This window comes from Hyphomonas sp. L-53-1-40, assembly GCF_000682775.1.
Taxonomy (GTDB): domain Bacteria; phylum Pseudomonadota; class Alphaproteobacteria; order Caulobacterales; family Hyphomonadaceae; genus Hyphomonas.
In genome coordinates, this window is the sequence record NZ_AWFI01000017.1 from 1 (window position 1) to 115,343 (window position 115,343).

Consider the following 115,343-nt stretch of genomic DNA (forward strand, 5'->3'; position numbering starts at 1 on the left):
CCACGCCAGCGGCTGTACCGATAGCGGCCCCAGCCCCAAGTTGTGGTGCCCCGGAGACAAGGCCCGTGGCGATGCCAGGCCCGAACAGGCCAAGGGCCAGCATGGCAAGCGAACCGAGGATGACGGAAGCGGCCTGTTCGAGCGTTACCTCATCTGGCTGGAAGGTCGAAGTGATGGAGGAGAAGATCGTCGAGCCGATGCCGACAATGATGGCCAGCACCATGAGCTTGATGCCGGACGCGATGACATTGCCAAGGACTTTCTCGGCGAGAAACGAGGTCTTGTTCCAGAGCGCGAACGGGATCAGCACGAACCCGGCCAGTGTCGTCAGCTTGAATTCGATAATGGTGACGAAGAGCTGGATCGCAAGGAAGAAGAAAGCGAGGAGCGTAATGATCCAGGCAAGGAACAGGACCGCGATGATGACGATGTTCTGGAAGAAAGCGATCGGGCCGGTGAGCTTTTCGATCTCGTCGAGCAGGGGCAGGGCCGCATCGAACCCGGTCGCGGCAACGAAGCCCGGCTTCATGATGTCGTCTGCGGTGATCGTCCCGCCGGTCGCGTTGAGCCCGAGCTGTGCAAAACTCGTGAACACCACGTCCGACAGGAGCGCAAAATTGCCGAGGATCAGCGCGAACGCGCCGACATAGAGCACCTTCTTCAGGAACCGTCCCACGATGTCCGTGTCCGGCCCCATCGCCCAGAACAGACCTGCCAGCGTGATGTCGATGGCAATCAGCGCGCTTGTCAGGAACGCGACATCCGGCTGCAGGAGACCGAACCCGCTATCGATGTAGGCGGAGAAGGTCGCGACAAACTGGTCGATGACACCCAGGTCTTCCATGGCGCTAATCCCGCCTGTAGGCGACGCCGTCGCCGCGGAAGCGTTTGTGACGGATGCGGGCCTGTTCCTCGATGGCGGCCCGGCGGGATTCTTCGAGCGCCACCATCCGGTATTGCGCGGCCATCAATTGCTGCATCTGCATCTGTTGCTCGACGGACAGCGCGACCAGCTGGTTGCCGGCCTGGGCCACGGACAGGTTCCCAGTCGCGGCCTGGCTCTCACCAACAAGATCGGTCAGCGTCTCACGGGACTCCGCAATCGAGGTCACGATCCCCGACTGGACCTGGATCGACGCCCGGAAGGCTTCGCGGCTGATCCGCCACTGGTCAGCAGCCTCAACCACGATCTCCGCATTGGAGAGGTCCCCATAGGAATCCGGGAACGCCTCTTCATACTGGCGCTCAGACTCTTCGACTTCGTAAGTCACCTCACCGGCTTCGCGCATCAGCGTGTCGATCCGTTCGAGCACGCGTTTCAGGTATTCGATTGAGGCATAATCGAGCCGTTTCAGATTCTCGGCCTGGTTCACCAGCATCTGCGCCTCATGCTGGAGTTGCTGGATCTGGTTGTTGATCTGTTCGAGCGTGTTTGTGGCGGTCACGATATTCTGAACGAGGTTCGTCGGATCGATCACGACGTCGCCGACGCCGAGAAGAGCGTTTGCAGGCGGCGCTAGTCCAACAAGCGTGGACACTGACCCAAGAAGAAGGGCGATCATTCGGCGGCGCATGGCACGTCTCCTTCTGTCCCGATCAGGTCTGCGGCCCAGTGAAGCCCGCGCGCGTCCAGCCAGGCTGGTGCGAAGCTGTCCGGTCCTGCAGATGCATGGATTTCCGAAATCAGCTTCTGGTCGGCCTTCGAACCGGTAGTACAGAAGGCGAGCGCCACCGGCCCGAGATCAAGGTCGAACAGGCGATTTCCATCCGGCGACTGAACATAATAGTCCCGCTTCGGGGTCGCCCGCGCGATCAGTTCGACTTGGCGCGCATTGAGCCCGAAGGATTCGTACGTTGCTTGTTGCGACGGCTCTTCCGCGCGCGAATTGGCCAGGAAAATGCGGGTCGGGGCGCTTTCGATCAGGCTCGGCGCAATTGAACTTGCAGAAATATCCGACAGGCTCTGTGTCGCGAAAACGACCGAAACATTCTTCTTGCGCAATGTCTTCAGCCAGTCGCGCAACCGTCCGGCAAACATGGGGTGATCAAGGAACAGCCATGCCTCGTCGAGAATGAGCAACGTCGGCTTGCCGCCGAACCGTGCTTCGAGCTTCGTGAACAGGTGCGCAAGCACGGGCGCGGCGAGCCGCTTGTCCTGCATCAGCGCGTCCATTTCGAAGCAGAGCATGTCTCGACAAGCCAGACTGTCCTCATCGGAATCGAGCAGCGCGCCGTAGGGGCCTTCGAGCGTGTAGGGCTCCAGCGCCTGCCGGAGTTCCGGAGATTGTACCAGCGCCACGAGACCCGTCAGTGTGCGTTGCGAAACAGGCGCCGCGCCAAGGCTCTGCAGCGCCGTCCAGACAGCCTGTTTCACCTCTGGTGTGACCGCGACATTCTCCTGAGCAATCAGACCCAACACCCAAGCCTGCGCTTCGGCGATCCCGGCTTCGCTATCAATGTCCCGCAAGGGCTGGAACGCAAGGTCGCCGTCGAGGCCGAGGTCGTACCATGTTCCGCCAAGCGCCAGCGTCGCACATCGCGCCGACCCGCCTTTGTCGAAGATGAACACCTGCGCTTGTTCGTAGCGCCGGAACTGCAGCGCCAACAGCGAGAGCAGCACCGACTTGCCGGCGCCGGTCGGCCCGACCACCATCATGTGGCCGACATCGCCCTGATGGGTAACCAACCGGAACGGTGTGGAGCTGGCTGAGCGCGCCATCAGGAGCGGTGGGCCGTCCAGGTGCGTGTTGCGCTCCGGCCCTGCCCATAGCGCGGAGAGCGGCGCCATATGGGCGAGATTGATCGTATTCAGCAGCGGCTGGCGGACATTGGCATAGGCTTCACCCGGCAGCGTGCCGAGCCAGGCTTCGACCGCGTTGACGCTTTCGAAGACGCAGGTGAACCCGCGTCCCCGGATCACGCGCTCGACGGCCCGGATCTGGTCTTCGGCTACAGATGCATCTGCATGCCGGATAACAATGGCGGTCGTGCAGTATCCGAACGCGACATGACCCGCGCCAAGGGCTTGTAGCGCTTCATCAGCATCTGCTGCCTGATTGTCGGCATCGGTATTGAGAAGCGTTGCCGGCTCATTGGTGAGGATTTCTCGCAGATAGGAAGTGAGCGACCGGCGCTTGGCGAACCAGTTCCGGACATAGGCATTGAGCGTCTTCTCGGCCTCCGGCTTGTCGAGTGGCAGGAACCGCGTCACCCAGCGATAGACAAAGCCGAGTTGGTCGAGGTCTGAGAGCAGTCCCGGCTCGCCGGTTGCCGGGAACCCGTTCACGGTGAGGACTTTCAGCGTCTCCTCGCCAAGACGAGGGGAGAGTCCGCCCGTCAGCGGCGTGTCGACCAGGAGCGCATCGAGGCACATCGGAAGCGACGGCGCCCGTACCGTTTGCCGCGTCACCGAAATGCAGGCATGCAGGTAGGTCAGCGTCTCATCATCATCAAGGAACCGCGCCTCCGGCATCAGGTCCGCCATCATGTCGCGCGCCCGGGATGTTTCGGTTTCGAAATGGGCAAGATGCTCGGTCCAGAAGGCAGCGGGTGCCTCTGCCGGATCCTCGATGAACAATTGTTCGATCCGGGCCGTCCGGTCTGCCGGCGGCATCCAGGTCAGCGTCAGGTAGCAATCCGTCTCGAAGTGGCGTCCATGCTCTTCGAAGGCTGCACGGCGTTCTTCGTCGACCAGCCACGCCGCACCATCGCACCAGACACTTTCCGGATAGGTGACGGGTGGCCGCCGGTCGGCTTCAATATGCAGCGCCCAACCCGAGCCGAACCGGCTGAGGAGATTGTTCATCCGCGCGGTGACGGCGACCAGCTCTTCCGGTGTCGAGCTTTCCAAGTCGGGTCCGCGATAGGCAATCGTGCGCTGCAGACTGCCATCCTTGTTGAGGATGATGCCCGGCGCGATCAGGCAGGCCCATTTGAGGTGATCGGCAAGTGCAGTCGGCCGGGCGCGGTATTCACGAAGATTCAGCATGCGTAATAGCCCCTTGTGCGGATGTGCCGGATCAGCACGTCGGCAAATTGCGGATCGCGCCGGGCGGCGAACACGCAGATCCCCTGCGCCACGACCCAGAAGACGAGCCCCACGCCCCAGAGCTGCAGGCCGATGCCGAGTGCGGCGGCCAGCGTGCCATTGACGATCGTCGCAAGCCTTGGCGCACCTGCGAGGAGGATCGGCACTGTGAGCGAGCGATGGACCGGCACGCTATAGCCGGGGGGCAGGGGGCGGTTGTCAGCCATCAGAGCGTCGCCCCACCGCCGAAGGAGAAGAAGGACAGGAAGAACGAGGTCGCGGCAAAGGCGATCGAGAGGCCGAACACGATCTGCAACAGCTTTCGCATGCCGCCGCCGCTCTCGCCGAAGGCAAGGCCAAGGCCGGTCAGGATGATGACGATCGTCGCGAGGATCTTGGCGACCGGCCCCTCGATGGAGTCGAGGATCGATTGCAGCGGGGCTTCCCAGGGCATGCCGGAGCCAGCCGCATGAGCCGGGAAGGTGAGCGCGACGGCAAAAGCCGTCAGGCTCAGGGCTTTGATCAGTCTGTATTTCATTTGGGTTACGTCCTTTCTGGAGCAGTGGAGAGAAGCGGTTCGGAGAAGGGCAGGCTCGGCAGGACGAGCTGCAGGTCCGGCTGAACGGGCACGAGGTCGTAGCCGCCCCGTCCGAGCCCGTTCATGTGGGCGACCGTCTCGACGCGGTGCGCGCCAGCGCACCGTGTGATGAAGACGACGCAGTCGATTGTCTCGGCGATGAGGTCATGCGGCACCTGCGCCGAGGTCTCGCCGATCAACTGTTCGAGCCGGGAGAGTCCGCCATGGGCGGAATTGGCATGCAGGGTGGCAATGCCGCCCGGATGGCCGGTATTCCAGGCCTTCAGCATGTCGAGGGCTTCAGCGCCCCGGACTTCGCCGATAATGATCCGGTCGGGGCGTAGGCGAAGGGTCGAGCGGACAAGATCAGCCAGCGTCACCGATCCCGGCTGCGTGCGCAGCTGGACGGCATCGCGTGCCGTCGAGACAAGTTCGCGTGTGTCTTCGAGTATGACCAGCCTGTCGCCGGTCAAGGCAATCTCGGCAAGGAGCGCATTGGCGAGCGTTGTCTTGCCGGAGCCCGTGCCCCCGACAACGAGAATGTTCTCGCGGTCCAGCACGGCTTGCCGCAAAGCTTCAGCATGATGCGCTGGCATCACGCCGGAGGCGACATACTCATCCAGAGCGATCACCCGCCCGGCAGGTTTGCGGATCGAGAAACACGGCCCCGGCGCCACCGGCGGCAGGACGCCTTCGAACCGCTCTCCGCCCATGGGCAATTCGGCCGAAACGATAGGGGAGGCTGCATCCACGCGTCGGCCCATATGGCTGGCGACAAGCCGGATCACACGTTCCACATCGCATGCAGTCACGATCAGACCGGACTCGGTCCGGCCGGACCCATGCCGCTCGATCCAGAGCCTGCCATCGGGATTGATCATGATTTCGACAACGGCGGGGTCGTCCAGCGCTGCAACAATCTCGCTCCCCAATGCCGTCACCAGCATGGCGCGTGTTCGTGTCTGGCTCTGTGCGTCACGCATCGATCCGCACCTCGCCCAACTGTTCGGGCTCGCTCTCAAGACCTGTCGCTTCTGCTGTCACGTCCTCCACCGCATTCTGAAGAATGCGCTGTCCGGAGCGCAGCGCCTCGGCGACTTGCCGCACGAAGAGGTCGAACCGCATGTCGCCCTTGGCGCGGGCCGCCTCGACCTGGTTGGCAGGTACCGGCGGCGTCACCGTCAGGAAATAATGCACGAAGGTCGCGAGCGTTTCGGCAAGGACGAGATTGTCCCGCTCGATCCGACCGAACTGGCGTGTCAGCCGGTCGAGACGTCTATTGATCGCGGCTTCGCGTTGATTCTCCGCTTCGCCAGCCCGGTAGGCCGTCACTGCCCCGTCGACGATAGTGCTTTCTGACAGGCCGGGGCGTTTCGCCATGGCTTTGAGCCAGTGAAAATTCTCTGGCGAGATATAGGGCTGGATGCGGGGCTTCATTGACCGTTCCCCGTCAGATCAATGCCAGTCGCCTGTTCGAAGCTGTCGGCCTGCACAAGCGCATCGAAGAGGCTTGCCTGCAGGGGATTGCGCGCCTGTGCCCGAGGCCTGCCAGGTTTCGAAGGTGACGCGAGCCGCGCCCGATCCTCGGCCGCATCGCGCGCCTTCTGAGGCCCAAGGCCCTCCACATCAGGTTCGAGCTCTGCGGCCTGCATGAGGCCTTCATGGATCGCGCGAACTTCGGACCCCCAATCATTACTCCGCGCGTTCGGAATGCAGGCTGCGAAGGCAGGGGCGTCTTTGAGGCGTTCGGTAAAGTTCTGGTCTTCAAAGTAGCGGAGCTTCATCGCCCGCACCGGAGGTGAGCCTGCGACAAGGACAAGCTCCTGATCCGAAGGCAGCTGCATCACCTCGCCGGGGGTCAAAAGCTGGCGGGCGGTTTCCTGGCGCGAGACCATCTTGTGCGAGAGCCAGGGTGCCAGCCGGTGGCCGGCATAATTCTTCATGGCCCGCTGTTCGGTCTTGGTGCCGAGTGCATCGGAAATCCGCTTCGCCGTGCGCTCGTCATTTGTCGCGAACGCCACCCGGACATGACAATTGTCGAGGATCGCATTCGAGGGACCATAGGCCTTCTCGATCTGGTTCAGCGACTGCGCGATCAGGAAGGCTTTCAGACCATAGCCGGCCATATAGGCGAGCGCGCTCTCGAAGAAGTCGAGCCGTCCGAGGGCAGGGAACTCGTCCAGCATGAACAGGACACGCCGGCGGGGCTTTGCTTCAGTCACCGACACTTGAAGAGCAAGGAGCCCGCAAGCGCTAAGGATGTTTGCCACAAGCGATCTGCCACGCGAGAATACCGAAGGACGTATCTCCAGATGTTCCGTCAGCCGCCGTCCGACCTGGTTCAGGATGAGGCGCATCAGCGGCTTTGTACGAGAGAGGTCCGAGGGTGGGACGACCAGGTAGAGCGAAAGTGGCCGGTCGCCGGACACAAGGTCCTCGATCCGGAAATCACTTCGCGAAGTCACTTCCGCAATCACCGGGTCGCGATAGAGCGACAGGAACCGCAGCGCCGTCGAAAGCACACCTGAAAGCTCGTTTTCCGACTGGTTCATCAGTTCGCGAGCCGTCTCGGCAACAACGGGATGAACCTTTGGCGTATCGCTGGTCCCAAGATGGTTTGTTCGGAGCATGATCGACAGCGTCGTGCGGAACGTCCGGTCGGGATCGGCAAGGAAACTCGACACCCGCGCCAGTGTCTTCTCCCGCTCGGCGTAAAGGACATGCAGGATGACGCCGACGAGTAGCGAGTTCGCCTTGTCGACCCAGTGGCCGAGATCGCCAAGCTTGCCCTGCGGGTCCACGAGAATGTCGGCAATGTTCTGGACGTCCCGAACTTCGCAAGGACCCCGCCGCACTTCCATCAGGGGATTGAAATGAGCCGAGGCCACGTCGGTCGGGTCGAACCGCAAACAGTGGGAGAATTCTGAGCGCCAGCCGGATGTCAGCTGCCAGTTCTCGCCCTTGATATCATGCACCAGAACCGAATGCGGCCAGGAGAGAAGCGTCGGGACAACAAGGCCCACACCCTTGCCTGAGCGGGTCGGCGCAAAGGCCATGACATGATCCGGCCCATCGTGGCGGAGGTAAGAGCCCTCAGCCTGGCCGAGAAACACACCAGCAGGCTTTAACAGTCCGGACTTGCGCAAATCCTTGCCTTCCGCCCAGCGCGCCGAACCGAAGGTCGAGACCCGCTTGTCCCACCGTGCCCGGAGGATCGAGCCTGTCACCGCAATTACGATGGCGGCAACGCCGCCTGATCCGGCAATCAGCCCGCCCCGGTCAAACACATCTGGTGCATAGGCGTCGAAGGAATACCACCAGCCGAAGAAGGCCCAGGGTACGTACACCGGCATGTCAAGGATGACGAAGAGCGGCTCCCCCAGCCGCGGCGACCAGTCAAGCATCGAAGCCGTCCATTCCGTCGCGCACCAGAGCGCCAGGAGGACAACAGCCAAGACGAGGAGGATCTGCCAGAAGAGGTTCGTGCCATGTTTCATGACGCAGAACCTGACCAATCACCGCCTCAGTCTCCAGAGAGGAAATAGGGGGAAATATGTGGGGTATTCTGAAGGTTTGGGAACAGCCAAGTGGCGAGCGGGAAGTTCCGGGAAGAATCCGCGGGCGGAATTATCTTCCATTCCAACATCGAGTAGCTGCCGTTACATTACTCCACCTCGCTTTTTAACCCAGGTGCTCATGCATCAAGTATGGATGTGCCGTAGGAATTATCTACCACAGAGAGCCAGCAGCTCTCAGCCGATCTGCGGAAAACATAGGTCGCCCCCCGAACGATAGGTTTGTCTTGTCCTTCGACATCAAGAAGCGTTTCCATGATGACCAGCGCAGTATCTGCACGTTCGATCACCTCAATCCGTCCCTGCCTGACCTTCAGTTGATTTTTGAGGTGCTCCGCAATGGCCTCAAAAGCTGTTCGCATCTGATCTTTGTCGGTTGCGTTCATTCCTGGCTTTACGACCAACGTCGCATCTTCGGCATAGAATTCCATCAAGCTATCGAAGTCCATCTGCGGTGATGGCCTTATCTGCGGCTTTGATCATCGTCTTCAGTTCATGATCGGACATGTTCGTCCCCTTGCAGCCCCGGAGACAGAACAGAGAAACCCGCCTCTAGAGCGGGTTTCTCTCACTGGACGACTAGCGTGCGCTCCCGTCAATCAATGATGAGCGAGAATAATCGAAAGACTAGATTTGAAACGCTTGCCCATGCCTGGCATGCGAGCGGCAGAGCTTCAATCGACTTCTCTGAGTTTGCTTCGTCTGCAAAGCGGTCAGTCGACAATTGTGAGCAACATAACCGATTTTCATTCTCATCCAGCGGCGCCCAAATGTCGTTGCCTCGGGCATAGACCGAGACTCGGCGAGACTCCACTGGTTCGATCTGATTTGTCAGAACTATGTGTCCGCTTAAATAGGCGGACGCTTATCGACCGCCACATCGCAACACATTCACGATCTCCGCGCGTGTCGCAAAGGCACCCAGACCGAACGCTTCCCTAGCAAGAGGGGCATGACTTGGAAGATCGGATGTTCTGGTCGTCGGCTATGCTTATGGCTTAGCTTCGTCTTCGGAATCAGCTGAAATGGGGTCTGTAGGCGGTGACTTCGGTGCAGGAAGTTGAAACTGAGTTCTAAGTTTTGCCGCCCAATCGACAGCCATCATTTCGCCGGAATCTTCGAGAGCGGAGATAGCGTTTACTACTTGGTCCTTGGTCTGTGACGACGACTTGCTAAGGGCTTTCGAAAGGTCCTTTGCCTGCGCTTGCAGAAATCCTCGGGCGGAATCCGATCTGCTCTCAATAAGGGGAAGAACCAGCTTTTCGAATAGCCGGTCAGTAGATTTGGAGAAATCCAACGTCATCGCAAAATCATGGAAGATGCGGAAAAAATCTTGGGCTCCTTGCGAGGTGACGACGCACTCCTCCAATGAGGTGACGAAATCGTCTCTGACTCTTTGTCTCGATGCAGGGGCGATCTCCATCGGAACGTGACTGAAAAGCTTTTCTGAGACTTTGACGCTCACTTCCCCTTCAAGTACACCTGTCAAAAATGACAGCAATGCCGGGCGAAGTGACGAAACGGGAATATCGAACCCGTTTTCTTGCACTTGGAAGGCTAAATGACCCAAGGCAACTTCATCATTGTTCAGCACATTTTTCCATGACGATTCGTCCAGATTGGAAAAATACTTTCGGATTTCTTCGGATATCGGATTCCACCCACCCACTTCAAAATCTTTGGCATCGTGAAGCAGCGAAACAGGAATGAGAAGTATTTTTGCATCCCTATGCTGATCGATGATTTCCCCAGCTGAATCCGCCAGACGCGATAGGAGTTTTTTGCGGTCGTTGTCAGATAGAATGTCGGCAAGGGAAGGGTAAAGCTGTACGATTTTTTCAATGTCAAAGGCGACGGCATCGTCCGACATCAAGGCGGTCAAAAAGGTCTTCGTGTATATGCCGGAATTTCCTTCGCGTGAAGTTTCTTCTGCCCAGCGTGTTATCAGTCCGGTGGTGACTACACGTTTAGAAATACAGCCTATGTATTCTTCATCTGTAGCGAGCTCTCCGCTTGCTTTATCAAGCGATGCCCATGCTGCGGCAAGATCACCCATCTCGTGGGGGTTGGGTCTGTTACTCCTAATTTGTTCAGAGGTACGAGTTAGCGTCATTAAGAAATGGTAGAGCGCCGCAGTCTTGCTTTTTCCTTTCTGCTCAGCTTGATGGCGATGCCATGCCAATGTTCCATCGTCACAAAGCGATCCGATTAAGCCGTCCGTCTCAGGATATTTATCCCTAAGTGCGAGGAGTAGTTCCGCGTAGCGCTCGAGATACAGTGAAGGATCGGGCTTGGTGCGGAGCTCTTGCGCAATTGCTTCTCCAATCTGTTTCGTGGCATCAATCGTTATGGCGGGCGATTTCGCAGAAACAATTCGAGTAATGGCTCCGGGGAGTTTGACAGATAGATTCACTGCTCCCTTGTCCAAACCCGGCTGATCCACGTCGGCTTTGAAGTCACTGAATTCGATAAGTTCCGAGTCTGCCGTCCCAAGCAGCACTCCCAGCATGAACTCAGTCATTTGTTTTGGCGGTTTGGGGAACTCGATTGCAGCAACAAATTCCTGTAATTCAGCTTTCGTGAGGCGTGTATTCAGTTCTTCGACAAACACGTCAAAGAGTTCAAACCATTCTGTGCCATGTTGCTGCTTCAAATCATCGCCGCTCGGAAAGTTGGACGTGCTCCACTTGGTAAGAAGACGAGCGGTCTCCTTGGGATTGTCGTTCGAGGGCTCCCCAATGAAGTGTGCCAACCCTTGATAGCTATCGAATTTACCCGGCTCCGCTTGTCTGAGGTCTTCCAACGAAATGCGCAGTTCTCGCCAGCAAAGCCTTATGGCTTCAGATTCTTGATTGAGCGAACGAAGCGCAGTTGCGACATTTGCTAACCGGTCAACATTGTCCCGACTCCAGGAACCTGAAATGGACCGGACTTGAGATACGACCGCATTGTTGAAAATGGCTGTCTTTGCATATTCATCGAGTTGCCCGACGTCAGCAATTTCCAATGCTTTTCGGATGCTCGGGCCGAGTAATACCTGTGCTGCCTTGTCGAGATCTACATTGAAAACAAGAGCAGAAAGATGTTTTTGCCAGTCTGTTTGGTCGACAATCCGGACATAGGAGTTCGGGATGGAATCTGGCCGAATGAGTGATTGAGGATTGCTCTCAATTCCTGTGCGAAACAAGCTGTAAAGCGCAAGGCTCTCAATGGGTATCGCACCTTTCCATTGGTTCCATAACGTACCAATGGAATTTATGAATGAGATAATTTGGCGAGGCGTGGGATACTTATTTGACCCACGGCATTGTTCGTCGAAAAGTGCAAATAGCTTGTATCGCGCTGAGGCCGACACTGACCGCTTGGTCTGTTCTTCACCGCCAAATAGCTCATTGAGCTTGGAGTAGAAAAATCCTTCCCAATCCGTTGAGACGGGCGGTGAAACTCCGATAGTTATATCAAATGTCTTCGCGATTAGTTCTGCTGCTGGCGCACTTCGATGTTCGAGATCTGGTTGATGTGACACCATTCCGTCAGCATTTTCCGAGAATGTAACAGGAGCAAATTTTGTTGTGGCCTGAGCGACCAAATCTGCGTCGTAGGGCACAATGGCCGTCACTGACGTTTCCTGCTTGCATCCATATGGGCTCGAAATGGCAAAAACTGATCGCAGTTCAGCCCATATACCAACAATCCTTTCCGCAGGTAGTCGATCAATATTGTCAAATACAATAACGATACGGTTGTCTTTGGACTGAGCCTTCTCAAGGATGTCGCGGAAAATTTTCTGAAACTCGAGTGAGGAAGGATCCTCTTCGCGTATGTTCTGCTTTTCAGTACGATCTTCAACCTGATTCCTGAATATGGAGATAGTCGAAGAAGCGGCTTGCCCCCAGGTCTTTTTCTGGAAGAGTTTTGCAATGACGAACCGCAGAATAAGTAGTCCGTAAATCGCAATCGAAATGTATGCCGCAACCTTCCAGCCGACAGGTGGAACTTTCGCATTCACCGCCGCAGAAAACGCAATCGGACTTAGCCACGTCACGATAACAGGAAACATTGGTGCCAAAAGTAAGAGTACCGCACCCGTCAGGGAGAACCTTCGTTCAACATCGTACCGGACAGTCTTTACGCGGTCTCGTATCCGATCCTGAAAATCCGACACATCTTGTTTCGACAACAGAGTCTTACTGCTATTGTTCTTTCGCCGAGCACTGGCCCACTGCAATAGTTCTTCAAGAAATGATCGTTTGAACACGTCCGATTGGTGTGCCCATAAATCATAGCACATAAGGTGGTGCGTTAGTCCCTTCGTATTGGACGCTTCCAGTTCTGTTTCCGCGAATCTGATGACAGTTGACTTGCCGGCGCCCCATTTTCCTTCCAATCCGATCGCACCATCGCGATTGGCCATTTGTTTGACTGCGGCCGCCAGAGCAGTTGCAGACCGACGATGCCCATTGCCTTCAAAGCCATCTTCCTCTGCAGGAGAGTCATGCAGAATGATTGCCTCCGGCAGGTTTGAAGCCACCTCTTGATCTTGATCGCTTTTCATCACTTATGTTTGCCCTGCTTGCAAATTGTCAGCCTAATTGTTGCCGTTATGTTCCAGTTCGGTGGCGGGCTCAACCCATTGTTGCAAAACATCCCCAAGAATGGTGAACGCTGAATCGGGATATGAATCAGAAATGCAGCCTGGAGCCTGTCAGCCATAGAGTGAAACCAGCCCGCCCCGGTCCAGACATGGGTCTCAGAGCATCTCAGAGCAGAAGAGCGAAAAACTCCAGCCCCGAATGAGGGCACGTTGGGGAGCAGTCCAACTGCGATTTCCGCTCTGACGTGAGATTCTTGATAATTAAATGCGAGCAAGTCGGTATCGGATTAAGTACGTGTTGCGATTCTTGCCGCGGTGCGAATATCTTCCACTTTTACATTTCGGGAAAGGAGTGATTGTCGCATTTCGTCGAATATCGGGGCGTCGCCCTTCTTATCGCTCAGTGTGAGGACTGCAGTAAATGGAACCCCTTCGTCGGGAAAGGCTTCGCCCGCACGTGTTAGGTAATTGATCTTCATCCGCCAACTTGATGACTTGCCTCTACCCTTGGGTATGTGGAGCTTCCAAGCCTTTACGGGACTCCATTTTAGAACGTGTTCAATTTGCTTTGCCTCAAACATCGGGTCATCATCAGTTTTTCCTGGTAGATAGATAGGTTCCATTTGTCCCTTCCAGCTGACGGTTCCATCTGAGGTAATTTGTTCTTGCTGGAGGCTCGCAGATAAATCAACTCGAACAAATTCCGCGCCGTACCGGCGGTCTAACGGGGGTGTGGAAACTAATGTTAAGGCCGCATCTCCGCGACACTTTCCGCTAGGCCCTACCAGTGAAGCCGGCCACGTGAAATCAAACACGACTTGTTGCTCACGCATAAGGCGGCTTGCGAACACTAATGTGATTTGGTTTTCTTGGCCTTCCAGAATGGTATGAGAATCAGCCGGGATACCAAATCCAACAAGGTCGCGAGCTACTGTTGCAAGTGATTTGTGATTGAGAATTTGCGGAAGTTGGGCACTATGAAGAAGCAAAGCCACAAGTGTTTCACGGGAGACATCTCCTTCAATCTGGTGGTCAAGCAGTGCTAACGTCTTAGCGACTTGCGGCGCTGCGTAACTTGTACCGCATCCCGTCGTCAGGGACCCGTCTGGTAGGAGAGATCGTAAGCCCAGCCCGTTGATCGGGCACGACGTTCCTGATCCACCTACTTGCGCAACGTCAGGCTTCACTGCGGCTCTTATTCCTGGACCTCTTCTTGAGTATCTTGCGGGCGCGCCCGCTACGACGTTAGTTAAATGTGGTGGGTTAACCGCGGCGACCGTAACCGACCGGACGGACTCGGCGGGAACCCAAATCCCGTCGTTTCTAGAAGTTGCTAGATCGGCGAGGGCGATTTCGCGATCGATATTCCATTCAGGGCGAGTGTCAGGATCATCTGCATTCCCTGCCGAGATTACGAACAGAACATCATTGTCTTCGGATACCTGATCGATCTTTTCTGCAATGAGGCTGTAAGAGTCTAGTGCAACCGGATTTTCTACGTTCAGGCTCAGATTGAAAATCCGCACCCCGTGTTTTGCTTTGGCGTCTGCCACCGCCATTTCGATTTCGTCGAAGAACTCCAATGCGCCGTTTGGATAGTAGGTTTGGAATGCATCAGCGACATGCTCGCTTGGCAGAACGCGTATGTCGACGATTTCTGCGCCATCGTCCTCGACGCAGATCGTGTTCGAATTCGCAGATTTACCCGCAATGACAATGCCGCCAATAAATGTGCCGTGTTCTACGTCTGTGTCTTCGTCGGCCAATGTATCCCAGCGATCCAAGACCCAGTCACTGAGGCAATCCGCGACCCCCCCGTCAACGATTCCGATTCTTGGGTATTTTTGGCCGATTATTCTTTCGGGCATGAAGAAAAGCTGAGTTTGAGAAAGTCCCTGTCTTCGGATAGGACCATGAACTGATGGTGTGTCTGTACGACGAACTATAGGTGGGAGCGCAACTGACCGCACCAGCGGATGGTTGTCCAAGAACTTCAATAACATCGCATGTTTTGATATATCTTGGCTAATATCACCAGCTGCCCGGGCTGTTCTCGACTGCGATACGGATGAAAGAAAGGCGAGCGTTGGGCCGGCATCTTGGTTGGAAAGCCGAATGCCAACGTTGGATGCTCGAGGCCTGGCTGAATCTAGTCGGCTCGCCACCAATCCGCTGAACTGTGGCATTGATAATCCAGACACAAAAGATTGATAAAGTTGCTGTTCATCTCGCGGCAAACTATCCCACAATGGGCGGGCTGGAGGATACTCAAAGAGTTCTACGATGTAACTTCCGCCTGTTCGTTTGTCCGCCAGCCAGATTACAGCAGTTTCAACGTCGAACTTACGTCGATCAGCACTCGAATATAGGGAAACTTTTTCGATCGCTCCAACTTCACTGCGAAGGCGTGAGGGAGCAGGGATGACTTTTTGCTTTTCTTCGTCAAACTTACTTTGTCCGATGTCTTCGGCATCGTTTACCAGCGAAGCAATCGTTCGCAGAGCTGCTGGTCTTGCCTTGACTAGAATAGTCCCTAAATCCTGTCCCCCGATTGTTGGGCACAGAGTGGGTGTAAACAGTTTCTGGATGGGCCGATGGCCTTTGGCCAAAGCTCGACGGCGCAGCTCAACTTTGACTATTCCAACTGAACCGGCATCCTGGCGCGAAATCGAATCAGATATAGAGTTAATCTGTGCGCGTAATATGCTCTTGTGCCTTTTGAATCCTGCATCGTTGTTCCAATAGAAATCAGTCGACGGGCCTCCTCCGCCGCGGTCTCGATCAGTCTGAAAATCTCTGTCATTGAGGATGATTTGGATCGGCCTAGACAACTTCTAATTCGTCTCCTGTGTCCAACTTCTGTAATTGGCGACTGATCGTTGATTTGTCTCGACCAACCATTTCCCCCAATTCGTCGTTGGAAAGGCGCAGGGTACTTTCAGTCTTGAGGGCCTTCAGCATCTGTGGGGTGCCCGAGAAGAGCAGTTCACGTCTTTCACCGCTTATACGTGCACTGTTGAGAGTCGCGAAACGCTGAAGCATTTCAATTAAGGGGATCGGTTCACCTGCGCTGAGCGCAATAGATTTCTTGTACGTGCGAACCAGCGTTTCAATTTCGGCTCCAGTTGCTCCTTCGGTGAACCACGCGATGAGTCTAAGATGAGAATCGGGAACTGCGAGCGGAGTAATAAATCTGCTTGCAATACGCTTTCGGACTTCGAAAGATGGAGAAGGTACCTCCAATTGAATTTCAAACCGCCGCCAAATAGCAGGGTCTAGCAAATTGGGATGATTGGTTATTCCAACCGTAAGTCCGCGATTACCTCGAATGTCTAGATTTTGAAGGAGAGCGTTCACGACGCGCTTGATCTCACCCACTTCCTGAGGGTCATCTCTCAGTTTCGCAATGGAATCAAATTCGTCCAGAAGCAGAACGCATTGGTACCGGTTTGCGAATGTGAAGAGGTTGCCGATGTTTCGAGCCGTCGTTCCAAGGAAAGAGGATATCAGCCCATCAATGCGGGCGACGACTATTGGCAGGCCTAGCGTCTTCGCGAACGACTTCGCGAGTTCCGTTTTGCCGGTTCCAGGTGCTCCATATAAAAGACAAGTCTGGGCAGGCTGAATATCAACGGCCTGCAGTTCCTTCCAGTGCGCCCACTCTTCGATAGTTGTATCTATCGCCAATTGGATATGCTCAGAGAAAATAGGGGCGCAATCCGTAATGTCCTCTGCAAAGATGATCTCTGCTAGAGCTGCTGACGTCTCGCGATCGACCGGAGGTTTGACAGAGCGTGTCATCGGCTCGCCGGCTCCGGCAGAAAACGAGCGAGAAACTTTAGTGGGCAGGATTTCAACCGTCTTATCCACGCGCGACAGCAATTGAGCGAGGCGAGCCGCCTCCCTTGTATTGCCGTCAGCAGCTAATTCGTCCCGCAGTCGCTCGACCTGCTTGCGCAATGCCGGTGTCGGGCTCGCGAGAGCCGAGCGACATAGGGCGTGGATTATTGTGAAGTGCTCCATCATGTTCTCCTGATGCGAGGATGATGTATTTCGATGCATTATACAATCAAAAAGATGCAATATTTTGCTTAATGATGCATTAATTTTCTCGATCGGTGTGTTTCCTGTTATAGCCGTGTCCCAATCCAAACTGTGTCGGGCCCGTTGGTGATGACGTTCATGAGCAGTGAGCGGGTGGCATGCTCCAGCATGTCGCTTTTGCGGGCCACGCGGTATGATGTAGAATTCAGCGGTCATCTAACGGGTGATATGTTGTATTGCCGTATCGTCTGGGCGGGGCACCACTCGGTGGCGCAAGGCTGCATCTGCCCCCCCTTCCAATATTAGTCTCCAATCCCACGCCCCAACGCCCCCGAAATCCGCCCCCCGCGCACAACACCCGACACCGCCATCCCGCGCCGCTGTTCCAGCACCTGCCGCCACGGCACAATCGTAAAATCCCGCTGACGCTCAATGACCGCAAACTTACCGCTCACCCGCGTCACTGGCTCGCGGTAAGTCCCGTCGACATGACCTCGCTCCGGTGCCGGCGAATACGGCTTACCGATCTCTTTGCTTAATATTCTTCCCGCCTGCGCAAGATCGCGCTTCAGCAGCTCTGTTTTCTGTGTCGCAGACAAGCCAATGCCAGCCTCAGCCTTTAGTCCAATCCCCGCCAAGAAGGCCCGCCTCTTCATCTTCGCCTCAGCCACGTCTTTCCCGTATCCGCGCGGCACGCCTGAAGGGGCAGGGGCCTCGTCCAGCCAAGTCACACCCAGCGCCGTTTCCTGCTCTCTCAGGCCCAGCTCCGAGCGAACCAACACCTGCGCCGCCCGGAACCGCGCTTGTACCCGCTCATACGCTCTCGCGCGATCCAGATAGTCCGGCGGAATTTTCCACTCCGCATCGGTCGTCCGCTCGACGTGGCCAGCGCGCCGCAAAGCTTCCAGCCGGCGCACATGGGCCGCGACAAACTCCGGACTGGATCGCGGATCATCGGCTTGATGCAGACCTGCCGAATAGGTCCCGCCATTCGCGCGAGCGATCCGGTCAATCGTCACGTCCGACGGCTTTGGCTCAAGGTTTGGCGGCGACACGGTGATGATCGCCCCGCGCTTTACTTCCTCGGCCTCGCCCGCGACACCCAGCTCCACAAACACGGCACGTCCATCAATCCCGTCGATGATCGCATAAGCGCGATCATGCGCTTCACCCGTCAGCCCGGTCTGCAGCACCGCACCTGTCACGCCCCGGCCATCCGGATCAGACTTGTCGAATACGACGTCCGCATCGAGGCGTCGGTCGCTGCCCCCGGCGAGCGCGCGATTCATCGTCTTGATGATGTCGTGTCGCTCGGAAAGCCCACGCAGGACCTCGCGGAAATTCTCCCGCATCTGCCAGCGTCCAGCCCCAAGCTTCTCGGCAAGCCCAAGGCGTACCAGAGTCCGCAGCCGTGCGGCATGCAAGGTGCGATAGTGTGAGGGACTATCCTTCAACCGAAACTCATGCTCGGGGCTGACCTGCCGCGCAATGAAATGATCGATCCGTGTCACGCGCTCTGCAGCGACTTCCGATTGAAGTTTGCGTTCCTGTTCAAGTCTTGTCTCCGGGCCAAGCTCAAGTGTCACCAGGTCCTCCGCACGCTCGCGGATTCCATGAGAAATATAAGCCCGCGGCATGACGAGGTCCGAGCCATCGTCACGGCGCCCCCGGATGACAAGGTGAGCATGCGGCCGACCCGTGTCATGGTGGACTGCGCCGACCCATTCGAGCCGTGTGCCAAGGTCGGATTCCATCTGCGAAACCAGGTCGCGAACGGAGGGCTTGAGGTCGGCCATTTCGACGCCGTCCTCGGGCGAAACAATGAACCGGAAATGGTGCCGGTCGTCGGTAATGGATTTGATGAGATCGGACGCGTTGGAGTCTTCGCTCATGGCGTCAAAAAGTTTGCCACGATCCTTCTCCTCAAGGGCTGCGTCGCGGCGGATGTAACCGATATGCGCGGCCAGTGCCGCCACGCTCGATCCTGACATCCTCACGATCCGCGCCTTGACGATGACGCGCCTCTGTCCGCCGCGTGGACCGATACGTGGCCGGGCGGGCAGGGCCGTCCGGCGAACGCCGCCGGCCGACGACAAGGCTTTCGTCATCCGCGCCAAGTACGTCTTTGCGCGTCCCCCTGATCCGGTGGACCGAATCCTGCCAGGTCTAGGGGTAAAGGGATTGTCCGGCGGCGTACTCATTCGGGCTCATCCGGGGGAAAACAGGTCAGACTGAGGGCGTGGAACCATGCTAATCCGTTGTCGTTATTGAGGTCTCCATCAGACCACAGAGCTGCATGCCTGTCTGTGGAACCATAAAAATCGATGTGCAGACAAGGGTGTAGACCCTGATTGGCTCCATGAGCTTTTATCTTGCATTCCGTTCTGCCCCCAGTTTCCTCAATGGACGCCTCTGTAAGTTTCTCCCGAGCGTCACCCATCCATACGGCCCGGCCAATGATGTCGCCCTCCCTGACCGCTCCAAAATACCGCCCGTCAAAGGAGTCTGGTGTGCGATCAGAAAGGAGCAGCACCTCACCTGCCTGAAGCTGCCTGCAGGCCCTCCAGGGAGACGGCAGGGCACGTTCCATTCTATCTGCGGATAGCAGGCGAACAGTTGGCGTACCGTTGATGAGTAACACACCGTTAGCCGCACAAACCGTGTCCCCTTCGAGCGCCCGGACGGTCTTGATCACAGGAATGCCTGACGCAAGATAACGCCTCTGGATCGCGAGTCTCGAAGCCGCCTCCGGCAGGTTCGAAACAACCAGATCACCCCGCGAAATCACCTTCAAAGGCTCAACACGATACCATCCCAACGGCGCACTTTCGCTCGGATTGTAAAGCAGGAGCGGCGGCAAAACCCCGGTCGCCGGAAGGCCAATCAATGCCACTCCGATCACAGAAATTCCGCTCCAAAGTGCTGCGCGAAGGCTCATGATTTACCTTTCCCGTCATTGGGAAAATGCGTCCGTCGTTCCATTAAAAATGCGAAGAAACCCGCCTTATCGGCCCCAAATTCACGCGCCATTTCCTGATCCTCGCGCGCGATTCCAGACCGTCGAATACTCGTTCAAATCATCGACATGATAGACGACGGTGCCGCCATGTTTTCTGTATTGCGGTCCATTGTTCGACCAGCGCCAGTTCTCCATCGTGCGAACGGTGATGCGCAGATAAGCCGCCGCCTCTTTCGTCGTCAGGAAAGGACTTGGACGTCCTCTTGCCTCGTTCATTCCCCGTACCCCGTCTTGCCGGGCACAAATCAACGTGGCGGCTTCAACACGTCCCAGAAAACAAAAGAAAATTCTAATTGGGAGTCACTAAGATATGCGGCTTCGCGGCGATACCCTGTTTAACCATGCGCAGCGCGCATGACTTCGTAAGCATACAGATGCCCCTCTATCGAGCGAATTAAACATGCCAGAAGCCGCCCCGGAATGATCTCCGGAGCGGCCAGTTTGGCGATGAGTGCGGGGCTAGTCCCTGGGGTTCCAGAGGATCACGTGGCGGCCCTTCTTGCCTTTGACCGGTGCGAGGTTCGCGTAGATCCGGCGGGGACCGATCTGCGGATCTGCGAGGGTCAGCGAGACGTATTCTCGGCCCGAAGACTTTGCCTTGCGCATCCAGCCGCCGCCGATTTCGGTCGCGGTCTCGCCAGCGAAGATGCGGTAGTCCGGCTGGGCCTCTTCGGCTTTTTCCGCATTCTTTTCGATGCGGATGGTCGCCGAGAGGTTCATCATTGCGAGGGCGCCTTCGAAGCCGGTCTTGGTTTCGCTGACATATCCGAGTGCGTTTGCCATGGGGGTCTCCTTTTCGTTTCCGTGGCTGTCTTCGAGGGACACCGTGTCCCCGTCGACGCCGGACCGCCCGGACGGCGCGGGGCGGGCCTGAACCTGTAAGGGCGCAGCAGAGCGGAGCACCGGACTGGAACGCGAATTTGTCTCGCGAGGAGCCGCGCAGCGGCGGGGAAATTCGTGAGACTGGCCGGTTTCGGGGCCGTTTCGCACCGTCCAGGTCACACGGCAATAGACGTGAACAAGGGGTCTTTCGGGGCAAGCGGAGAGCGGAACAGGCCGCTTTGGCAATCGCATTCGGAGACCACAGGAACCCCGTAGACGGGCGATTTTTCGGAGGCGCATCCGGTTTGATCTGAACCGCGCGGGTGCGTAGTCATCTGGTAAAAGCATGCGGAAAAGCCGCCCGACATACTGCCGGACGGCTTCTGCTTCCACGGACGAGGAGACCGCAATCTGTCAGGCGGCGTCCTGCTCTGCAATAGGTTGGTCTTCGGCAAGAATTTCGGTCTCGTCTGACGTAAACAGGCTGGCGATCCGGGCCCACGCATCTGCTGGCGGCGATCCCGCATTTGTCACGAGGCGCGTGGGCGGCACCTGCATCCAGCCGGGACGCCAGCCCGGATTGGCCTCACACCCTTCGCCCACGATCCGGTTCCAGATCAGGTCCTTCTGGGCTTTTCCCGTGTCCGTGAGGGCCGCTTTCGCCGTCGAGGGCGACGCGATGTCTGCCACCATGGCATTGATGGCGCGCTTGTCGCGGACGAGATCAAGGAAGACAGGTTCTGGTTTCCAATAGGCCGCCATGTCGGTTTCTGTGGCGACAGCAACCGCTTCAACAATCGCCCCACCTGCTTCCAGTGTATCGGACATGACGAACGTGAGCACGGTGAGGACTTCCGCATCATCCATTCCGAGTAGCGCCGCAAAGACTTCGCAGAGGTGATAGGCATCACCATTCGCACGCAGGGAAGCCAGCCCATGGGCTTCGAACATGTGGAGCACATGGTCCCCGGCTGCGTTCATCTCTGCGGTGGCGCGGGATGCTTCGACGCTCACCTGAATGTCTTCCTTTCGGGCAAGGAATTCGTGCCGTCTGACAGTCCACAGGGCGGACCCGACCATGGCATGAGCGACCATCAGCCGGAGGGCGATTCCAGGGTGGGAAAGCAAGGTTGCGCGGGCAGCCCCATGGCGGTGCAGGCCGATATATTGTGCGAGCGGACCGGACATTTCAGGCTTGGCATCGGCTGATTCCGCGTCGTCGCCGGGCCTTGTGCGCTTCTCTTGTTTGCGGGCCTCGGCCTGCGTGATGTAGCCCTCATGGAAGGTCACAGTGCCATCATGGCGGACTTCGACGATCACGCTGCCGCCCTTGGTGCGAGGGCACTTCACATGCTCCCAGCTGGCAAAATACTTGCCCCGTTCGAGAACCTCCACATTGCGCCATCCGGCGTCAATGTAACTCTCAACCTTGGCTGCCAGCGCTGCCGATTGGGCTTTCCAGAACGTCTCGGCATCTGCGAACACACCCGTCTCTCCGAACAGGTCAGCCGTGATTCGGCCGTCATAGCTCACCAGATCGAACAGCGCCTTGTCCGTCGTGATTGTGGCGCCGCCCGTGATCCATGCCTTGCAGGCGCGGCCCATGGGCGCGCGCTCCGTCTCGCTCCGGAACAGGGCGAGCCACGCGGCTTGCTGGTCCTTCGTGGCGAGCGTTAGCGCGCGGATCGTTTCCGGGTCGATTTCCTCTTTCGCGTAGAGTGCACGGATCGGTCCGGAGAGATTGGCAAGGGCGAGGATGCGGCGGACTTTCAACTCCGTGACCCCGAAATGTCCCGCAATCTCGTCCACCGTCCGGCCTGCATGCGCCAGCTTTCCGAACGCAGTGTACTGCTCCATTTCCGTGGCGGGCAGGCGGGCGACATTTTCTATCAGGGAGGCTTCGACGGCGGCGGCGTCGTCATCGGCCTCCATGATCGCGCAAGGGACGGCGATCGATTTGCCGGTCTCTGCGGCAATGACCTGCAGGGCATGGAAACGTCGGCGTCCGGCGACAACGCCATAGCCGTCGCCTTCGGGGCGGACCAGAAGCGTCTGGCGGATGCCCTTCTCCCGGATGGAGGGCAGGATATCGGAGACATCCGGGTCTTTGCGGCCATGCCGCATATTGAGCTTGCTGATATGGAGTTGCTTGATGGGGATGGTTTTCAGTGCGGGCTGTGCCATGGGATTGTCCTCCTGTGCTGGCGGGTAAAGCGAAAGGCCAAGCGCCCATGCCGGGCCTCTCCAGTTGATGGGGGTAAAGGGGAAGCCTTCTGCGTCTCGTAAAGCGTGCCTGTCGGTCTCGCCCCAGTCGTAGTCATTGAGGGCAATCAGTGGCGCGCGGCCATTGACCCAGATTTCAAGGACGCGGGAATCCTCAATGACGAGTGTCATGTGTGGGCGTGGCCCCAGAATATGATCCAGCGCGCTCATGCTTGCGTCGCCTGTGCAGGCGCGGACGCCATCAGCCGTTTTAGTGCGGCGCCGCCTGCAGCCAAGGCTTCGGGAAGCAACTCGTCAGCGACTTCACTCAGATAGGCGTTGTCGGACTCCGGATAGTTTGCCTCGATACCCCAGAGGCTGGCGGCATGGTCGTCCAGTTCCACGCCTTCGCATTCAATGGCGAGTACGACCCCGCAATAGAACCACTCATCCTTGCGCCAAGCTTCCATGACGGCTTCGGCCTCGGCGTGCGCTTTCGCCAGCCGCGCACGGAAATTGCTTCCGGGGCCAATAAAACCCGGATCATTGATATAGAGCGATGGCCAGAATCCGTCCTGGCGCTGGTCCGGTGCGTCCGGGCAATCGTCCCGGACAATCCGCGCGGTGATCGCAAAGCCCTCAACCTCGCAGGCAATGCTGTCGCCTTCGCAGACATAGCGGTCAAATCTCTCCCGGAACGCCATGGCTCAACGGCTCCAGAAGATGTGGACTTCATCAAAGCCCGTCTGAAACACCATGATCTCGCCATTCAGCGCCATGTCGCGGGCCAGCGCCTGCCAATCGATATAGTATTCGAGTGAGGCCGGAATCTCGGTGCCGCTGTCGCGCGTGACTTCCTCGGCAAAATCTGCGGCGCTGTGATATGAGCCCGCATAGTCCTCGAAGGCGGCCCGTGCCTGCTCAAGGTCGTCGCCGAATTCACAGTAGAGTTTCGCCCCGAGCGCGCCATGCTCGCCGATGAAGTCTGCCAGCGCGCACACCGTTTCGAACGAAGCATATTCAGACAGGCGCGCGCCTTCGAACCCTTCATAATCATGGATGGCCCATTCCTCGGCGTCCGGTTCCGGCGACGCCGCCAGCATGGCGCGAACCTTTTCTATGACCTCGTCCGGATCGGTCGCGTCGATCCACGCCCCATGCAGCCGCCCGTTATTGTAGGCGGCAAGGCAGGCAACATAGATGCGGGATGTGTCTCGCAAATCCGGTCCGGTAGAAGTTCCAAGGGGAGCGGGTGTCTCGTGTGAAGGGGTCATGTCAGCCTCGCAAAATTGTCCTCTCGCCCGCGTTCTTTTCCCGGCAGGCGGGAGGGGGCGGACGAGAGGTGCGGGCGCCCGGGCGTATGAGGGCCGGGGGCAAGGCGGGAAGGTAGGAGGCAAGGGGAGAAGCGAGCGGTTCCAGGTCACCGGCGCCTTGCGCGCGGGCCGCGCCCGGGCAGACGCGCCGTCCGCCCCCTCACGGCTGCTGGGAAAGCTTGTCCACGCCTGAAAACGCGAGACAGGCAGGGTGGTGCCCTGGATACGAATCCCTCCAGACACGTGCGTCATGACCTTGCACATACGAGACTTCCGGGAAGCAGACCGCGCAGCATTGATTGCGCTCTGGGGAGCCTGCGCGCTGATCCGACCGTGGAATGATCCGAATGCCGATATAGACCGGGCGGTCACGTCACGTGATGCCGCCATCCTCGTCGGCACAGTCGATGACCTGGTCGTCGCCGGCGTCATGGTCGGTCATGACGGCCATCGTGGCTGGATCTATTACCTGGCTGTCAGCCCGGACCGTAAGGCCCGCGGCCATGGACGCGAAATGATGGCCGAGGCTGAGCTTTGGCTGACGTCCCGTGGCGCGCCCAAGGTCCAGCTCATGGTTCGCGGCGAGAACCAGCATGCGGCTGCCTTCTACGACGCCCTCGGATACGAACGTCAGGATGTCACCGTGCTCGGCAAGTGGCTCACGCTATCGCCTGAGGCTGACTGAGGTTTCGAGAGGCCACGCGTCCATGACCCCTCTGGCCGTCAGGCCAGTGGGAAGCATGCAGCGCGGCCCCCAGCCGGCGAGCCCCCGCAGCGCGCGGCAACCCGAACGGGTGGCCGCGTGACCGGAGACGAGCCGGGCCGGTCAAATGATGTAGAAGAGCTGGAGGGCTCTCGCCTCCCGGACAGCCCCGCGTCAGCGGGCGGGGGAGGGGCGGGGCCTACAACTGCATTGAGATACTCCGAGGTGTCTATCAGTTCGTAAGCCGCTAATCGAATAGGGCGTTCGACCGGATGACGTCGTATGCGCTCTTCGATGTGCGAAGGGGCAGGTCAAAGGTTCTCTCCCAGAAGGGAACAATATCCACCATCCCGCAGGCGCTGGCCCTTGGCGAGCAGGCGGGCCATTTCGGACTTCATGGCGGACGACGGTCCGCCCCATTCTTCCGAGATGCGCTTCTCACCATAGAAAATCGTCGCGGTTTCACGATAGGTGAGTCCCGCGTCGTGGGCATCCAAGGCGACAAGAGCGTTGCGATAGCCGAGGCCCTTGCGTGACCAGACAGGAGGCGACATGTCGTCGTCGCCGTAGACCTTCTGGGCACGGTTCAGCGCATTCACGTGATCCTGCATTGTGCTGAATCCCGAGATGGAGAATTCCATTTTTACAGGCTCGAGGGACAAGAGCGACTTGCCACTGCACCTGACCTGGATCGAGCACTTCTTACCTTTGACAAGGATGTGTTCGTGCTCGAAGGCATCCACGAGATGGATGATCTTGCAGAGGCGCGTGCTCTTTTCGAAGATTTCGTCGATCTCGCCGCGCTCTCTTTCACGCACGTGAACGGCGACCTTGCGGGGATAGGTCTTGTCGGACCAGAAGACATGCGTGGTAAGGGCCGACTGATCTGGGTTCGGAAAATAGAGAAGTCCCCAGTCTTCGGCTTGGCGGTCCTGCTCGCAAAGCCGGAGAAGCTGTATGTCACAACATGCCGTTCTTGTTTCAAAGTCAGGTTGCGCAGCATAGGCGGCGGCTTTCAGCGCGGAATTGCGCCGGGCGAATTCCCAGGCCCAGTTCCCGCGTGAGAGATTGGCGGTGTAGTCATACCTGGCGAGGGTATCGTTCAGGTCTTCTATCGTGTGAACAAGCATGGATCTGCCTCCCGCGTCAGGGGAATGCAGAAGGCGTGCCAATTTCAATTTATCATGGAAATTTCAAGGTTGCTCGCTTAGGTCAAAAGGCGATGAAAATGTGCGCTCACCGAACTAAAAGCACTGTACGCACATAAGCAGATTGAGCGTGTTCTGACTGCGCCGTTCGTCCAGACAGATTGAATATCGCAGCCGTCACAATTACAACAGGCTGCATCGAGAGATTGATACCAGATAGATGATTGTAGTCTCGCATCGTGATCGCGATGCAAGACAACAGTCAATAAAGATTGGTCTCTCACGTCGCAAGTTTTTGAGTGGATTGTTGTTCTTTCAATATATCCAAGGCTACGTCGACGATCATATCTTCCTGGCCACCAACCATACGCCTACGTCCTAGTTCAACCAGGATTTCACGTGTATCGATCCCATAATCTTTCGCTGCCTTCTCTGAATGCCGGAGGAAGGACGAGTACACCCCGGCATAGCCCAGCGAGAGCGTTTCGCGATCAACGCGGACGGGGCGGTCCTGGAGTGGGCGAACAAGTTCCTCGGCGGCATCCATGAGCGCGAAAAGATCGCATCCATGCTTCCATCCCTTTCGCTCGGCGGCTGCGATAAACACTTCAAGCGGTGCGTTTCCCGCCCCGGCACCCATGCCGGCCAGCGAAGCATCCACGCGTCTTGCGCCATGTTGAACGCCGACAATGGAATTGGCGACGCCCAAGGACAGATTGTGGTGGGCATGGATACCCCGTTCAGTTTCCGGCTTCAGGACTTTGTCATAGGCTTTAAGCCGGGCGATGTATCCATCCATGTCGAGCGCGCCGCCACTATCGGTGACATAGATACATTCGGCACCATAGCTTTCCATCATGGCGGCTTGTTCAGCCAATTTCTCAGGCTCGACCATGTGGGACATCATAAGAAAGCCAACCGTGTCCATACCCAGATCTCTGGCAACACCGATATGCTGTTTCGACACATCGGCTTCCGTGCAGTGTGTGGCGATCCTGACAGACCTGACGCCAAGCTTGTAGGCATGCTTCAGCTCCTCGATCGTGCCGATCCCGGGAAGAAGGAGCGTGGTCAGTTTCGCCGTTTTCACTGAATCCGCGACGGCTTCAATCCACTCCCAGTCTGTGTGGGCACCAAAACCATAATTGAAGCTTGAGCCATTCAGGCCGTCTCCATGTGCAATCTCGATTGCGTCGACCCCGGCCTGGTCAAGGGCGGCGGCAATCTTGCTGACGTGCTCGATACCGTATTGGTGTCGGATCGCATGCATCCCGTCGCGCAGAGTGACGTCCTGAATGTAAAGATTGTCGGATTTGGGATCGAACGCCATCAGGCAGTCTCCTTGGCTAGCCGCCGGGCGGCGATCTTCTCAGCGGTCGCAATGCCAGCTGAAGTCATTATGTCGAGATTTCCCGCGTATGCCGGCAAGTAGTGGGCAGCACCCTCGACTTCCAGGAAGACGCTGGTCTTGATGCCTTCGAACGTGCCCAGGCCTGGAATCTTGACCGGGTTGTTCGAGCCGAACCGTTCGAACTGAACCTTTTGTTTCATCCGATAGCCGGGCACATAGGCGTTGACCCTTGCAACCATTGCTTCGATTGAGGCCTCAATTGCAGGCTCATCCGCGCCACTAGAGAGGGTGAATACCGTATCGCGCATAATCATCGGAGGCTCTGCCGGGTTCAGGACGATTATGGCTTTGCCTTTCCGGGCTCCTCCAACCTCTTCTATACCCTTTGAGGTGGTCTCGGTGAATTCATCAATGTTGGCCCGCGTCCCCGGCCCGGCTGACTTGGAGGCGATGGAAGCGACTATCTCCGCATAGTGGACTGTCGCGACGGATGCTACCGCTGCCACGATTGGGATCGTCGCCTGCCCGCCGCAAGTGACCATGTTGACATTTGGCGCATCCAGATGCGCATCGCCATTCACAACGGGAATGACATACGGCCCGATCGCTGCAGGCGTGAGGTCGATCATCACCTTTCCGGCGGATGTGACGACTTCATTGTGCCGCTTGTGCGCGCCGGCAGACGTCGCATCAAAGACAATTCCGATTTCGGGCCATACGTCGAGCTTCACGAGACCGTCAATTCCTTCATGCGTGGTCGCGATCCCCATGCGCTTTGCCCGGGCAAGGCCGTCCGAGTCGGGATCGATCCCGACCATCGCGCCCATTGCGAGACCCTTTGACTTGCGCATGACCTTGATCATGAGGTCAGTTCCGATATTTCCGGATCCGATGATCGCAACCTTGGTCTTCTTGAGAGTTGTCATTTCCTATGTCTCCTATTTCGCCGCAATTGCGAGGCGAACCGACCCAATACCTTCGATATCCGCTTCAAACAGATCACCAGGCTCCATTGAGGCCATCGGGCCAAGAGCGCCTGTCAGAACGACGTCGCCGGCCTTGAGAGGTGCTCCGAGTTCTGCGCATTTTCGTGCGAGCCAGAGTGCGGCGTTTAGCGGGTTTCCAAGGCACGCGATGCCGGCGCCATATGAAACCGGGCGTCCATTGCATTTCATCACCATGCCGGCATTGACGAGATCAAGCCCATGCAGTGCACGAACAGGCCCGCCCAGGACATATAGGCCTGATGAGGCGTTATCCGCGATCGTATCCGAAATGCGGATATCCCAGTCCTTGATACGACTGCCCACAATTTCGATGGCAGGCACGACGTGGTCTATGGCTCGGATAAGTTCGCTTGGTGTTGTATCCTGCGCGTTGATGTCCTTGCCGAGTATAACTGCTATTTCAGCCTCGGCCTTGGGTTGTTGAGTTGCTGACAACGGAATTTCATCACCGTCGCAATATTCCATATCCGCGTAGAGGACGCCAAAATCGGGCTGGTCTACGCCAAGTTGATTTTGGACTGCCGCTGACGTCAGGCCAATTTTTCTGCCAACAATTCGTCGTCCTGCGGACACCCACCGGGCAGTGTTGATCGCCTGGACCTCGTATCCGGCTTGCGGATCAAGACCAATGAGATCACGCACTGGCGCGCAGTAGGTTTGTCCCGCGTGTGCGTCGAACAGTGCATCTGCAGCCTTCTGAATTGCATCTCTGGAGATCATGGTCTGGTTCGCGTCCGTAAGTGACTAGAAATGTAGATCGCAAACTACGCGATGTACTTGACACTGCAATCCGAGGCAGGCCAACTACTATCACAATGTGATAAATGGAGATCCGTGTGACACGATCCATGTCTTCCTTCGACAAGGCGATGGCCTTGTTCGGAGCGCTTGTTGCGCAGGACGGTGTATTCGAATCAGACGCAATGAGTGTCCAGCTCGGAGTGCCGGAATCGACTCTGTACAGGCATCTGAATGCCCTCCATTCGGCCGGGCTCATCTGCCGATCCAAACGTGGACGATATTTGCCCAACCCTGTTTTTCTTATGAAGCTGGAGGGGTACACACCACATGCAGTGCTGTCGGAAATAGTACGACCCTTTTTGGACCAACTAAGTGTCGCGTTGGAAACCACGACCCACTTTGGCATTTTGGAGAACGACATGGTTACCTACCTCGCGAAGGCGGCATTTGAAGGAGAGGAGGTGTTCACGCGCGAGAAAGGGCAGCTGGAGGCGTACTGTTCTGCTATCGGCAAGGTGTTGCTCTCACACATGACGATCGACGAGCGACAGGCGTATATAACCAGCGGGCCCTTTCCAAAGCTCACGGATAAAACGATCACGGATCCAGGCGAAATCGAACGAGAACTACATCGCACGCGCAATAAGGGATTCGGCGTCGACGATGGCGAGGTTCATAACGCACTTTATTGCATCGCTGTGCCAGTCTTCAGTTCGCGGGGAATGGTCGTGGGCGCAATTTCTAGTTCATCTAGCCAGAGGTGGGCGAGTCCTAAAGAACAGCGTGATCGCCTGATTCAGCTCAACGGGGTAGCGCAGTCAATCTCTTCCACTTTAGGGGCTGGCGCCTGATCATGTGGAGATGAGAGCTCAAAAAAATGGGAGCCGCTTAGGCTCCCAGAGTTTGGCGGAGACTTAGCTCCGCCGGAGGAAACAGACTGGTTGTCGTATCTATTGGGCGTTCCCTGACCTTGAATGGCAGTGAAGCTCAACCTGACACGACACATTTGGGTTGAGCCGCTATCCGGTTGCGCGTCAACCTGGCCGGATGCGAATGAGTGGCATCGCTCTCACATTGTGAAACTTTATGGAATCTGAGCGCTCGGGTAAACGGGATTGGAATTCTGTACGCCTACCCATGATATTTGTACGTCGAGAATATTCTCGAAAGCGGCCATGCGCGAATAATCGGACATGTGGGAACATGGACTGCGTTCGGACTGTTCCCGAAAAGCCGAGAGTAATACGTTAGTGTGCGGAGTAAAATCTCAGAGTCGGGAGATGGTTTGTCGACATCCGGGGCGTCGGGCACTGTCCAATCCGGGAGTCAGATGTACTAAGTTGCGCTGGCGTCTGTTCCGTATGGCGAAATTAACAGCGGCATCGATAGCACAGTTGCCTTTGGCCACATGCAGATTTCGATCCTTGCTACGGAATTTGAGCTAGCGCTGTTCGTAAATAAATATTGACACAACCAAAAAAATCATTTTTTCTCAAAAAAAGAACAAAATCTTGCACTTCAAGCAAGGTTGTTAGGGAGGTACTCAATTATGCCAAAACTAAGCGGCAGTTCCGTTTTGATTACGGGCGGAGCCACGGGAATCGGCCGGGCGGTGGTCCATCATTTTGTCGAGGAGGGTGCCAGATTATGTGTCCTGTGCGTCAATGACGAACAGGCGAGTTCGTTGCGGGGTGAGTTCGGGGCTGAAGTTGAAACAGTAATTGGGGATGTGCGCAGTCTGGCAGACAATAAGCGCGCTGCGGCCCTTGCCGTGGAGAGATTCGGTGGACTGAACACCTTTATCGGCAATGCAGGGATATGGGATTTTATTACGCCTCTGGAAGCGCAGGATGAAGAAAAGCTCGAAAGAGTCTGCGATGATATTTTTAGTGTGAATGTAAAGGGGTATGCGCTCGGAGCGTACGCGTGTCTTCCTGCGCTTCGTCAGTCTAAAGGGTCGATAATTTTCACGGCCTCTAGCTCGAGCTTTTTTACGGGCGGAGGTGGTCCGCTATATGTGGCGTCGAAACACGCTGTGATTGGACTCATCAAGCAGCTTGCGAAGGAAGTCGCGCCAGACGTTAGGGTTAATGGCGTAGCTCCTGGAGGTACGATTACCAATCTTTCCGGATCGCCCTCATCCGAGCACGCAAAGTCCCAGATGGCTGAGATTCCAGAGATCGACAAACTTATCGAGGGCATGACACCGCTCGGATTTGCCGCAAAGCCTGAAGACCATGTAGCGCTATATGCGTTGCTTGCCTGTCCGGTGTCGGCTCGATACGTCACAGGCACAACCATCTTGTCCGATGGCGGTATTGGCGTGGGCTGACCCAGCCTGAACGCGTTCACCAACTAAGTCGAAATTGTGCCAGCGGTGCTGGCGGTCTTTTGGATCAAATCTATGAACCTGCCGGTCTCCAAATTCGCTCATGCTGCCGCTGCTGCTGGGGTGCTTTACTTCTCCCAACCTGGGGCGCTGGCAGAGCAGGCCGTTTTATCGCCCCCCGACATAAGCCCTCGGTCAAATATAGAGATGCCAACTGACGGACGTGTACGGTTTGTTCCTGATAATTTATTTGCCGTCGATTTTGTCTCTGATTCTGTGGGCTGGGCGGGGGGATACTACGGGACACTACTGAAGACCGAGGATGGAGGAGGGCACTGGAAGCGCGAGCCCTTGCCGTTTACGGACTTAATTAGGCGAATCGACTTTGTGGACGAGGCCGTCGGCATTGCTGTCACGAGTAGAGGCAAGATCCTGAGGTCTGAAGACGGGGGAGCGCATTGGGAAGTTGTGCATGTTGAGCCGGGCATTAACTTGCGAGATGTCTACTGTCTCGACGCCCAGACAGCTTGGGTCGTCGGACATGAGGCTACAGTGCTTCACACGTCCGATGGCGGTAAAACGTGGCAAACTCAGGCGTTATCCGGATATCAGGGGCGTGATCTACCGAGATTGAATGGCATTACACGTCTCGAGGACGGGCGGTTGGTTTTGGTTGGGGAGTTCGGCCTGATAGCGTCGTCAATCGATGATGGATTGAGCTGGGAGGTGCTGGACGCGCCCGATGCCTCGGTCACATTCACAGCGGTAGATGCATGGCGTTCGGAGGCGCTAATATCTGGGCTTGGCGGCAAGCTTACAATGGTTCGATTTGGTTCGGACAGTGACGTTGAAGAGGGCTCGGAACGCTTAGAGGACCGTGTCCCGACGATCACAGCTTTGTCCTCGGGGACAGATGCGCATTTGTTCGATCTAACATTAGACCAAGATGGTGACGGAGTGATCGTAGGCCAGGGCGGGGTGGTACGTGTAAAAGCTGGATTGCCTGTATCGGAATTGCTGCCCCTGGAGAGTAAGCCAGGATTCCTTTGGTACGGAGGAATCTCAAAAACATCTGAACACGGATGGTATATTGTCGTTGGGGCGAACGGTGCCGTACTAAAAACCGAATTCGATGTCTCAGATCCGGAGCCGTTAGTGCGGTGGTAACAGGAGTAGTTCGCTTGTTGCAAATTCAATCAAAGGCTCAAATTCAGTGGTAAGTTATATTTCGAATTTCGTCATAAGATTTCCCAGAATCATTCTGGCAATCGCTTTTCTGGTCACATCGGGGGCGGCTTATTTCGGCGTGACAGGTGTCTCGTTGAAGGTCGTTCTCGAAGATATGCTGCCTGCAAACCATTCGAATGTCGAACTCTATAAGGAGTTCCGGAGTCAGTTTGGTGGAGTCAATAATGTCCTTGTCGAAGTCGAAAATAAAGCAGGCGACATCTACAATTCGGACTTTCTTGAAACGTATCGGGAAGTATCAGACGAGTTCTATTTTCACGATAACAATATCCGCCCTCTGTTTGAGGCGGCCAATCTCCGGAAGACGAGATCGGTGGCCGGCGGGGAGGGGCAAATTCTGGTTAGTCCTCTTATGTGGCCGGAAGTGCCCCGCTCTGAGTCTGATATGGAGCATTTCAAACAAATCGTCAGGGGGCAGTTTCTCGGCTCATTGGTTTCACTGGATGAGCATTCAATGCTTATTTCTGCCGAGCTTTCAGAGGAGGTGGATTCTCGGGAGTTCGTCGCCTTTATTGACAATCTAAAATCAGAATTCTCGACGAAAGATGTAAAAATATCAGTCGTTGGCAGACCCGTACTTCTGGGTACGGTTAAGAAATATCTGCCTCAGATGCTGTTGGTTTTTGCGGCGTCTGTGCTGGCTATCGCTGCCGTCCTATTTTTCTATTTCAGATCCTGGGTTGGCGTTGCTGTTCCAATGCTCGTGGCCTTCGCTGTCACGATTTGGGGCTTTGGCGTCATTGGCTTGGTCGGTTACAATCTTGATCCCCTGTTGCTCCTGCTGCCGTTTTTCGTCTTCGCCACTGTCTTATCCCATTCAGTTCAATTCGTTTCGCGCGTTTTCGATGAAATCGAAAATAGTGCCACCATGCGTGATGCAGTAAAAGAAGGCCTTGAGCGCCTTCTGTTCCCGAGCACTGCGGCTGTGATTACCGATGCAGCTGGATTTACGGTTCTGGCTCTGGTGACTATCCCAAGCATACAGTCGCTTGCCTTCATTTGCACGTTTTGGCTTCTAACGCTGACCCCGGGAATTATTGTTGCTGCGGCGTTCATGGCGGTCCTTCGGAAGCCGACAAAATTCCGCACCACCTTACCGGGTCAAGCCGCACTAGCCAAAATATTTGGGCTGAAAACGTCCAGATATGTATTCCTCCCGGCTTTTGTCGCTGCGTTGATTGCGGGCATTTTCATTTCGCAGGGGCTAAAAATAGGTGACGCAGAAGGGAGCCCGATCCTGTGGAAAGATTCCCAATACAACAAAGATGTCAAAAAAATCAACTCAAGCTTTGACCGTGTCGGTACGGATGTAATGCAGGCCTATTTCTCCGGTGATGGAGAGATCATGCTAGATCCGCGTGTGTATCATCAGATCGAAGCATTTGATCGCTATATTTACGAACGAGTTCTTCCGGCAACTCGCGCACAGAGCCTTGTTCCGATTGTAAAAAATATCAACATGGTTTTGTGGGAAGGGGACCCTTCATACCAAACAATTCCTGATACAGAAGAAGAAATAGGATTTAACATTTACATGTTCCGGTCTGGCGGTGAGCCAGGAGACTTTGCCGCCTATACGAACCCGGAATGGAGCATCGGTAAGCTCTCAATTTATACGGGGGAGCATAGTGCTGACACCGTGAATGCGTTGATGGCGGCGGGCCAAGAATTTCTAAACACCTATCAGTTTTCAGATGGGGAGCCGCGTGTGAGGTTCGCCGGCGGACAGATCGGTATAATTAAGGCGAGCAACGACGAGATCGAGCATAAAGAAAATGTGCTCCTTATTGCCATTATCATCGTTATCGCAGTTAACCTGCTCTGGCTATATCGATCACCCGCAGTTGCAGTCGTGATCATACTTGTACTGACGACATCTCACTTTATCACCATGAGTGTCATGACGCTTATGGACGTGGGGATGAACTTGAATACGCTCCCGCTTGCTGCGTTGGGTTTGGGCCGTGGTGTTGATTACAGCATCTACATGGCAGACCGGATACGCGACGAAATGAGGCACGGCCATGAATTCGCGAAGGCGACGGGCCGGGCGTTCAACACGTCTGGTATTGCCGTGATAGTTACGGCACTGACGATGATACTGCCGCTATTGCCGTGGTACTTCCTGTCTCCGATCAGGTTCCAAGCCGAGATGGGCGTTCTGTTGGCGATCATCTTGATGTTCAACATGGTGGGGGCGCTCACTGTTGTGCCTGCAGCAATCGGCTTGCTGAAGCCGCGGGGATTTCCGTTTAGCACACAGAAGAAAATAGTCAGGGCGATGGTTGGTTAGATTGAGGGCGATAGAGCCTGGCTGCGCATCGGAAAAAATAGAAAGTGAGGGAGAGAAAGATGAACACCAAGAATAAAAAAACTAAAACTAAGTCGCAAAAGCTATGCCTGCTCGGGGCTACAGCATTTTCCACAGTCCTTATGATGCCGCTAGCAGCGAATGCCGAGTCATTGGCTGAAGCGCTGAACCTGCCCGACAATGTCTGGGTGGGCGGACGTCTGACGCAAGGGACGGGCGTCTATTTTGACCGGTATGGTGGTGGAACTGGAGTGGGGCCTTCCCAGTTTGTAGCGCAGCTTCAGGCTGAGTGGACTCCCAATAGCAACGTGACGGTCGTTTCCGATTTTTGGCTGCGCGGCGATTGGTACTATGATCTTGATGATGGAGATTCAACCGGGCCTGGCACGCAAGACTTTACTAAAGGCCCTCCGTTTCTAGATCGCTTTGATTTTTTACTCTCGCAGGATGGGGCGCTCACGCTGCCTGAACCGTTTGGTAATAGCGGTGAAGAAAATCGCATACTCGATGATTTCGAGCAGGACGTGATTAGAGAGCTGTCGATAGCGTTAGCTGACTCAGAGGGACGCGCGTCGCTGAAGATTGGAAAGTTTCAGCGAGGGTGGGGGCAAGCAGATGGCTTGCGGCTTCTCGATATTCTGAATCCACAGGATCTCCGCCAAAGGAGTATATTTACAGACACCGAGGACTTGCGGATACCTCAGTGGAGTGCAGCCCTATCATTGGATATCGACCAGCTTGGGTTGGCTGCTCCTTTCGAGGGGTTAGGACTGAAGGATCCATCACTGGAAGTGATCTATACTCCGGTGGTGCGCCATTCCGAATTCATCGTGAATAATCCCACGCCGAATTCCAGTACGTCCGGAGGCCCCTTCGGTCTGCCTTTCCCGAGGTTGGTGGAAGGTCAGTCGGGTTTCGGCATGCCCTTGTTGGGAGCAAGGCTGTCGGACAAGGAAACAGACGACTGGGAAGATTCCGAGGTCGGCATGCGGCTAAAATTCGATGTCCTTGGCGGGCAGGGGACAATTAATGGATTTTACGGTTTTCAGGATCTGCCGATAGTCGTCAACACCGGCGCAACAGTTCATATTGGCACATTTATTGGAGATCCAAATGCAGCGGGCGTTGTCAATGTGCCCATTGATCTCCCAACCACTATAGGTGCGATGAATGCGCCTGGTCAGTACGTTGACTTCATCCAGTCTCTCGCAGCTGGGACTGCGGCGCCGGGGGACTTTCCCCTAATTCCGTTCGGCTGCCTTGATATTCTGGATCCGGCGGCTGGAGGGGTGCCGTGTTCTATTACTGCAGATTTTGACCTCGATTACACACTTCGGCAAAAGACCGTCGGTTTTTCATTCACACGCGATATGACGGAGCTCCGATTCGGTCGAAAGGATGTCTCTCCGGTACTGCGTTTGGAGGCCGCATACGAGTTTGACAAACCCTTCAACAAGGGGGTGATTCAGAACCCCTTTGTGCCCGGGCGGATGACCGTCGGCACACCAGCTCTCATCACTACCCGTGACGACACAATCGCGAGACGAGATCAGCTGTCTGTCCTGGTCGGATTTGATTATAATTTCTGGGTGCCGGGGTGGGAATCGCAGCGCAGTTCGATTTTTATGACAACTCAGTTTTTCGAGATCCATACCGAAGATGCTGATGGGCTCCTGTTTCAGGCGCCTTACGCGCTTACAAATGTTGAAGAGAACCAGGAATTCATAACTCAGACGTACACGAAGGGTTTCTTAAACGACAAAGTGACTCTGGATGGCTTGGCGATCTGGGACATGGATAAAGGTGGCGTTGCGATAAGGCAGAGAATAGATTTCTCCGTAGGAGGAGGAAATTGGAAGCCCAGAATTGAAGTGGGCTACTTTAGCGGGAAGGATGAGCAGGGCCTTTTGGGGCTCTATAACAAATCGGACTACGTTGAGTTTTCTCTGACCTACCAATTCTAGAGAAACATAACGATAACGCAAAGATGTCTGGTTCTTGATGATGGAGAAGAAAATGAAACGGCTAAGCTTGAAAAGCTTTCTGATCGGAGCGACGGCGCTTATGGCAGTTGCGACTGCAGCAACGCCCGTAGCGAATGCACAAGAAGATTATATCGAGCGCTGGAAGGCGTTTGCCGAGGAGACGGGCTTGCCCGAACACAAAGCCTGGGCTGATATGCTTGACAATGATGAGACCCGAAAACTTGAGAAAGAGTGGAAGGATTTCAGAGGTTACACGGCCTCGAGCCTCATAGAGGACGCCGATATTCCGGGCGAGCTAAAACCAGGGTTAATCATCACGAAAGACAACCTGGCGTCAATGCCTTGGTTGTCAGACTATCTTCCAAAGTTCTGGATTGATCGGCTCAATAGTGAGTGGATGGGTGTCAAGGGTATCCGCATTGTTCCCACGAACCATTATTATATGCAGAAAGCTCTGCTAGATGCGACCAAGAAGCTGGGCAAAGATCCCTTCACGATTAATGAAAAGGGTGAGCTGGTTGACAGGGACGGAAAAAATGGCGTTCTCACAAAGAGCGGATTGCCTTTCCTGACACCAAAAAATGGTGATGAGCTAAACTGGTTGTTCAATGCGCACGGCGTGGGAACAGAAGATCTCTGGTTCAACCCGGTACTGATGACCGGCTGTAGCTCCAGCAATAAGGTCGAACGCTCTTACACAGGCAATATTTGGTGGCGCAAGATGGCGGGTAGAGTTGGTAAAACTCCGCTCGGTAATGTTCCGGGATATGAAGGTGTCACCGAAGCGGGTTCTTTGCTACTAACTTCGCCTAGGGATGTGCGAGGATTAGCCGGTGTCCGACTTCGGTACGCGGATGCTGACAAAGATGACAACTTCAAGATTTTCATCCCTACGCTCCGTCGTACTCGCACTCTTACTGGTACCAATGGCCAAGATCCAATTGCTCCGTCTCTGGAGCTCACTTGGGACGAATGGCGTAGTCAGTGGACCAAAACTGATAAACGCAAATTCAAGTACACCATGGTTAAAGAGGGCTTCGTATTAGCCGCACCGGAGGTTGGTGCAGCATACGATCCTTATCGTCCGGATGAGGCGCATTGCGCTTTGACGGGAATTGTTGACATGGAGCTGAGGCCGGTATGGGTTTATGATATCGATGATCTCACCAACAGCTACCAGTACTCCAAAAAACGCATTTGGGTAGATAAGGAACTCTACTATACCCAGTGGATGGAAATGTACGATCGTCGGGGTAACCTATGGCGGACTTGGGACGATTCACGCTGGTGGCAGCCCACAACGGGACGCGCAATGTGGCGTTCAGTGATTATTCCAAACTTGATTTCACAACGGCACACGATGCTCAGCATGTCGTCGGATTGGGAGAAAGTTGATCAGATGGACAATTCTTTGTTCGACGTCGATAAATTGAGAGACAAACGCTAGTCACTCTCGGGTTGGCATTCATCAAGATAGCCAACCCGCACGTGCTGCCGAGCTACGATTCACACCGAAGAAAATTGGAACTAGCCCGTCTTGGTCACAGGCCGGAAACTGGTTGTGCGGGTGTAAAGAACATAGTGGCGGCAAGGCGGACCCGGCAGTATTGGAAGACATTCTTATGGCAAGTTATAGAACGACATACCAGAAATGGGAATCGGCACCAGATGAGTTTTGGGAGGCAGCGTCTCATGCCGTGGAGTGGTATAGACCTTACGACGTACTCAGAGAATCGAAAGATCATGCGACCCGTTGGTTTGTCGGCGCCGAATGCAACATATGCTGGAATGCTTTGGACCGCCATGTGCGCGATGGCCGTGGAGATGATCTGGCGCTGATTTACGATAGCGCAATGACGGGAGCGGTGCGGAAGTATACTTATTCTGAACTACTCGATGAGGTTGGTGTACTTGCGGCCGTGCTAAAAGAGCGTGGGGTGAATGCCGGCGATCGGGTCTTGATTTACATGCCAATGGTTCCCGAGGCTGTGATTGCGATGCTTGCGACGGCGCGCATCGGAGCAGTCCATGTGGTCGTATTCGGGGGGTTCGCAGCTAGAGAGCTTGCCACTCGAATCGAGGACGCGACGCCAAGAATTGTGTTGTCAGCGTCCTGCGGGCTCGAGCCTGGTCGTATCATTGAGTACAAGCCTCTCCTTGATGAGGCGATCAGGCTCAGCCCGCACAAACCTGAGTGTTCAATCATTCTCCAGCGTTCTAGCATGACGTGCGAGCTTGAGCATGAGCGGGACTTCGACTGGGCCGCCCTGGTTGAAACCGCAAGAACGGCTGGCGAGAGAGCCGAATGTGTGAGCGTGGCGTCTACCGACCCGCTATACATTCTGCATACATCGGGGACGACTGGAAAGCCGAAGGGTATCGTCAGGGATCACGGGGGGTATGCGGTCGCTCTCAAATGGTCGATGGAATATGTATACAATGTCAAACCGGGAGAGGTGTTCTGGGCCGCATCGGATGTAGGATGGGTCGTCGGTCATTCGTATATTGTGTATGGTCCGCTTCTTAACGCCAGTGCGACGATACTGTTTGAAGGAAAGCCGGTCGGAACACCAGACGCTGCAACCTTTTGGAGGGTGATTGAGCGGCACCGGGTTAATACGCTCTTCACGGCACCCACGGCGTTGAGGGCGATCAAGAAAGTCGACCCAGCAGGCTCATTACTTTCCGGTTACGATCATTCCGGTTTCAGACAGCTGTTTCTTGCGGGTGAACGAGCAGATCCTGACACGATCCAGTGGGCAGAGCGTCTCCTCGACGTGCCAGTCGTAGATCACTGGTGGCAGACTGAAACAGGGTGGCCGATCGCAGCCAATCCGTTGGGAATAGAACAGCTGCCAACAGAATATGGTTCTAGCACAGTTCCTATGCCTGGATTTGATGTTCGCATTGTGGATGAGAGCGGTTCTGAAATGCCGCAAGGTGGGCACGGAGCTATTGTCATAAAGCTGCCGCTTCCACCGGGGTGTTTGCTGTCACTGTGGGAAGACGATGAGGCATTTCTAAAATCATACTTTGAGGAATACCCCGGATACTACAAGACCGGGGATGCCGGATATATAGACGATAAGGGCTACATCTTCGTCATGAGCCGCGTTGACGACATTATTAACGTTGCGGGTCATCGCCTGTCCACTGGTGCAATCGAGGAAGTGGTGGCGGCGCATCCAGATGTCGCGGAGTGCGCTGTTATTGGAGTTGCAGATTCTTTGAAGGGAGAATTACCAATTGGGCTCATCGTTTTGAACGATGGGGTCACGCGTGCAGAGGAAGAAATTACGAGAGAAATCGTAAACTTGGTGAGAACCGAAATTGGTCCGGTAACTGCCTTCAAGCGCGTCATCGTTGTCGATCAACTTCCAAAAACAAGGTCGGGAAAGATTCTACGGAGAACGATCAAGAGCATTGCGGAGTCGCAAGACTATGTAGTTCCGGCGACGATCGATGACCCGCAGGTATTGAATGATATCACTTCAGCCATTGCTCGGTAGGCGCGTATCCGGCCTCACCACACTGGCAATTGTCTTGGCGGCCCACAGATGAGTAATTTTTGAATCTGGAATTGACGCCAGAAAGGGAAAACATGAAAGCTTATATCTACGAGAATACAGGGCCAGCTGCGGACGTATTGACGCTGCGGGAGATGGTGATGCCGGCGCCTGGGGCCGGCGAAGTTCGGGTGCGGTTAAAGTGGTCGGGTGTGAACCCTTCTGATGTCAAAACCCGCAGTGGGCACATCCCCTCCACAATTCCATTTCCACGCATTCCTCATAGTGACGGAGCCGGACTGGTTGATATGATTGGTGATGGCGTTGACGATTTTCAGCCGGGCGATGCGGTTTGGGTCTGGAATGCCGCATGGAACAGAAGCAATGGAACTGCCGCTGAGTTCGTTGTGCTGCCTTCTGAGCAGGTCGAGCATATGCCGGACGGGCTGGCGCTTGAGAACGGTGCATGTCTCGGCATTCCTGCAATGACCGCCTGTCATGCCGTCGCAACTGACGGAGGAGTTCGGGGGCAGATTGTCCTCGTCGCGGGTGGCGCAGGTGCGGTTGGCCATTACGCGATTCAGGCGGCAAAATTTTGTGGTGCCAGAATTGTCATTGCGACAGTCAGCAGTGAGGAGAAGGCGGCCCTAGCGAGGCGCGCAGGAGCAGATTTTGTATTCAACTACAAAACAGACACGCTGGTCGAAGAAATCAACAAGATTACGGACCATCGGGGCGTCGACCGGATTATCGAAGTAGACCTGGCTGCCAACATTCAAACAGACGTGGCGGTTATGAAAGAGGGGGGGCTGGCCGTCATCTATGGCAGCAGTCAAAAAGAAATCGCTTTACCTTTCTCGCCGTCAATCGGGCGCAATATCTGTTATCGCTTTTTCATCGTGTACAAATTATCCAGGTCAGATAGGCAAAGAGCCCTGTTGGTGCTCCAAGACATGCTTAAGGACAAGAACGTCCTGCATAATATTGCAAAAAAAGTGAGCTTTGCAAATCTCGTGGAAGCCCATGAACTGGTTGAGAGCGGAGCGTTGCCGGGCAATGTCGTTTTGAGAATTGAATAGTTCGGCGGAGAGCTATGCGGTCAAGTTATTTCGGAGCAGCAGGATACCTCCCGAGGGGCTATCCGGACTTGCTTTTTTGGAACCGGCCTTCACGGACGCACAGAGACAATTTTGATTTCTGATTTCGGAAAAAATCATGCAACAAAGAAGCTCACAATTATTGACTGTCGGCTCTGCCCGAATTCACGCCGTGTGCGAAGGTGAAGGCCCACTAGTCATACTCGTTCACGGCTTTCCGGAGTCCTGGTATTCGTGGCGCCACCAGCTTTCAGCTTTAGCCGAGGCCGGTTACCGGGCCGTTGCCATTGATCTAAGAGGCTATGGGCGATCATCCAAATTCTTGGACTCCGAATATTATCTGATCAAATCTGTTGTCGAGGACATCGTGGGTGTGGTCAGGGCGTTAGGTGCCTCAAGTGCCGTTGTCGTTGGGCATGACTGGGGGGCAATGATTGCCTGGACGGCGGCCTGGTTGCATCCTGAAATCTTCCGTGGCGTTGTGGGGCTTGCAATTCCTTTCTCTGGGCGCGGGCTAATTGCTCTGCCTGGCTCTCCTTTCGGTGAACGCTCTCCAGAAGATATTCATAAAGAATTGGCTGGACCAGACCAACAATTCTATCAGGACTATTTTGGTTCGCTGGCACCGGCCATACGGGAATTCGAAGAAGATTCGGGTGGTTGGATGCGCGACGTTCTGTGGGCCTTTTCAGGCGAGAGTATGAAGGGTGCGGGTTTGTCTGGACTTTTGGACTTACCGCAAGTGGACATCATACGTGCGAGCGCCCTTAGTATACCGTTTGGTGCTCGAATGCGGGACAAAATGCATGCGCCAGCCGATCTTCCGGTCTGGTTGAGAACGGATGATTTGGACTTCTATACGCAAGAGTTCGAGCGGTCAGGAATGATAGGGCCTTTTTCCTATTATCGAGGTATTCAAAAGAGTTGGGAGCAGCTTGAGTCACATGACGGCACTCAGCTTCTTCCACCTGCGATGTTTATTGGGGGAGAGTGCGATGTCACGACAGGATGGGGGCTAGAGGCAATTGATCGTGTAGGCGAGTTCGTTCCGAATTATGTCGGGTCGCACATTCTATCCGGATGCGGTCATTGGATTCAACAAGAACGGCCTGAGGAAGTAAATGAATTGGTTTTGAGATTCATGAGAGTGCTTGTTTGAGGCGCGCTACGCGGAAGTGCGAACGCTAACGTGCGTCTGGATTATCTCTCGAGTGAACATTTTGTCAGGCGCTTGGGCAAAGGATAATGAACACGAATATCGGGCGTGCGTGGGACTCTATGGCCCAGACGGAATGCTGAGAAATCGGGAATGAATCCTGAATTTTGTTGACATAAGAAAAAAAATAATTTTATTTGATAAAAAAGAATAATCCAAGGTGAGGAAGAGACTATCAATCATGTCCACGGGTGAAATGTTCCAGCGCCGGACGGAATTTGAGTCCGAATCAGACGGGCCTCGGAGCCTGATTGAGTCGACTTACGAGCAGTTGAGTCTCGATATTATCCACGGCAAGTATGGACCGGGTGACAAGCTGCGGCTTCAGCCACTTAGTGAAAATTATGGAGTGAGTGTTGGCACTGTGAGGGAGTCGTTATCTCTCCTCGTGTCGGATGGGCTCGTCCTTACTCAATCCCAAAAAGGTTTTCGAGTGGCGCCGATGTCGCTTGTTGATTTCGAGGATTTGACCAAGGCGCGGGTTCTGCTGGAAGCATCAGCGTTGCGGGATAGTATCGTATCCGGGAAAGATGACTGGGAAGGTCGGGTTGTCCAAGCATATCACCAACTGTCCCTTGCGGAGAGAAGGCTCGAAGCTAATCCAATCGCAGGATTCGAGATATGGGAGCAGCGCAATCAGGAATTTCATGATGCGCTCGTATCGGCTTCTTCCTCTCGCTGGGTGCAGAAGTTCCGAGTTATTCTCTACAAGCAAGCGGAACGCTACCGGCGGTTGTCTACAGCCAGTCGAGTAAGCCCTGGCGTGTTGGCTCATTCTGAACACGAGAAGATTTTCGAGTTGGCCATTGCGCGTGACGCCGATGCGGCAGTTGAGGCGCTATCTTTTCATATTTGGTCAGCCGTAGAATTCTTGAAGGGGCGTGGTCTGATTTTGGAAAGTCCGGACAAGGAAGGCTAATTCTGCCGGCAGGCCTCATATTAAAAATGGAGGCATGGGCGGCTCATGATATCAAGGAAGGTTACAAAATATGACGACGGCTAAGACAAAGACGCGCCTGAACATCGGGACCGAACCAAAGGCGTTCGAGAAGAAAAATGTTTGGAATGTCGAGGAGATAACGGCTCTGCTTGACGAAGAGAATGGCACGCTTGATCCAAGAATTTATTCAGATCAGGATCTGTATGAGTTGGAACAGGAACGCGTTTTCGGACGATCATGGATTATGCTCGGGCACGAGACACATGTTCCCAAAGCCGGTGACTTTTTGACGGCCTATATGGGCGAGGATCCCGTCATTCTTGTGCGTCAAAAAGATAGAAGCTTGAAGGTTTTTCTAAACCAGTGCCCGCATAGGGGGATGAGAATCTGCCGAACCGATGGCGGCAACGCAAAATCGTTTACATGCAGCTATCATGGGTGGGCGTACGACATCGGCGGAAACTTGGTGAACGTACCATATGAGTCTGAGGCATTCTGTGAGGACTTCAACAAGGCCGAGTGGGGGCCGGGCCAGGCAAGGGTTGAGACCTACAAGGGCTTGATCTTCGCGAACTGGGATAAAAACGCGCCAAATCTGCGCGAGTATCTTGGTGACGCGACATTCTACATGGACCACATGCTCGATCGAACCGAGGCGGGTACTGAAGTTATCAGCGGCATGCAGAAATGGGTTATCCCATGCAACTGGAAGTTTGCCGCTGAGCAGTTTTGTAGTGACATGTATCATGCCGGAACCGTATCCCATCTGTCCGGTATCGAGGCGGGCCTGCCCGAAGGTATGGAGCTTTCGGATGCGAAGATTCCGACGGTGGGATACCAGTTCAGGGCGAAGTGGGGCGGGCACGGAACGGGTTTCTATGTCGGAGAGCCAGGTATGCTGGTGGCTATCATGGGGCCCAAGATTGCTAAATATTGGACGGAAGGTGAAGCGGCCGCCAGGGCGGAGAAGCGCTTGGGAAGCGCAGAGCGTGCGCGTCAATTGATGGTCCAGCACATGACTGTTTTCCCAACCTGCTCATTCCTTCCCGGTATAAACACCGTTCGAACCTGGCAGCCGAGAGGCCCGAACGAGACAGAGATATGGGCATTTACAGTTGTAGATGCTGATGCTCCTGACGAGATCAAGGAAGAGTACCGCCGTCAGACATTAAGAACATTTTCTGCCGGAGGCGTATTCGAGCAAGACGATGGTGAAAACTGGGTCGAAATCCAGGCTGTGTTGCGAGGGCATCAGGCTAGGAAGCGCCGGTTCAACATTCAAATGGGAAAAGGTCGTTCTGCTGCCGATAATCCGCATTACCCGGGCAGTATTGGGTATGTGTACAATGAAGAAGCCGCTCGCGGACTCTATCGTCAGTGGATCCGTATGATGACTGAACCTGATTGGGACACGCTCGGGCCAAAGTAGGGAGGTCTGTGAGCGGATCACCCGTTTCGTAGGCAGAGCGAAGTGCGCTCAACCGATAGTTCTATTAACCCTCGCGAATAACGGGCGCATAAATCGCGCAAATTGGAGATAATTATGCTGAAAGAAAAAGTGGGACCAGAGTCATCAGCGTCGCAGATAAGCACTGCCGCTCTGCTGCTGCAGCATGAAGTTGAGCAATTCTATTATAAGGAGTCTCTTCTGCTTGATCGGCACGAGTTCAACGATTGGTTTGACCTTCTGGACAAGGACATCAGGTACTTTATGCCGTTGAGAACGAACCGCACGAGGCGCGATCAAAAGCTCGAATACTCTAAGGATGGTGAGTACGCGCATTTTGATGATGATCTAGTAATGATGCGTGGGCGGCAGCGCAAATTAATGTCGGATGTCGGATGGTCGGAAAGTCCGGCCTCGCGAACGCGCCACATCATAGCGAACGTCATCATTAACGATGCAAGTGATGATCAAGAAATTCATGTGACGTCGTCATTTATTCTTTATCGAAATCGTCTGGAACGACAGGTCGATATTTTTGCAGGAGAGCGAATGGATGTACTGCGCCGCAGTGACAATAAGCTCGGCTTCATGATCGCCAAGAGAACCATACACATCGATCAAAGTACGATCCTGTCTAATAATCTCAGCATCTTTTTCTAGGTATCGTAATGGCTTTTAAGAAAGTTTGTAGCCTAGACGAAGTTCCTGAAGGTGACGCGTTGCGGGTGGAGTTGTTCGATGAACCGATCGCGCTATTCAACTTAGACGGAGAGATACTCGCGACTCAGGACCGCTGCACACATGGCGACTGGTCGTTAGCGGATGGCTTTCTCGAAAATGGCGTCATTGAGTGTACGCTTCACTGGGGAAAATTCTGTGTGCGGACGGGAAAAGTGAAGGCTCCGCCCGCTTGCGCGGCCTTAACTGTTTATCCCGTGAAGGTGGAGGGCAACGACGTCTACGTGGATTTCGAATCTGGTAAGGTCAACGATTGATGCAGAATTTCGCGATCATAGGTGCGGGTCTGGCTGGGGCGACAGCGTGTCGGTCGCTCAGAGACCAGGGGTTTGAGGGAAAGATTTTCCTCTTTGGCGACGAGCCGTATGAGCCATATGATCGACCGTCCTTGTCAAAGTCTGCTTTAGCGACCAAATCTGCCCCCCCTTTGCTAATGGGCTGTAATTGGAGCGAAGAATACAGGGTCGAGAAATGCCTGGGAGTTCGCGTTGAAGCAATAGACTTGCCCTCGATGCGGATTGAGGTGAGATCTGGCTCGGACCTCAAGTTTGACAAGCTCCTTTTTGCCACTGGATCTCGGGCGCGGTCTCTGCGTCTTGATGCGCATAGCGAAACGCTGGGACTTTACTCACTACGGACGCTTGACGATTGCGTCGCACTACAGGGAGCAATCTCCCCTGGGGCGCAAGTCATTATCATCGGGGGAGGCCTCATTGGATGTGAGCTTGCCACTACAATTCAGAAGATGGGTGCAAAGGCGATTATCCTTGAGACTGCCAATGAGCTCTTGTTGCGTGTTCTGGGCAAGACAATAGGCTCGTGGTGTCGAGAGGAATTGGAGGCCATAGGGGTTGAAGTCCACACGGGCGTCTCAATTACTCATGTAGATCTGGACCCCTCGTTCCGGGAAGTACGATGCGGCGACGGAAGAAGATTTTCTGGTGATCTGGCCATCGTCAGCGTTGGTGCGGAGCCTGTCACCGATTTGGCAGAGCATGCTGGATTGGCGTGCGCGAGGGGCATCATTGTGAATTCAGTTGGTATGGCTTCAAGCGACACGGTGTACGCAGCGGGCGATGTCGCAAGTTGGCCTCTCAGGAGCGGAGGGCGCCGCAGTCTGGAGACTTATCTGAATTCTCAAAACCAGGCGGCTGTGGCTGCGGGAGCAATGCTCGGAAAGGGTGAGCCAGCGCCGCAAGTTCCGATTTCTTGGACGGAGATAGCGGGGCATCGGATACAGATGATGGGCGAAGTCACTGGTCCCGGCGATGTCGTCACTAGGGTTGATCCCGGAGGGACCGGAATGACGGTGTGTCGATTGAATGGTGGGGAGCTTCAATCTGTTGTTTCAATAGACCAGACGGCAGATTTTTCTTTCGCATCAAAAATCATTGAGCGGAGGATGCAGGTAGATGCGAAATCAATTCGTGATCCACTCATTCGTATGAAAGACGTTTTCAAATTGGCGGCAAAGACGATCGCGTGAAGTATAATAAGTACGGATACATACTAAAATCAAAAAGACAGGGAGAAGACAATGAGCGTTAAGAAGTTGGGATATCTGGGTTTTTCTGCATCAAACATTGATGCGTGGCGGGATTACGCAACCGGAACGTTAGGGCTAATGGATGCTGGGACGAGAGATGACACTCTCTTTCTGAGAATGGATTCTCGAAATTGGCGGGTTGCAGTCCATCCAGGTGCGGCAGATGATCTTTTGTATGCGGGGTTCGAAGCTTCGAATCGGGCCGAGATGCTTGAGATCGCCGAAAGACTAAAGGAAATGGGTATCTCCGTCGAGCAGGCCGATTCCAAGCTGTTGGCGCAACGGGGAGTGATTGATTTGGTATCCTGCCTTGATCCGTCAGGGATCAAGATTGAGGTGTATTATGGTGCCAGCGAACTCTACGAAGAGCCGTTTATTTCGCCTACGGGTGTATCTGGATTTCTAACTCAGGATCAGGGACTTGGGCACTATGTCTTGAGTGTTGAAGATATTGAACGTTCTTTGGATTTCTACATCCGTGGACTGGGAATGGAGCTATCCGACATCATCGACTGGCAGGTCAATCCGGACGTGAAGCTTCAGGTGAACTTTCTCCATTGCAACAGGCGCCATCATAGCCTGGCATTAATCCAAGCGCCCGCCTCCAAGAAGTTACACCACTTTATGCTGGAAGTAAGCTCGTTCGATGATGTCGGGCGCGCATATGATCGCGTGTCAGAGAAGAATGAGATCGTGATGACGCTCGGTCGGCACACAAATGACCACATGTATTCGTTCTACGGCGTCACGCCTTCCGGCTTTGCTGTCGAGTATGGATGGGGCGCTCGACCCATCGAGTCAGATTGGTCTGTCGTCCGATATGACAGCATCAGCATGTGGGGACATAAGTTTATGGGCACAGGGGCTTGAGCGGCGCGTCCGCAAAACTGATCCAGATTCGTCCGACCCCCGACGCTGCATTTAGGAGATTCTAGCATGGCCATTCAGAGCGTATCTGAAGATACCAACCCAGAGATCGCATGTACCATTGAAGTTCACGGTGTAAAGACGAACTATCATGATCTCGGCTCTGGGAAACCGCTCTTTCTGATTCACGGATCCGGGCCGGGGGTTTCAGCTTGGGCAAACTGGCGATTGGCAATGCCAAATTTTAGTGAGGTGGCCAGAGTAATTGCTCCTGATATGCTCGGCTTCGGATATTCGGAACGTCCGGGCAAAGACTACTATAATATGGAAAGCTGGCTCGATCAGGTTGTTGGGTTGATGGATGCTCTTGATATTGAACGGACCGATCTCGTAGGCAATTCCTTCGGGGGTGCGATTTCTCTTGCGATGGCTATTCGACACCCGGATAGAGTTCGGCGCATTGTTCTGATGGGAAGCGCGGGTTTGGCGTTGGGGCTGAGTGAGGGACTTGACCAGGTTTGGGGGTATTCTCCATCCATTGAAAATATGCGCCGTTTGCTGGATATCTTTGCATATGATCGAAGTTTGGTAACGGATGAGCTTGCTGAACTACGGTACAAAGCAAGCATTCGTCCGGGCTTTCAAGAGTCATTCTCAGCGATGTTTCCTGCGCCTCGGGGGAGATGGCTGGAGCACTTGGCAAGTGATGAGCGCGATATCCAGGAAATTCCTCATGAGGTTCTGGTTATTCATGGGCGTGAAGACGTGGTTGTGCCGCTGGAAAATGGCCTGCGGCTGTCGCAGTTGATCAAGAGGTCTCAGTTGCATGTCTTTGGAGAGTGCGGGCATTGGGCGCAAATTGAACATGCTGCGAGATTTGAAAAACTCGTCATGAATTTCATTCAGGAGACGGAAGAAAAATAGGTGCGGTGCGTCGTTAATGCGAAACGAATGTATCTAAATTTCGTATGCTGCAAATGACTTAATAATTAAGTTCGAGCAAGGATTAAAAAAAGGGAGTGGTAAAATGTTGAAAAAGTTTGCTTTGATTGCCTCTGGTTTTGCGGCCCTGTATTGTGCGAGCGCGCAAGCGGAGGGCCGAGATGATTTGCAGCGCGTCTGCGTAGCGGTTTCTGTTGCAGACGGTTTGAGCGAGGAGGAGAGTCAGGATTTTTGTGAGTGCTTAGCAACAGGCGCTGAGGAACAAGGACAAGAGTCGATTGACGAGCTTGTTGAGTCGGCAGAAATACCGGACCGGCAAGCGCGCATCGATGGGCTGTCCGAAACGTCTCAGAACATCGTGGCGGTATGTGCTTCCTAAGCAGGTTCCAGTACAAGAGTCTTCGCCTTGGCTAGCTCTGCTTCTGAACAAGCTGTCCGAAGCATGAGTTATTACGCATTCGATTGGTCTTGCCGCTGTGAGGTCGACTCTCTTCGGGGAAATGTAGGCTATTGTTCTTGTGCAGAAAACTTCAATCGGGTCCGGGCGAGTGACTGTTGTCGCGGCATTGGCGAGAAATGCGGTAGGCGATGGCAAAGCTGACGTGTCTGCGATGATGCTCTCAAATGCCGCCGTCGATATTCTTTTGGACCTTTATACTGCGCAAACAAGGATGCTTGAGAAAAGTTTCCGCAATGACGTAGCAATCTTGGCCGTATGCACTTTGCTTGCCAATCTGATCGACGGATTCGTTACCGCTGAACTTCGCAAGCCATCCTTGTCTCTCGTCCAGAAAGGCTGGCATCTTCGGAGGGGCGAATTGTTACGCGCGCGTCCGAACGTCGAATCCCGCAAGGTCAGCACGGCTGCTGATCGATTGACAAATGATTTTCGCAAAAGTCTCGAAGCATCCGCAGGCGCGAATGGATTAGCCAGAGAGTTAGCGGCTATCTGCCTGGCAGTCATTATCGAATATCATGAGCGGGACGAACCGGGCTCGTGCTTCGCTGAAGCCGAGGGAGCGCTCAGCCAACTCATCCGCGCATTCAGTAAAGGTGTTGCTTGACGAAATCAGTATACGGATAAAGAAGGGGCTGGAGCAACCTCTATTGTTTGAATTCAATCGATAGAAAAGAGACGTTGATAAAGCTCAACCATTGACGGGATCTGAAGAAAGTGATCCGGCAAGTGCTTTAGCTATCTTACAATGGTGACGCGCTTACCGATCAAATCTTGGGCTCTTGTACGTATCTAAACAAATCAAAATGGATTTCTCGTGGCCCAGTACCTCGGCAGATGGCGTGCACATGAATTCCTTTAATGGATAGCTCCGGGATGAATGCATGAACGCCAACGGGTTCGTTTCCTTGACCGTAGCAATACAGCTACTTGAGACGTCGAGAATGGACTACAGTGAGAGGAGACCTCATACGGCTCACAATGGGCAATCTCCTGCCGAGTTTGCCCGCAACGTCGGCCTGTGCCATTATGGCAAGGTCAAAATCGCTGCTGGATTTTAACACCAAGGCCGGATTACCAGAGCCAAGCACTTCATCGCTGCTGTATTTTAGCACCACGACTGGGCCACCAGAGCCAGGCATTTCAGAAACCGCCAACTCTAACTTTACGGGTGGACCAGTCCGATTGGGCAAGCGAGGAAGACATGACGACAAGCGCCTAGTTCCGATGCCAGAGTGATGACATTTGCGGTTTACACTTGGTGCCAACGAGCCTTGTTTTTAATACGGAAAACCTGATGCGGTTTACAGAGAACTCCATGTAAAATAAGAAAAAGTGCGTCGTTTACACCGAGAGGGTCAGCGGTTCGAGCCCGTTACCGCCCACCATTTTCTCCGAATTTCCAGATTGTGTCGTCTCGGGCCTCCCTCAGAGGACCGGCCATTCCGACGGGACGCTGCGGCCTTCGCGTGAGACCAGCGCCATGCCAGCGGCCTGGACCTCGGCGAGCAAGCGGTCTTCATCGATCAGCGTGGAGCGGTAGTTCTCGACCACGCGCCGCCCATCAACCCAGACACTGTGAACGCCCCGGCCATCGGCGGAGTAGACAAGCTGGTTGACCGGGTTGAAGAGGGGCACCCATTCCGGCCGGTTGCGATCATGCAGCACGAAGTCGGCCTTCTTGCCCGGTTCCAGCGACCCGATCTGGTCAGCCATCTGCGCGCCTTTTGCGCCATTGATCGTGGCCGCTTCCAGTACGCTATAGGCCGAGAACAGGTTTGCATCGCGGCGTGCATCCTTGAACAGGCCTGCCATGGCGAACATGGCGCGCATGATATCGCTCGTATTGCCATTATTGTTGCCGTCCGTGCCCAGCTGGATGTTCACGCCTGCGGCGGCCATTTCCGGGAACAGGCCGGCAGAGCTGGCGCCATACCCGCCCTTCATGGCGGTCATCGGACAATGCGTGACATGGGTGTCGCTTGAGGCGAGCAGGTCAACTTCGGCCTGGTCGAGGTGCACCGCATGGGTCAGGGACAAATGCGGGCCCAGCGCGCCAATATCTGCGAGATGGGCGATGGCGCGTTTGCCGGAGGTCGCGATATAATAGTCGGGGTCTGCCGGGTCCGCGCTCATATGGGCGCTCACACCCAAACCTTTCGCGCGGGCAAGATCCGACGCGCCACGCCATAATTCGTCCGTTGCCGTGTTGTGGCCCACGAGAAGCGGCCAGGCCGAAATCAGCGCATCCTCCGTCTGCGGGTAGGCGTTGGACTGGTCGTCCATGCGCGACAGCGCCGAGTCGGTCAGCGCCGTCTGATCGTCATCGGGTGCAAAGGCGCGGTCCTGCAGCCATTGACCAATTCGTCCGCGGATGCCGGTTTGTGCAAGGCCATCCGCCACGGCTTCAAGGTTCAGGATCGTGCCGGCCTCGATGAAGGTCGTGGTGCCGGTGCGGAGCATTTCCAGTGCCGCAAACTGAGCGGACAGGCGCTCGTCCGCCGGGGTCTGGGTCATGTACATCGGGATCAGCCATCCGAAGACGTTTTCAGCCCAGTCGGTATTGTCTGGCACGATGCCCCGGGTCAGTGGTTCGCCCGTGATGTGGACATGGCAATTGACGAATCCAGGCGTGATAACGAAGCCATTGCCGTTCAGTGTCTCGCGCGCGCTTACCGACGTGGCTATTTCGCTGTCCTGACCGACGCTGTGAATGCGGTTTCCGGCGATGGCGATTGCGCCATTTCGGTATACTCGCCGTGCCGCATCCATGGTGACGATCCACGCATTTCGGATGAGCAAGTCAACGGGGGCAGGGTGGGTCATACGTGTCTCGATCCATCTGAAGTTCTCGGCACTGGAAGATGGTGCCGAATGGGGCGTGCAACTTGATCCCAAAGGCTCGATTGAATGTGGCGCCACCGGGCGCGAGGCGTCTTGATCGAGCCCGCACAATATATTTTTGGGGATGGAGCGCGTCGACGAGAGGGCCCTGCTCGGTGGGTTTGCGATTCCTCCTTCCCGCAGGGTTATGGGTTCGAGAGTGTGGCCTTTTTGCCAACCTTGTCATAAATCCGGAAAAATCGATCTTTGAAAAATTTTCTACCGCAATTGCTCAGTCCCGTACCGGATTGCGAAAGTCCCAATAGCTACGGGGAGAAAATTGTTGCAAGAGCGGTGAAATCGGTTTCATCCAACTCAAACTGAGCGCCACCAATCCAAACTTTTCGTCATGAAACACTTGATAGCGCAAACATTTGGTGATGCATTGAGGGTCGGGTAGGTAGATTGCAGGGGCAGTCCGCCTGACCGAGACAAGCATTGAAGACCGGCACCACCGTCGTGAGTGGCCTGTCTCAGGGAGGATTGTAATGACTGTTTCCACGGACAAGGTCCGTGCGGATTCCGCACGGAAAGTAAAATGGGGAACGCTGCTGTGCAGTGCGTCCGCGGTGTCGCTGCTGTCAGCCCTGCCATTGGCAGCGCAGGCGCAAGACGCGAATGAAGAGACACTGACGCAGGAAACTGTGGTCGTACAGGGCATCCGCGGATCGCTCGAGCGCGCCATGGACATCAAGCGCAGCTCCAATGGTGTTGTCGACGCCATTTCGGCCGAAGACATCGGCAAGTTCCCGGACACAAACCTCGCGGAATCGCTTCAGCGCATCACGGGTGTGTCCATCAACCGGGTCAACGGCGAAGGCTCCGAAATCACCGTTCGTGGCTTTGGCCCAGGGTTCAACTTGGTCACGCTGAATGGCCGGACCATGCCAACCGCCAAAATTCGCGCTATCGGTGCCCGCGGCAATTACGGCGCTGGTGGTGACCGTGCATTCGACTTCGCAAACCTCGCCTCGGAAGGCGTCAACGGACTGGAAGTCTACAAGACTGGCCAATCCGTGCTGCCATCAGGTGGCCTCGGCGCGACCGTCAACATCAAGACACGGACGCCTTTTGACGATCCAGGTCTGAATGCGACATTCTCGGCCAAGGCGATCAACGATACGAGCGTTGAAGCTGGTGATGACTTCACACCTGAATTGTCAGGTCTTGTCAGCTGGACCGATCCTTCCGACCGTTTCGGCATCGGTATTTTCGGATCTTATTCGAAGCGGGATTCCGGCGCGCCATCGCAGCAGATCAATGACTGGATCGTCCGTGAATCCACTGACGGCACGATTGATGGCAGCTATGTTCGCGGCGATGGCTCGACGCAAATCACGAACCCGCCAGCTGCTGGCCAACTCTACGCCATCGCGCAGGACAGCCGCTACGACTTCTCGGATATTTCCCGAGAGCGTCTCAACGGCCAGCTGGTGCTCCAGTTCCGTCCGATTGATAACCTCACCCTGACCGGCGACTATACTTACGCCCAGAATGAGGCCGACGAACTGCGCTATGAGCAGACCAACTGGTTTGCGACGCCGTTGGACCAGATCATTTTCGATAATGATGGCCCGGTCGCTACGGCTGTGTTCATGCAGGAGAACAATAACGGCTCAAAGGACATCGGCTTTGAGCAAACCAATCGCGCGACGAAGGACGAGATGAATTCGATCGGCTTCAACGCTGATTGGGAATTCTCCGAACGCGGAACCATTATCTTCGATGCGCACAGCTCGAAGTCGGAATCCGGCGGTAACAATCCACTCGGCCACGTTGCGACATTCGTTTCAATGGGCGCGCCGGTTATTCTCCAACACTCGGTGGATTATCGTAGCGGCTCTCCGATCCAGTCCTACACGATTGACGATTCCGTTCGCGGAAATGGCAATGGCGTGCTGGATGCAGGTGATCTCGGCACCCAGGTGCAACGGTCGAACTCTGCCAATATGGAGCATCAGGTTGACGAGTTTGATCTGCGCTTCGTCTGGGACTTCGACGATCGTACGAGTCTGACGGTTGGCAGTAATTACCGCGACACTCAGATGGATCGTACAACACGGACAACCCAGCAGGACCTTGGTTCATGGGGTATCTCCAATCCCGGCGACGTTGAACAATTCGCTCCAGGTGCGATGCAGCAGTATTGTCTCTCATGTCTGTTCGACGACGTAGCTGTGGGGCAGGCAGACGTCGCGTTCCGCACTGACGCGGCTCAGCTCTTCCCGATTTTGGAAGCGGCTTATGCTGGCAACGCGGTCAACGTCTCTGAAACCGACGACACTGTGCAGGAAGAAATTCTGTCTTTCTATGCTCAGTTCAATATCGAGCGCGACTTCATGGGGCTTCCGACGCGCACCAATATCGGTGTTCGTTATGAGGACACCAACGTCAATTCGACAACGGTTCAGTCGATCCCGTCGGGCCTCTTGTGGCAGTCAGACAACGATTTCCTCATCGTCCAGTCTGGTGCCCAGCAAGATCTATCGGGCAAGGGCGCTTATGAGGAAGTGCTTCCGAACGTCGACTTTCAGGTTGATCTGACCGAAAATGTTGTTGCACGTGCATCGTTCAGCAAAACAATTGGCCGGGCCGCATATAGTAACCTTTTCTCGTCCACGACCACGGATGCGCCAAATCGCCCAACGGCCTTTGGCGGTTCACTAACGGGTGAATCTCAGAACCCGGGCTTGCTACCTCTCAAATCGACCAATTTCGATGCCTCGGTTGAGTGGTACTACGATGATTCAAGCTATGTATCGCTCGGATACTTCGACAAGAAGGTGAAAAACTTCATTGGTAACGGTGTGGTCGAGCGCAATTTGTTCGGCTTGCGGGATCCCGCATCAGGAGTGTCTGGTTCGCGGTCTGGAGATGCTCTGGCTATTATCAATACGCTGGGTGTCGATCAATCTGAAGCCAACCTCTTTACACTGACAGCCCTGATCGACGCGAATGGCGGGGATACTGCGGCGGCGCGTGCCGAGTTCGAATCCCAGCTTGTCGGCGGTGTCCTGCCGCAAAGCTATGTGGACCAGATTCTCGGACAATATGATGTCGCAACCAATGCCAGCGACCCGCTGGCACTATTTGGTGTCGAACAGCCGATCAATAACCGCGAAGGCAACATTGACGGGCTCGAATTTGCCTGGCAGCACTTCTTCGGGGAGACCGGATTTGGTTTCCAGGCCAACTATACATTGGTCAATGGCGACGTTGAGCTCAATCCGGCCGGAGACATCAACGAGAACCAGTTCGCACTGCTCGGTCTATCCGACACGGCGAACGTAACGGCGATCTATGAAAAGTACGGTTTCTCCGCGCGTCTGGCCTATAACTGGCGCGATACCTTCCTTCTCAACACGAACGAAGGCGGAGACCGAAGCGGTATCTATACCGAGGAATACAGCCAGATCGACCTGAATGTCAGCTATGACATTAACGACCAGATTGCCGTGTCCTTCGAGGGCATCAATCTGGCCGGTGAAGACCAGCGGCTTTACCACCGCGTGCCGGAGCAGGTGTACTATGTCTACGAGCTGGCACCACGCTACCAGGTTGGCGTCCGCTACAAGTTCTAGTCGGAGACGACTGGAACGAGACTTGGAACATTCAGGAAAGGCCGCTGCTTGCAGCGGCCTTTTTTGCCCCCGCTTGTAAGCATGGGAGGATTGTTTCATCATGACGGAAACGCGCTCGCACGACACAACGAGCGTAAGCAGCACCGAAAGGCGCCTCATGGCCAAGATGGCACTTCTGAACAATATCGATCATCCGGATCTCAAGGTGATCACCCGCTTTGGCGCGGCCTATGGCGACAGCGTCAATCAGGCAGCGGTCTATCCGACAGAGTTTTCCGAGCTTCAGCGCGAATACCCGATCTTCTTCCGAAAGGACGAGGAGGGGGCTTTTTACTGCGTGATCCTGCTCGGTCTCGACAAAAGCGAAAACCTCTTCCTTGATGGTGCGCGCTGGCAGGCCCGTTATGTGCCCGCGATCCATCAGCGCGGCCCGTTCATGATCGGTTTCCAGAACCAGGAAGTCGATGGCGAGGTCCGCCGAGAACCGATGATCCATGTGGACCTTGAAAATCCGCGCGTCAGCAAGACGGAGGGCGAGCCGCTTTTTCTCGCGCATGGCGGCAATGCACCATACTTGCAGCATATCAGCCAGGTCTTGCGCGTGATTACGGTCGGCGCGGATATGACCGCGCCCATGTTTGCAGCTTTCGAGCAGGCCGGCTTGATCGAGCCTGTATCACTGGACGTCAAACTTGATGACCATACCGAATACAAGGTGCCTGACCTCTTTACACTGAACGAAGAAAAGCTGGCCGCCCTGGAAGGGGAGGCGCTGCAACAGCTCCATCGTGGCGGATTTCTGCGCGCAGCCTATCTTGTGCTGGCCTCGTTGGGCAATGTGAACCGGCTGATCAATATGAAGAACGCAAAACGGGCAGCTGGCGGCTGACCCTCTGGGAGGAAACCGTGTCCGCATTGGACATACAGCGCAAAACGAAGGAACTGGACGGCATCTCGCCGGACGCCATACCTTACGATCAATTGATGCGAGACCAAGAGCCCGTCATCTTGAAAGGAGTGGCGAGTAAGTGGCCTCTGGTCCAGAAGGGCTTGCAGTCACTGGACGCAGCCATGGACCATATCGCCTCGTTTTATGGCGGGCGTCCGGTCGTGGAATATCGCAGTGCGCCAGGAGAAGGCGGGCGGTATTTTTATACTGAGGCGGTAGACGGCTTCAATTTCGAACGCGACCGTGTTCCGCTGCCGGACTTCTTTGATCGGGTGCGCGAAACGGCAAGATCGCCTGACGGGCGCTCTTTCTATATCGGTTCGACCGATCTTGACAATTTCTTTCCGGGCATGCGCGTTGAGAACGGCCTGGTGCTGAACGATCCAATGTTTGATGCGCACAAGCCACTGGTCAGCATCTGGATGGGCAACCATACGATTGCTTCAGCCCATTACGACATGTCGAACAATCTGGCCTGCTGTATGGTCGGCAAGCGACGCTTCACATTGTTCCCGCCTGAGCAGGTGGCCAATCTCTATCCCGGCCCTCTGGAGCCCACGCCCGGCGGACAGGTCGTGAGCATGGTAGACTTCCGTGATCCAGACCTTGCGCGCTACCCGCGCTTTGCCGAGGCCATGGCCGCTGGGGAGGTGGCTGAGCTGGAGCCGGGCGATGTACTGTTCTATCCAGCACTCTGGTGGCACAATGTTGAGGGTATCGGCGATTTCACGGCCATGATAAATTATTGGTGGAACACGTCGCCAGCCTTCATGGATACGCCCCAAAACACTTTGCTGCACGCCATACTGAGCTTGCGGGATCGTCCGGAGCCGGAGAAGCAGGCCTGGAAGGCCTTGTTCGACTATTATATTTTCGGACCCTCCGAGCAGCCGGCTGCGCACTTGCCCGAAGCGGCTCAGGGCAATCTCGGGCCGCTCGATGAGGTGAAGGCGCGGCGGCTCCGTGCACTCTTGCTGAACAAGTTCAATCGCTGAAGACTATAAAAAGAACCGGGGATCACATTGGAAACGCAGAATATCAGGAGAGTAGTCATTGCTGGCGGCGGCACAGCTGGCTGGATCGCTGCGGCCTCGCTCTCACGCCTGCTTGGCCCCTTGCTGGACATAACGCTGGTGGAATCCGATGCCATCGGCACAGTCGGAGTCGGCGAAGCAACCATCCCGACGCACCGTACGTTCCACCATCTGATGGGAATCGACGAGCGCGACTTCATGCGCGCAACCAAGGCCACGTTCAAACTCGGCATTGCGTTCGAGGAGTGGGGCGGGCTTGGTGATCGCTACATTCACTCCTTCGGCCAGGTCGGCAAGTCGAACTGGATGGGCGAATTCTACAATATCTGGATGTACGCGCAGGAGCGTGGCATTGGCGCTGAACTCGACGCTTACTGTTTCGAATTACAGGCTGCAGAGGCGGGACGGTTCTTCACGTCCGACAAGGCCAACATAAACTATGCCTATCATCTCGACGCCAGTCTCTACGCGAAATTCCTGCGGACCTTCAGCGAGGCCAAGGGCGTCAAGCGTGTTGAGGGCCTGATCGAAGAAGTCGAGCAGGATGGCGAGAGCGGTTTCATCACGGCGCTCAAACTGCAATCCGGCGAACGTATCGAGGGCGACCTTTTCATCGACTGTACCGGGTTCCGGGGTATGCTGATCGAGCAGACCCTCAAGACGGGTTATGAAGACTGGACTCATTGGCTGCCGACCGACAGTGCGCTGGCAGTGCAGACGCGCTCGGTCGGCCCCGCTCAGCCCTATACTCGCGCCATCGCGCATCATGCAGGCTGGCGCTGGCGTATCCCGCTACAGCACCGGGTCGGCAACGGCCTTGTCTTCTGCAGCGAGAATATGCAGCCGGACGAGGCAAAGGAATATCTGCTTGGCCATGTCGATGGGGAGCCACTGACCGAACCTCGCCTGATCCGTTACAAGACCGGTCGTCGCAAGAAGGTGTGGAACAAGAACTGCGTGGCGCTTGGCCTGTCGAGCGGCTTCGTTGAGCCACTGGAATCCACCAGCATTCATCTCATCCAGGTCGGGGCGACCCGTCTGGTCCAGCAGTTCCCGTTTGCCGGGATAAGTGAGGCGATTGCGAACCACTATAATGAACAGGCCGAACGCGAGCTTGAGAAAATCCGCGATTTCATCGTGTTGCACTACAAGCTGACTGAGCGCGACGACTCGGACTTCTGGCGCGCACGCCGCGACATGCCGGTCCCTGACTCGCTGGCACAACGTATTTCCCTGTTCCGTGAGAATGGCCTTGCTTATCAGGCGACGGATGATTTGTTCCGCGTGGATTCCTGGCTGCAGGTTATGCTGGGTCAGCGGCTGAAGCCCAAGGGCTATCACCATATGGGCCATCTGATGACAGACGACCAATTGACGACGGCCTTGGGTGGCCTGGCAGCCAATATCAAAAGGGCGGTCTCCCAGATGCCGAGTCATCAGGATTTCATTGATCAATATTGTGCGGTGCCGGAGTCCGAGACTGTCTAGACCGTCTCGGCCACTTTTGCTGTTTCCGGTGAGTCCTGCGGAGCAGGGGCGTGCACGAGCTGGTTGAGCATGTCCTTCACCATGTCTTGCGCCTGTTCCACAACGCTGCAGACCAGTTCATGTGAAAAGCTGGCCCCACCAAACCAGGTACGTTGATGGCCTTGTACGCGTTTCAGCGCACCGAACAGGCCGTCGCGCACCGCCTCTACCTTGTATTGCGGGAAGTATTGCCAGACCTTCTGCTGGATCACGCTTTCGATGGTAAAGCCGTGCTTTTCCGCATCGGCCAGCAGGATCTCACGAAGTTCCGGCGCGGTCAGGCCGGTCGAAAACTGGCCCGTCACGTAGAGACGGCCGCCCAATTCCTCGCTTTCGCCTTCGCGGCGACCGCCCAGGATTGCTCCTTTCCGCGTACTGTCCATGCTGGCCTCTGAATAGCCGATGATCATGTGACCTTCGAACCAGTCCGGCGAGGTCAGCAGCGTAGTGGTATAGTTTTGCCATTCAATGCCGTTGCAGATGAACATCTCGTCGCGCGTTGCGGCGCAGAACTTGACGAAATTCTGCATCGGCACGGTGGAGACCACAGCGTCGAATTCTTCGCTCTTGCCAGCCGTCGTGATCACGGGCTTTGGTCCGGACCGGTCGAGATGGGTCACCGGGCTCGATAGCCGCACGTCGAGATCCTGAGCGAACCGGTTCCAGAACTCGCTCCAGCCCTGATCAGGCATGTGCATGTCGTTGAGGACGCCTGACAAGAGATAGTTCAGATCGCACCACTGGACGGTCTGGCCAATCGTGGCTTCGTCGGTGAATCCATAACCCTGCGTTGTCTGAATTCGGTGAGACGCAAGGTCGATTTTCGGCAGGTTGAGTCGCTTCACCCATTCCGCTGTCGTCATGGCGGCTTCCGCGCGCACGTCCGGATCGTCTGGTCGGTCTCGGATATCGCGCCGCAGCCGTCCGGCAGCCCAGATAAACTTCAGGGCCTGCAATACCATGGGCGGACCGTCACCAGTCCTGACATAGTCTACGACCTTCAGGCCATCATACCGCGCCTCACCCAGACGGCTCAGCGTGATCCCGTGCTGGCGCATCCAATTCTTTACAAGCTTGTGAGAGCGGGTGGTGTAACACGTGCCCATCTCATTCATGGCGTCGCCACGGACAACGGAAAAAGACTTGCCCCCCAGACGGTCTTCGGCCTCGAACAAGACCGCCTTGTGTCCGGCCTGCTTGATGAAGCGTGCCGTGCTCAGTCCCGCAGGCCCGGCACCGATGACGGCAATTTTGAAAGGCGATTTGGGGCGGGACACCGGAACTATACTCTCCTCAATCGGAATGCACGCTACAGAACCCGGGACAGGATATGCAACCGTTTAAGAGTATCTATCTTTGGTTAACACCCGCGTTAACGACAAGTTTCCACAGTCTACCAATCCCTTCGGGCCTGTAGAGCGGATTGTTCACCTTGCCTGTGTATAGCGGTGTCATGGCGAAACAGGAAAAATCATTTCTGTCTTATGTAACCGGGAACACGATTCCCCGGGCGACGGCGGTTGACCGATTGGTCCTGCTGCAGCAGCACATGGATTTTTCCAGTCACAAGCTGGTCATGGCGACGATCATGCTGGTCAATACTATCGGGGCGAGCTTCCTTGTTCACCGCTGGGTGCCTGAAACAAATATTGAAGCCTGGATTGCGATCAATCTCTGCCTGGCTACTCTGCTCGTCATTGATTTCCTTTTGAAGCGGGGGCGCCCGGCGCCCAAAACGGTCAGCGGCAAGTACCTTCGCCGTTCGGAATTCCTTGCCATCCTGTTTGGCCTTGCATGGGGATCCCTGCCTTTCTTCGTCGGAGCAGATGAAAACGCCGCAATGATCATGGGTGGTCTCATGATCACCCCCATGGCGGCTGGCATGGCCAGTATGTTGACGCGCGTGCCCCGCATTGTCCTGCGTTATGCACTGTCAGCCTTTTTCGCGAGTGCGGCCTACAGCGCCTATGCGCAATCCGTTACGGGCGCCACAATCTGTTTGATGATGGTGTCCTTCATGTTCGCGCTCTATCTGGGCGCACGCTCCAGTTACATGGTCTACAAGTCAGACATCGACGCGACCCAGAAGGCCGAAGAATCCCGAGATCTGTTGATTGGTGCGCTCGAAGCCAGCCACCAGGCCTTTGCAATCTTCAACGAAGATGGGGATGTCGTCGTAGAGAACCAGCTGCACCAACAAGTGTTTGGAACAAGCGAAGATACGCTGGAGCCGATCGACAAGCCGATCCGCCGTGATGGGGTCTTTTGGCAAAAATCCGTCGAATGCATCAGCGGTGTCGGGACTGTGGTCGTCTACACAGACGTGACCCGCATGGAAGAAGCCCGGTCTGAGATCGAGCATGCTCGTAACGATGCTGAAGCGGCCAATGAAGCCAAGACACGTTTCCTCGGCTCAATGAGCGCCGAACTCAAAGTGCCGCTTGATGTCATTTCGGCCTGCGCCGGGGTCATCGGTTCATCGTCAAATATTCCGTGCAGCGAAGAAGAAGTCAGCACCTATGCCGACAAGATTGCCGAACAGGCGATGATCCTGTCTTCGACTCTGGACGGCATCATCAATTTCACGCGGATGGAACGCGAAGACTATCTGGCGCAATCAGCAGAAGTGCCAGTGTCTGAAGTGATTCAGAACGTTGTGCGCAAGCTGACCGAAGGGGAATTCTCGCGCTTTGCAGATCGTCTCAAGGTCAGCGTGCCGAGCAATCTGGCTGCGGACATGGATGAAAGCAGCTTCGAAATCATCATTCGCAACATTATCAAGAACGCGCTGGAATCCGGCTCGTCGGCGCCGATCGTGGTCAAGGCGGGCATGGTGTCGGGCGTCGGGCTCGTGGTCATGGTCCGTGACCGGGGCAGGGGTATGAGTTCAGACGTGCTTGAGAAGGCATTCGAACCCTTCTTCCATTCTCGTCCGGCGCACCAGAAATATGACCACTCAACCGGTGTCGGTCTGGGCCTCAGCGTCGCGCGTCGTCTGGCCGATGCTCAGGGTCTGCGCATCAAGCTGCGCTCCGAACTCGGCCGTGGAACAACGGCGTTTGTCACCATTCCAGAGACGCTTGTGCGTCGCTCGGCCCCTCAGGACAGCGCCACCGCAACGGAAATTTCGGTCATCGATCCTGCAGAGTTGCAGAAAAAGACCGGCTAGAGCGCGCCGTCCTTCCTAGCAACCTGACATTCAAAACCAGTATTCCAGAACACTTTGCCTTAGTGGGCGAACTCACTATGCGATCGCGTTAAACACAGGAGGATCGCGCACTGCAAAGGCTGCAGTGCGGGGTATGCCCCTTCAAAAAGGAAGATCGTTCTAGGCGCTCGTCTTGCGAATTTGAGGAGCGGATATTGCCTGATCCGCTTCACGACGGTCTGAAACAGATCCGCTGCCACGGAAGTGCTTTTCGCCACGTGCAGGCGCAATCGACACATAGTGGATACGTTTTTGTTCGACGCGGGCCCGTGACAGGGAATCCAGGATCACGCCTGCGGTGAAAGACATCATCGCACCGAGCAACAGGGTCATGGCCAGCATCCAGGTCGGCATGCGGCTGACCAGACCTGTTTCGAAATATTCCGCCAGCACAGGCACGCTCAGGATCGCGGCGAGACCAAACAGGCCTGCGGACACTGAGCTGAAAAACATGAATGGCCGTGTTTCCTTTACCAACATGCCCATCATGCGCAGGATGCGAAATCCGTCACGAAATGTGGACAGCTTGCTTTCGGAGCCTTCAACGCGGCGGCCATAATCGAATTCGATCTCGGACACGGGCAGACGCAGGGTCGAGGCGTGGACCGACATTTCGGTTTCGATCTCAAAACCTGGTGACGAGGCGGGAAAGCTCTTGGCGAAGCGACGTGTAAAGGCGCGATACCCGGAGAAAATATCGGTAAAGTCGCTGCCGAACAGGGTGCGATAGATCATGTTGAACAGGCGGTTGCCGAAAGCATGGCCATTGCGACCTGCATCTTCGGTAACGTTTCGACGCGTGCCCACCACCATGTCTGCCCGGTCGGCCAGCAGCGTATCGATCATGCGCGGCGCGGCGGTCGGATCATACGTCCCGTCGCCATCGGCCATCACATAAACATCGGCCTCAATGTCCGCGAACATCTGGCGAACGACATTGCCTTTGCCCTGCCGGCGCGAGGGTACGACGGTGGCGCCTGCAAAGGCGGCCTGGGCTGACGTGTCGTCGCTGGAATTGTTGTCATAGACGTAGATGCGGGCGGCTGGCAGGGCCTTGCGAAACCCGATGACCACGGACGCGATTGATTTGCCTTCATTGTAACAAGGCAACAGGACGGCGATATTCAATCGGGCAACATCTTCTTCAGTCATCGGTTTTCAGCGCCTCCCTCTTTAGGGTTTCCTACACCCCCACTGGTTAAGTTTGCCTTTCGGGAGTGGAAGGCTTGATTGCCTGCAGAGTGGGAAAGGGAGGTCGTGCAAACTCGGTTCGATGCCAAAATCGCTGTGTTGTTTGTGGTCGTGCCGGTCTGGCTGGTCGCATCTGCCGCCCTCCAGGGAACGCTTGGATCGATCGGGCCTGATGGCGACGACGTGATGCGGCTGGTCCAGATCAAGGATCTGCTGAACGGCCAGGACTGGTTCGATCTCCATCAATACCGGATGGGTCCAGACGGCGGCACGGCGATGCATTGGTCGCGACTGGTCGATCTTCCCATCCTCGCGCTTTTCAGCCTGTTTGACCTGTTCCTGCCCTCCGAAACGGCGCTTGTCTCGGCTTATTCGGCGTGGCCACCTCTCAGTGTACTCATCGTGCTCGGCGGTCTCTATGTGGGCGCGCGCCAAGTCGTCGGCCGAGCAGGGGCCTTGGCCTGTCTCGTGCTCAGTATTTTTGTCTATTCCGCTCATTATCGTTTCCGACCGGGAGCAATTGATCATCACAATCTCCAATTGGCGCTTATGGCGGTGGCGATGGGGCTTGCGCTTGATCCACAGCGTCGGGCCAGCAGAGCGGTCGGCGCAGGTCTCGCTCTGGCAGCGTCCGTTGCCATTGGCGGCGAAGTCTATGTATTCGCAGCCGCGATATGCGCATTCATGGCCCTGGATTGGGCCGTGTCCGGCGCAGCAGCCATGCGCAGCGCAGCCGGGTTTGGGGCGGGTCTTGCCGCCGGATTGGAAATTGCCTTCTTCGCGACGGTCGCGCCGTCTCAATACACTGTCGTGGCGTGCGACGCGCTTTCTGCGGTCAGCTTGTTGGCTGGCATGGCGGGTGGATTTGGTCTGGCCGCCGCCGCATTGCTCATGTCAGGTCGCATATGGTGGCTGCGGCTGGGTACGCTGGCGCTGGTGGGGGCCGCCTGTGCGTGGGCACTGGTTCTGGTTGGCCCGGAATGCTTGTCCAACCCGCTGGATGAGTTGTCTCCGGATGTGAAAACCCTTTGGCTCGACCGTGTGGATGAGGCGCGCCCGATCTTCGCAGAACGATCAGACCTTGTCGCGAAGCTTGGATTTTGCCTTGGCATCACGGTTCTCGCGCTGGGGCTCTGCCTTTACGGCCTGTATCGCCGCCAGCGGATGCGCGCGAATTTCCTGTTTGTGGCGCTGCTCGTCTCGGCAGTGGCGATGACCCTCTACCAGACGCGCTTCTACGTGTTCGGCCACCTTTTCGCGGTCATTCCGTTGGGCTTGTGGATCGCCGATGTCTACCGCATCGGCAAGGCGCGCAGCACGTCCAGTGTTGCCTATATTGGTGCGTTGGCCCTGAGCGTACCCTTCCTGTGGGCATTGCCGGGCCTCCTGGTGTCGCCTGCGGCCGAGACAAACAAGACCGGCGACAAGGCCGACTGCCTCCAGGACAGTCTGTTTGCCACATTGGAGACCCTTCCGGACGGCCGGATCCTTGCGCCGGCTGATTTTGGTCCCACGATTCTCAATCGCACCTACCACAGTGTCCTGCAGGGCAATTATCATCGCAATCAGGACGGCATCAGTCAGGCGATCGAGCTGTTGCTGTCCCATGCTGGGGAGACGCGCGTAAAGCTTTCCCACAGCAAGATCGACTATATCGTGACCTGCCCGGCTGATGCCGAGACGAAACTGATGACCACGCATGATCCGGACGGATTTGCGGCACGTCTCAAGCGTCAGGAGGAGATCCCCGATTTCCTCGAAAATATCCCGCTCGAAACGGGTGCGAAAACGCCCGCGCGCCTCTATCGGGTGCTAGGAGACGGAGCCCTCGACCAGAAAGATGAAGATCTTTCCTAAAGCATGTTTGGCCTTTGTTAACGATTGCCGTACGATGCGTTCCGTTAACGTTCCGAGCGGTTGCCAGTGATCGAAAAAAATCCCTTTTAAAACAGCGTGAATATTCATCATGAACGCTGCGTACCGCTTATCTGTGGAGCGACTCTTGCATTAAAGCGGCGTTAACGGCAGATGGTGTATGGGGCTGTGTAAAGAATTGCACATGCGCGCCGGGCAAAACCGTTCGGCCGCTCAAGAAAGAGCTCGGGTACGACATGATTGGTAGCCTCCTCGGCATGTTGTCTACGGACATGGCCATTGACCTTGGGACAGCGAACACGCTGGTCTATGTGAAGGGGCAGGGCGTCAAGCTCGATGAACCCTCTGTCGTTGCGTACATGACGCAAGGCGGTCGCAAGATCGTCTATGCGGTCGGCGAGCAAGCCAAGAACATGCTCGGCAAGACTCCGGTAAACATGGAAGCCATTCGCCCGATGCGAGATGGCGTGATTGCTGATTTCGAAGTCGCCGAGGAAATGATCAAACACTTCATCCGGAAGGTTCATAACCGCCGGGCGTTTGTGTCTCCCCTCATCATCATCTGCGTGCCAAGCTCCGCCACCAGCGTTGAGCGCCGCGCCATTCACCAGTCGGCTCTCGCTGCTGGTGCCCGCGAAGTGCAGCTGATCGAAGAACCAATGGCCGCCGCAATCGTCCATGGTCGTGGATATTGGCGGCGGTACGTCTGAAGTGGCGGTCCTGTCGCTGGGCGGCATCGTGTATTCGCGCTCAGTCCGCGTTGGCGGCGACAAGATGGATCAGGCCATCGTCAATTACCTGCGCCGCGAGCAGAAGATCCTGATCGGCGAAATGTCCGCTGAACGGATCAAGAAGGAAATCGGCACGGCCCAGCCGCCGGAGAATGGTACCGGCATGGCCCTGACCGTTCGGGGGCGCGGCACGCTGGATGGCGTTCCGAAGGAGACCGAGATCACCGAAGCGATGATCGCCGAAGCGCTGCGTGAGCCCGTGACGGACATCATCGATGCTGTTAAGATTGCACTCGAAGCCATGCCGCCGGAACTGGCTGCGGATATTGTGGATCGCGGTATCGTTCTGACAGGTGGCGGCGCCCTGTTGCGCAATCTCGACACGGTCATCCGTGAGCAGGCTCAATTGCCGGTCATGATCGCCGACGATCCGCTGAAATGTGTTGTGAATGGCTGCGGGCACGTGCTCGAGAATTTCACGAAGATGCGTACGGTGCTTTCACCCGAAGTCTGATTGAGATGAGCTGACAGGGGTAATTTCGCAAGGGAACTGGCCAATGGCGCGCCTCGGCCGATCAGGATCGAAGAGTCAGAAACGCTCTCCCAAGCGTCTAATCCTCGGTGTGTTCATTTTCGGCGCGATTGCGCTCGTCCTGGCCCAGTCCGCTCCGCAAATTCGCACGCTTTTCAATCCCGTTCGCACGACTGTTGGTGACCAGCTAGGCGGCAATGAGGGTTTCAATGCCTGGGCATGGGTGACCGGCCAGGCCAAGCGCGAGCGACGAATCAAGGAACTCGAAGCCGAAGTGCGAAATCTCTCGCGCTACAAGGCCGCCGCCATTTCAATGGCTGAGCGCCTCGAAGCGTATGAGGAAATCCTCAACCTGATGGGCGAGCCACCGGCACGGGGCGTGACTGCGCGGGTGACCGCAGAGAATGACGGACCGTTCGCGCAGACTATTCTGGCCAATGCGGGCCGTGCGCAGGGCGTCGAGCCCGGCGCGGTAGCCCTGAACGAGGGGGGGCTGGTCGGCCGCGTCATTCAACTCGGCGAGTACTCTTCTCGCATCCTCCTGATCACCGACTTCAACAGCCGTGTCCCTGTCATGGGCGAAGTCAGTGGCGTGCGGGCCATTCTCTATGGTGGCCGCGATGGCCTCGGCAGCCTGACGGATTTGCCGGAGCGCGATGATTTTGTCGAAGGCGAACGTATCCTGACCTCCGCCGAGGGTGGCGCTTTCCCGCGGGGACTGATCGTGGGTGAGGTTCGCAAGGTTGGTGATGACTGGCGGGTCAAATTCTCGATGGCAGAGCGTGACGGCGGCTATGTCCAGATGATCCCGGCCCCAGAGATACGCAAGCCAATGGAGCTTGAGGTGGAAGATCCCACTATTGCTGCAAGCCCGGCACAGGGGGCGCGCCAATAGGATGTCGCGCTCTGCTCCCCGCAACAAGAAAAGCCTGTGGTCGCAGACCGGCCCGACGCCCCGTCTCCTGTTCGGGGCGTTTGCCATTGCGGCCATCGGACTGCTCGGCCTGACACCGCGCGAAATCTTCGGCTTCTCGATCGCTTGGCCCTATGCAGCATTATGGGGCGCGGTTGGCTGGGGCAGGGTGGGCCTGTCGCTGCGTCCGATGATCCTGTTGATCATTTTTGGCCTCGTGCAGGATGTAACATTTCACGCGCCGCTCGGGTGTTTTGTCATCGTCAACCTGCTCGCCTACGGTGCCAGCACCGCAATTGCTGATATGTTCGATGTCATGAACGAACCTCTTGTCGCGATCATGTCGCCCGTCCTGCTGTTTTCTGGAGCTTTCCTCATCCTGTGGCTCATGGCGTCGACGCTGGAAGACCATCCCGTCCGCGTGGTGCCGCTGTTTGCGTCCTTGCTTACAACCGGGCTCGCCTATGCCGTGCTCCAGAAAATGTTCGATCTTGGCCGCAGGCCGGGTGAACTTGCGGGGCAGGCCGGATGAGCAAGAAGACCGCCGATCTCGATTTCGCGTTTACACGCCGCACCGCAATTGCCGGGGCTGCGGGTGGCCTTGTATGGGCCGGCCTGATTGCGCGCCTGTTCCAGCTGCAGATCCTCGATCAGGAACGCTATCAGGCACAGGCCGAGGCCAACCATATCAAGCTGCAACTCGCCCCGCCGCAGCGCGGGCGAATCCTTGATCGGTTTGGACGGCCGCTGGCTTCGCACCGCCGAGCGGGCCGCATCTCGATCACACCGGAACAGACTGACAATCCAGAGCATACGCTCGCGCAGATCGCCGCGCTGATTGAGCTGCCGGATGAGCGGCTCGAACGCATAGCCAACGAGATCCGCCTCAGCCGTCGCCGCAATGCCGGCTTCGTACCCGTCACGGTCGCGCACGAGCTGACCTATGAAGACTTTGCGCGCATGAACGTGCATGCGGCGGAGATGCCCGGTGTGAATGTCGAAATGGCGCTAACGCGGTCCTATCCGCGCGGACGCGATTTCGCGCATGTGCTGGGCTATGTCGCACGCGCCAGCCAGGATGATCTCGTTCGGCTGACAGGCGACATGACGGACAAGGAAGCCGAGACGCTAAAGACCATGTTCCGGCATCCGGACATGCGGACAGGCCGTCAGGGCATGGAGCGCTTTGCTGAAGAATGGCTGCGCGGCAAGCCTGGCTACCGCAAGCTGGTGACCAATGCGCATGGCCGCGTGATCGAGGAAATTCCGGACGAACGGCTTGCGCCAACGCCCGGCAAGGACCTGTTCGTCACCATCGACTCAGACCTGCAACGCGTCGCGATTGAGCGCTTCGAGGGCGAAAGCGGTGCGGCCGTTGTGATGGATGTGGAGAGCGGTGACGTGCTGGCCATGGTCTCCACGCCTGCTTTCGATCCGAATGATTTCGTCAATGGCATCTCGACCGCCAATTATTCCGAACTGCGCGACGATACACGCTCGCCGCTCTATCCGCGTGCGCATGGCGGTGTCTACCCGCCGGGATCAACGTTCAAAATGGTCGTCGCGACAGCCGCGCTGGAAGCTGGCGCGGTCAAGCCAACCGACCGGGTCCATTGCAACGGCTATTACCATTTCGGCAACCGGACCTGGCATTGCTGGAAAAAGGGTGGCCATGGCTCGGTGAATTTGCACACGGGCATCAAGGGCTCGTGCGATGTCTATTTCTACGAGATCGCTCGCCGTACAGGCGTCGACAAGATTGCCGAAACCGCGCGCAAGTTCGGCTTTGGTCAGGATTGGGTGCTAGGCATGACGGGCGGTCGAGGCGGCCTCGTCCCGGATCGCGAGTGGAAGCAACGCGTCCGCAAGGAAAACTGGTATGAAGGTGAGACGCTGAATTTTGGCATCGGTCAGGGCCAGCTTGGCACCACGCCATTGCAACTTGCGCTGATGACGGCGCGGATTGCGACCGAGGGCAAACCGTTCAAGCCGCGAATGATTGGTATCGGACCGCAGTCGCAGGACGATCATACGCTGGATGCGCCGCTCGACCCGGAAGTCATGAAGCTGATGAAGGCAGGCATGTATGGCGTGACCTCCGAAGGCGGCGGCACGGCCTATCGGTCCGGCGATCTTGGCCTTGGCGGTCCGCGCCTGGCGGGCAAGACTGGTACTGCGCAGGTGCGCCGTATTACCCGCGAGGAACGCCTCAGTGGCGTGCGCTCGGGCAGCGAGATTGCCCGTGAGCTGCGCGACCACGCCTTGTTTGTCGCCTATGCCCCGGCGGACAATCCCAAATACGCGATTTCGGTCGTCGTCGAGCATGGGGAAGGGGGCTCACGCACCGCTGCGCCAGTCGCGCGCGACATTCTGCATTTCGCCCTCAAGACAGATAGCCGCCGCAAACCGTCCTATTCGCAAAGCGCGTCGCTGCCGACCTCCATGACCGATGCGGGAGAGCCGACATGAACCGTGAAGGGTTTACCGGCTTCTCGCGCGGCGAAGCGCGGACGCGCACGGCAACCTCTCTCAATTTTGACAATCAGGGTCCGCTGAACAAGTTGATGCGGCTGCCCTGGGGCTTTATCTTGCTGATCGCGGCGATGGCGCTGACAGGCATTGCGATGCTATATTCTTCAGCGCACACCAATCCTGCCGAAGCGCATCTCTGGAAGTTGCAACTGGTGCGTTTCGTTGTCTGCTTCTTCATGATGATCGGGCTGGCCATGCTGCCGCTGTCTTGGTGGATGCGGTTGGCCTTTCCTGCCTATGTCGGCACGATTGTGCTGCTCATCCTCGTGGAAGTCATGGGCGTTACGGGCGGCGGTGCACAGCGCTGGCTGCAGATCGGGCCGGTTGCGGTGCAGCCTTCGGAATTTGCGAAACTTGCCGTCACAATGGCGCTCGCGCGATATTACCAGATGGTCCTGCAACCCCAGACCGGTCGCGTCATGGTTCATCTGGGGGCGTTGGCGATTATCCTCCTGCCAGCGGCGCTGATTTTCAAACAGCCCGATTTCGGCACGACGCTGGCTCTGGTCGCTTCAGGCGGTGTGGTTATCTTCCTGGCGGGCCTGTCAGTTCGCGTGATTGGCACCGGCATCATCGGCGGCATCGCCTCGGTCTGGCCGATCTATCAGTTTGTGCTGGCACCTTATCAGCGCGAGCGCGTCGACACGTTCCTCGCACAATTGTTTGGCGGCGCGACCAATGCACTGGGCGAAAGTTACCAGATTGAACAAGGCAAGATCGCCATCGGCGCTGGCGGCCTCAATGGGCGGGGGTTCCTTCAGGGCATCCAGTCTCAACAAGACTATGTGCCTGAACAACATACCGACTTCATTCTCACGGTGATCGCAGAAGAGTTTGGCTTTCTTGGTTCGACCGCGCTGCTCGTCGGCTTTGCAGTGCTGCTGGGGTGGTCGCTCTATAGTGCGGCGCGCTCGGTGAGCTGGTTCGGCCGTCTCGCATCTGCGGGGGCTGTCGCAACCATCGGCTTTTATATCGTGTTCAATGTGGGCATGGTGTTGGGCTTGTTGCCGGTGGTTGGAATGCCCTTGCCATTGATCTCTTATGGCGGCACAGCCATGCTGACGACCATGGCGTGCTTCGGGCTCATCATCGCGGCGCATATGCACCGTGACGAGAAACTGACAGCCCGAGGTCTATTTTAGCACTAAAACATAACAGTCGTTGATTTTTGTTTCGCCGAAGATAGGTTCGCGCAAAACTTGTACCCGGGGAGAGGGCGTATGGCAGGAGAAATTGGCCGCAAGACGGACCATTGGGGTTCGCGCTTCGGTTTCATCATGGCGGCGGTCGGCTCGTCCGTTGGCCTCGGCAATTTCTGGCGTTTTCCATTCACCGCAGGGGAGAATGGTGGTGGCGCCTTCATTATCATCTATCTGTTTTGTGTCCTGTTCCTGGGCCTGACCGTGCTGATGGCGGAATATGCGCTCGGCCGGAAGTCGGGCATGTCGGCCATTGAGGGCATTCACTCTCTGGCGAGAGCCGAGAATAAGAGTGAGAACTGGCAGGTCGTTGGCTGGATCGGATCGCTCGGCGCCTTCTTTATCCTGACCTTCTACATCGTTATTTCAGCCTGGGTGCTTGCCTTCATCCCGCAGGCATTTGGGGGCACCTTCAATGGCTTTGCCGCCGAGGCCGCCCGCCTGACGGCGGAGACTGGCACTACTGTTTCAATTGCGGATGTGTCGGCTAGCAATTTCGGTGAAACGATCAGCAACAAGTACGTGATTGGTGGCCTGCTTGCGGCCTTCCTGCTGACAAATGTTTTTGTGGTGGCGCGCGGCGTGAAAGGCGGCATCGAAAAGGCTGCAACCGTGCTGATGCCTGCCTTCTTCATCCTGCTGATCGGGATCGTCGGTTTTGCGTTGGTTGAAGGCGATGCGGGCGCAGCCGCCGATTTCCTGCTGACCCCTGACTTCAGTGAAGTGACCATGGGCACGTTCCTTGAAGCGGTCGGCCAGGCCTTCTTCTCGCTGTCAGTCGGCTCCTGTCTGATGATTACTTATGGCGCCTATCTCAGCCGCGATACAAACATTCCGCGTGCTTCGGCGATCGTGGCCAGCGCGGATACGATGGTGGCACTGATTGCGGGCTTCGCGATCTTCCCGATTGTCTTCGCATTCGGCGCAGACCCTGCGGGCGGTCCCGGCCTGTTCTTTGTGTCCATGCCGATTGCATTCAGTCAGATGGGCGCACTGGGCGTCTGGGTTGGTGGCGCCTTCTTCCTGCTCGCTCTGTTTGCGGCGTTCACGTCATCCATCTCCTTGATGGAAGTTGGCGTGGCATGGTTGGAAGAACGTGAAGGGGTCACGCGCCCGGGCGCGGCCATGGGCATCGGTTTCATGCTGTTCATGATCGGCATGGGCTATGTCTATTCCACCGACTTCATCGACTTTGCAGACATTATCACCGGCAACATCATGCTGCCGCTCTGCGCGCTGCTGTTGGCTGTGTTTGCGGGCTGGATTGTCAGTCGCGAGATGCTGACGACCGAACTGGGCGAAGGTACGATCATGAACCTCTGGCGCTTCATGTGTCGCTGGATCGTGCCGCCGGCGCTGGCCTTCATTCTGGTGCTGGGCACGCTGACCAAGCTTGGCGTGATCTAGACGACGCGCCAAGCATGCGAAGACATCGGATTGAGGGGGCGGTTATCCGCCCCCTTTTTCATGCAACCATTTCAGTTCTTGCCGGACCAATCCGGCAGCGGCGCGGGCATGGCATTCTGCCCCTGTCTCCAGCTGTGATGCTCAGCGCGGTTGGTGGGAGTTGCGGTCGCCCATGGCCGCCGGGTCGCACCCTGATACTTCCCCAATACCCAAGACTGCGTGGCTTGAAATATCTTCCGCCCGCTACATTTATCGAAAAACCCGGAAGGCGATGCCTGTCCGGCCATTGGCGCTAGGACTTCAGTTGGCCTGCATACATGTCGGCCAAGTCATCCGTGGCCTGAATGAGCTTGTCGACAATACCTGGCTCCATCGAGGAATGACCGGCATCGGGTATGATATGGAGATCAGCTTTCGGCCATGCCTTGGACAGCGCCCATGCGGTCGACAGTGGCGTAACCACATCGTATCGCCCATGTACGATAGTGCCTGGAATGTCCTTCAGCTTGGTCTCGGCCTCGTCCAGCAACCAGCTATCATTCGCGAAGAAACCACGATTGACGAAATAGTGGCATTCAATGCGCGCGAACGCGTCGACGAAATCATCTTCATTGAAGCGGGCAGGGGTCGTGGTCGGACCCTTGATGGACAGGGTTTCGCCCTCCCAGCGCGACCATGCGCGCGCGGCTTCCACGCGAACCTGCCGGTCCTCCCCTGTCAGGCGGCGATGGAAGGCCATCAGCAGGTCGTCGCGCTCGTCTTCCGGGATCGGCTTGATGTACCGGTCATAAGCATCCGGGAACAGACGGCTGGCGCCGGATTGGTAGAACCACTGGATCTCCGCCTTCGAGACGAGGAAGATGCCGCGCAGGACAAGGCCCAGCGTGCGGTCGGGATGTGTGACGCCATAGGCCAGCGAAAGGGTCGACCCCCACGAGCCGCCAAAGACGACCCATTTGTCGATCCCGAGCATGTCGCGAATCGACTCCATGTCGTCGATCAGGTCCCAGGTCGTGTTTTCGCGCAATTCCGAGTGCGGGGTGGAGCGGCCACAGCCGCGCTGGTCGAACAGAATGATGCGATATTTGCCCGGATCGAAGAAACGCCTCATTTCTGGGCTAGAGCCGCCTCCGGGGCCTCCATGGACGGCAATGACGGGAATCCCGCTCGGATTCCCCGATTCTTCCCAGTAAATCTCGTGGATTTCACTGACTCGCAGCCGTCCAGAGCGTCTGGATTCCAGTCTCGGGAACAAAATGCGGCGGTTTGGGCGTCTGTTCATGCAGTCTTCACCTATTTTCAGTCAAATTCACAGCCATTACTGGACTTGGTCCAATTGCGTCCGTAAACATTATTACAGGTGTGGTCCCAATCAGGTGTGCAGGTGGCTGTCAAATGCGTAGTATAGTTCTGGGTGTATCCCTATGCCTTTTGGCGGGGTGCGCAACCGTCTCGATGGTACCCGGTGAGGCGTCGGTGGAAACCAGCCTTACGCAGTCCCAATCTGCCTTGCGCAAAGTATCAGCCGACTATTGTGCGGACGCTGTGAAGAATGGCTGGATCGAAGCAACAGGCGGCCTTGCCGCATTTGCGTCCACGCTGATCAACGGAAAATCCGATAGTGACGATAGCCGGGACTATGCGTCCCGCATCGGAGCAAAGTCTGATGCCCCCTCGCTTGTGCTTGCCCGCATCGTGTCGGACGCACAGGCCGCCCGCACCGGTCTGGCAGATGTCAGCCGCGAAGCCCGCGATGTGCTGCAGTCCGGCAAGGAAGATACCGCCAGCCGCGCTGACGTGATGAGCTATGAGCGGGCACTGGTTCGCGCGCAGATGGCCTATCGCAATTTCCAGGGTGCCATGGGTGAAGTGACTTCACGCCCTGACATGGACATGGATGTGGCGCCGGTTGACCGTGAGCTCAAATCCTTCGCCGATACGATTGATGACGCGCGTGAGACGGCTGATGGTCTGGCCGACAAGTACGCCTCGCTGAGCCGGTCGACGAGCTAGGCTTTCCGGGCGGCCCACGCGCAGCACGCCCACCCCACCAGATATGATATGCCGCCGATCGGCGTGATCGCGCCAAACCAGCGCGGCGCGCCGAGCGCCATCGCATAGAGCGAGCCGGCGAACACAATCGTCCCGAATACGAACGCCCAGCCGGCTTTGCGCACAAGGCCCGTCTTCGCATGGAGCGAGATGGCGAGCGCCGCGGCCGCGTGGGGCAGGGCATAGAGCGTGGCGGTGTGCCACCAGTCGAGCCCTTCAGGGGTCAGCTGGCCGTCCAGCGCATGGGCGCCAAATGCGCCCAAGGCGACGGCAAGAAAGCCCGTGAGGGCCGCGAAGATGCCCAACCGGTTCATGCCATGCCACTCGGCTGGCGCGGGATGGCATAGGTGACGACGGCATGGCTGGAGGGCTTTTCAGCGCCCTCGATCCGCACATCGACATCCATGACCGCCAGTGCCTGTCCGATCTTCATGATGCGCGCATCGGCGACCACGACGTCTCCGATACAGGGACGCAGGAAATTGATGCTGAGATTGCTGGTCACCGTCATCGGCTCATGTCCTGTCTTCGTCATCACCGCCATGTAGGCTGCGGAGTCGACCAGAGCCATTTGAGTGGGTCCGGAAATATAGCCACCAGGGCGAAGGTGTGAGGAGTCGGCAACAAGTCGCATCACAGCGCGACCGTCTTCCATCGAAACGACTTCGCTGCGATTGTCCTGGGTCTCGAATGCCCCTTTGAGAAATGTGTTGGCTTCTTCCGCCGTCATCTTGGTCATCTAAATGGAGCCTCCCTTGGCGTCACGTCTTGAACCGCGTGTCTCTGTCGTTCACCCTACTTGCGGGACGTTGCCCGCCAAGAGGTAACGCGAAGGAAGGAAATGATATGCTGACCGCCGGAGACGAGTACCCGATTCACCAGACGCCAGAACCCATCGCCTTTTCCGGCTCAGACCGGAATTTTTATGACCGGTTCTTTTTCAATGGCTATTCCGCCGATGGCGAGACTTTCTTCGCGGCGGCGATGGGCATTTATCCGCATCTGAACATTATCGACGCGGCGGTGTCGGTCCTGCGTGGTGGCAAGCAGCATTCGGTTTTCTTTTCCCGTCCCCTCAATATGGAACGGATGAACACATATGTCGGGGGCTTCTCGGTCGAAGTGGTTGAGCCGCTGAAGCGTATCCGATTGAAAGTTGAAGAAACCGAAGGCATCGCGCTTGACCTCGAGTTCGAGGGCAGGGCCTTTCCGATCGAGGAACCTCGCTTCACACGTCGGCAGGGGCCGCGCATGTTGATGGATGTTACCCGCATGACTCAGAATGGGCGATGGTCTGGCAAGTTGCGCCTTGATGGACAGGAAATCACCGTGTCGCCAGACAGTTGGACGGGCACGCGTGACCGCAGCTGGGGCGTGCGCCCGATCGGCGCGCAGGATACCCAGCCGCTGATCCCGCCATTGCCGCCGCAGTTCTACTGGATCTGGACTCCGACGAATTTCCCCAACCTCTCAATGTTCTATCATGTGAACCATGATGAAGCGGGTGAGGCATGGAATACGCGCGCGGTACTGGCCATGGATGGCGCTGGGCAGGGTGAGCTTCTCCATCTCGACAAACCGCACATGGACATCAATTACACGCCGGGCACACGGCGGATGAAATCAGCCAAGCTGCATCTAGAGGATGGGCAGGGAAATCCGCATACGGTGAGTTTCGAGCCGTTCGGCACCTTCCTGATGAAGGGCATCGGTTATGGCCATCCTGAGCGCAAGCATGGCTCCTATCATGGCGACCAGCTGTCGGTCCTGCGCGAGGACTATGAGCCTGAGAAGATGTCTTGGCAACAGCCTGAAAATCTCCACATCCAGGCGATTGCCCGCGCGCGGCACGAAGGGCCGAACGGCTTGTCGTCCGAAGGTATCGGCGCCTTCGAACAATTGTTCATGGGGCCTCATGCCCCCAGCGGTTTCAGGGATATTCTCGACGGGGCGGCCTAGCCCCAGAGTGCTGATGTTGGTGGGCTGACCATGCCGTCCGAATAGGTCAGGCCATGCGCGATGTCTTCGGACAACCAGAGCGGGCCGTCCAGGTCTGCCGCGTCAGCGAGGCCGGCCAGTAGAACGGCGGGCGCCATCGACAATGATCCGCCTACCATGCATCCGATCAGGACACCAAGTCCGCTTTCACGTGCGGCGCGGACCGTGCGAATAGCTTCTGTAAGCCCGCCGGTCTTGTCGAGCTTCACGTTGACCGCATCGTAGCGGCGGGCGAGTTCCTGGATTTCGGCGCTCGTATGGGCGCTTTCGTCTGCGCATACGGATACTGCGCCGGGCCGCCGTAGCAAGGCCTCGTCATTGCCAGCCGGAAAGGGTTGTTCGATCATGACCACGCCCAGATCTGCGGCACGCTTTACGATGGCAGGGAATTGTTCTGGCAGCAGCCCTTCATTGCCATCCACGATCAGGCGGGCATCGGGACGGGCCGCATGAACCGCTTCGATCCGATCGAGGTCTTCCGGTCCGCCAAGTTTCAGCTTCAGCAAACGGCTGGGCGTTGAGCGCGCGGCCTCGGCCATTGCGTCCGCCGTGTCGAGGCTGACCGTAACCGCAGTCTCGATGGGCTTGGGTTCGGGAAGGCCCGCCAGTTTCCAGACCGGTGTGCCGGTCAGTTTTGCTTCCAGATCCCACAAGGCGCAGTCGACGGCGCACCGGGCTGCGCCGGCGGGCATGGCGGTCTGCAAGGCCTCACGGCTGAGACCGCCTTCGATCTGAGCCCTAAGCGCTTCGATGGCCGCATGTACCCCGGTCTGGGTTTCGCCATAGCGCGGGTAGGGCACGCATTCACCCCGCCCGACCGCCTCGCCCTGGCGGAGGGTGACGCGAATTGTGTCCGCGCTGGTCTTGGCGCCGCGTGAAATGGTAAACGCCGTCTTCAGGGGTGAAGAAACATCAGTAATTTCAAGTGTTCGCTGGCCCATGTATGGTCCCAATAGGTGAAATTTGAACAATCATGCTTTTCAGGTCTTAAGCATGTTTGGATAGGGTGGTCAGGTAGAAAAGTATTTGAATGGCGAACCCTAGCATCCCCGAATTCGCGCTGGAAACCAGCGGCGAACAGACCGTCCTCCGTGTCGTGGGAGACTGGACCGTGCGCACGGTTCAAGCCGTGGACGACGGTTTGCGTGATTTGGAGGCCCATGAGGGCGCGCTTGTGTTGGACGCTGCTGCGCTCGGCAAGCTCGACACCGCCGGCGCCTTTGTCATTGACCGCACGCTGCGACAATTGTCAGAAACGCCCGCCCGGATAGAGGGCAACCATCCCAACGCCGAAAACTTGATCAGCCAAGTCCACGCCGTAACCGATGTGGAAGAGCCGAAGCGCCCGCCGCATGGCGGACTGGTCGATATGCTGGAGCGGACCGGTCGCGGTTTCATGAACATGCTGGGCGAAGCCAAGGACACGTTGGCATTTCTCGGTGAGACGCTGGTGACGACGTTCCGGCTTGTCCTGACCCCCTGGAAGTTGCGCTGGACCTCCATTGTCTCTGTGCTCGAAGAGGCCGGTCTCGATGCGATGCCAATCATCGCGTTTCTCTCTTTCTTTGTCGGTATGGTGGTGGCCTTTATTGGCGCGACCACCCTGCGCGACCTGGGCTCTGAAATCTTTGTGGTCGAACTGATCGGTTTTGCCATGCTGCGTGAGCTTGGGGTCATCATGACCGGCATCGTTCTGGCGGGGCGGACCAATTCCTCGTTCACAGCGCAAATCGGCACGATGAAGATGCGCCAGGAAATCGACGCCATGCAGACACTCGGTCTGAAGCCGATGGATGTGCTGGTCGCGCCGCGTATCATTGCGATGGTTGTGGCAACGCCGGTACTCGCCTTTGTGGGCACGCTTGCAGGCATTGCGGGCGGCGTAATGGTTGGCTGGCTGGCACTCGACATCAATCCGGCACTCTTCCTTGACCGTCTTCAGTCGAACGTGCCGTTGGACCAGTTCTGGGTTGGCATGTCCAAGGCTCCGGTGTTTGGGTTCGTGGTGGCGCTTATTGCCTGCCGTCAGGGCCTGAATGTGGGTGGCAGCGTCCAGTCGCTTGGCAGCAAGACAACCACATCGGTTGTGCAGGCCATCTTCTCGATCATCGTGATCGATGCCCTGTTCGCCATCTTCTACATGGAGATGGGCATTTGACCGACGATATCATCATCCGCGTGCGTGACCTGAAGACCGCCTATGGGTCTCATGTCGTGCATGAGCATCTTGATCTTGATATTCGTCGCGGCGAGATCATCGGCGTCATCGGCCCATCAGGTTGTGGCAAGTCAGTGCTTCTGCGCGCCATCACTGGCCTGAAGGAACCTTCGGCTGGCAGTATTGAAGTGTTCGGCAAGCGATTGGAGACACTCGACCCGGACGAGCGCGCCGCCGTGGAGCGCAGCTGGGGCGTCATGTTCCAGGACGGTGCGCTGTTCTCCAACCTCACCGTGCGCGAGAATGTCATGGTGCCCCTGAAGGAGCACACCGACCTCTCGCCGCAGCTGTGCCGCGAACTGGCGGATATGAAAATTCTGATGGCGGGTCTGCATGTGGATGCCGGTCCAAAATTCCCGTCCGATCTGTCAGGTGGCATGCGCAAGCGCGCGGCCCTTGCACGGGCCTTGGCGCTCGACCCGGAACTCCTGTTTCTGGATGAACCCACCGCCGGGCTCGACCCGATCACAGCGGCCAATTTCGATGCGCTCATCCGACAGCTGCAACGCGCATTGGGCCTGACGGTCTTCCTTGTGACGCATGATGTGGATACGCTGCAGGCAACTTGTGACCGGATTGCCGTGTTGGGCGAGAAACGCGTGCTGGCAGTCGGCACAATTGATGAATTACGGGCCTTCGATCATCCGTGGGTCCAGGAATATTTCGGAGGTCCGCGTGGGCGGGCCGCGACGGGACACTAGAAGAGGACCCGGAGACGATGGAAACGCGAGCGAATTACGCCCTGATCGGAGCATTCGTCCTGATCGCCACGATGGCCGTGGCGGTGTTTACGCTGTGGCTGGGCCAGTCCCAGTTCCGGCAGGATTTTGAAGCGTATGATATTGTCTTCGAGGGACCGGTCTCGTTGGAGCAGGGGGCTTCGGTGCGCTATATCGGCATCAAGGTGGGCGAGGTCTCCTGGGTGCGGATCGACCGGGGCGATCAGTCCAAGGTGCGGGCCCGCATACGTGTGGACGCGGAAACCCCTGTGAAAGTGGATTCTACGGCCTCTATCCAGCTGGCTGGCATTACGGGCATCACATTTGTTCAGATCACGGCAGGGTCACCAAAAGCGGCGCCCCTGCGTGCGCGACCGGGTCAGCCCGTGCCTGTCATCAAGGCTGAACGGACACAACTCGACGAAATTTTTGCCGGTGGCGCCGAAGTGCTCGGCAAGGCCAACCGGACCATTGAGCGGGTGAACCTGATCCTCACAGATGAGAACATCGAGTCCCTGTCAGCCACGATCCGCAACATCGAAACGCTCAGCGGGCAACTCGCCGCCTCCGATGGCACGATGGCGCAAGCGACCCAGACGCTAAAAGATGTGTCGGCGGCGAGCGCGCGCTTTGAAGCGGCCTCTGCGTCGCTGGAATCCTTCGGGACAACTGCGGACAGCCAGATGACCGAATTCGGCTCACAGGCAAATGCGCTGGTCGCCGAAATTCGCGAAGTGGCTGCCACTGCGAACAAGGCGGTGGAGCAGAGTAATCTCGCGGTACTTGCGGCGACAGACGCCATCGAAGGCCCGGCCACGGGCGCGCTGGTTGACGCGCGCCTAGCCAGCCGGGATTTGCGCCTGTTGATCAACCGCCTCGACCGGGTTGCGCGTGAATTGGAACAAAACCCCCAAGGCTTTGTGGTCGGTGACCCGGCCCCATATGAGGAGAGCCGCTAGATGATCCGTGTTCTTATGACTGGCCTTGCGGCCTGCAGCCTCGCAGCGTGTGTGTCTGTCTTGCCAGAGCCGAAGGTGCCTCAGGGCCTCTATCGCTTCGCGCCGATGGAAACGGCCTACGACCTGGATGCGTCAGTTCTCATTCGTGAGCCGGATGCGTCACGCCTCGTAGCCGGTCGGGCGATCGCGGCAGAAGATTCCAGTGGTGCGCTACGTTTGGTGCCGAACGTGGAATGGACGGATTCCTCGACACGCCTGATGCAGATGGCGATGCTGGATGCGTTGCAGGGGCAGGGCGCAGGCAAGGCGATTGCGCCCGAGACGGGGGCTACCGCGCCCTATGAGCTTTCCTGGCAGGTAACGGATTTCACCTTGTCCGGTACGACCGGGCGGTGCCGCGTACGTGCAACGCTCATGGACGGTGGATCGCGAGATGTGTTGGACCAGGTTGTGGTCTCGAATTCTGCCAGTGCCAATGGCGGGTCCAATGCGGACCGTGCCAAGGCGCTGGGCGAAGCAGGCCGGGCCTGCGTGAACGATGTGGCGGCCTTTGTCAGCCAGTACATCAACGTTCACGCAGACGCGCCTGAGGCTTGATCTAGCCGCTTTTCATCTGGTCGAACGCAATGTCCTTGTCCACGCGGACATCCTGGGGCAGGCCCAGAACGCGTTCGGCGATGATGTTTTTCAGGATCTCATCCGTGCCACCTGCAATGCGCAGGCCGGGGGCCCACATGAAGCTTTGCTGGAAGATGGCATCGGCTGGCATGCGATCTGAATCCGTCAGGATGCCGTAATGGTCCTGCATCTCGATGGCCGAGTTACAAATGTCCTGAAGGTGGTTGGCGGTGATGATCTTGCCGATCGAGTTTTCCGGTCCCGGGGTCTGGCCGCGTGAAAGGGCCGTCTGAGTGCGGAACTTGGTCAGCTTGTAGCCTTGCGCGGCAACATACCAGTCGGCCAGTTTCTCGCGGAAAGCCTGATCAGACATGGTGCCGGCTTCCTTGGCATAGGCCATGATCTCCGCCCAGTCCGGGCCAGGGGAACCGCCCACGGCAAGGCGCTCGTTCATCAGTGTGACGATGGCCACTTTCCAGCCCTGACCGACTTCGCCGAGACGGTCGGAATCCTTGATGCGGACATCCGTGAAGTAGACTTCGTTAAACTCGCGACCACCAGATGCCTGGTGGATCGGGCGCACTTCGACGCCAGCCTGTTTCATGTCCACGATGAACATGGTCAGGCCCTTGTGCTTCGGCACGCTCGGGTCGGTCCGGGTCAGCAGGATGCCGTAATCGGAATAGTGTGCGCCGGAGGTCCAGACCTTCTGGCCGTTGATGACCCATTCGTCGCCATCCTTGACGGCGCGGGTCTTCAGGCCCGCAACATCAGACCCGGCAGACGGTTCGGAAAAGAGCTGGCACCAGATTTCCTCGCCCTTCATTGCCTTGCCGACATAGCGCTTCTTGTGCTCGTCGGAACCGAACGCGATGACGGTCGGGATGCACATCCCGAGGCCGATGGTGAAGGGGCCGGTCGGCGCGTCGAACTTGCCTTCTTCCTGGTTCCAGATGACCTGCTGCATCGGCGTGCCGCCGCGCCCGCCGATCTCTTTCGGCCAGGTGATCTGGGCATAACCGCCTTCGGATTTTGTCTTCTGCCATTGCTTGGCAAGTTTCATGAATTCGCTGCCGTCCACGCGCTGACGCAGCGGCTTGTCGCCCTTGGGCTCGAGATGCTTGCCGAGGAAAGCGCGAGCTTCGGCGCGGAATTCGGCTTCTTCTTTGGTGTCATTGAAGTCCATGAGTCATTCCTCCTTAGGCGGCATTCTTGTTTTCAAGGGTGCGGACGAGTTTTTCTTTCCACACTTTGGGCGCTCCGGCCTGAACGGCCAGCAGCTTGGCGCGGCGATAGAAGAGGTGGCAGTCCACCTCCCATGTGAAGCCCATGCCGCCATGGGTTTGGATGTTTTCCTTGGACGCGAACCAGAAGGCTTCGCATGCCGCAATGCGCGCCGCGGCGGCCGCTTCCGGCAGTTCCGCTGCGCCGGTCGAGACCGCCCATGCGCCGTAGAAGCAGTTCGAGCGAGCAACCTCGTTCTTCACATACATTTCAGCGAGCTTGTGTTTGATCGCCTGATTGCCACCAATGGGGCGTCCAAAGGCGTAGCGTTCCTTGGCGTAATCGGTTGCCATTTCGAGGGCGCGCGAGGCCCCGCCCAGCTGTTCGAAGGCGAGCAGGACAGCGGCATGGTCGAGGACCTGATCGTTCAGCATCTCGCCATCGCCGGCCTTGCCGAGACGCGTGGCCGGGGCCTTGTCGAAGACGATTTCGGCATGGCTGCGCGTTGGGTCCAGTGTCTGGAGAGTCTTGCGGGTCACGCCCGCGCCGGTCAGGTCGACGAGGACCAGGCTCGCGCCGGAACCTTCCTTGGCCAGCACAATGGCGTGCGTGGCAATGTCGCCATCTGTGACTGGCAGTTTCGTGCCCGACAGGGTAGAGCCATCGAAGGTCGTCTTCAGCGTGTCAGCAGCCGGATTGCCAGGGCCTTCGCTGGCAGCGTAGCAGCCCACGACATCGCCACTGACGATACGCGGCATGATCTCGGCCTGTTGCTCATTCGAGCCAGCCAGTTTCAGCGCTTCGGTGAAGAAGTAGACGGTGGACGCCCACGGCACAGGCGCGAGAACGCGGCCCATTTCCTCGGCAAGCACGCACACTTCGAGCAGGCCCAGGCCGAGGCCGCCATGCTCTTCCGGGATGGCCGTGCCCAGCCAGCCCATTTCCACTACCTTGTTCCAGACAGTTTCATTGTGGCTGACATCGTCATCATTCAACACCAGACGGACGGCCGTCATGGGGCATTCGGCTTCGAGGAACTTGCGTGCCTCATTGCCGAGAAATTTCTGGTCTTCGGAAAAGTCGAAGTTCATGTCGCTTGCGCTCCCCTTGTGGGCCGGTTGGGCCACTCTTTCTCTTCAATGATGAGCAAAATAGCGCGGTTTACGTGCGCGGAAACCCGTCACCCAACGGAAACGCGAAAATCCACTTTTGGTGGGAAATCGTGCCGGTAGGTCAAATTTCATCGATCGGTTTCACTGCGTTGAAAGGCCCAGATGGCAAAAATCACGTCTGAATTCGGGAGCAACTGATGGCCAAGGCGTTATTTCACAAATCGCAGCGCGTCTTCGTGAAGCCCGTCGGAACGTGGGCGCTGATCGAAAAAGTCGTGCCGCATTGGGTCAAGGACGTGGATGAACCTCTCCGCGTGACCTATGAGTGCGGTTTGGGTCGCAGTTTCCAGTCTCATGAACTGGCGGCTGAAGAGAGCTTGGCGAGGGATTCGCATATCCTGCGCCCGGATGACGACGATTCCTTGTTGGAGCACTGGCATATCGCTCGCCGCCGCGCGAAATGGCGGGCCAGTATTGGTGGCCTCGGCATCAGTGATGTCGGGACCTATCCCGTGGTTGTGACGGATGAAGATGACCAGGGCGGTTGGCGCGTCACGGGCGGCGAATATGATCGCGACCCCCAACGTATCGAGCATCAGGCCCGCATGATCGCCTGTACGCCAGACTTGCTGCAGACCGTACGTCAGATCGCGGACTTCTATCAGGAAAAGCCGGATGACTGCCCGTCCGAACTCAAGCAGGTCGCCCAGCGTTGCGCATCTATCCTGCGCTTTGTCTATCAGCTGGATGACGAGGCTGAGGCAGATTCAGCGACGGTCGCGGCTGAATAGCCGCCCCTGTCGACCGAATACCCCGACAACAAGAACTCCGATCAGCGCGCCGCCAAGATTGGCCGCAACGTCCAGGCTGGAGCCCTCGCGCCCGGCCTCGCCAAACATTTGCGCGATCTCAAGTCCGATACCGAACAAGGCTGATATGCTGAACGCCAGAGCAGCCGGGCGTGGGCCCACCCCGAACGCTACCGAGAGCGGGGCGGCAAGGGCGGCGTAGGCTGCAAAGTGTTTGATCTTGTCCGACAATCGAGGAGCAGGGGCCTCGCTGGCCGGGACAAGGGAATAGACTGCGATAATGATCGCCAGTCCGATTGCGGCAAGCCCCGCCAGACTGCGGATGAGGGGATGAGACAGAAGTGCGCGCATCAGGCCTCGCCATTCGGGTTGATATCTGCAGACGCATGGGCGCTAGCCCTCGACGTTGCCAGCCAGACTCCCTAACTGAAAGACTGAAATCCTGTTTGCCGGAGAAAACATGCGCACTGAAGCCCCCATTGCCGTTCAATTGTCGGATTATTCGTCCTATCCCTTCGAAATCGAGCAGGTGGATCTGAGGTTTGACCTTCATCCTGATGCGACGCGGGTGCGCGCCGATCTGAAGGTCCGCCGGACAGGTGACGCGAACGCGCCTCTGGAGCTTGACGGCGAAGCGCTGGAGTTGAAGTCGATCGCAATTGATGGCGTTGCGGTGCCGGATGATGCCTATCAACTGACGGAGAACGGGTTGACGCTGGCAAAGGTGCCAGACGCGTTTACGCTGGTTACCGAAGTCGAGATCGCGCCCTCAAAGAACACTGCGCTGTCGGGTCTCTATATGTCAGGCGGTCGCTTCTGCACCCAGTGCGAGGCCATCGGATTCCGTCGCATTACGTTTTATCCCGACCGTCCGGATGTGATGAGCCGCTTCACCGTGCGCATGACGGCCGACAAGGCGACCTATCCCATCCTGCTGTCGAACGGTACGCCGGGCGAGGCAGGCGATGTGGATGATGGTCGTCACTTTGCGGTATGGGATGATCCGCACAAGAAGCCGGCCTATCTCTTTGCGCTCTGCGCTGGCGATTATGATGTCTACTCTGATCAGTTCACCACAATGAGCGGCAAGACCATCGATCTGGCAATTCATGTAGACAAAGGCGATGCAGATCGTGCGGCCTGGGCCATGGATAGCCTCAAGCGTTCAATGAAATGGGATGAGGAGACCTATGGCCGGGAATATGATCTCGGCGTGTTCAATATCGTGGCTGTACGCGACTTCAATTTCGGCGCCATGGAGAATAAAGGTCTGAACATCTTCAACTCGGCCTATGTGCTCGCAGACGAAGACACCGCGACCGACGCAGATTTCGAGGCCATCGAAAGCATCGTCGCCCACGAATATTTCCATAACTGGACTGGCAACCGAATCACGTGTCGAGACTGGTTCCAGTTGTGCCTCAAGGAAGGCCTGACGGTTTTCCGTGATCAGAATTTTTCGGCCGACATGCGCTCGCGCCCAGTGCAGCGGATAAAGGACGTCATCCGCTTGCGCGCACGCCAGTTTGCCGAGGATGCCGGCCCATTGGCGCACCCGGTGCGCCCGACCACCTATGGGGCCATCGATAATCTCTACACGGCCACGGTCTATGAAAAGGGCGCGGAGATAATTGGCATGCTGCGCCGGATGCTCGGTGAGGAAACCTATCGCAAAGGCATGGACCTCTATTTCGACCGTCATGATGGACAGGCTGTCACCATCGAGGATTTTTATGCCTGTTTCGAAGAAGTCAGCGAGCAGGACTTTACTCAGTTCCGACTTTGGTATTCGCAAGCTGGAACGCCAGAAATCACGATGGAAGAAAGCTGGAATCCGGAAACGCGCGAGATTGCTGTCACGCTGAAACAGAAGACGCCAGCAACACCCGGCCAACCAGCCAAGAAGCCGATGCTGATCCCGATGGAAATGGCGTTGATCGACGATGAAGGCAACATGGCTGAATGGATCACGCTTCTGGAAGATGAAGAACTGACCATGACCTTCGACCTGCCGGAAGGATCTGAACGCCCTCTGGTGTCGATCAATCGTGACTTTACCGCTCCGGTACGCATCAAGCGGGCGCTCAGCCGCGATGACCAACTCGCGATGATCCGTCTGGAGACAGATCCGTTCAATCAATGGGACAGTGTGCAGAGCCTCGCCAAGCAGGAAATTTTGACCCTCTCCGAAGGATCGCAGGCAGAGCCTGATGACGCGCTCGTCGAAGCGATGGCCGTGGCTATTCGCGACGCGGTGGACGACCCGGCCTTCGCGGCGCTCCTGACACGCCTGCCGGATGTAGGTGAACTGTTCCAGGAGCGTCAGCCGGCTGACCCTGGGGCGTTGAACACCGCGCGCAAGAAATTGCAGGCAGCCCTCTACAGCAAGCTCTCCGATTTTGCGGACGACATTCTCCGCAAGTCTTCCCCGGAACCCTATGATCCGGGAGCAGAGCAGGCGGGTGAACGCGCCCTGCGCACGGCACTGATCAACCTGTTGGCAGCATCAGGCCGCGACGAAGCGGGTGAGCGCCTTCTGGGGCTTTACAACGCCGCCACCAACATGACCGAGAAGCTTGCCGCGTTGCGCGGGCTCGCCGGGCTGGAAGGCGCGGCGCGGGAGACTGCACTGGCTGATTTCGAGCAGGCGTGGAAGTCCAATCCGCTGGTCATGGACAAGTGGTTTGGCGCTCAGGCTGGTACCGGTGATGCCGCTACAGTTTCAAAACTGGCGGCGCATCCGGACTTCGACATGGGCAACCCCAATCGCGTCCGCTCGGTCGCGGCGGCTTTTGGAATGCAGAATCTGTCCGGGTTTCACGCGCCGGACGGCTCTGGCTATGAAGTCATCGAAGACATTATCCTTAAGGCCGACAAGGTGAATCCGGCGCTTGGTGCCCGTCTGCTGACTGCGTTTGAACAGTGGCGCATTCTGGAACCAAAGGCGAAGGCAGAAGCCGAAGCATGCCTCCGCCGTCTGCAAGCTGCTGATTTATCAAAGAATTCTGCAGATATCGTGTCCCGCGCGCTGAACTAGGCGGCGGAGCCTGTTCTCTGGGTTAACGAAATCTGTACCTTTGTTAAGAATTGGGCAAGGATTACGATAGAAAACCAAAGCTGAGCCCTTGTTTTTCTAAGGAATCGGCACAGGAAGCACCTTGTCCAAGTCGGTTATCCCTCCGCAAACGGATACCGTCGCTGCGGGAGTCCCCAGTCGCGATGACCGGCGGCTGAAATGGACTATTATTGCGATTATCCTGTTGCTGGCGGGCGCACTGGGCCTGAAGGCCTGGGAAGAGCGCCAGACGGCCGATTCCACGCTTCTGGGTACGCTTGAAGCTAATTCCACGACCATCGCAGCGCGGCTATCCGGTCATGCCGGCACGGCTGAAATGGCGATGCGGCTGATTGCCGATGCAGGCGCGTCCCGCTCGGCAGTTGCCTCTGCTACGCCGGGTGTGGATGTGGTCGTTTCTCTCCAGGAGGCCCGCCTGGCACCTGAAGGCAGCCGTCTGCTGTCGGCTGTGCCGGTTGCAGAAGCCATGCTGGCCGGAGGGCATCGGATCGGCCTGTCAGGGCAGGGTGACATTGTCGTGGCCACCACGGCCCCGGATGGCGAGATCATTTTGGCGCTTGCTCCGGCGGGCACATGGTTGCCGGCAAGCCGGGCCGGTACCGGCATTTTCGTTACAGACAAGCATTTCAGTGCCGGGACAATCCTGCCCGGCACAGCGGGCATGTTGCCTGCCACGAAGTTTCGTTCCCTCAGCTTGCTCGACCGCGCCGCTACAGGGTGCGCGCCGGTCGGCGGCAGCGCTTTGCAGGTGTGCACCAGTCAGGCGATGCCGCTGTTCACGCTGGACGATTTGATACGGCTCCTGATTTTTGGCCTGCTGCTGGCAGCGCCCATGCTGGTCATTCTCGGACTGATGAACCAGCTCTCGCGAGAGCCTGAAGTCACGTTCGTTGAACGCGCGCAGGAGATCGAATCCGACCGGTTCATGAGCCCGGTCATGCTGGGTGTGCGTGCAGGCTATTGGGAGTGGTCAGACGATTCCAGCGCGGTTTATCTCAGCGATGCGGCATCCGAGTTGATGGGCATGCTGGGCGATGGCGAGATCACGATTGATGAAATGCTGCCGCAGGTACACCCTGAGCATCAGAAGCGGGTTCAGGACGCCTTTCGCAAAGGCTACAAGGACGGCTGGGTGCAGACCAGTTTCGTGACCAGTTTCCAACCGGCCCGCTGGATGGAATTGCGTGGCAGTGTGACGCCTCATGCCGAGACCGGTGCGAATGTCTATGGCGGCGTACTGCTGGATATTACCGAGCGCAAGCAGGCCGAAGACCGGATCAAGGCGGCCGAACGCCGACTGCGTACGGCTATCGAAGGCTTCAATGGTCCTTTCGCCCTGTGGGACAATCGCAAGCGTCTGCTCTATTGGAACCGGGCCTTTGCCTCCGACCTCCAACTCGAGGAAACTTTGCGGCCGGGCATGGCGCATCACACGGTGAACATTGCGCGGGCAGGGGCCTTGCGTTCAGAGCACCCCTCTTTGGAAGATCCGCAGACGACCTTGCTGGAGCTCAACACCGAGCGCTGGATCAAGCTGGTGGAGCGCCCAACGCTTGATGGTGGCCTGATCTCGGTTGGCGTGGATGTCACAGAGAATGTCCGCAATGAGGAAGAGCTGAGGAAGCAAAAGGCCAAGATGCACAAGACCGCTCTGGACCTTGAACGGTCTGAAGGGCGCGAACGCGAACTGTCTCGGAAATATTCCGAGGAGAAGGCCAAGGCCGAACATGCAGCGCACACCAAGTCAGCCTTCCTGGCGAATATGAGCCATGAGCTGCGCACACCGCTGAACGCGATCAATGGCTTTTCTGAAATCCTGTCGAATGAGCTTTACGGCCCAATGGGGGACGAGCGGTACAAGGGCTATGCGCAGGACATCCTGACCTCGGGCCAACACTTGCTGGACATGATCAACGATATTCTCGACATGGCGAAGATCGAGGCCGGCAAGATGACAATCGACCCGCAGCCCATTGATCCTGTGGACCCGGTGGACGCGGCTGTGCGCATGATCCGTCGCAAGGCAGAGGACAAGGAAATCGAGATGGTGCTGGATGCCCAGCCCAATATGCCTGAGATTGACGCCGACCATCGGGCGATCCGCCAAATGGTGCTGAACCTCGTGTCGAATGCGATCAAGTTCACCGATGCTGGCGGCAAGATTACGGTCACGGTCGAACAGCGCGGGCCAGAAATCTATGTCGGCGTGACCGATACTGGAATCGGCATCCCGGCTGAAGACCTGCCGCGCCTCGCGACGCCGTTCGAGCAAGTGTCCGGCACCAAGGATCGCAATTATGAAGGCACCGGGCTTGGCCTCGCGCTGACGAAGTCCTTTGCGGAAATGCATGGAGGACGGATGATCCTGTCTTCCATCGAGGGGGAAGGCACGACGGTGGCGTTTACCTTGCCGATCTCTGGCGCACGCGAATTCGTCGATGAGACTAATGCGCGGGACGTCGCTTAGGGGCGCTGGTTCCAGCTGGTGATGCGCGATGTGGTGCCATCTACCTCGACAATGCCCCATGCCCCAGTCTTCAATTTGCGGTCGAGATCGTCTGGCTGAGTATCAACGACATCTGGCAGGAAGCGAGCGATACCATTTGAGGTGACGACTAGCGCTGTGTCATCCGCGCCGAGCCCCGCTGCGCGCTCCAGCAGGCCGCGCCATCCCTCGCGGAGTGCGTCCGGGTCCACGAGCCAGCCCTCGGGAGGTGTGGCGTCCCGCTCCCAGGCTTCGAGCGCTGCATCGCCAATCCGCGCCACGACCTTGTCTTCCGGCTGGTTTTCGTCCGGGCCGTAATCGACTTCCGTCAGGAAGGGCAGCACGATCAGGGCGGGGGAGCCGGTATGCATGCCAATCATGGCCCTCGAAGTCTGCCGTGTACGCATTAGCGGTGAGCAGAAAGCGGCGACAAACCGGGTGCCCGCGAAATGACTGGCCAGCGCATCAGTCTGTGCCAGTCCGGATACGGATAAAGGGAGGTCGGTGCGTCCGCCGACACGCGTGACCGTGTCGCCCTTGTCGAACGTGTTTCCGTGCCGGACGATAATCAGCCTTGCCATGGTCCGGTCAGTCCTTCAGCGGATCGCCATGCGCCGCAATCAGGCGTTCGGCGAGGGCCACGTCTTCCGGCGCATCAATGCCGGGAATGGCGATTGTGTCCGGCTCGACTTCCACACATTGCATGCTCATGCCGTTCTCGAGGAAGCGCAGCTGTTCGAGGCCTTCAAGCTTTTCATAGTGGCCTTCCGGCAGGCTGACATATCTGCGCAGCGCGGGGAGGCGATAGGCATAGAGGCCAATATGGCGACAGACCGGAGACATGTCGCCTTGCTGGCGCAGCGCGTCTTCCTTGCGGATGGCGGGGATGAGATTCTTGGAGAACCAGAGCGCGCGGCCTGAGCTGTCATGCGCCAGCGTTGTGCCGGAGAAGGGGGTGGTCTTCTTGTGCGCGCGGAGATTGTCCAGCGCCTGCCAGGTCAGGCGGACATAGGGCGTGGCGGCATCGGCGCCGGAACTGGCGGCGGCTTCGGCGACGGCGACAACATGTGCGGGTGGGGTAAAGGGCGAGTCGCCCTGCAGGTTGACGATGACGTCTGGCATGACCCCCATCGCGTCCACGGCGGCAAGGGCGCGATCGGTGCCGGATGGGACATTCGGATCGGTCATGACGACGTCAATGCCGAGGTCCTGGCAATGACGGGCGATGCGCTCGTCATCGGTGGCCACGACACTTGCGGCATCATCCAGTTCAGCGGCGGCGCGCGAAGCCATCGCGGCCACACGGCTCACCATGGTGCGGCCAGCGATCTCGACCAGCGGCTTGCCCGGGAACCGGGTGGATCCATAGCGGGCGGGGACAACGATCAGCGTTTTCATGGCCGCGCTCTTACATGGCTCGCGGCGGGTTGCCTACATCATCTTCGCGCATTTGTTGCATGAGGCCGATGATCGGCGCGACCCACTGCAAGGCCTCTTCGTCCACACCTTCATCGCGCAGGAAGCCCGTCAGTGCAGGGGCGAACTGATCGCTCTGCCCACATTCCACCAGCGCCAGTTCCAGTTCAGGGATGACGACATTCTGGAAGCTGTCAGCAAAGTTCTGAAGGTCGTCTGTCCGCGACATCAGCCGCATCGTGGCGAATGTATTGAGTTCGCCCTCGCTGTCAGTAATGCGCCGCAGGTCGTTGATCAGACCACGATTTTCGGAAGCGAACTCGCCGAGGATACGGTCGGTCTTGTATTCGACCCATTCCTGCGTGCAGGGCTCAGGCGCTGTGACACAGGCAGCGAGCGGGCAGGTGGCAATGGCCATTGTGGCGAGCAGGCGTTTCATGGAAATCCTCCGGAGCGCGATTCAGGGGGCCACCCTAGACGCCGATCCCATTACCGCAAAGCGCGGGACTCATTCGCAAAAAAAGCCCCCGACGCAATGGGACCTGCGCCGGGGGACTCCGCCTATGCATTCCGTGCAATGCGCGAGCGGGACCCGTTATTCGTCTGTCGTGTCGGTTTCAATCGTGATCGTGTGGCTGGACGAACCGTTGACCTGCTTCTTGAAGGCCTTCTTTTCGGCGGCGTCGAGCTTGTCGCTCTTCATCACGGATTTGATCGTCGCCTTGGCTTTCAGCGTGTCCTTGTCGCCCTTGATGCAGGCGATCTTCACGTCCCTGGTCTTGTCCTGGCTACTGCTCTTTTCGAGGATCCGGGTCTCGCCCTCTGCCAGATTGGCGTCGCGGCATTGCTCAACCAGATCGGTCAGTACGATATGGGTATGCTCCATTTCATCCTCGAACTCCTCGCCATAGGCGATCTCGATCTTGCGTTCGAGCGCATCGGCATGGGCTTCGATGCGAGCCTCAAGGGCGTCCATCTGGGGTTCAAAGCGGGTTTCCCAGGCGTCTGCATGAGCTTCGGCGCGCTCGGCAATCGCTTCGGCATGGGCTTCCCATTCCTCGGCCTGTGCCTCGACCTTCTCTGCCCAGGCTTCCCACTCGGCTTCGGATTTCGGCATGGTTTCGTCGGTGAAGCTGAAGGCCATCTCCATCTTCCGGTTCAGCTCTTCGTCAAAGCCTTCGAAGGCGAGTTCGATGTGCGGCATGGAGGCCATCAGAGTTTCGATTTCGGCCGTCTCGGCTTCGATCTTTGATGTCAGAATTTCAATTTCCCGCTCAAGTTCCGGCGTCATCGCATCGACCGAGAAAGGATCGCCGATGATGACGACCTGCCGGTCCTCGACCTTGTCGCCATCGATGTACAATGTGCCATCCTTGAAGTGGAGGCTGCGATGCTGGGGAGCTGGGTTGACGCTGTCGGGTTCTCCGCCCGCGAGTTCAGCCATATCGACCTTTTCATCGGCTTCGGCAGAGGCACAGGCGGTCGCCACGAAGGCGGACGACATGAGGGCGGCGCTGCCGAGAAGTCCGGAAACACCTGCGCCAAGCAGACGCCGCGAGCGGGAGGGGCTGGGTGTGGTCATGCGGATCATTCTTTCCTTCAGGGCGTGAGTCAGGGGTAGGCTGGCTGCGGCGGTCAGGCGTTCCGGCAGGGCAAGCTGCACAGCCTTCAACAGAGTCTCACCATAGGCGTGAGGAGAGGACGCTCCGGATTTCAGCACATCGCTGTCGCAGGCTGCTTCCTGATCGGTGCGGAAGGCGCGTCGGGCAATATAGGCCAGCGGATTGAACCAGAGTGCAGAGACGAAGATTTCCGACACCTGCAAGGCCCAGAGGTCGCCGCGCTTGATGTGCGTCAGCTCGTGCGCCAACGCTGCCCGTTGCTGGGACACGGTATAGTCTTCCTCGAACCAGGCCGGTAGCAGAACAGTCGGGCGCAAGAGGCCGGAGACCAGCGGGCCAGATGAAATAAAGCTGGTGGAAATCTGCGGAGTGCGCTTCAGGCCGATCTGCCGGGCCACATCGTCGGCAAGGCTGGCGAGCTCGGGCGAGGCAGGCATCTCTTCGCGGCGCAGGGTCTGCATGAAACTGTGGTGTGCAAACGAACTGCGGGCAAGCATGTAGATGGCTCCGCCAGCCCACACGGCCAACACGGTTCCAAGAAGGAGTCCGCCCAAAACAGGCTCGGACAGTTCCGGGAAGGCCGCAGGACCATGAGCCAATTCGAACAGGGGGCTCGAAGCCTCAGGACCGGTTGCTGGCGGAGCCCAGACGGCGTTGGCTGCGGGTCCTACGGGTTCAGGTGAGCGAACGAATGCAGGTACAGCATCTGCCGTCCCAGCCGCCGCAGGTGATTGAGACTGGAACATCTCAAAGAACCCGGCCAGCGGCGTGGGCATGGAAAGGGGGGGTAGGACAAGCCGGGCCAGCGGGATTGCCCAGAGCGCATAGGCGACACCCGCGCCGAACTGCCGGGCAACATGCTTGCGCGCAAACAGAATGAGCGCGATCAGGACAGACACCGCAATCACGGTCTGTACGCCATAGGTGAAGTTGAGGCTGTTCAGGTCGAAAATCATTTCTTCAACTCCCCTAGAAGCTTTTCAAGTTCTGCGATGTCATCGGCCGTAAGACCGCGCGTATCAGCAAGGTGCGCCACGAGGGGGGCTGCGCGACCGGAAAAGACCTGGTCGACGAACTGGCGAGCGGCGCCAGCCTTGTAGGTGCCTTCCTCGACGAGCGGATAGTAGAGATAGCGTCGACCATCCTCCTCGGTGCTTAGCGCGCCCTTCTCCACGAGGCGGGCCAGCAAGGTCTTGACGGTCCGGCTGGTCCAGTCCTTTTCGGTGCCCAGCGCGTCGTGGACATCCGAGGCGGCAAGGCCCGGTCGCGCCCAAAGCACGCTCATCACGTCAAGTTCTGCGTCGGAAATCTTCATAGTGTAGAACCCCTCTCTGGACTACAAGCGTAGTCGTATGACATGACTACATGCGTGGTCAACAAATTTTCCATGACACGTTCGTAAGGTGAGCTGGCGCTGCAGCAATACATCCTCGTGTGGCTTCTATTCGGTCACGGCGTCGAGTACGGTCATCTGGAGAAAACTGGAGGAGACGGCCATGAGACCAATGATGATCGCAGCTATGGCGCTGCTGACGGTGCCAGTGGGCTGTGCGACCACGGGCAGCTCTGGTGATCTGGGGCGGGTTCTGGGCGAGGTGATTGGCCAGCAAACAGGGCAGGGCGGTGCGCTCAGCCAAGCCGAAATTGATGCCGGTCTCCGCGAAGCGCTCACAGTGGGCACCAACATCGTGGCAGCGCAACTGGGCCAGACCAATGGCTATTTCGGAGATTCGGAAATTCGTATTCCGCTTCCGAAAACCTATCGAGATATCCAATCCGGCCTGTCGCGCGTTGGGGCGAGCGGTCCGCTGGATGATCTGGAGTTGCGCATGAACCGGGCGGCGGAGGCAGCTGTGCCGGAGGCAAAGACGCTGGTCATAGGAGCGATCCGCCAGATCACGATTGAGGATGCTGTGCGCATCCTGAATGGCGGCGACACAGCGGCAACAGACTACCTGCGCGAGAAGACCGAGAGCCAGCTGCGTGCGTCATTCACACCCTATGTCAAAACGTCGCTTGCACAGGCGGGTGCATTCACGTCACTTGAGCAGGTCGCCAATAGCTATGGCGTCGGGGGAGTCACCTCCAGCCTGCAAAATGACCTGACCAATCACGCGGTCACACTGGGACTGGATGGCATGTTCCACTACGTGGCTGCAGAGGAGAAGAAGATCCGTGAGAATCCTGTGGCTCGGACGACCGATCTGTTGCGGCGCGTCTTTGGATCGAGGGGCTGATGCGTCGATTTACGTATGAGGCCAAAGCCGGCGGAGAGATGGCCGGCATTGAATTCGGTGACCCAATAAAGCCCTTCTCTGCGGTATGGCTGCATGCGACCGGATTCAATGGAATGACCTATCAGTCATTGCTGGCGCCCCTCGGGCTTCGCCAGCGTGTGGCGGCGCTCGACATGCGGGGGCATGGTCGTTCCACATTGCAGGCCAAACCCGGCCGCATGAAATCCTGGAAACGCCACCGCGACGATGTGATCGAATGGTTGGAGAAAGAAGCGCCACAGGGCGTGATCCTGGGCGGGCACTCCATGGGCGGGTGCGTGGCCCTGTTGGTGGCAGGCAAGCGACCCGATCTCGTCAAAGGCCTCGTACTGGCCGACCCGGTAATCATGTCGAAATCGGTTTATTTCTGGCAGCATATCCTGTCGCCTATTTCATTCCTTCTGCGGCGCAATGCCATGGCCCGTCAGGCCAAGAAACGTCGCGCCGAGTTCGGATCGTTCCGTGAGACGCTTGAGTCCTATACAGGCCGCGGCGCATTCAAATCATGGCGCGAGCCCTTTCTGGCAGATTACCTGCTGGATGGTATTGAACGCACCGACCACAATTCTGCTGATAGCGATGAGCAGACCTGGCGTCTGCTGTGTGAGCCGAAATGGGAAGCAGCGACCTTTGCCGCCCAGCGCAACCGGCCTTGGGGTGCCCTGCGCCGCGTAAAGAAACACCATATCCCGATGACCATTTTGAGGCCGACCCGGGATTCCGTGATCAGCGACAAGGTGCGCGCGCGATTGATCCTGTCCTATCCCGCCATGATGATGAAGGCGGTGCGCGGCACGACCCACTTCCTGCCGATGGAAGCGCCTTATGAAGTGCGCGACCAGCTGTCGGCCTTCCTTGCGCGCCTCGTCGAGCGGTTCACGCTTGAGGAAGATGCCTTCGTGGAACGGTCGCTGAAAGTGCGGCGGCGCGGGTCCAGATAGGTCTGGGCATATCGGCTGGATTTAGAAAAGCTCAGTAGTGGAACAATTTGCGGTCGTGTAAGGATGCGCGGTTGCCATTGGAGCTGACCCCATGCCCGCTGATATTCTGACCCTGCCGGGGGTAGAGATTGCCATCGTGCTGTTGCTGGTGGGGATCGTGTTTTTTGGTTTCGTGAGGGAAGTCCTGCCGGCGGATGTCGTCGCGCTGCTGGCGATGGGCGCATTGTTGCTCACGGGTATTTTGTCGGTGCCTGAGGCACTTTCGGTCTTTTCGAATTCCGCGCCGATCACGATTGCGGCCATGTTCGTGTTGTCGGCGGCGCTGGAGCGAACCGGAGTGATTGATGCGGCTGGACGGCTGGTCTCGCGACTCGCCAGCCGGGCGTCGCCAGTAGTGGCAATGCTGGCCATGATGCTGGGCGTGATGATCCTGTCCGCCCTCATGAACAATACGCCAATCGTCGTGGTGCTGATCCCTGTGGTGATCCAACTCGCGCGGACGATCGGCGTGGCGCCGTCAAAACTGCTGATTCCGCTTTCCTTCGCGGCGATCTTTGGCGGTACGACGACGCTGATCGGCACCTCGACCAACATCCTTGTGGACGGCGTCGCGCAGGAGGCGGGGCTGGCCCCGTTCGGCGTGTTCGAGATCACAGGCGCCGGGGTGATCCTCGCGCTGGTCGGGGCTGCCTATCTCGCATTGACTTCGCCCTTCCTGTTGCCGACGCGGGAATCGCTGGTGGACATGTTGCCGAATGCGAAGGACCGGCGATTTCTGGCGCAGATATTGATCCCTTTGGGGTCGCCGCTGATCGGAAAGACGGTTTCCGAAACCGGGTTTTCTGCAGAGAAGGGATTCAAGGTGATTGATGTCTTTCGGGATGGATTGTCACTGAGGGCGGATTTGCGCGACCTGTCGATCCAGGCCGGAGACCGGATCGTCTTGCGTACACCGGTCTCAGAAGTCCTGACACTGAAGGAGGCGGGCAGTATCGCTATCGGCGCATCAGCCTCTGATGCGCGGCCTGCCTTTGAACCGATCCAGACAAGCGAGACCGTCATCATGGAAGGCGTGATCGGGCCGCAATCGCGGTTGACCGGCCGGTCGCTCAGCGGACTCGGCCTGGCGAGGCTTTATGGTGTCTACGTGCTGGCGATCCACCGGCGCGGGGAGAATGTCACCAATACAGACGACATTCGCTTCGACGTGGGCGACACGGTCCTGTTGGAAGGTCCGGCACGGGGCATGCGCCAATTGTTTGACGATGGCATTCTCAACAATCTTACCGAGACGACCGAGCGCGCCATGAGACGGGGCAAGGCGCCCATTGCGATTGTTGCGCTGGTGTCGGTGATGGGGCTCGCTGCGCTGGGCGTGCTGCCGATCTCGGCGCTCGCGCTGATTGCGGCAACATCCGTCGTTGCGCTCGGATGCCTGGACCATCAGGAAGCCTATCGCGCGATCCGCTGGGATATCCTGATGCTGATCTTCGGCATGCTGGCCCTCGGTACGGCAATGGAGAAAACTGGTGCGGCCAGCCTGCTGGTCGGGCATCTTGCGGGACTGACGGGCGGGATGGGGCCGCTGGCTGTGTTGGCAGTACTCTACCTCGTCACATCCTTCCTGACGGAGATCATGAGCAATAATGCCGCCGCGATCCTGCTGACGCCGATTGCGATTGGCCTTGGTAGCCAGCTGGGCATTGATCCTAGGCCGTTCGTCGTGGCCGTGATGTTTGCCGCCAGTGCAAGCTTTGCGACCCCCATCGGCTACCAGACCAATACGCTGGTCTACAGTGCGGGCGGGTATAAATTCTCGGATTTTCTGAAGATCGGTGTGCCGCTGAACCTGGTAATGTTCGCGGCGTCCATGATCGTCATACCGATGTTCTGGCCGCTGGCCTGAGCTCTACCAGAGCGGGCGGTCGGGGGAGGCGGCATCGGCGAGTTTGCCCATCAGGTGTTCGAGCTGTTTCTGCTCGTCTTCCGTCAGGCTGCTGGCCAATTCCTGTTCCGCGCCGAGCGCCATCGGCACGATGAGTTCGTACACATCGCGGCCAGCTGGCGTCAGGAAAAGCTGGGAGCGCCGACCATCGGTCTCTGACGTCTTGCGTTCCAGATAGCCCATCTGGATCATGGCGGCGATGGCGCGGCTGACCGCGACCTTGTCCATGGCGGTCAGTTGGCCGATTTCGGTGGCACTGATGCCGGGCCGGTCGCCGGTCACGGCCATGACCCGCCACTGCCAGATAGAGAGGCCGAATTCGCGGTCATACAGGCTCGCGATACGCGTCGAGATCGTGTTCGACAGGACCGACAGGCGGTAGGGCAGGAATTCGCGCAGGCGAAGCAAAGAAACGTTTTCAATATCAGGCATGGTTTACTGATTCAGGGTTGCGTTCCGCCTGTCAAATAGTTACATATGAAACTAATAGTTTTGACCCCCCGGAATTACGACTGGAGCGTACCATGGCAGACCTGTTTGAAAATCCCGCCGGCCTCGACGGTTTCGAGTTCATCGAATTTTCCGCGCCTGAAAAAGGCCATCTGGAAGCGGTGTTCGAGCTGATCGGCTTCACTAAGATTGCCCGCCACCGGACCAAGGATGTCGAGCTGTGGCGTCAGGGTGGTATCAACCTCATCACCAATTACGAGCCCAAATCCGCTGCATGGTATTTCGCCCGTGAGCATGGCCCATCCGCCTGCGGTATGGGCTTTCGCGTGCGCGATGCCCGCAAGGCCTACCAGCACCTTCTGGCTCAAGGCGCCGAGCCGGTGAACGTGAATACCGGCCCGAGCGAGCTACACATTCCAGGCATTCGCGGCATCGGCAATTCCATCATCTACCTGATCGACCGCTATGGCGACGATCTCGATATCTATGACATCGACTTTGAATACCTGCCGGGTGTGGACAAGAATCCTGTTGGCGCCGGCTTCAAGCTGATCGATCACCTGACGCACAATGTTTATGGTGGCCGGATGAAATATTGGGCAGATTTCTATGAGAAGCTCTTCAACTTCCAGGAAATCCGCTATTTCGACATCAAGGGCGAATATACCGGTCTGACCTCCAAGGCGCTGACGGCGCCGGACGGCAAGATCCGCATTCCGCTGAACGAGGAAGGCGAGGGCGGCAAGGGCCAGATCGAGGAATTCCTGCGCGAATACAATGGCGAAGGCATCCAGCATATCGCGCTGATCTGTGACGATCTCTATGCGTGTTATGATCGCCTGAAAGCGCGCGGTGTGCCCTTCATGACCGCGCCGCCGGCCGCCTATTACGAGATGCTGGACGGGCGCCTGCCGGGGCATGGCGAAGACGTCGAGGGCCTGAAGACCCGCGGCCTGTTGCTGGACGGCACGACCGAGGGCGGGGAGCCGCGCCTGCTGATGCAGATCTTTGCGCAGGCGCAGATCGGCCCGGTCTTCTTCGAGTTCATCCAGCGCAAGGGCGACTACAAAGACGGTTTCGGCGAGGGCAATTTCAAGGCCTTGTTCGAAAGCATGGAACGTGACCAGATTGAGCGAGGCGCCCTGAAGGTAGAGGAGGACGCGTAATGACGGCTCCCGCCCCCCTGAAAGGCGTTCACCACGTTGCCTATCGCTGTAAGGATGCGAAGGAGACGGTGGAGTTCTATCGCGATGCGCTGGGCATGGATTTCCAGCTGGCCATCGCTGAGGACAAGGTGCCGTCGACCGGCGCGCATGATCCGTACATGCATGTCTTCCTGGATGCCGGGAACGGCAATGTGCTCGCCTTTTTTGAACTGCCCACCCAGCCGAACATGGACCGTGACCGGAACACGCCGCAATGGGTGCAGCATATCGCCTTCCGTGTCGGCTCCATGGACGAACTGATGGCGACCAAGGAGCACCTTGAAGGCATGGGGCTCGACGTGCTGGGCCCGACGCATCATGGCATCTTCAAGTCGATCTATTTCTTTGATCCGAATGGCCACCGCATCGAACTGGCCGCCGACATCGGTACGCCGGACCAGATGGCGCAGCTGAAAGAGGTTGCCCAGCCAATGATCGAGGAATGGAGTGCGACGAAGAAAGCGCCGAGGCATGCTGCTTGGTTGCATGAGAAGATCGCGGAGGAAAGCTGAACCATGAAACTCGCCACACTGAAGACTGGGACCGTGTCGGTGGTATCAGTTCTACTCGCCGCGTGTGCGTTACTGCCTGCCCATGCTGACCGGCTGGTGATCCCGCTGACAGACACTGAAAGCCTGACTCATTTTGAAGAGTTCAACTGGTTTGGCGGCGAGAATGATTTCAGCGCCGGGATCAGCTTCGCGGATTTCGATGGCGATGGGGATCTCGATATTGTCTCGGTGAATGGCCGCCACTGGCCCGTTGCAGATGTGTTGCTGTTGAATGATGGCAAAGGCCACTTCCCGATGGCAGCAGAGATCGGGGAATGGCGTACAACTGGTTATGGCGGTTGCCCGGCGGATATCGACGATGATGGTGACATGGACCTGCTCGTCCCGCGGGACTGGCTGCCTGTCGCCGTGTTCCGCAATGACGGGGCAGGGCATTTGACGGAGGCTGGGGAGATTGGCGAGGCCAGCGCGGCGCGCGACTGCGCAACGGCGGACATCAACAAGGACGGCGCAGCGGATCTCATCATCGCAGACCGGAAGGGCGGCTCCTTCATCGCTCTGGGGCCGCTCGGGCCCGACGCAAGAACGGTTCAATTGTCCGACCTGCCTGCTGTTGGGGTCACAACCGGCGACCTGAATGATGACGGCGAGGTGGACGTGGTTCTCGCCCTGCGCGGCGATGCGACACTCGCGGTTTTCCTGAGCAATGGTGACGGGTATGCCGCGCCGGTGCTCGTCGGCAACGCGGAATGGGAATCCCGCTCCGTGGCGCTGGGAGACTGGGATGGGGACGGCGACCTTGATCTTGTTACGGCCATATTGTCAGGCGCGAACCGTGTGTTCCTGAATGAGGGGGGCAGGTTTCCCCGCGCCGCGCTGATCGGCCCGGAGGACGAGGTATCACAGGGCGTGCGCGTGATGGATCTCAACGCCGATGGCCGCCCGGATGCCATCTTCGCCAATGAAGGCCCGAACGCGGTTGTGATGAACATTGAAGGCCTGCCGCAACGGACCCTGTTGCCGGGCGATGAAGACACGTACGATCTCGCGGTGGGTGACATGAACGGCGACGGCCTGCCGGATATCGGCTTTGCCAATTCGGACGCGTCCAACAAACTCTTTTTCCTGAAACGCAGCGGAGATGCTGAATGAAACTCGCCACACTGAAGAATGGCGCCCGCGATGGCCGTCTTGTTGTCGTTTCGAAGGATCTGACCCGCTACACAGATGCGGCAGGCATCGCGCCGACGCTGCAGGCGGCGCTCGACAAATGGGACGTCTATGCGCCGAAGCTGCAGCAGCTGGCCGAGCAGGTCGAGTTGGGCAGCGTGCCAACCGCCCGTTTCCATGAGCATGATTGCGAAAGCCCATTGCCGCGTGCCTATCAGTGGGCGGATGGATCGGCCTATATCAACCATGTTGAACTGGTGCGCAAAGCGCGCGGCGCGGAAGTGCCCGAAAGCTTCTATGATGATCCGCTGATGTATCAGGGCGGCTCCGATGCCTTCCTCGGGCCGCGCGATGCGATCCCGCTGAAAGACACGGCCTGGGGCTGTGACATGGAAGGGGAGATCGCCGTCATCACCGATGATGTGCCGATAGGTGCGAGCGAGGCGGAGGCCGCTGATCACATCAAGCTGGTCATGTTGTGCAATGACGTCTCGCTGCGTGGCCTGATCCCTGGCGAACTCGCCAAGGGGTTCGGCTTCTTCCAGTCCAAGCCGCCGAGCGCATTCTCGCCGGTTGCCGTCACGCCGGACGAACTGGGCGAGGCGTGGCAGGGCAGCCTCGTCCATTTGCCGCTGCGCGTGGACTATAATGGCGAGCCTTTTGGCCGCGCTGAGGCCGCCGAAGACGCCACGTTCAGCCTTGCACGGCTCGTTTCCCACGCGGCCAAGACGCGGCCCCTGTCAGCCGGCACGGTGATCGGCTCTGGCACGGTGTCGAACAAGGACGCCGATGGCGGCGCCGGAAAACCTGTCAGCGAAGGCGGGCGCGGTTATTCCTGCATCGCCGAAATCCGTATGATCGAGAAGATTGCGACCGGCGAATTCAAGACCCCCTTCATGTCACCGGGCGATGTTGTGCGGATGGAAATGCTCGACAAATCCGGGCATTCGATATTCGGAGCAATTGAACAAACGGTCGAGCAGGTCTAGAACCCCTGCTGCACCGCAGCATTACCCAAGGGGAGGCCCGCACTTCATGGCGAGCAAGATATACAAGACGGCCGCAGACGCGCTGGATGGCGTGTTGTTTGACGGCATGACGATTGCCGCAGGCGGATTCGGCCTGTGCGGCATTCCGGAACTGTCCATCGCGGCAATCCGCGAGGCCGGCACCAAGGACCTCACCGTCTATTCCAACAATGCGGGCGTTGATGAGTTTGGGCTCGGCGTGTTGCTACAGACCAAGCAGGTCAAGAAGATGTGCTCGTCCTATGTCGGCGAGAATGCAGAATTCATGCGGCAATACCTGTCCGGCGAGCTGGAGCTGGAATTCAACCCGCAAGGCACGCTGGCCGAGCGTATGCGCGCTGGTGGCGCGGGCATTCCGGGCTTCTACACCAAGACGGGCGTCGGCACGCTGGTGGCCGAGGGCAAGGAAGAGAAGGTCTTCAATGGCGAGACCTATATCCTGGAAGAGGGGATCTTCGCAGACCTCGCCATCGTGAAAGCCTGGAAAGCCGATACGACCGGCAATGCGATCTTCCGCAAGACCGCGCGCAACTTCAACCTGCCCGCCGCGACCTGTGGCAAGATTTGCGTCATGGAAGTCGAGGAAATCGTCGAGCCGGGCGAACTGGACCCCGACGCGATCCATCTGCCGGGCATTTATGTGCACCGTCTTGTGCAGGGCGAATTCGAAAAGCGGATTGAACAGCGGACTGTCCGCAAAAAGGAGAGTGCCTGATGCCTTGGGATCGTAACCAGATGGCGGCGCGGGCCGCGCAGGAACTTGAAGACGGCATGTATGTGAACCTCGGCATCGGCATTCCGACGCTGGTGGCGAACCATATTCCGGACGGCGTCAACGTCACGCTGCAATCGGAAAACGGCATGCTGGGCATGGGGCCGTTTCCCTATGAGGGCGAAGAAGACGCGGACTTGATCAATGCTGGCAAGCAGACGATTACCGAGCTTCCCCAGACAGCCTACTTCGACAGTGCGACCAGCTTCGGCATGATCCGGGGCGGCAAGATCGCCATGGCGATCCTGGGTGCGATGGAAGTGGCTGAGAATGGCGACCTGGCGAACTGGATGATCCCCGGCAAGCTGGTCAAGGGCATGGGCGGTGCGATGGACCTTGTGGCTGGTGTCGGTCGTGTCGTGGTGATCTCCGATCATGCGAACAAGCGCGGCGAGTCCAAGATCCTGAAGGAATGCACGCTGCCCCTGACCGGCCTGAAAGTGGTGGACCGGATCATCACCGATCTTTGCGTGATGGACGTGGTCGAGGGCGGCCTGAAAATCGTCGAACTTGCGCCGGACGTAACGCTGGACGAGGTGAAGTCGAAAACCGAAGCCACATTGGTCGACTAATCACAATGAGCTGACAGGCGGCGCGCGCCTAGAGTGCGTCGCCTGACAGTTTAGGCACGATACGATAGCGCGCCATCACGAAGCAATAGACCGCGAAGCCTGCAAGGCCCGCTCCTGCGAGCGCGAGCAGGATGCGTCCGAACGTCTGTGTCTCCAGAATGCGCAGTGCTTCGCCAAGGCCGGCGGCATGTTCCGGGTTGGCGGTTATGCCAGAAGTCAGGATCAGACCACCAACAATCAACAAGACGAAGCCATGTGCGGCAAGACCGAAGCGGACGACGGGCTCGAGCTTCTCCGCCATTTCCTTGCGGACGATGTCTTTACGGTGGGCCGCCTTCCACGATTTCACAAAAAGGTAGACGGCAACGCTTAGCGTCGTGATTCCGGCGGCGATAACGACCAGTCGGCCTGCTGGGTGCTGCATCAAGGATGCGCTCCAATTTTCGGCCGAGGAATCGTTGCCGCTGGCCTGCGCGCCCTTCATCATGATGAGGATGGCCGAGATACCGAGGGCGGCATGGGTCAGGCCTGACATGATCTGACCTGCGCGATTGGCGTAGCCTTCGGCATCATCGCCTTCATTTTCGAGGTCCATGATGCCGTCCACCAGTCGCCAGAGTGTGTAGGCGAAAAGGCCGGCCGCCGTGATGGCCAGCAGCACGGCACCAAAAGGCTGACGGATCAGGAAGTTCAGCGCGCCAGAGGTCCCTTCGGCCTCGCCGCCGTTCAGGGCTGCAAAAAAGGCGAGCCCGCCGACGATCAGGTAAACCATGCCCCGCGCCCCATACCCGGCCCGCATGAGCCATTCGAGGGCGGTATTGGCGTGCTGGGTCATGAGGGGCCTTTCTGTATCTGAAGATTAAAGTCCCGACGCGACAATCGGTTCCGTTCGTGGCGGTTGCCGTGGCATCCACAACTGCATAGGGTCCGGCGCGACTTCCCAGAAGAAACGGATTTCCAACATGTCCCAATTCTCGACCCTGACGCCAATGCCGACTGATGCACTTCTCGGCCTGATGACGGCTTATCGCGAAGATCCACGCGATGAAAAATTCGACCTGGGTGTCGGCGTCTACAAGAATGACAAGGGCGAAACGCCGGTGATGTTGGCCGTGGCAAAGGCCGAGGCGCTGATCCTGAAATCCCAGACCACGAAAGTGTATGAAGGCCCGCGCGGCAATACCGACTATTGCGCCGCCATCGAAGGCTTCGTGTTCGGGGAAGGGGCGACCGCTATCCAGGAAGGGCGTACGCTGTCGTTCACCGCACCGGGCGGATGCGGCGCGCTGTTCCTTGGCACCGGCCTTATGAGCCGGATGGGCGTCAAGACGGTCTGGGTGTCGAACCCGACCTGGCCCAACCATCCAAACGTCGTGCGCTTCATGGGACTGGACGTTGCCGAGTATCCCTATGCTGATCCGGAGACGGGTGAGCTGGATCTTGCTGCCATGCTGTCGGGCATCGATAAGGCCGAACGCGGCGATGGCATCATCATCCAAGGACCTTGCCACAACCCAACTGGCATCGACCTGACCATCGATGACTGGAAAAAGGTCGGAGCGCTGGTGAAAAGTAAGGGCCTGATCGCGATGCTGGACGTTGCCTATCACGGCTTTGCCAAGGGGCTGGACGAAGACGTCAAAGGCGTGCGCGCCTTCATCGAGGCAGCGGGCGAAGCGTTGGTCTCCTATTCTTGTTCCAAGAATTTCGGCCTGTACCGCGAGCGCGCTGGTTGTTTCCTCGCGGTAGGAGAGTCCGCTGAGGGCATCGCGGCGGCGGCAACCCATGTTGCGGCGCTGGCGCGGGCCAGCTATTCCATGCCGCCCGCGCATGGCGCGGCGATTGTCGCCACCATCCTGAACAATGCAGACATGCGCGCCGAATGGGAGGCCGAACTGACGCAGATGCGTGAGCGGATGATCTCGCTGCGCAAGGCGCTTGCCGATGCACTGGTCGAGAAGACCGGTTCCAACCGGCTCGGCGCGGTGGCGATGCAGAATGGTATGTTCAGCCAACTGCCGCTGTCCAAGGAGGGTATCACGGCGATGCGTGAGAAGAGTGGTCTTTACATGCCAAATTCGGGACGCATCAATATCGCCGGATTGAACCTGAAGGATATTCCGGCTGTGGCAGATATCATCGCCAAGGAAGCCTAGATTTCAAGGCCGGGCGCCGCCATTTCGGTCAGCTCACTTATCATTTCGGGCGGCGCTGGGATGGCCTTGCGCGCATCGAGATCCAGCGTGATAGCGGTCGCTTGCATGGTGGCCCAAGGCGTACCTTTGGCTGGATCCATCATCCAGTGGATCAGATTGTGCGTTTTTCCCGAAGCGCCGCCAAACGACGTGTACAGTTCATACAAATCTCCGGCGACGGGCATCGCATGGTAGCGGAGCCTGTATTCCAATACTGCAGCACCCATGCGCAGATCGCCCGCAGAGTCGGCCACCCGCTTGCGCCAATTGTAGAGAATATTCGGTACCGAATCCGAGGTGCGCCCGATCATCCAATAGGGCTGCATGCGCCCATGCACGTCGAGATGTTGGGGCGGAATGGCGCCGCGTCCGGCGAGCGGAGCGCCGACGTTCTTTACCCGGTCGAGCGTGATGTCCGCCAGCGGCAGGCCCGGCGCCGACATGTCGATGGAGCGAGGCGCGGACTCCTCGGGCGCGGTGTCGGTGAAGTTCGGGAAGGCCGCGCGGGTTCTGGAACTCCACGGGAAAGGTTTGCGCATGGTGGTATCGACATGCAGCACACGCGTGCGCATGGCGGCGGCGAGCGATCCCTCGGCATGGCGTAGTTCCTGATAGATCAGGGCGCTATCCTCATCCGCTTCCAGCACGCAACCATTCATGGTGAGCGGCCGACCGGGCAAAACTTCGCGTACGAAGCGGATATGCTGGTCGACCGGAATGATCGTCGAGGGCGACGACGCCTTGAAAGCGTGTGGCATGCCGAGGTCTGGCGCAAAGGCGGCGAGGCCTTCCAATTGCTTCTCGACATAGACGCGCACATTCATGTGCCCCATCTCGTCGCAATCCCACTGATTGCAGCTCCCCCTCCACAATGTGATCATGCGGCGCAGTCCCGGCATTTGCCGCGCACTTCCACGACAGCGCGGGTCATCTGGAAGCCTGCGGCGGTGGTTTCAGCGTCGAGCGCTTCATTCGTCGCAGTTGCGTGCAGCTCCTCAGCGCCATGACACGTGTCGCAGATGAGGAACACTGCGGAGTGATTGTGGCTGGCATGGCCGCAAGCGACATAGGCGTTCAGGCTTTCGATCTTGTGGGCGAGGCCGGTTTCCTGGAGGAAATCGAGCGCGCGATAGATGGTAGGGGGCTTGGCAGAGCCTTCGCCGTCGAGATTGGCCAGCAAATCATACGCCTTGGCGGGCGCTGTGCTCTCAAGCAGGAGGCGCAATACCTTGCGGCGAATGCGCGTCATCCGCTGTCCGCGCCGCATGACGAGGGTTTCCGCCTCATTGAGGAAAGCATCCACGTCCTGGGGGCTGCACGGGGTGTTTGCGTGAATGTGACTATGTGATTGGGCCATGCCTGCAATGTCGTGCGTTTCGGCCGGAATGTGAAGGCCCCTGTCCCCAGCTTTACAGGACAAGCCCCCTAGACGGAGTCCGCAAATCACCTGAGATTCTCCGATAAGGCGAACAATAAGGGTAGAGAAATGGCACTGTCTGAGCGCGAAGGTCTGGAATTGTGGCGGCGTGCCGTAACGGCGTCTGTGCGTTCGGACGCGCCCGATTTGACCGCGCGCCAGCAAGCCATTCTAATGACGATCGCGCTGACGCCCGGACCCCATACGGTACGTGGCCTGGCCGAGCACCTGAATATCGCCAAGCCAGCGGTCACGCGGGCGCTGGATGCGTTGGCGCGGCTCGATTTCATCCGCCGGATCAAGGACGATACAGATCTGCGCAATATCTTCATCGAGCGCACACCGGCCGGTATGGCATATCTGCGGACATTCTCCGGCCTTGTTCTTGCCGCAGCTTCTGGCAAGGATGACAGCCAATTGGCGCCCAAGCGCAGCGGGAAGACCAACGCCGCTGCCTGAGGCGCCCGAGTACGGGAACAGGCATGCCGACATTTGACGATAAGAGACTGCAACGCCCCACGGGTGAAGCCTTTGCCCATCAGGTGACGGCCCGTGTGGCGGCTGTACGTGAGACGCCCACGCCCGATGGCCGCCTCGCGACGCAGGCCCTGCATGGCGAGATTGTGGACGTCCTTAGAGAGCAGGGCGAGTTCGGCCTGGTCCAGTGTCGCCGTGACCGGTATTGCGGTTGGGTGACGATGGAGGCGCTATCTGCGCCGTTGCTACAGCCGACGCATCAGATTTCGTCATCCAAGACACATTGTTACAGCGAGCCTGACCTCAAATCTGCCCCACGCTTCCTGTTGAGTCAGGGCGCACGTTTGTCGGTCAGCGGGCGGGAAGGTGACTGGCTCTATTCGGATCGTGGCGGATGGGTGCACACGCGCCATGTCGTTCCGATGGAGTTTCTGGAGGATGATCCGGTCGTGGTGGCGGAGCGTTTTCTCGGCACGCCATATCTGTGGGGGGGACGGGAGAGCCTCGGGATCGACTGCACCGGGCTGACCCAGCAGGCCTTCGAGGCGGTCGGTGTGATACTGCCGCGCGACAGTGACATGCAGTTTGCGTGGGCCGGGAATGATATTCCGGACTGGCGCGCGCCGAATGCCTTGCGCCGAGGCGATCTCGTCTTCTGGAAAGGGCATGTCGGCATCATGACCGATGCCGACCATTTGCTGCATGCGAATGCGTGGCACATGGCCGTCGCGGTCGAGCCGCTGGAGTCGGCCATCACCCGGATCGCAAACTATTACGCCGAGCCCATAGGGGCCCGGCGCATAGATGTTTTGTCGGAAAGAGGACGTCAGCCCGACTGGATGTCGGACCAGATAGCCTAGGGCTTATTCGCCTTCTTCTTCCGTGGCAGTCGGAGCAGCCTCTTCGAAAGCTTCCTCAGCCGCTTCTTCTGCGGCATCCGCGGATTCTTCAACAGCTTCTGCAACGGAATCAGGAATGGTAACTGTCTCGCCGACATCGCCATCATTGGGGCCGGTGCCGTCGACCGCATCAACGGTTTCGACTTCGCCGGTTGCGAGGGTTGGGTTTTCCATATCGTCCACACCATCGGCTGGCAGGGCAGCTTCAACCGCATCACCCTCTTCACCGCTGGCCGCGAGCGGCTCGGGGAAGGCAGGCGCGTTTGTAGTATTGGACGCGAGATAGGCAATCACGTTTACACGGTCATCATCGCGGCGCAGGCCAGCAAAGGACATGGTCGTGCCACGTGCGTAGGAAGATGGGTTGTAGAGCCAGTCATTCAGGTTTGCGTAAGACCACTCACCATCCATGCCCTCAAGCACGGCCGAATAAGCAAACCCGGCATGGGCGGCCTTGTCGGCGCCAACCACATCATGGAGGTTCGGGCCGGTGCCGTTCGCGCCGCCCTGATCAATCGTGTGGCACGTGGCGCACTTGCCTTTGAAGGTACGCTCACCACGAGCAATGTCTGCACTGGCCAGCAAAAGGCCGAGGTCGAAGACTTCTTCGGCTTCGCCGCCGGTACCGCCCGCGTCGGCAACTTCGACACAGTAGGCGAATTTTTCGCACATCTGTTCTGTCATGGAGGCCGCTTCAGCGTGCTCGTCGCCATGATGGGCGCCTTCGCTTCCACCGCTGAACACGATGCCGGATAGTGTCTGCAGGGCGAAGACTCCGAGGGCTGTAGCGAGCAGCGCACCGAAAATCTTGTTGAGACCGAGTTCTCCCATGGAGGCATTCCTTCGAATCTGTCTGGTCATACGTCTTGGCGCGCGCCTTTTGGCACGCTAACGGAGTGCAGACAATATAAAGGCTGTGCGTTATAGGGCTTCCCCCTTTCGTCGCGGCGATCCGACGCACATGATTCAACGAAAAAGGGGACATCAAACCCATGACCGGCAAAATCGCGTATCAGGGTGAACCTGGCGCAAACTCTCATATCGCCTGCAACGAAGCGTATCCTGCCCTTGAGCCGATGCCGTGCCGCACGTTTGAGGACTGTTTCGCGGCTGTGGAGCGGGGAGATGCCGATTTGGCGATGATTCCCGTGGAAAACACGATTGCCGGTCGGGTGGGGGACATTCACTATCTGTTGCCGAACACCGAGCTTCAGATCGTTGCTGAGTATTATCTGCCGATTCGATTCCAGTTGATGGCGCTGGCGGGCACGCGTCTGGCAGATATAAAAAAAGCGCGGTCCCATATCATGGGCCTCGGACAATGCCGCAATTTCCTGCGCACGCATGGCATTGATTCGGTGACAGCGGCGGACACGGCGGGCGCTGCCCGCGAGGTGGCCGAACTGGGCGATCCATCCGTGGCGGCAATTGCGCCGCGATTGGCTGCCGAGGTCTACGGTCTAGAAATCCTCGCTGAAGATATCGAAGATGCCGCCCACAACACGACGCGATTCATCATCATGTCAAAGGACCATTCGGACATTGAAGCCAAGGATGGCCCCGCCAAAACGGCCTTCATGTTCGAGGTTCGCAACATTCCTGCCGCGCTCTATAAGGTGATGGGCGGATTTGCGACCAATGGCATCAACATGACCAAGCTGGAAAGCTATATGGTCGGCGGGTCATTCACCGCGACTCTCTTCTATGCCGAAATCGACGGCCACCCGGATGAGCGACACGTTCAGCTGGCATTGGAAGAGTTGGGATTTTTCTCGCAATCACTGAAAATTCTCGGCGTCTTCCCAAGCACGGAACACGCGCCGGACTAGCAGTGGGACATGGCGTCTTTCAGCGCTTCGGTGATGTGATCGGCAAAGAGCTTTGTCTTTCCGCGCAGGCGGCCGGCGGTCCAGACGCAATTCACGGGCAGGCTCTCCATTTCCCAATCCGGGAGGATGCGGACCAGTTGACCATCCGATACGCAGCCTGAAACCAGCCAGTTCGGTGCCATGAGAATACCGAGCCCGGCGAGACCTGCCTGAACCAGATTGTCGCCGCCAGACGCTGCGAATGGGCCGTCCACCCTCACAGTTATCTTTTCGTTGCCGCGTGTCAGAGTCCAGTCAGAGTAGAGCCCTTTCCTGAACAGGACGGCATCATGGTGCTCCAGGTCCGCCGGGGTTTGCGGCGTGCCCTTGCGCGCGAGGTATTCGGGCGCTGCCCAGAGCGTACGTGGAGAATCTGCGAGCTTCCGAGTCATCAGCCGGGAATCGCTGAGATGGCCAAAACGGAACGCCAGGTCGATGGCTTCCTCGACGAGGTCGGTCAGCGCGTCATCCGAGATCACATCGAACCGAATGCGGGGATACTTCTCAAGAAACGGTGGAATGGCCGGGACAATAATCCGCCGGGCGAAGGAATTCGAGCACGATATGCGTAGCAGGCCGACCGGCTCATGTTGCAGGCCGCGCGCTTCAGCCTCCGCAGATTCATAATCCGCGATCAGGTCGACTGCGCGTCGGTAGAAACGTTCGCCTGCTTCGGTCAGGCTGAGCGCACGTGTTGTCCGCTGGAAGAGCGTAACGTCTAGTTGGGCTTCGAGATCCTGAATGCGGCGGGACACGGTGGGCTGGCCCACTCCGAGCGCCGCGGCGGCCTTGGAGAAGTTGCCCGCTTCAGCCACGCGAACGAACAGGCGCATTGCGTCGATACGGTCCATCTGACCCCTCCCTGCATGTCGAACGCTAATTTAGGGACGATAAACGCGTTTCGCGAGTGCGAAACAGCAATTCACGAAATTTAGCCCCTCGGCTCACACAAAAGTGGGTGGGGCTCACACGTCCTTGTTTTGAGGGCGAACGAATTTCGTGAGACAAGCCTGCGCAAGGGAGGACGTAAAACATGCTTTCACACGTCAAGAAATATGCCCCAGTAGCCTATGCGCTGATCGCCGGCGCAGTCTTTTTGGACAGTTTGCGGTTCAAGTTTACCAATGCGCCCGAAACGCAGGTGATTTTCGGAAAGCTTGATGCGTGGGCTGCCGGCTTCGGGGCGGGGGGATTGTTCGATCAGACCGGCTTGTTCAGCCAGTACGTCATCGGATCAGCTGAGTTGGTAGCCTCAACACTATTGCTCATAGGCCTTGTTCCAGCCCTGCGCCGGTTGCAGACACTGGGCGCATTGATCGCGACCGCTGTCATGACCGGAGCGGTAAGTTTCCATCTGTTCACGCCGCTGGGCATTGATCCGAACAATGATGGAGGCGGCCTTTTCGCCATGGCGGTTGCGGTTTGGCTGGCGTCGATTGCGTATCTCTTGTTTCATCGGAGTACGCTCCTTTCCATTCTCACCGGAGTAGGCCGTGCCATCCTGCCTGGACATGCGCGCACTGTGGTGGACCGTACCTCTGCACCTGCCAAACTGGCGTCAGTCCAATCCTGAACCCAACCGGAGTTTTCGAAATGAAGCTACGTTCGATGATTTTTGCCGCTGGGCTTGCTGGACTGCCCATTGTGGCGGTCGCACCGATCGCGCATGCGGAGCCACCAATCTATACGGGCGTGTTCTCTGACACGGCCTTGCAGGGGTATGACCCTGTCGCCTATTTCACATCGGGAGTGCCGGTGAAGGGCGATGATGCGTTCACGGCTGACTATATGGGCGCAAAGTTCAAATTCGCTTCTGCGGTCAATCGTGACGCTTTCATAGAAGCCCCGGAAAAATATGCGCCTCAATATGGCGGCTATTGCGCCTGGGCGATGGCGGACGGCAAGTATGCAAAGGGCGATGCGAGATACTGGAAGATCGTCGATGGAAAGCTCTATCTCAATTACAACAAGAGCATCCAGAAGAAGTGGGATTCGGACGTTCCAGCATTCATCGATCGCGCGGATACAGCCTGGGCCAGCATTAATGACTAGGGCAAGCGGCCCAATTGGTTAAAGGGCGTTTTCAGAAAATTGGAGTGCATCTTTCTCCGGCGCGTCCTGCAAAAGCGTGTTGAATCAACTGTTTCGTCCGGCCAGGCGTTCCGGTGCTGCACAAGCCGAAAAATTCCCCGCGTAAACGGCGGGCAAACAGAATCGCCACAATGGGCCGGTATGATTGGCGGAGGATCAAGCGGGTACCCCATCCGCGATGATCAGTCCGGTCTGAACAGGCCAGAGGGCACTCGATGCCGTTTGCCACTGACCTGTCAGAGTCCCCCGCGTCCCCTGGGCGCGGGGGTTTTCGGTGGTCCCCGCCTGTGTCGGCAAAAAAACGGGCGGGAGGCCCGCCCGTTTCCGACAAGACTGTCCACAAGCCTATTTCTTCTTCGCGGTCGGCTTCTTTGCAGCAGGTTTCTTGGCCGCGGGCTTGGTGGCCTTTGCTGCAGGCTTCTTCGCCGATGCGGCCGCTTTCGGAGCGGCAGCCTTCTTTGCTGTCGGCTTTGCCGCAGCTTTTTTCGCAGCGGGTTTCGCCGCTACTTTCTTGGCTGGCTTTGAGGCCGTTTTTGCCACGGTTTTCTTGGCCGCGGGCTTTTTGGTGGCGGCCTTCTTGGCCGGCTTTTTCAGAGTTGCTGTTGCCATGTCGGGTCTCCTGTAAATGGCAACATTCAGCCTAGAATGATTCGAGCAAAATCAACTCCATTTTTGCGTAACTCCGCAAAGGGATAGTCTGAGGTCAGACCGCCCGATCAGCCCCGTTCGGCCCACACTTTCAACAGATGGTGCGCGATGGCCATGGGCGGGGGGCAGAAGAAGCGGTCGTGCGTACCAGCCAGCATGCGTTTGACATCGTCGCGCGTAAGCCACTCAGCTGATTCCAACTCGTCGGTGTCGACCGTGATTTCGTCTGTCTGGGCCTCCAGGATCAGGCCGACCATCAGCGAAGACGGGAAGGGCCAGGGCTGACAAGCGATGTATTCGGCACTGGCGGGATCGCAGACAATGCCGGCTTCCTCTTCAAGTTCGCGTGCGGCGGCCTGTTCGATTGTTTCACCTGGCTCGCAGAAGCCTGCGAGGGACGAGACAAACCCTGCGGGCCAATTCGCTTGTCGACCAACCAGGCACTTGTCGCCTTTGACCGCGAGCATGATGGCCACGGGATCCGTGCGCGGAAAATGCTCGGTGCCGCACGCGGGGCACTCGCGTTTCCAGCCTGCTTCGACAATCGCGGTACCTGCGCCGCACTTGGCGCAGAAGCCATGCGAGGCGTGCCACAGGAAGATGCTGCGTGCAGTCGAGGTGCAATTGGCCTCAAGTGCGCTCATCCGCCCGGCCGCCGCGCGAAACTCGATGAACTCGCCAACGCCGGCGATGAGAGAAGCTTCAAGATCAAATTTCGGCGGTAAATTCACCGCGAAGACGGGTGCGCCGCTTGTGTCCTGGCCAAGGAAGATGCGGGGGGAGCCCGGCGAGACTTTCTCGATTTCCGGCCCCATCCAGACAAGGCCGCCATCTTTCGCAGCGAATGGATCGCCATTGCGCAGCATCAGGACCAGCACATCGTCGCGCGCAAAAGCTGCATCCAGCCAGGCATCGTCCTTGCGGTGATGCGCGGCGCGATCAATCGGCTTGGCGGCAAGCGGCATGTCATTGGAATTGGTCATATGGCGATCCTCACTCTGCCCGGCTGACTTGCCGTCTGATGGTGGGTTTGTAAATGCGGTTCGCCGCGGCAGGGGCCTGCCTGACAACAAAGCATAGCCAATCGCGGCGGGCACGTGTATGTGCGCGGCAAATCAGCCTCCCTCCCGAAAGCATACCCTCCATGTCCACGCCTATCGAGAAAATGCGCAACATCGCGATCATTGCCCACGTTGACCACGGCAAGACCACGCTCGTCGATGAATTGCTGAAACAATCCGGCACGTTCCGCGAG

Annotated in this window: 100 protein-coding genes and 3 pseudogenes (1 of these 103 running past the window's edge); 57 read left to right on the top strand and 46 right to left on the bottom strand. The window is 57.4% G+C overall.

What is annotated here, in order from left to right; all coding sequences use genetic code 11:
• The 19 genes and pseudogenes from trbL to L53_RS12210 form a co-directional block, all read right to left on the bottom strand.
• A partial coding sequence (gene trbL / locus L53_RS12120) for a P-type conjugative transfer protein TrbL (RefSeq protein WP_034815827.1) occupies nt 1-844 on the bottom strand: 844 nt, incomplete at its 3' end.
• Between the two features lie 4 nt (nt 845-848).
• The gene (gene trbJ / locus L53_RS12125; RefSeq protein ID WP_034815828.1) at nt 849-1,574 is read right to left on the bottom strand and encodes a P-type conjugative transfer protein TrbJ; all 726 of its coding nucleotides are present in this window, start codon (nt 1,572-1,574) and stop codon (nt 849-851) included.
• Entirely contained in the window at nt 1,559-3,988 is a 2,430-nt protein-coding gene (trbE, locus tag L53_RS12130) for a conjugal transfer protein TrbE (RefSeq protein ID WP_034815830.1), read from the bottom strand. Before trbE ends, trbJ begins: the two co-directional genes overlap by 16 nt.
• Nucleotides 3,982-4,254, bottom strand: coding sequence for a VirB3 family type IV secretion system protein (locus L53_RS12135; protein ID WP_034815831.1), 273 nt, complete (start codon nt 4,252-4,254; stop codon nt 3,982-3,984). Before L53_RS12135 ends, trbE begins: the two co-directional genes overlap by 7 nt.
• The gene (locus L53_RS12140; RefSeq protein WP_034815832.1) at nt 4,254-4,565 is read right to left on the bottom strand and encodes a TrbC/VirB2 family protein; all 312 of its coding nucleotides are present in this window, start codon (nt 4,563-4,565) and stop codon (nt 4,254-4,256) included. Before L53_RS12140 ends, L53_RS12135 begins: the two co-directional genes overlap by 1 nt.
• 5 nt (nt 4,566-4,570) lie before the next feature.
• Nucleotides 4,571-5,587, bottom strand: coding sequence for a P-type conjugative transfer ATPase TrbB (trbB, locus tag L53_RS12145; protein WP_051607903.1), 1,017 nt, complete (start codon nt 5,585-5,587; stop codon nt 4,571-4,573).
• The gene (locus L53_RS12150; protein WP_034815833.1) at nt 5,580-6,041 is read right to left on the bottom strand and encodes a hypothetical protein; all 462 of its coding nucleotides are present in this window, start codon (nt 6,039-6,041) and stop codon (nt 5,580-5,582) included. Before L53_RS12150 ends, trbB begins: the two co-directional genes overlap by 8 nt.
• On the bottom strand, nt 6,038-8,101 hold the full coding sequence (gene traG / locus L53_RS12155) for an IncP-type conjugal transfer protein TraG (protein ID WP_051607904.1): 2,064 nt from the start codon (nt 8,099-8,101) through the stop codon (nt 6,038-6,040). Before traG ends, L53_RS12150 begins: the two co-directional genes overlap by 4 nt.
• 197 nt (nt 8,102-8,298) lie before the next feature.
• Nucleotides 8,299-8,686: pseudogene (locus L53_RS12160) on the bottom strand (nuclear transport factor 2 family protein).
• A gap of 484 nt (nt 8,687-9,170) precedes the next feature.
• Nucleotides 9,171-12,734, bottom strand: a complete 3,564-nt coding sequence (locus tag L53_RS12165) for a P-loop NTPase fold protein (protein WP_034815836.1) — start codon at nt 12,732-12,734, stop codon at nt 9,171-9,173.
• Between the two features lie 326 nt (nt 12,735-13,060).
• Nucleotides 13,061-15,604: a S8 family peptidase gene (locus tag L53_RS12170; RefSeq protein WP_034815838.1), complete on the bottom strand. Its 2,544-nt coding sequence runs from the start codon at nt 15,602-15,604 to the stop codon at nt 13,061-13,063.
• Nucleotides 15,597-16,796 (bottom strand): AAA family ATPase, encoded by a 1,200-nt coding sequence (locus tag L53_RS12175; protein ID WP_034815840.1) that lies wholly within the window; start codon nt 16,794-16,796, stop codon nt 15,597-15,599. The genes L53_RS12170 and L53_RS12175 overlap by 8 nt, the downstream gene beginning before the upstream one ends.
• A gap of 323 nt (nt 16,797-17,119) precedes the next feature.
• Nucleotides 17,120-18,925: a DUF3363 domain-containing protein gene (locus L53_RS12180; RefSeq protein WP_051607905.1), complete on the bottom strand. Its 1,806-nt coding sequence runs from the start codon at nt 18,923-18,925 to the stop codon at nt 17,120-17,122.
• 89 nt (nt 18,926-19,014) lie between these two features.
• A complete protein-coding gene (locus tag L53_RS12185; protein ID WP_051607906.1) occupies nt 19,015-19,755 on the bottom strand; it encodes a S26 family signal peptidase in 741 nt (246 codons plus the stop codon).
• Between the two features lie 81 nt (nt 19,756-19,836).
• Nucleotides 19,837-20,052 carry a helix-turn-helix domain-containing protein gene (locus tag L53_RS12190; RefSeq protein ID WP_034815844.1) on the bottom strand — a complete coding sequence of 72 codons (216 nt, stop codon included), beginning with the start codon at nt 20,050-20,052 and terminating at the stop codon, nt 19,837-19,839.
• A 243-nt stretch (nt 20,053-20,295) separates the two neighbouring features.
• Nucleotides 20,296-20,619 carry a DUF736 domain-containing protein gene (locus L53_RS12195; protein WP_034815846.1) on the bottom strand — a complete coding sequence of 108 codons (324 nt, stop codon included), beginning with the start codon at nt 20,617-20,619 and terminating at the stop codon, nt 20,296-20,298.
• 453 nt (nt 20,620-21,072) lie between these two features.
• On the bottom strand, nt 21,073-23,091 hold the full coding sequence (locus L53_RS12200) for a ParB/RepB/Spo0J family partition protein (protein WP_051607907.1): 2,019 nt from the start codon (nt 23,089-23,091) through the stop codon (nt 21,073-21,075).
• Entirely contained in the window at nt 23,088-23,564 is a 477-nt protein-coding gene (locus tag L53_RS12205) for a hypothetical protein (protein ID WP_034815848.1), read from the bottom strand. The genes L53_RS12200 and L53_RS12205 overlap by 4 nt, the downstream gene beginning before the upstream one ends.
• A gap of 3 nt (nt 23,565-23,567) precedes the next feature.
• Nucleotides 23,568-24,134, bottom strand: coding sequence for an antirestriction protein ArdA (locus L53_RS12210; protein WP_051607908.1), 567 nt, complete (start codon nt 24,132-24,134; stop codon nt 23,568-23,570).
• Nucleotides 24,135-24,423: 289 nt separating this feature from the next.
• On the opposite strand from L53_RS12210, the gene L53_RS12215 reads away from it, so the two are divergent.
• On the top strand, nt 24,424-24,858 hold the full coding sequence (locus L53_RS12215; RefSeq protein WP_034815851.1) for a GNAT family acetyltransferase: 435 nt from the start codon (nt 24,424-24,426) through the stop codon (nt 24,856-24,858).
• A gap of 329 nt (nt 24,859-25,187) precedes the next feature.
• Here the strand turns inward: L53_RS12215 and L53_RS12220 are convergent, their stop codons facing one another.
• The 4 genes from L53_RS12220 to L53_RS12235 form a co-directional block, all read right to left on the bottom strand.
• Nucleotides 25,188-26,006: a DUF2285 domain-containing protein gene (locus L53_RS12220; RefSeq protein WP_034815852.1), complete on the bottom strand. Its 819-nt coding sequence runs from the start codon at nt 26,004-26,006 to the stop codon at nt 25,188-25,190.
• Between the two features lie 298 nt (nt 26,007-26,304).
• Nucleotides 26,305-27,354 (bottom strand): 4-hydroxy-2-oxovalerate aldolase, encoded by a 1,050-nt coding sequence (dmpG, locus tag L53_RS12225; RefSeq protein ID WP_034815853.1) that lies wholly within the window; start codon nt 27,352-27,354, stop codon nt 26,305-26,307.
• Nucleotides 27,354-28,301, bottom strand: coding sequence for an acetaldehyde dehydrogenase (acetylating) (locus L53_RS12230; protein WP_034815856.1), 948 nt, complete (start codon nt 28,299-28,301; stop codon nt 27,354-27,356). Before L53_RS12230 ends, dmpG begins: the two co-directional genes overlap by 1 nt.
• A 12-nt stretch (nt 28,302-28,313) precedes the next feature.
• Complete coding sequence (locus L53_RS12235; protein ID WP_034815858.1) at nt 28,314-29,102, bottom strand: 2-keto-4-pentenoate hydratase; 789 nt, start codon at nt 29,100-29,102, stop codon at nt 28,314-28,316.
• 128 nt (nt 29,103-29,230) lie between these two features.
• Between L53_RS12235 and L53_RS16510 the strand changes: the two genes are divergently transcribed.
• From L53_RS16510 to L53_RS17780, 19 genes and pseudogenes are all read left to right on the top strand, one after another.
• A complete protein-coding gene (locus L53_RS16510) occupies nt 29,231-29,974 on the top strand; it encodes an IclR family transcriptional regulator (protein ID WP_051607910.1) in 744 nt (247 codons plus the stop codon).
• Nucleotides 29,975-30,672: 698 nt separating this feature from the next.
• Nucleotides 30,673-31,455, top strand: a complete 783-nt coding sequence (gene hcaB, locus L53_RS12245; RefSeq protein ID WP_034815860.1) for a 3-(cis-5,6-dihydroxycyclohexa-1,3-dien-1-yl)propanoate dehydrogenase — start codon at nt 30,673-30,675, stop codon at nt 31,453-31,455.
• Between the two features lie 72 nt (nt 31,456-31,527).
• Nucleotides 31,528-32,619, top strand: a complete 1,092-nt coding sequence (locus L53_RS12250) for a YCF48-related protein (protein WP_156947914.1) — start codon at nt 31,528-31,530, stop codon at nt 32,617-32,619.
• A gap of 46 nt (nt 32,620-32,665) precedes the next feature.
• A complete protein-coding gene (locus L53_RS12255) occupies nt 32,666-34,993 on the top strand; it encodes an RND family transporter (RefSeq protein WP_051607911.1) in 2,328 nt (775 codons plus the stop codon).
• Between the two features lie 59 nt (nt 34,994-35,052).
• The gene (locus tag L53_RS12260; RefSeq protein ID WP_034815864.1) at nt 35,053-36,975 is read left to right on the top strand and encodes a hypothetical protein; all 1,923 of its coding nucleotides are present in this window, start codon (nt 35,053-35,055) and stop codon (nt 36,973-36,975) included.
• Between the two features lie 52 nt (nt 36,976-37,027).
• Nucleotides 37,028-38,443, top strand: coding sequence for an outer membrane lipoprotein-sorting protein (locus tag L53_RS12265; protein ID WP_198019811.1), 1,416 nt, complete (start codon nt 37,028-37,030; stop codon nt 38,441-38,443).
• A 175-nt stretch (nt 38,444-38,618) separates the two neighbouring features.
• The gene (locus L53_RS12270; protein WP_034815867.1) at nt 38,619-40,505 is read left to right on the top strand and encodes an AMP-binding protein; all 1,887 of its coding nucleotides are present in this window, start codon (nt 38,619-38,621) and stop codon (nt 40,503-40,505) included.
• 92 nt (nt 40,506-40,597) lie between these two features.
• Entirely contained in the window at nt 40,598-41,581 is a 984-nt protein-coding gene (locus L53_RS12275) for an NADPH:quinone reductase (RefSeq protein ID WP_034815869.1), read from the top strand.
• 136 nt (nt 41,582-41,717) lie between these two features.
• A complete protein-coding gene (locus tag L53_RS12280; protein WP_034815872.1) occupies nt 41,718-42,758 on the top strand; it encodes an alpha/beta hydrolase in 1,041 nt (346 codons plus the stop codon).
• 238 nt (nt 42,759-42,996) lie between these two features.
• The gene (locus tag L53_RS12285; protein WP_198019812.1) at nt 42,997-43,734 is read left to right on the top strand and encodes a GntR family transcriptional regulator; all 738 of its coding nucleotides are present in this window, start codon (nt 42,997-42,999) and stop codon (nt 43,732-43,734) included.
• 70 nt (nt 43,735-43,804) lie between these two features.
• Nucleotides 43,805-45,184, top strand: a complete 1,380-nt coding sequence (locus tag L53_RS12290) for an aromatic ring-hydroxylating dioxygenase subunit alpha (RefSeq protein WP_084333425.1) — start codon at nt 43,805-43,807, stop codon at nt 45,182-45,184.
• A gap of 114 nt (nt 45,185-45,298) precedes the next feature.
• Nucleotides 45,299-45,862, top strand: coding sequence for an aromatic-ring-hydroxylating dioxygenase subunit beta (locus L53_RS12295; RefSeq protein WP_051607913.1), 564 nt, complete (start codon nt 45,299-45,301; stop codon nt 45,860-45,862).
• 8 nt (nt 45,863-45,870) lie between these two features.
• Nucleotides 45,871-46,197, top strand: a complete 327-nt coding sequence (locus L53_RS12300) for a bifunctional 3-phenylpropionate/cinnamic acid dioxygenase ferredoxin subunit (RefSeq protein ID WP_034738357.1) — start codon at nt 45,871-45,873, stop codon at nt 46,195-46,197.
• Nucleotides 46,197-47,426, top strand: a complete 1,230-nt coding sequence (locus L53_RS12305; RefSeq protein ID WP_051607914.1) for an NAD(P)/FAD-dependent oxidoreductase — start codon at nt 46,197-46,199, stop codon at nt 47,424-47,426. The genes L53_RS12300 and L53_RS12305 overlap by 1 nt, the downstream gene beginning before the upstream one ends.
• Nucleotides 47,427-47,477: 51 nt before the next feature.
• Complete coding sequence (gene bphC / locus L53_RS12310) at nt 47,478-48,356, top strand: biphenyl-2,3-diol 1,2-dioxygenase (RefSeq protein ID WP_034815878.1); 879 nt, start codon at nt 47,478-47,480, stop codon at nt 48,354-48,356.
• Nucleotides 48,357-48,422: 66 nt separating this feature from the next.
• Nucleotides 48,423-49,277, top strand: a complete 855-nt coding sequence (locus L53_RS12315) for an alpha/beta fold hydrolase (RefSeq protein ID WP_034815882.1) — start codon at nt 48,423-48,425, stop codon at nt 49,275-49,277.
• 103 nt (nt 49,278-49,380) lie between these two features.
• Nucleotides 49,381-49,674, top strand: coding sequence for a hypothetical protein (locus L53_RS12320; protein ID WP_034815885.1), 294 nt, complete (start codon nt 49,381-49,383; stop codon nt 49,672-49,674).
• Between the two features lie 169 nt (nt 49,675-49,843).
• On the top strand, nt 49,844-50,359 hold the full coding sequence (locus L53_RS12325) for a hypothetical protein (RefSeq protein ID WP_034815888.1): 516 nt from the start codon (nt 49,844-49,846) through the stop codon (nt 50,357-50,359).
• A 274-nt stretch (nt 50,360-50,633) separates the two neighbouring features.
• Nucleotides 50,634-50,813 (top strand): annotated as a pseudogene (locus tag L53_RS17780) (hypothetical protein); the annotation flags it as partial.
• Nucleotides 50,814-51,180: 367 nt separating this feature from the next.
• Here the strand turns inward: L53_RS17780 and L53_RS12330 are convergent.
• Nucleotides 51,181-52,578: an amidohydrolase family protein gene (locus L53_RS12330; RefSeq protein WP_034815890.1), complete on the bottom strand. Its 1,398-nt coding sequence runs from the start codon at nt 52,576-52,578 to the stop codon at nt 51,181-51,183.
• Nucleotides 52,579-53,123: 545 nt separating this feature from the next.
• Between L53_RS12330 and L53_RS12335 the strand changes: the two genes are divergently transcribed.
• The 4 genes from L53_RS12335 to L53_RS12350 all read left to right on the top strand — a co-directional run bounded on the left by L53_RS12335 (nt 53,124) and on the right by L53_RS12350 (nt 59,687).
• Nucleotides 53,124-56,216 carry a TonB-dependent receptor gene (locus tag L53_RS12335; RefSeq protein ID WP_084333429.1) on the top strand — a complete coding sequence of 1,031 codons (3,093 nt, stop codon included), beginning with the start codon at nt 53,124-53,126 and terminating at the stop codon, nt 56,214-56,216.
• A gap of 100 nt (nt 56,217-56,316) precedes the next feature.
• The gene (locus L53_RS12340; RefSeq protein WP_233347798.1) at nt 56,317-57,105 is read left to right on the top strand and encodes a SapC family protein; all 789 of its coding nucleotides are present in this window, start codon (nt 56,317-56,319) and stop codon (nt 57,103-57,105) included.
• Between the two features lie 17 nt (nt 57,106-57,122).
• The gene (locus tag L53_RS12345; RefSeq protein ID WP_051607915.1) at nt 57,123-58,160 is read left to right on the top strand and encodes a cupin-like domain-containing protein; all 1,038 of its coding nucleotides are present in this window, start codon (nt 57,123-57,125) and stop codon (nt 58,158-58,160) included.
• A gap of 27 nt (nt 58,161-58,187) precedes the next feature.
• Complete coding sequence (locus tag L53_RS12350; protein ID WP_034815895.1) at nt 58,188-59,687, top strand: tryptophan halogenase family protein; 1,500 nt, start codon at nt 58,188-58,190, stop codon at nt 59,685-59,687.
• Here the strand turns inward: L53_RS12350 and L53_RS12355 are convergent.
• Nucleotides 59,684-61,003 carry an FAD-dependent oxidoreductase gene (locus L53_RS12355; protein ID WP_034815897.1) on the bottom strand — a complete coding sequence of 440 codons (1,320 nt, stop codon included), beginning with the start codon at nt 61,001-61,003 and terminating at the stop codon, nt 59,684-59,686. The two genes, L53_RS12350 and L53_RS12355, sit on opposite strands and share 4 nt — an antisense overlap.
• Nucleotides 61,004-61,179: 176 nt before the next feature.
• Between L53_RS12355 and L53_RS12360 the strand changes: the two genes are divergently transcribed.
• Nucleotides 61,180-62,895 carry a sensor histidine kinase KdpD gene (locus L53_RS12360; RefSeq protein WP_034815899.1) on the top strand — a complete coding sequence of 572 codons (1,716 nt, stop codon included), beginning with the start codon at nt 61,180-61,182 and terminating at the stop codon, nt 62,893-62,895.
• Between the two features lie 159 nt (nt 62,896-63,054).
• Here the strand turns inward: L53_RS12360 and L53_RS12365 are convergent, their stop codons facing one another.
• Entirely contained in the window at nt 63,055-64,086 is a 1,032-nt protein-coding gene (locus L53_RS12365) for a glycosyltransferase (protein ID WP_051607916.1), read from the bottom strand.
• Nucleotides 64,087-64,191: 105 nt separating this feature from the next.
• Here L53_RS12365 and L53_RS12370 point away from each other — a divergent pair, with 105 nt between their 5' ends.
• From L53_RS12370 to L53_RS12400, 7 genes and pseudogenes are all read left to right on the top strand, one after another.
• On the top strand, nt 64,192-65,982 hold the full coding sequence (locus L53_RS12370) for a hypothetical protein (protein WP_034815901.1): 1,791 nt from the start codon (nt 64,192-64,194) through the stop codon (nt 65,980-65,982).
• A 254-nt stretch (nt 65,983-66,236) separates the two neighbouring features.
• A pseudogene (locus L53_RS12375) lies at nt 66,237-67,245 on the top strand (rod shape-determining protein).
• A gap of 43 nt (nt 67,246-67,288) precedes the next feature.
• Nucleotides 67,289-68,158 carry a rod shape-determining protein MreC gene (mreC, locus tag L53_RS16515; RefSeq protein WP_051607917.1) on the top strand — a complete coding sequence of 290 codons (870 nt, stop codon included), beginning with the start codon at nt 67,289-67,291 and terminating at the stop codon, nt 68,156-68,158.
• 1 nt (nt 68,159) lies between these two features.
• Nucleotides 68,160-68,708 (top strand): hypothetical protein, encoded by a 549-nt coding sequence (locus L53_RS12385; protein WP_034815904.1) that lies wholly within the window; start codon nt 68,160-68,162, stop codon nt 68,706-68,708.
• Nucleotides 68,705-70,645: a penicillin-binding protein 2 gene (gene mrdA, locus L53_RS12390; protein WP_034815906.1), complete on the top strand. Its 1,941-nt coding sequence runs from the start codon at nt 68,705-68,707 to the stop codon at nt 70,643-70,645. Before L53_RS12385 ends, mrdA begins: the two co-directional genes overlap by 4 nt.
• Nucleotides 70,642-71,850, top strand: a complete 1,209-nt coding sequence (rodA, locus tag L53_RS12395) for a rod shape-determining protein RodA (RefSeq protein ID WP_233347800.1) — start codon at nt 70,642-70,644, stop codon at nt 71,848-71,850. The genes mrdA and rodA overlap by 4 nt, the downstream gene beginning before the upstream one ends.
• Nucleotides 71,851-71,928: 78 nt before the next feature.
• Nucleotides 71,929-73,314, top strand: a complete 1,386-nt coding sequence (locus L53_RS12400; protein ID WP_034815909.1) for a sodium-dependent transporter — start codon at nt 71,929-71,931, stop codon at nt 73,312-73,314.
• 292 nt (nt 73,315-73,606) lie between these two features.
• Here L53_RS12400 and pip read toward each other — a convergent pair whose 3' ends face one another.
• Nucleotides 73,607-74,596: a prolyl aminopeptidase gene (gene pip / locus L53_RS12405; protein ID WP_034815912.1), complete on the bottom strand. Its 990-nt coding sequence runs from the start codon at nt 74,594-74,596 to the stop codon at nt 73,607-73,609.
• Between the two features lie 113 nt (nt 74,597-74,709).
• Between pip and L53_RS12410 the strand changes: the two genes are divergently transcribed.
• A complete protein-coding gene (locus tag L53_RS12410; protein WP_156947916.1) occupies nt 74,710-75,327 on the top strand; it encodes a hypothetical protein in 618 nt (205 codons plus the stop codon).
• Here the strand turns inward: L53_RS12410 and L53_RS12415 are convergent.
• Complete coding sequence (locus tag L53_RS12415; RefSeq protein ID WP_034815917.1) at nt 75,324-75,680, bottom strand: DUF423 domain-containing protein; 357 nt, start codon at nt 75,678-75,680, stop codon at nt 75,324-75,326. The two genes, L53_RS12410 and L53_RS12415, sit on opposite strands and share 4 nt — an antisense overlap.
• Complete coding sequence (locus L53_RS12420; RefSeq protein WP_034815921.1) at nt 75,677-76,105, bottom strand: PaaI family thioesterase; 429 nt, start codon at nt 76,103-76,105, stop codon at nt 75,677-75,679. The genes L53_RS12415 and L53_RS12420 overlap by 4 nt, the downstream gene beginning before the upstream one ends.
• Before the next feature lie 107 nt (nt 76,106-76,212).
• On the opposite strand from L53_RS12420, the gene L53_RS12425 reads away from it, so the two are divergent.
• Nucleotides 76,213-77,325: a hypothetical protein gene (locus L53_RS12425; protein ID WP_034815924.1), complete on the top strand. Its 1,113-nt coding sequence runs from the start codon at nt 76,213-76,215 to the stop codon at nt 77,323-77,325.
• On the opposite strand, the gene dgcA is transcribed toward L53_RS12425, so the two are convergent.
• Complete coding sequence (gene dgcA / locus L53_RS12430; RefSeq protein WP_051607918.1) at nt 77,322-78,305, bottom strand: N-acetyl-D-Glu racemase DgcA; 984 nt, start codon at nt 78,303-78,305, stop codon at nt 77,322-77,324. The genes L53_RS12425 and dgcA overlap by 4 nt on opposite strands.
• An 89-nt stretch (nt 78,306-78,394) precedes the next feature.
• Between dgcA and L53_RS12435 the strand changes: the two genes are divergently transcribed.
• The 4 genes from L53_RS12435 to L53_RS12450 are packed head-to-tail and all read left to right on the top strand — an operon-like array spanning nt 78,395 to nt 81,857.
• Nucleotides 78,395-79,522: an ABC transporter permease gene (locus tag L53_RS12435; protein WP_034815927.1), complete on the top strand. Its 1,128-nt coding sequence runs from the start codon at nt 78,395-78,397 to the stop codon at nt 79,520-79,522.
• Entirely contained in the window at nt 79,519-80,283 is a 765-nt protein-coding gene (locus L53_RS12440; protein ID WP_034815930.1) for an ABC transporter ATP-binding protein, read from the top strand. Before L53_RS12435 ends, L53_RS12440 begins: the two co-directional genes overlap by 4 nt.
• A gap of 17 nt (nt 80,284-80,300) precedes the next feature.
• Entirely contained in the window at nt 80,301-81,260 is a 960-nt protein-coding gene (locus tag L53_RS12445; protein ID WP_034815932.1) for an MlaD family protein, read from the top strand.
• A complete protein-coding gene (locus tag L53_RS12450; protein WP_034815935.1) occupies nt 81,261-81,857 on the top strand; it encodes an ABC-type transport auxiliary lipoprotein family protein in 597 nt (198 codons plus the stop codon).
• Between the two features lies 1 nt (nt 81,858).
• Here L53_RS12450 and L53_RS12455 read toward each other — a convergent pair whose 3' ends face one another.
• Nucleotides 81,859-83,064: an acyl-CoA dehydrogenase family protein gene (locus L53_RS12455; protein WP_034815938.1), complete on the bottom strand. Its 1,206-nt coding sequence runs from the start codon at nt 83,062-83,064 to the stop codon at nt 81,859-81,861.
• Between the two features lie 13 nt (nt 83,065-83,077).
• Nucleotides 83,078-84,193 carry an acyl-CoA dehydrogenase family protein gene (locus L53_RS12460; RefSeq protein WP_034816263.1) on the bottom strand — a complete coding sequence of 372 codons (1,116 nt, stop codon included), beginning with the start codon at nt 84,191-84,193 and terminating at the stop codon, nt 83,078-83,080.
• Between the two features lie 218 nt (nt 84,194-84,411).
• Here L53_RS12460 and L53_RS12465 point away from each other — a divergent pair, with 218 nt between their 5' ends.
• Nucleotides 84,412-85,005 (top strand): hypothetical protein, encoded by a 594-nt coding sequence (locus tag L53_RS12465; protein WP_034815941.1) that lies wholly within the window; start codon nt 84,412-84,414, stop codon nt 85,003-85,005.
• Here L53_RS12465 and L53_RS12470 read toward each other — a convergent pair.
• Nucleotides 84,982-85,374 (bottom strand): VanZ family protein, encoded by a 393-nt coding sequence (locus tag L53_RS12470; protein ID WP_051607919.1) that lies wholly within the window; start codon nt 85,372-85,374, stop codon nt 84,982-84,984. The genes L53_RS12465 and L53_RS12470 overlap by 24 nt on opposite strands.
• Before the next feature lie 109 nt (nt 85,375-85,483).
• Between L53_RS12470 and pepN the strand changes: the two genes are divergently transcribed.
• Nucleotides 85,484-88,060, top strand: coding sequence for an aminopeptidase N (gene pepN, locus L53_RS12475; protein WP_034815944.1), 2,577 nt, complete (start codon nt 85,484-85,486; stop codon nt 88,058-88,060).
• Between the two features lie 121 nt (nt 88,061-88,181).
• Nucleotides 88,182-90,566 carry an ATP-binding protein gene (locus L53_RS12480; RefSeq protein WP_051607920.1) on the top strand — a complete coding sequence of 795 codons (2,385 nt, stop codon included), beginning with the start codon at nt 88,182-88,184 and terminating at the stop codon, nt 90,564-90,566.
• Here L53_RS12480 and L53_RS12485 read toward each other — a convergent pair.
• The 5 genes from L53_RS12485 to L53_RS12505 all read right to left on the bottom strand — a co-directional run bounded on the left by L53_RS12485 (nt 90,563) and on the right by L53_RS12505 (nt 94,937).
• On the bottom strand, nt 90,563-91,165 hold the full coding sequence (locus L53_RS12485; protein ID WP_034815947.1) for a histidine phosphatase family protein: 603 nt from the start codon (nt 91,163-91,165) through the stop codon (nt 90,563-90,565). The two genes, L53_RS12480 and L53_RS12485, sit on opposite strands and share 4 nt — an antisense overlap.
• 7 nt (nt 91,166-91,172) lie before the next feature.
• Nucleotides 91,173-91,982 carry a 3-deoxy-manno-octulosonate cytidylyltransferase gene (gene kdsB, locus L53_RS12490; RefSeq protein ID WP_034815950.1) on the bottom strand — a complete coding sequence of 270 codons (810 nt, stop codon included), beginning with the start codon at nt 91,980-91,982 and terminating at the stop codon, nt 91,173-91,175.
• 10 nt (nt 91,983-91,992) lie between these two features.
• Nucleotides 91,993-92,439 carry a hypothetical protein gene (locus tag L53_RS12495; RefSeq protein WP_034815954.1) on the bottom strand — a complete coding sequence of 149 codons (447 nt, stop codon included), beginning with the start codon at nt 92,437-92,439 and terminating at the stop codon, nt 91,993-91,995.
• Between the two features lie 156 nt (nt 92,440-92,595).
• The gene (locus L53_RS12500) at nt 92,596-94,578 is read right to left on the bottom strand and encodes a M56 family metallopeptidase (protein WP_034815956.1); all 1,983 of its coding nucleotides are present in this window, start codon (nt 94,576-94,578) and stop codon (nt 92,596-92,598) included.
• Nucleotides 94,575-94,937, bottom strand: coding sequence for a BlaI/MecI/CopY family transcriptional regulator (locus tag L53_RS12505; RefSeq protein WP_034815959.1), 363 nt, complete (start codon nt 94,935-94,937; stop codon nt 94,575-94,577). Before L53_RS12505 ends, L53_RS12500 begins: the two co-directional genes overlap by 4 nt.
• Before the next feature lie 181 nt (nt 94,938-95,118).
• Between L53_RS12505 and L53_RS12510 the strand changes: the two genes are divergently transcribed.
• From L53_RS12510 to L53_RS12520, 3 genes are all read left to right on the top strand, one after another.
• Nucleotides 95,119-95,859: a DUF4197 domain-containing protein gene (locus tag L53_RS12510; protein WP_034815961.1), complete on the top strand. Its 741-nt coding sequence runs from the start codon at nt 95,119-95,121 to the stop codon at nt 95,857-95,859.
• Nucleotides 95,859-96,839 carry an alpha/beta fold hydrolase gene (locus L53_RS12515; RefSeq protein WP_034815964.1) on the top strand — a complete coding sequence of 327 codons (981 nt, stop codon included), beginning with the start codon at nt 95,859-95,861 and terminating at the stop codon, nt 96,837-96,839. The genes L53_RS12510 and L53_RS12515 overlap by 1 nt, the downstream gene beginning before the upstream one ends.
• A 91-nt stretch (nt 96,840-96,930) precedes the next feature.
• On the top strand, nt 96,931-98,745 hold the full coding sequence (locus tag L53_RS12520) for an SLC13 family permease (RefSeq protein WP_034815966.1): 1,815 nt from the start codon (nt 96,931-96,933) through the stop codon (nt 98,743-98,745).
• 3 nt (nt 98,746-98,748) lie between these two features.
• On the opposite strand, the gene L53_RS12525 is transcribed toward L53_RS12520, so the two are convergent.
• Nucleotides 98,749-99,216, bottom strand: a complete 468-nt coding sequence (locus tag L53_RS12525) for a MarR family winged helix-turn-helix transcriptional regulator (protein WP_034815969.1) — start codon at nt 99,214-99,216, stop codon at nt 98,749-98,751.
• Between the two features lie 92 nt (nt 99,217-99,308).
• On the opposite strand from L53_RS12525, the gene hppD reads away from it, so the two are divergent.
• The 6 genes from hppD to L53_RS12555 are packed head-to-tail and all read left to right on the top strand — an operon-like array spanning nt 99,309 to nt 104,493.
• Nucleotides 99,309-100,400: a 4-hydroxyphenylpyruvate dioxygenase gene (hppD, locus tag L53_RS12530; protein WP_034815972.1), complete on the top strand. Its 1,092-nt coding sequence runs from the start codon at nt 99,309-99,311 to the stop codon at nt 100,398-100,400.
• The gene (locus L53_RS12535) at nt 100,400-100,951 is read left to right on the top strand and encodes a VOC family protein (RefSeq protein ID WP_034815976.1); all 552 of its coding nucleotides are present in this window, start codon (nt 100,400-100,402) and stop codon (nt 100,949-100,951) included. The genes hppD and L53_RS12535 overlap by 1 nt, the downstream gene beginning before the upstream one ends.
• Before the next feature lie 3 nt (nt 100,952-100,954).
• Entirely contained in the window at nt 100,955-102,103 is a 1,149-nt protein-coding gene (locus L53_RS12540; protein WP_034815979.1) for a VCBS repeat-containing protein, read from the top strand.
• The gene (locus L53_RS12545) at nt 102,100-103,110 is read left to right on the top strand and encodes a fumarylacetoacetate hydrolase family protein (protein WP_034815982.1); all 1,011 of its coding nucleotides are present in this window, start codon (nt 102,100-102,102) and stop codon (nt 103,108-103,110) included. The genes L53_RS12540 and L53_RS12545 overlap by 4 nt, the downstream gene beginning before the upstream one ends.
• A gap of 46 nt (nt 103,111-103,156) precedes the next feature.
• Nucleotides 103,157-103,864: a CoA transferase subunit A gene (locus L53_RS12550; protein ID WP_034815984.1), complete on the top strand. Its 708-nt coding sequence runs from the start codon at nt 103,157-103,159 to the stop codon at nt 103,862-103,864.
• A complete protein-coding gene (locus L53_RS12555) occupies nt 103,864-104,493 on the top strand; it encodes a CoA transferase subunit B (RefSeq protein ID WP_034815987.1) in 630 nt (209 codons plus the stop codon). The genes L53_RS12550 and L53_RS12555 overlap by 1 nt, the downstream gene beginning before the upstream one ends.
• A gap of 28 nt (nt 104,494-104,521) precedes the next feature.
• Here L53_RS12555 and L53_RS12560 read toward each other — a convergent pair whose 3' ends face one another.
• Nucleotides 104,522-105,328, bottom strand: a complete 807-nt coding sequence (locus L53_RS12560) for a DUF1206 domain-containing protein (RefSeq protein ID WP_034815989.1) — start codon at nt 105,326-105,328, stop codon at nt 104,522-104,524.
• Between the two features lie 127 nt (nt 105,329-105,455).
• Here L53_RS12560 and L53_RS12565 point away from each other — a divergent pair, with 127 nt between their 5' ends.
• Nucleotides 105,456-106,649, top strand: coding sequence for an amino acid aminotransferase (locus L53_RS12565; RefSeq protein WP_034815992.1), 1,194 nt, complete (start codon nt 105,456-105,458; stop codon nt 106,647-106,649).
• On the opposite strand, the gene L53_RS12570 is transcribed toward L53_RS12565, so the two are convergent.
• Nucleotides 106,646-107,587: a thioesterase family protein gene (locus tag L53_RS12570; RefSeq protein ID WP_034815995.1), complete on the bottom strand. Its 942-nt coding sequence runs from the start codon at nt 107,585-107,587 to the stop codon at nt 106,646-106,648. The two genes, L53_RS12565 and L53_RS12570, sit on opposite strands and share 4 nt — an antisense overlap.
• A complete protein-coding gene (locus L53_RS12575) occupies nt 107,566-108,045 on the bottom strand; it encodes a transcriptional repressor (RefSeq protein WP_051607922.1) in 480 nt (159 codons plus the stop codon). Before L53_RS12575 ends, L53_RS12570 begins: the two co-directional genes overlap by 22 nt.
• Before the next feature lie 129 nt (nt 108,046-108,174).
• On the opposite strand from L53_RS12575, the gene L53_RS12580 reads away from it, so the two are divergent.
• A complete protein-coding gene (locus L53_RS12580; RefSeq protein ID WP_034815997.1) occupies nt 108,175-108,564 on the top strand; it encodes a MarR family transcriptional regulator in 390 nt (129 codons plus the stop codon).
• 23 nt (nt 108,565-108,587) lie between these two features.
• Nucleotides 108,588-109,442 (top strand): C40 family peptidase, encoded by an 855-nt coding sequence (locus L53_RS12585; RefSeq protein WP_034816000.1) that lies wholly within the window; start codon nt 108,588-108,590, stop codon nt 109,440-109,442.
• Between the two features lie 3 nt (nt 109,443-109,445).
• Here L53_RS12585 and L53_RS16520 read toward each other — a convergent pair whose 3' ends face one another.
• Nucleotides 109,446-110,312, bottom strand: coding sequence for a cytochrome c family protein (locus L53_RS16520; RefSeq protein WP_051607923.1), 867 nt, complete (start codon nt 110,310-110,312; stop codon nt 109,446-109,448).
• A 161-nt stretch (nt 110,313-110,473) separates the two neighbouring features.
• Here L53_RS16520 and L53_RS12595 point away from each other — a divergent pair, with 161 nt between their 5' ends.
• Complete coding sequence (locus tag L53_RS12595) at nt 110,474-111,310, top strand: prephenate dehydratase (protein WP_034816003.1); 837 nt, start codon at nt 110,474-110,476, stop codon at nt 111,308-111,310.
• On the opposite strand, the gene L53_RS12600 is transcribed toward L53_RS12595, so the two are convergent.
• Nucleotides 111,307-112,200: a LysR family transcriptional regulator gene (locus L53_RS12600; protein ID WP_034816006.1), complete on the bottom strand. Its 894-nt coding sequence runs from the start codon at nt 112,198-112,200 to the stop codon at nt 111,307-111,309. The genes L53_RS12595 and L53_RS12600 overlap by 4 nt on opposite strands.
• Nucleotides 112,201-112,382: 182 nt before the next feature.
• On the opposite strand from L53_RS12600, the gene L53_RS12605 reads away from it, so the two are divergent.
• Nucleotides 112,383-112,922 (top strand): hypothetical protein, encoded by a 540-nt coding sequence (locus tag L53_RS12605; protein ID WP_233347804.1) that lies wholly within the window; start codon nt 112,383-112,385, stop codon nt 112,920-112,922.
• Nucleotides 112,923-112,942: 20 nt separating this feature from the next.
• Entirely contained in the window at nt 112,943-113,401 is a 459-nt protein-coding gene (locus L53_RS12610; protein ID WP_084333435.1) for a YHS domain-containing (seleno)protein, read from the top strand.
• Between the two features lie 384 nt (nt 113,402-113,785).
• On the opposite strand, the gene L53_RS12615 is transcribed toward L53_RS12610, so the two are convergent.
• Entirely contained in the window at nt 113,786-114,049 is a 264-nt protein-coding gene (locus L53_RS12615; protein WP_051607925.1) for a hypothetical protein, read from the bottom strand.
• A 107-nt stretch (nt 114,050-114,156) separates the two neighbouring features.
• Entirely contained in the window at nt 114,157-115,071 is a 915-nt protein-coding gene (gene nudC / locus L53_RS12620) for an NAD(+) diphosphatase (protein WP_051607926.1), read from the bottom strand.
• 161 nt (nt 115,072-115,232) lie between these two features.
• On the opposite strand from nudC, the gene typA reads away from it, so the two are divergent.
• On the top strand, nt 115,233-115,343 hold the beginning of the coding sequence (typA, locus tag L53_RS12625) for a translational GTPase TypA (RefSeq protein WP_034816009.1). 1,716 nt of this gene lie beyond the right edge of the window; the window shows 111 of its 1,827 coding nt (coding positions 1-111); it begins with the start codon at nt 115,233-115,235; the stop codon falls past the right edge of the window.

Coding starts and splice junctions, on each gene's coding strand:
- L53_RS12200 (WP_051607907.1), bottom strand. CDS start 23,091: ATGAGCGCGCTGGATCATATTCTGGGGCCACGCCCACACATGACACTC.
- dgcA (WP_051607918.1), bottom strand. CDS start 78,305: ATGGGCCAGCGAACACTTGAAATTACTGATGTTTCTTCACCCCTGAAG.
- L53_RS12140 (WP_034815832.1), bottom strand. CDS start 4,565: ATGAAATACAGACTGATCAAAGCCCTGAGCCTGACGGCTTTTGCCGTC.
- L53_RS12435 (WP_034815927.1), top strand. CDS start 78,395: ATGGCGAACCCTAGCATCCCCGAATTCGCGCTGGAAACCAGCGGCGAA.
- L53_RS12150 (WP_034815833.1), bottom strand. CDS start 6,041: ATGAAGCCCCGCATCCAGCCCTATATCTCGCCAGAGAATTTTCACTGG.
- nudC (WP_051607926.1), bottom strand. CDS start 115,071: ATGACCAATTCCAATGACATGCCGCTTGCCGCCAAGCCGATTGATCGC.
- L53_RS12260 (WP_034815864.1), top strand. CDS start 35,053: ATGAACACCAAGAATAAAAAAACTAAAACTAAGTCGCAAAAGCTATGC.
- pepN (WP_034815944.1), top strand. CDS start 85,484: ATGCGCACTGAAGCCCCCATTGCCGTTCAATTGTCGGATTATTCGTCC.
- trbE (WP_034815830.1), bottom strand. CDS start 3,988: ATGCTGAATCTTCGTGAATACCGCGCCCGGCCGACTGCACTTGCCGAT.
- L53_RS12270 (WP_034815867.1), top strand. CDS start 38,619: ATGGCAAGTTATAGAACGACATACCAGAAATGGGAATCGGCACCAGAT.
- rodA (WP_233347800.1), top strand. CDS start 70,642: ATGAACCGTGAAGGGTTTACCGGCTTCTCGCGCGGCGAAGCGCGGACG.
- L53_RS12360 (WP_034815899.1), top strand. CDS start 61,180: ATGGCGAAACAGGAAAAATCATTTCTGTCTTATGTAACCGGGAACACG.
- trbB (WP_051607903.1), bottom strand. CDS start 5,587: ATGCGTGACGCACAGAGCCAGACACGAACACGCGCCATGCTGGTGACG.
- L53_RS12315 (WP_034815882.1), top strand. CDS start 48,423: ATGGCCATTCAGAGCGTATCTGAAGATACCAACCCAGAGATCGCATGT.
- L53_RS12185 (WP_051607906.1), bottom strand. CDS start 19,755: ATGAGCCTTCGCGCAGCACTTTGGAGCGGAATTTCTGTGATCGGAGTG.
- L53_RS12515 (WP_034815964.1), top strand. CDS start 95,859: ATGCGTCGATTTACGTATGAGGCCAAAGCCGGCGGAGAGATGGCCGGC.
- L53_RS12505 (WP_034815959.1), bottom strand. CDS start 94,937: ATGAAGATTTCCGACGCAGAACTTGACGTGATGAGCGTGCTTTGGGCG.
- pip (WP_034815912.1), bottom strand. CDS start 74,596: ATGAACAGACGCCCAAACCGCCGCATTTTGTTCCCGAGACTGGAATCC.
- L53_RS12600 (WP_034816006.1), bottom strand. CDS start 112,200: ATGGACCGTATCGACGCAATGCGCCTGTTCGTTCGCGTGGCTGAAGCG.
- L53_RS12520 (WP_034815966.1), top strand. CDS start 96,931: ATGCCCGCTGATATTCTGACCCTGCCGGGGGTAGAGATTGCCATCGTG.
- L53_RS12365 (WP_051607916.1), bottom strand. CDS start 64,086: ATGACTGAAGAAGATGTTGCCCGATTGAATATCGCCGTCCTGTTGCCT.
- L53_RS12615 (WP_051607925.1), bottom strand. CDS start 114,049: ATGGCAACAGCAACTCTGAAAAAGCCGGCCAAGAAGGCCGCCACCAAA.
- L53_RS12230 (WP_034815856.1), bottom strand. CDS start 28,301: ATGACAACTCTCAAGAAGACCAAGGTTGCGATCATCGGATCCGGAAAT.
- L53_RS12165 (WP_034815836.1), bottom strand. CDS start 12,734: ATGAAAAGCGATCAAGATCAAGAGGTGGCTTCAAACCTGCCGGAGGCA.
- L53_RS16510 (WP_051607910.1), top strand. CDS start 29,231: ATGTCTTCCTTCGACAAGGCGATGGCCTTGTTCGGAGCGCTTGTTGCG.
- hcaB (WP_034815860.1), top strand. CDS start 30,673: ATGCCAAAACTAAGCGGCAGTTCCGTTTTGATTACGGGCGGAGCCACG.
- L53_RS12425 (WP_034815924.1), top strand. CDS start 76,213: ATGCTGACCGCCGGAGACGAGTACCCGATTCACCAGACGCCAGAACCC.
- L53_RS12545 (WP_034815982.1), top strand. CDS start 102,100: ATGAAACTCGCCACACTGAAGAATGGCGCCCGCGATGGCCGTCTTGTT.
- L53_RS12560 (WP_034815989.1), bottom strand. CDS start 105,328: ATGACCCAGCACGCCAATACCGCCCTCGAATGGCTCATGCGGGCCGGG.
- mrdA (WP_034815906.1), top strand. CDS start 68,705: ATGAGCAAGAAGACCGCCGATCTCGATTTCGCGTTTACACGCCGCACC.
- L53_RS12535 (WP_034815976.1), top strand. CDS start 100,400: ATGACGGCTCCCGCCCCCCTGAAAGGCGTTCACCACGTTGCCTATCGC.
- L53_RS12300 (WP_034738357.1), top strand. CDS start 45,871: ATGGCTTTTAAGAAAGTTTGTAGCCTAGACGAAGTTCCTGAAGGTGAC.
- L53_RS12575 (WP_051607922.1), bottom strand. CDS start 108,045: ATGGCCCAATCACATAGTCACATTCACGCAAACACCCCGTGCAGCCCC.
- L53_RS12415 (WP_034815917.1), bottom strand. CDS start 75,680: ATGAACCGGTTGGGCATCTTCGCGGCCCTCACGGGCTTTCTTGCCGTC.
- L53_RS12470 (WP_051607919.1), bottom strand. CDS start 85,374: ATGCGCGCACTTCTGTCTCATCCCCTCATCCGCAGTCTGGCGGGGCTT.
- hppD (WP_034815972.1), top strand. CDS start 99,309: ATGGCAGACCTGTTTGAAAATCCCGCCGGCCTCGACGGTTTCGAGTTC.
- L53_RS16520 (WP_051607923.1), bottom strand. CDS start 110,312: ATGGGAGAACTCGGTCTCAACAAGATTTTCGGTGCGCTGCTCGCTACA.
- L53_RS12175 (WP_034815840.1), bottom strand. CDS start 16,796: ATGGAGCACTTCACAATAATCCACGCCCTATGTCGCTCGGCTCTCGCG.
- L53_RS12235 (WP_034815858.1), bottom strand. CDS start 29,102: ATGATCTCCAGAGATGCAATTCAGAAGGCTGCAGATGCACTGTTCGAC.
- L53_RS12320 (WP_034815885.1), top strand. CDS start 49,381: ATGTTGAAAAAGTTTGCTTTGATTGCCTCTGGTTTTGCGGCCCTGTAT.
- L53_RS12495 (WP_034815954.1), bottom strand. CDS start 92,439: ATGAAACGCCTGCTCGCCACAATGGCCATTGCCACCTGCCCGCTCGCT.
- L53_RS12400 (WP_034815909.1), top strand. CDS start 71,929: ATGGCAGGAGAAATTGGCCGCAAGACGGACCATTGGGGTTCGCGCTTC.
- L53_RS12550 (WP_034815984.1), top strand. CDS start 103,157: ATGGCGAGCAAGATATACAAGACGGCCGCAGACGCGCTGGATGGCGTG.
- L53_RS12445 (WP_034815932.1), top strand. CDS start 80,301: ATGGAAACGCGAGCGAATTACGCCCTGATCGGAGCATTCGTCCTGATC.
- L53_RS12180 (WP_051607905.1), bottom strand. CDS start 18,925: ATGACGAAAGCCTTGTCGTCGGCCGGCGGCGTTCGCCGGACGGCCCTG.
- L53_RS12285 (WP_198019812.1), top strand. CDS start 42,997: ATGTCCACGGGTGAAATGTTCCAGCGCCGGACGGAATTTGAGTCCGAA.
- L53_RS12305 (WP_051607914.1), top strand. CDS start 46,197: ATGCAGAATTTCGCGATCATAGGTGCGGGTCTGGCTGGGGCGACAGCG.
- L53_RS12205 (WP_034815848.1), bottom strand. CDS start 23,564: ATGGCGTTCCGGGAGAGATTTGACCGCTATGTCTGCGAAGGCGACAGC.
- L53_RS12510 (WP_034815961.1), top strand. CDS start 95,119: ATGAGACCAATGATGATCGCAGCTATGGCGCTGCTGACGGTGCCAGTG.
- L53_RS12215 (WP_034815851.1), top strand. CDS start 24,424: ATGACCTTGCACATACGAGACTTCCGGGAAGCAGACCGCGCAGCATTG.
- L53_RS12340 (WP_233347798.1), top strand. CDS start 56,317: ATGACGGAAACGCGCTCGCACGACACAACGAGCGTAAGCAGCACCGAA.
- L53_RS12195 (WP_034815846.1), bottom strand. CDS start 20,619: ATGGCAAACGCACTCGGATATGTCAGCGAAACCAAGACCGGCTTCGAA.
- L53_RS12595 (WP_034816003.1), top strand. CDS start 110,474: ATGACCGGCAAAATCGCGTATCAGGGTGAACCTGGCGCAAACTCTCAT.
- kdsB (WP_034815950.1), bottom strand. CDS start 91,982: ATGAAAACGCTGATCGTTGTCCCCGCCCGCTATGGATCCACCCGGTTC.
- L53_RS12220 (WP_034815852.1), bottom strand. CDS start 26,006: ATGCTTGTTCACACGATAGAAGACCTGAACGATACCCTCGCCAGGTAT.
- mreC (WP_051607917.1), top strand. CDS start 67,289: ATGGCGCGCCTCGGCCGATCAGGATCGAAGAGTCAGAAACGCTCTCCC.
- L53_RS12555 (WP_034815987.1), top strand. CDS start 103,864: ATGCCTTGGGATCGTAACCAGATGGCGGCGCGGGCCGCGCAGGAACTT.
- L53_RS12135 (WP_034815831.1), bottom strand. CDS start 4,254: ATGGCTGACAACCGCCCCCTGCCCCCCGGCTATAGCGTGCCGGTCCAT.
- L53_RS12455 (WP_034815938.1), bottom strand. CDS start 83,064: ATGGACTTCAATGACACCAAAGAAGAAGCCGAATTCCGCGCCGAAGCT.
- trbJ (WP_034815828.1), bottom strand. CDS start 1,574: ATGCGCCGCCGAATGATCGCCCTTCTTCTTGGGTCAGTGTCCACGCTT.
- L53_RS12460 (WP_034816263.1), bottom strand. CDS start 84,193: ATGAACTTCGACTTTTCCGAAGACCAGAAATTTCTCGGCAATGAGGCA.
- L53_RS12385 (WP_034815904.1), top strand. CDS start 68,160: ATGTCGCGCTCTGCTCCCCGCAACAAGAAAAGCCTGTGGTCGCAGACC.
- L53_RS12570 (WP_034815995.1), bottom strand. CDS start 107,587: ATGCCGGGACTGCGCCGCATGATCACATTGTGGAGGGGGAGCTGCAAT.
- L53_RS12410 (WP_156947916.1), top strand. CDS start 74,710: ATGCGTAGTATAGTTCTGGGTGTATCCCTATGCCTTTTGGCGGGGTGC.
- L53_RS12610 (WP_084333435.1), top strand. CDS start 112,943: ATGAAGCTACGTTCGATGATTTTTGCCGCTGGGCTTGCTGGACTGCCC.
- L53_RS12290 (WP_084333425.1), top strand. CDS start 43,805: ATGACGACGGCTAAGACAAAGACGCGCCTGAACATCGGGACCGAACCA.
- L53_RS12330 (WP_034815890.1), bottom strand. CDS start 52,578: ATGACCCACCCTGCCCCCGTTGACTTGCTCATCCGAAATGCGTGGATC.
- L53_RS12525 (WP_034815969.1), bottom strand. CDS start 99,216: ATGCCTGATATTGAAAACGTTTCTTTGCTTCGCCTGCGCGAATTCCTG.
- L53_RS12605 (WP_233347804.1), top strand. CDS start 112,383: ATGCTTTCACACGTCAAGAAATATGCCCCAGTAGCCTATGCGCTGATC.
- L53_RS12190 (WP_034815844.1), bottom strand. CDS start 20,052: ATGAACGAGGCAAGAGGACGTCCAAGTCCTTTCCTGACGACGAAAGAG.
- L53_RS12580 (WP_034815997.1), top strand. CDS start 108,175: ATGGCACTGTCTGAGCGCGAAGGTCTGGAATTGTGGCGGCGTGCCGTA.
- L53_RS12540 (WP_034815979.1), top strand. CDS start 100,955: ATGAAACTCGCCACACTGAAGACTGGGACCGTGTCGGTGGTATCAGTT.
- L53_RS12450 (WP_034815935.1), top strand. CDS start 81,261: ATGATCCGTGTTCTTATGACTGGCCTTGCGGCCTGCAGCCTCGCAGCG.
- traG (WP_051607904.1), bottom strand. CDS start 8,101: ATGAAACATGGCACGAACCTCTTCTGGCAGATCCTCCTCGTCTTGGCT.
- L53_RS12250 (WP_156947914.1), top strand. CDS start 31,528: ATGAACCTGCCGGTCTCCAAATTCGCTCATGCTGCCGCTGCTGCTGGG.
- L53_RS12335 (WP_084333429.1), top strand. CDS start 53,124: ATGACTGTTTCCACGGACAAGGTCCGTGCGGATTCCGCACGGAAAGTA.
- L53_RS12465 (WP_034815941.1), top strand. CDS start 84,412: ATGGCCAAGGCGTTATTTCACAAATCGCAGCGCGTCTTCGTGAAGCCC.
- L53_RS12275 (WP_034815869.1), top strand. CDS start 40,598: ATGAAAGCTTATATCTACGAGAATACAGGGCCAGCTGCGGACGTATTG.
- L53_RS12265 (WP_198019811.1), top strand. CDS start 37,028: ATGAAACGGCTAAGCTTGAAAAGCTTTCTGATCGGAGCGACGGCGCTT.
- L53_RS12565 (WP_034815992.1), top strand. CDS start 105,456: ATGTCCCAATTCTCGACCCTGACGCCAATGCCGACTGATGCACTTCTC.
- L53_RS12500 (WP_034815956.1), bottom strand. CDS start 94,578: ATGATTTTCGACCTGAACAGCCTCAACTTCACCTATGGCGTACAGACC.
- L53_RS12295 (WP_051607913.1), top strand. CDS start 45,299: ATGCTGAAAGAAAAAGTGGGACCAGAGTCATCAGCGTCGCAGATAAGC.
- L53_RS12420 (WP_034815921.1), bottom strand. CDS start 76,105: ATGACCAAGATGACGGCGGAAGAAGCCAACACATTTCTCAAAGGGGCA.
- dmpG (WP_034815853.1), bottom strand. CDS start 27,354: ATGGCGTTCGATCCCAAATCCGACAATCTTTACATTCAGGACGTCACT.
- L53_RS12485 (WP_034815947.1), bottom strand. CDS start 91,165: ATGGCAAGGCTGATTATCGTCCGGCACGGAAACACGTTCGACAAGGGC.
- L53_RS12210 (WP_051607908.1), bottom strand. CDS start 24,134: ATGACCCCTTCACACGAGACACCCGCTCCCCTTGGAACTTCTACCGGA.
- L53_RS12585 (WP_034816000.1), top strand. CDS start 108,588: ATGCCGACATTTGACGATAAGAGACTGCAACGCCCCACGGGTGAAGCC.
- L53_RS12280 (WP_034815872.1), top strand. CDS start 41,718: ATGCAACAAAGAAGCTCACAATTATTGACTGTCGGCTCTGCCCGAATT.
- bphC (WP_034815878.1), top strand. CDS start 47,478: ATGAGCGTTAAGAAGTTGGGATATCTGGGTTTTTCTGCATCAAACATT.